Genomic DNA, 108391 nt, shown 5'->3' with positions numbered 1-108391 from the left:
GGCGCTCGAATCGGAGCGCAAGACACTGCAGACCCGCACCGAAGAGCTGCAGAGCCAGCGCAACAGCCTGTCCAAGCAGATCGGCATGCTCAAGGGCAAGGGCCAGCACGCCGAGGCCGATGCGGTGATGGCGCAGGTGGGCGCGATGAAAGCCGAGCTGGAAAGCTCCGCTGCGCGGCTGGAGGTCATTCAGGCCGAGCTGCAGAACCTGCTGCTGGCCGTGCCCAACCTGCCGCACGAGAGCGTGCCGGTGGGTGCGGGCGAAGAGGGCAACGTGGAAGTGCGCCGCTGGGGCACGCCGCGCACTTTTGACTTCGACGTCCGCGACCACGTGGACATCGGTGAAAAGCTGGGCCTGGACTTCGACATTGGCGTCAAGCTCTCGGGTTCGCGTTTCACCTTCATGCGCGGCCCGATCGCTCGCCTGCACCGCGCGCTCGCCCAGTTCATGCTCGACACGCAGACGCAGGAACACGGCTACACCGAGTGCTACACGCCCTACATCGTCAACGGCGAGACGCTGCGCGGCACCGGCCAGTTGCCCAAGTTCGAAGCCGACCTGTTCGCCGTCAAGAAGGGCGGACAGGAGGGCGAGGAGATGCCGGACACGCAGGCGCTCTACCTGATCCCCACCAGCGAGGTGACGCTGACCAACGTGGTGCGCGACACCGTGCTGGCCGAGGCCGAGCTGCCGATCAAGATGACCGCCCACACGCCGTGTTTCCGCTCTGAAGCCGGCAGCGCCGGGCGCGACACGCGCGGCATGATCCGCCAGCACCAGTTCGACAAGGTCGAGATGGTGCAGATCGTGCACCCTGAAAAGAGCTACGAAGCGCTCGAAGCCATGACCGGCCACGCCGAGGCCATCCTGCAGAAGCTGGGCCTGCCTTACCGCGTGGTGAGCCTGTGCACCGGCGACATGGGCTTCGGTGCCAGCAAGACCTACGACCTGGAGGTGTGGGTGCCAGCCCAGGGCACCTACCGCGAGATCAGTTCGGTGTCGAACTGCGAAGCCTTCCAGGCGCGCCGCCTGCAGGCGCGCTTCAAGAACGCCCAGGGCAAGAACGAGCTGGTGCACACGCTCAACGGCTCCGGCCTGGCCGTGGGCCGGGCGCTGGTGGCGGTGCTGGAGAACAACCAGAACGCCGACGGCAGCGTGACCGTGCCAGAGGTGCTGCGGCCCTACATGGGTGGCATTGAGAAGCTCACCCCCGCTTGAGGCCCAGGCTGCTCGGGCCGCTCTCGGCCAGCAGGGCGCGCACCACGCTGGCACCGACCTGGTCACCGGGGTCCAGCCGGGCCAATTGCTCCACCAGAGCCTGTGCGATGCCACGCTCGCCGCGGCGCAGCTGCACGAAGGCCAGGGCCTTGAGCGTGAAGAGCCAGAAGCGCGCGGCACCCGGCGCGGCAAAGTCCGCCTGACCCGGTTGAACGGCGTGCCAGTCGGTGGGCAGACCCGCGGCCCGCGCAGCCGCCGCCAGGCCCTTGCTGGCCGCCTGTTCGGCCTGATCGAGCTCACCCAGACCCGCATGCAGCTTGTACAGCAGGTAGTACACCGGCAGGCTTTGTGGTGCGCTCACGCACGCGGGCCACAGGATCGCCGCGGCTTCTTCGCGCGGGGCCTGGCGCGCCCGGTCCACCAGGTGCCGGATGGACGGCGAGATCTCGCCGCCAAACAGCGCGGTGGATTCGGCTCCGGTCAGCAAGTTCACCAGACGGCCTGGGGTGCGAGCAGCCGTTCCACCGGGACGCCGCCTTCGAGGTGGCTGTTGAAGATTTCGGCCACGTCGGCATCGGTCACGTTGCGGTACATCACCGCTTCCGGGTAGACCAGCACGTTGGCACCCTGGTCGCAGGGACCGAGGCAGCCCGAGTAGGTGATCGAGAGCTGGTCGTAGGCCTGGCGCTTCTGCTGCTCGGCCCAGAAAGCCTGCAGCACGGCGGTGCCCCCCTTGCTGGCGCACGAGCCGCGCGGGTGCTGCGGCGGACGGTTCTGGGTGCAGACGAAAACATGGCGTTGAGGACGGGGCATGGCGTTCGCTCCTTCAGCCGAATTTAAAGAGGATGCCGTGCCCACCGCGCGGGTACTCCCAGTTCACGTTGGTGAACTCCGAGCAGATGATGCGGCAGCTGCCGCACTCCAGGCAGCCGTCGGTGATCAGGGTCACGCTGCCGTTGCCTTCGGCCTTGTAGCAGGAGGCCGGGCACACGTAGGTGCAGGACTTCTGGGCGCAGTCGTTGGCGCAGATCTCGGGGTCCTTGATCTGGATGTGGGGCCGACCCGCGTCCACGCGGTAGCGGTTCTGAAACAGTTTCTCTTCGACATTCACGGCAACGGCGCTCATCGGAAAGCCCTCCAGAGTTTGACGGCGTCACCCACCAGACCGGTGAGCGAACGCGAGGTGCGGAAGCTGGAAAAAATTTCGCGTTCCTTGGTCTTCTTGTCCACCCCATCGACCGTGAACATCTTGTGCGCGGCCTTGGACACGAGCTCGGGGTAGGTGGTGAAGAACTGGTTGTTCTTGTGGAAGACCTCGGGCATGTCGCGGTACTTGTGCAGGTCCTTCATGACGAAGCTCTTGTCGAGCTCGGTCTTGTAGGACTTCAGCACCGCTTCGCTCATGGGCTTGCCCGCGGCCTTGGCGGCGATCACGGTTTCGGCCGCTAGGCGCCCGGTGGTCATGGCCAGGTTGGAGCCTTCGCGGTGCACCGCGTTGACGAAGCCGCCCGAGTCGCCCACGATCATCCAGCCGTTGCCGTAGACCTTGGGGATGGCGTAGAAACCGCCTTCGGGGATCAGGTGGGCCGCGTATTCCTTCATCTCGCCGCCCTGGATCAGCGGAGCGATCGAGGGATGTTGCTTGAGCTTTTCCAGCAGGGCGTAGGGGCTGGTCTTGTTCACGCTGCCCTTGAAATCGCCCAGCATGCAGCCGATGCCGATGGTGAGCGATTCCTTGTTGGTGTAGAGGAAGCCGGTGCCCATCATGCCGTCGGTGATCTTGCCGACCATCTCGATCACCACGCCTTCTTCTTCGCCGATGTTGAAACGCTGGCGGATCGTGTCTTCGGGCATGAAGAGGATCTCTTTCACCGCCAGCGCGACGTTGCTGTCCTTGATCTCGCCGTGGAAACCGGCCTTGCGGGCCAGCGTCGAGTTGACGCCGTCGGCCATGATCACCACGTCGGCGTAGACGTCGCCGGCTTCGCGGTCGCACTGCACGCCCACCACCTGGTCGCCGTCCATGATGAGGTGGTTGACCGTGGTCTCGCAGATCAGCAGCGCGCCGGCTTCGCGCACCTTGGAGCTGAACCACTTGTCGAACTGCGCCCGGATGATGGTGTAGCGGTTGTAGGGCGGCTTGTTGTAGTCGTCGCTGCGGTAGTGCGTGCCGACGAAGCTGTTGTCATCGAGCACCCAGACGCGCTGCTCGATGATGTGGCGCTCCAGCGGCGCGTCGTCGCGGAAGTCGGGAATGATCTTCTCCAGCGCGTCGCTGTAGAGGATGGCGCCCTGCACGTTCTTCGAACCCGGGTATTCGCCGCGTTCGATCTGCAGGACCTTGAGGCCGGCCTTGGCCAGGGTGTAGGCGCAGGCGTTGCCCGAGGGCCCCGCGCCGACCACGATGGCGTCGAATTGAGAGGGTTTTTTCATGGCGTTCCCCAGAGGTGGTGGACGGGATCAGGCAACCAGAGCGCTGCGCTTGGACAGGTGTTCGGCGAACGCCTTGCTCAGCGCGGGCAGCACCAGCATCGCGTTGCCGACGATGCCGTAGTGCGCGAATTCGAAGATGGGCGCGTTGGGGTCGGTGTTGATGGCGACGATCACGTCCGAGCCCTCCATGCCCACGCGGTGCTGCACCGCGCCGCTGATGCCGGCGGCGATGTAGAGCTTGGGGCGCACCGTCTTGCCGGTCTGGCCGACCTGACGGTCCGCCTCGACCCAGCCGGCCTGCACCACAGGCCGCGTGGCGCCGACCTCGCCGCCGAGCACCCGTGCCAGTTCGAACACCAGCTTGAAGTTGTCGGGGTTCTTCAGGCCCTTGCCACCGCTCACGATCACGTCCGCGTAGGGCAGGTTGATCTTGTTGCTGTGGGCGTCGGCGATGAAGTCGAGCAGCTTGGTGACGATCTGCGTCTCGACCATGCCCAGGGTGTCGTGCACCAGGTTGCCGGTGCGGCTGCTGTCGGCCTTGGGCATCAGCATCACGCGCGGACGCACCGTGGCCATCTGCGGCCGGTAGGCCAGGGTCATGATGGTGCAGTAGAGCGAGCCGCCGAAGGTGGGGCGGGTGGCGGCCAGGGCCTTGGACACCGGGTCGATGTTGAGCTCGGTGCAGTCGGCGGTGAGGCCCGTGAGCAGCGTGGTGGCCACCGAACCCGCGAGGTCGCGACCTTGTGAGGTGGCGCCCAGCAGCAGGATCTCGGGCTTGTACTTGTTGACCAGGTCGGTCAGGCCCTTGGTGAAGGGTTCGTTGCGGTAACCCTTGAGCACCGGGTCGGTCACGATGTACACGGTGTCGGCGCCGAAGCTGATGGCCTCGGCCGCGAACTTGTTCAGGTGCTCGTCGGCGCCGCCCAGCAGCACCGCGCCGACGGGGCTGCCCAGGGTGTCGGCGAGCTTGCGCGCTTCGCCCAGCAGCTCCCAGGACACGCTGTGCACGTGGCCGCGGTCGTGTTCGACGAACACCCAGACACCTTTGTAGGCCTTGAGCTCTTCCGACAGTTCGAGGTTGCGGCCGCGGCCGGCGGGGCGCTTGACGGGTGCATCAGGGGTGGCGGGGGCGTTCATGCGGACTCCTTCATGAGCAGGTCGGCTTCGAGCGTGGGGTGGCGGGTGAAGACTTTTTGCAAGAGGTTGAGCGAGATGTCGCGCAGGTTGGAGGTTTCGAGGTCCAGCATCTCCACCTTCTCGGTGCGCGGCGAAGGACCGAACACCTTGCTCACCACGGTGGGCGAACCCTTCAGACCGATCTTGCCGAGGTCCTCGATGGCGGCGTCTTCCTTGCTCCATTTGCGAACCGGGTACGCGGCGGCGTGGATCATGGCGGGCAGGTTGGCGAAGCGCATCTCGTTGGTGTTCTCCAGCATCGTGATCAGGCAGGGCAGGGCCGTCTTCAGCACCTGCACACCGCCTTCGGCGCGGCGCTCGACTGTGATCGTGCGGCCGTCCAGATCGGTCTCGACGATGCGCGACACATAGGTCAGCAGCTGCAGGCCCATGCGTTTGGCGATGCCCGGGCCGACCTGGGCGGTGTCGCCGTCGATGGTCTGCTTGCCGGTGAAGACGATGTCCACCGCCTGCTCCTTGGCAATCTGGCGGATGCCCGCGGCCAGCGCGTACGAGGTGGCCAGCGTGTCGGCGCCGGCGAAGGCGCGGTCGGTCACGAGCACGGCGTCGTCGGCACCGAAGCTGATGCATTTGCGCAGCGCTTCTTCGGCCTGTGGTGGGCCCATGCACAGCACGGTCACCTTGCCGCCGAATTTGTCCTTGAGGCGCAGCGCCTCTTCGAGCGAGAACAGGTCGTAGGGGTTGACGATGGCCGGCACGCCCTGGCGCATGATGGTGTTGGTGACCGGGTGGACCCGGATCTGTGCCGAGTCCGGCACCTGTTTGATACAGACGACGATGTGCATGGGGGTTTCTCCGGTAGGGGTCAAGCCACGGCGCGTTGTGGCAGCGATGTTTTCAAACTGTCCAGCGTGACGTGCTGTTTGCCGCCGACGTCCTGGAACACCTTGAACACCTTTTCCTGTGCCGGCGTGGACTTGACGAAATCGGCGTAGGCCTTGACCAGTTGTTCGCGGTAGACCGTGTAGAGCGCCAGCTCGTCGTCGGCCGAAGGCAGGGTCTGCTGGCGGATGTACTGGAAGAAGCGCTTGAGGATGTGCAGGCGGCTCACGTTGACCACCGACTGCTCGAACGGCACGCCGAAGTACTGCAGGAAATCCTCGGCCGATGACAGGGCCTTGAGCTGTTGAACAAAGTTTTCCATTGGGCGTTACTCCACGGTCGCGGGTTGAAGATGGGATTTCGCGGTCGCGAACCCCGGTTCGGCACATTGATCGTCACAGACGCCGCAGGCGTTGTCGGCACTGGCCAGGCCCTGACTGTGGGCCAGGGATCGTTCCAGCTGGGCCACGCGGTCGAGCAGGCAGGCGATCGCCTTGCCCACCGGGTCGGGAATGAGGTGGTGTTCGAGGTCGAAACCGTGCGTGGTGCGGCGCGCGGGGGCGACCACACGGCCCGGGATGCCGACCACAGTGGCGCCGGCGGGCACGGCCTCGATCACCACCGAATTGGCCGCCACCCGGGCGCCGTCGCCGACCTTGATCGGGCCGAGGATCTTGGCGCCCGCGCCCACCACCACCTGGTGGCCCAGGGTCGGGTGGCGCTTGCCGGCGCGCCAGCTCGTGCCGCCCAGCGTGACACCGTGGTAGAGCGTGACGTCGTCACCGATCTCGGCCGTCTCGCCGATCACGACACCGGTGCCGTGGTCGATGAAGAAGCGGGCGCCGATGCGCGCACCGGGGTGGATGTCGATCTGCGTCAGCGCTCGCGACACGAACGACAGCCAGCGCGGCAGGTAGCGCCAGCCACGGGTCCACAGCGCGTGGGCCAGGCGGTGCAGGGCAATCGCCTGCAGGCCGGGGTAGATGGTCCAGACCTCGATCAGGCTGCGCGCGGCCGGATCGCGTTTCAGCACGCAGCGTGCGTCTTCGCGCAGCAGGGCCCACCAGCCCGTGGGTGTGGCGGCAGCGGCGACCGTGGCTTCCGTGTTCACGCGCGTCCCCAGCCAGGTGAAACGTGGGCGATGTTGTGCGCGTCCATCAAAAAGCCGCGCAGCTCTTCGGGTGTGGCTTCCTGCTTCACGCGCATGGCGTGTTCGCGGATGCGGGCCAGCACGCGTTCGGTCAGCGCATCGTCCTCGATGGTCAGACCCATGGCACCGAAGGCCAGGCGCACGGCCTGCGAGCCCGAGTGTTTGCCGAGCACGGTGCGGCGCTCGCGGCCGAGCTCACCCGGGTCGAAGCCTTCGTACGTCGAGGGGTGCTTCTGCAGACCATCGATGTGGATGCCCGACTCGTGGGTGAACACGGCTTCGCCGACGATGCTCTTGTTGAAGGCCACCGAGCGGCCCGAGGCTTTGGCCACGAGCCGGGAGATGCTCAGCAGTGCCTGCGTGTCGACGCCGGTGTCGGTCTGCTGCAGATGGCGCGCGGCCATCACCACCTCTTCCAGCGCCGCATTGCCGGCGCGTTCGCCCAGGCCGTTGACGGTGGTGTTGGCGTGGGTCGCGCCGGCGCGTGCGGCGGCCAGGGTGTTGGCGGTGGCGAGGCCCAGGTCGTCGTGGGCGTGCATTTCGATGTCCATGTCCACCGCATCGCGCAGGCGGGAGATGGCGTCGAAGGTGGCAAACGGATCGAGCACACCGAGGGTGTCGGCGAAGCGGATGCGGCTGGCGCCACAGGCCTGGGCGCGGCGCGCGACCTCGATCAAAAAGTCGCTGTCGGCCCGCGAAGCGTCTTCGGCGCCGAACGAGATCTGGCGCCCGCTCTGTGCGGCTTTGCTGATCAGGCGCGTGACCTGCTCCTGCACCCATTCGCGCGACTGGCGCAGCTTGTATTGGAGGTGGATGTCGGAGACCGGCATCGAGAGGTGCACGATCTGCGCGTCGCAGCGCAGCGCGCTGGCGAGGTCGGTCTCGGTCAGGCGCCCCCAGACCATCAGCCTGGCCGGCAGCTGGAGCGCAGCGATGGCGTTGATGCAGGCGATCTCTTCTTCGCCCATGGCCGGGATGCCGATCTCCATCTCCGGCACACCCGCGGCCGAGAGGGCCGTGGCGATGGCGCATTTCTCGGACACCGTGAACGCCACCCCGGCGGTCTGTTCGCCGTCGCGCAGCGTGGTGTCGTTGATGATGAGATTGCGTGGCATGTGAGCGGCATCCTTTGGTGGGCTTGATCGCAAGCACCGTGCCACCTGTTTGGGCCCTTCAAAACCCGCTTTCTCGCGGCGCAAGGGGCCGGTTTGTCGGGTCTGGTCTGCTGGGCGTGTTCTGCCCGTGCTTTGCCTCTGTCGGAAATGTGTTGTTTCGGACAGCGCGTTGCTTCTCCATGCGGGGCCTCTCGTTCGTTGACCTCGCAGCTGCGGCAGGCGCTCTCCGGCGGGGGCTCATCCGGGGTGGTCGGCGCTTCGCGCCGACTGCGCTGCGCCCACCCGTGCGGGGCCTGCGCGGCCAAACTCGCTGCGTTCGCTTCGCTCTCTCCGCTCAGACAATGGCCGCGAGCATGAAACGAAGCGCGCACTTGCGCGCCAGGCCCCACACGGGCGGTCCCAGCCACCCCGGAACATCGCCCCCACCGGAGAGCGCCTGCCGCAGCAAGAAGCGAGTGGGTATTCCACCGGTGGCACGCCCAAACCCTTGTTGCCACGGTGTGGGTGGGTAGGTCGCAGCGCGCCTGTGAGGCGCCGAGAAGCGCAGTGGCCGTGGCCGCGCGCGCAGCGCGCTTCGTCAACTGACTTGTCGCACCTGTCTGAGCGGAGAGAGCGAAGCGAACGCAGCGAGTTGTGCGACGGGCCACGGCCGCGAGCATCGCAGGGAAGTCGGCGCGCAGCGCCGACCGCCTCACCGAAGCGTTGCGGCCTGCCCGCACACGCCTTGGCTCGCGGGGTGCAATGACCAAAACCTAGAAAGCTAACCCCGGCTCAGTGCTCCCGCGCATGGTTGCGCGTATGCCGCGGGAACTCGATCACCAGATCGGCTTCGCGCAGTTTGACGCAGCAGGCCAGGCGAGACTGCGCGTCCAGGCCCCAGGCGTGGTCGAGCTGGTCTTCTTCGTCGTCCTTCGGCTTGGACAGGGAAGCGCCACCTTCGCGCACGTAGACATGGCAGGTCGCGCAGGCGGCCACCATCTCGCAGGCGTGTTCGATGGCGATGCCGTGGTTCAGGAAACCCTCGCACAGGGACTCACCCTTGGGCAGTTCAATCTCGCGCCCCTCGGGGCAGAGGTCGGGGTGGGGCAGCAGGCGGACTTTGGGCATGGGGTTCCTGTTGCTGGGTTGCTAAGGCATCAAACTGTCCATGGCGCGGCCCGCCAGGGCCTTCTGGATCGACGCGTTCATGCGACGCGCCGCAAAGGCGTCGGTGGCGGCGGAGAGCGCGTTCGTGCTCAGGCGCAGCTCGTCCACCGGGGCTTCGGTCTCCAGCCGGTCGGCCACTGCGTACATGGCCTGGTGGATGGCTTCGATTTCCGTGGGGCTGAGCAGTCCACCGTCTTCCGCGAGCGCGCTTTCAGTCGCGTCCAGCAGCCGCCGCGCATCGATCTGGGCCTCTCGCAGCGCTCGCAGCCGCATGTCGGACTGAGAGGCCGCGATCGCGTCCTGCAGCATGGAAGCGATCTGTTCATCACCCAGGCCATAGCTCGGCTTCACTTCGATGTGGGCCTCGATGCCGCTGCTCTGTTCGCGCGCACTGACCGATAGCAGGCCGTCGGCGTCGATCTGGAAACTCACGCGGATGTGCAAGGCGCCGGCCACCGCGGGGGGCAGGCCGCGCAGCTCGAATCGCGCCAGCGAGCGGCAGTCGGCCACCGACTCGCGTTCGCCCTGCACCACGTGCAGCGACATCGCGGTCTGGCCGTCCTTGAAGGTGGTGAAGTCCTGCGCACGCACCGTGGGCAGCGTGGAATTGCGCGGAATCACCTTTTCCACCAGGCCGCCCATGGTCTCGATGCCGAGCGAGAGCGGGCAGACGTCGAGCAGCAGCCACTGGTCGCCGCTGCCGTTGCCGGCGAGCACGTTGGCCTGCAGGGCCGCACCGATGGCGACCACCTGGTCGGGGTCGAGATCGGCCAGCGGTTCGAGGCCGAAGTAGTCGCGCACCGCGTCGCGGGCGATGGGCATGCGGGTCGATCCGCCCACCAGCACCACGCCGGTGATCAGTGCGGTGTTGAGCTGGGCGTCGCGCAGCGCGCGCTTGGTGGCGCTGAGGGTGCGCGCGATCAGCGGCGCACCCAGCGTGGCGAACTGGGTGCGCGAAAGGATGGCCGCCAGCGACTGTCCATCGGCCAGCGTGAGACAGAGTTCGGCGCTGTCGTGGCTGGAGAGTTTTTCCTTCGCCGCGCGCGCGGCCGTGAGCAGGGCGCGCTGTTGCGAAGGCGGCAACGCGGCCACGCCGTCCAAGCCGTGTTCGGCGCAGAACCAGGCCGCGATGGCGCTGTCGAAGTCGTCACCGCCCAAGGCCGAATCTCCGCCCGTGGACAGCACCTCGAACACGCCTTGTGTGAGCTTGAGGATGGAAATGTCGAAGGTGCCGCCGCCGAGGTCGTAGACCGCGAACGTGCCTTCGGCCTGCTGGTCCAGGCCGTAGGCAATCGCCGCGGCGGTGGGCTCGTTGAGCAGGCGCAGCACGTTCAGGCCGGCGATGCGCGCCGCGTCCTTGGTGGCCTGGCGCTGCGCGTCGTCGAAGTAGGCGGGCACGGTGATCACGACACCCGAAAGCGGGCCGCCCAGCGAGGCTTCGGCGCGTTGGCGCAGCGTGTTCAGGATCTCGGCCGACACCTGCACCGGCGAACGTTCGCCCGCCACGGTGTGCAGGCCCACCATGCCCGGACCGTCCTTGAACTGGTAGGGCAGGGCGGCGGCGTCTTTCAGATCGGCCAGCGAGCGGCCCATGAAACGTTTGACCGACACGATGGTGTTGTGCGGATCGATGGCCTGCTGGGCCTGGGCTTCACGCCCGACCACCGTGGCACCGTCTTCCAGGTAGCGCACCACCGACGGCAGCAGCATGGCACCGTGTTCGTCGGGCAGACACGCGGCCACCGCGCTCTTCACGCTCGCAATCAGGGAGTTGGTCGTGCCCAGATCAATGCCCGCGGCCAGGCGGTGCTGGTGGGGGGCAGCGCTTTGTCCGGGTTCAGCGATTTGAAGCAAAGCCATGTCAACGTACCCCCCGTTTCTTGCTCACTTCGTGTAGCCGAATCCCCCCCAGGGGGCGCACCCAGCGGCCCGGCAAAGCCGGTTCCGCGGGTGCCCTGGAACGTGCTTCGCTGCGCTCGCAGAGGGATGCGGAGAGGTGTTTCATACGGCGAAGCTCTCGCCGCAGCCGCAGCTGTTTTTCGCGTTCGGGTTGTTGAACTTGAAGCCTTCGTTCAGGCCTTCGCGCACGAAGTCAAGCTCGGTGCCGTCCAGCATGGCCAGGCTCTTGGCGTCGACGATGAGCTTGGTGCCCTGGGTCTCGAAGCACTGGTCGTCGGCGTTCAGGGCGTCGACGAATTCCAGTGCGTAGGCAAAGCCCGAGCAGCCGCTGGTCTTGACCGCGAGGCGCAGGCCGATGCCGCTGCCGCGTTTGGCCAGCGATTTTTCAACGTGCCGTGCGGCGGCGGGGGTGAGACTGACCTGCATGGAAATCTCCTGAGGGTTCAGACTGAAAAGGAGGAGCCACAACCGCAGGTGGTCGCAGCGTTCGGGTTGTGGATCACGAAGCGCGAGCCTTCCAGGCCGTCTTCAAAATCGACGCGTGCGCCCAGCACGTACTGCTGGCTCATGGCGTCGACCACCAGGGCCACGCCGGCGGTCACGGTCAGGGTGTCGTCTTCGTTGACCTGGTCGTCAAAGGCGAAGCCGTACGAGAAACCCGAGCAGCCACCGCCGGTCACGTACAGGCGCAGCTTGAGGTTGGGGTTGCCCTCTTCGACGATCAGTTCAGCCACCTTGGCCGCGGCCGCTGGCGTGAACTCCAGCATGGGCGGCATGGCGATGGGGTCGGCGGGGGTTGAGGCAGCGGCAGCAACTTGCATGGTGGTGACTCCGGTGGTGTGTGACAGGGGTGGGTTTCAGCGCGTGCTGGAGGCGCAGGCGGGCTGCTCCGACACCAGGGTGGCGGCTTCGCCGGTGGCCTGGCGCGAGCGGAAGTCGGCCACGGCCGCTTTGATCGCGTCTTCGGCCAGGATGGAGCAATGGATCTTCACGGGCGGCAGGGCAAGTTCTTCGGCGATCTGTGAGTTCTTGATCGCCAGCGCTTCGTCCAGCGTGCGGCCCCGCACCCACTCGGTGACCAGCGAGCTCGACGCGATGGCCGAGCCGCAGCCGTAGGTCTTGAACTTGGCGTCCTCGATCACACCCTGGGCGTTGACGCGGATCTGCAGGCGCATCACGTCGCCGCAGGCCGGCGCGCCGACCATGCCGGTGCCGACGCTGGCGTCGTTGGCGTCGAAGGCGCCCACGTTGCGAGGGTTTTCATAGTGATCGACGACTTGTTCGCTGTAGGCCATGGTGTTGCTCCGGGAGGGTGTGTGACAAAGATGGGCGTGATCAATGCTCGGACCACTGGATCGTGCTGAGGTCGATGCCGGCCTGCACCATGTCCCACAGCGGGCTCATGGCTCGCAGGCGGTTCACGACCTCGGTGACCTGGGCAATCGTGAAATCGATCTCTTCAACCGTGGTGAAGCGGCCGATGGAAAAACGCACCGAACTGTGCGCGAGCTCGTCGCTGCGGCCCATGGCGCGCAACACGTAGCTGGGCTCCAGGCTGGCCGAGGTGCAGGCCGAGCCCGACGACACCGCCACGCCCTTGATGCCCATCAGCAGCGACTCGCCTTCGACGTAGTTGAAGCTGCAGTTGAGGTACTGCACGGCGCGCTGGCTTTCGTCGCCGTTGAGCACCACGCAGTCCATCTTTTGAAAGCCGGCCCAGAGGCGGTCGCGCAGGGTCTTGATGCGGGCGTTGTCGGCGGCCATGTTTTCGCGCGCCAGCCAGAAGGCCTCGCCCATGCCCACGATCTGGTGCGTGGCCAGCGTGCCCGAGCGCATGCCGCGCTCGTGGCCACCACCGTGCATCTGCGCGTCGATGCGCACGCGCGGTTTGCGGCGCACGTACAAAGCGCCGATGCCCTTGGGGCCGTAGATCTTGTGGGCCGACAGTGAAAGCAGATCAACCGGCAGCACGTCCAGATCGATCACCACCTTGCCGGCGGCCTGGGCGGCGTCCACGTGGAAGACCACGCCCTTGGCGCGGCAGATGGCGCCGAGCGCGGCGATGTCCTGAATGACGCCGGTCTCGTTGTTGACCATCATCACCGAGGCCAGCACGGTGTCGGGCCGCAGCGCGGCTTCGAACACCGCGATGTCGAGCAGGCCGCTGGGCAGCACCTGCAGCACCGTCACTTCGTAGCCCTCGCGCTCCAGTTCGCGCATGCTGTCGAGCACCGCCTTGTGTTCGGTCGCGACAGTGATCAGGTGCTTGCCCTTGGCGCGGTTGAAATGCGCCGCGCCCTTGATCGCGAGGTTGTTCGATTCGGTGGCGCCCGAGGTCCAGACGATCTCACGCGGGTCGGCGTTGATCAGCGAGCAGACCTGTTCGCGCGCCAGCTCCACCGCCTCGTCCGCGGCCCAGCCGAACGCATGCGAGCGGCTCGCCGGATTGCCATACAGCTCCGTCAGATAGGGAATCATCTTGTTCGCCACGCGGCGGTCCACCGGGGTGGTGGCGGCGTAGTCGAGGTAGACGCTGGCGGCGGCACGGGCGGGGGCGGGATCTCGGCTGCTGAGCGACATGGATGACTCCAGAAAATTGGGTGGGCCGCAGCGCATTCCGCAATTTCGGTGCCATGCCATTTGTTGCCTGTTCGCCACGTTTTTCGGCTCGCTTTGTTGGTTTTGTTCGCGCCATGCGCCGCACGATGGAATAGCACTGTTCGGTTTGTCGGAAAGCGTGAAGCCAAACGATCAACGGCGCACACCACCAAGTTACTGGTTCACTTCTTGCATGAGAGCGCGTCAGGAGGTGGCTTTTCTGCGTCAGAAATCCCTGCGTTGGTGCTCACCGGCCACGCCAGGGGCGGCGCTGCCCTGTATCAGGTCCTGCCTTGCACCTACCCGGAGCGCACCATGGTGATGAACACACAAATGACCGCAGCGCGGCGTGAATTGAACGTGATCTACGAGATCAGCAAGACGCTCGCGACCTCGTTGGATGTCCACAAAACTTTTCGTGAAGCCCTTAACTATTTGTTGCAGGCACTGGACTGGCGCCGTGCCTTTGTCGTGCTGTCCAAACCGGGCTCGGCCGAGCTGCACGGTCTGTGCGCTGTCGGTCTGAGTCACGAAGAAAGCCAGCGCCTGAAGTTCCTGCCGGGTGAAGGCATCGTGGGCCGGGTCTATGCCACGGGCATGCCGTTTTCGGCGCCCGACCTGCGTGCCGAGCCGCTGTTCCTGAACCGCACCGGCGGCGCCGACCAGAGCCCGGGCGCCTGTGTCGCCATGCTGGCCACGCCGATCCGGGCGGACCGGCGCACGGTGGGCGTGCTGGCGGTCGATTACCTGAATCCGCAGACCCGCAGCAACTTCGGTGACGACCTGCAGTTGCTCAAGATGGTGTCCACGCTGATGGGCCAGGCGCTGCTGTTGCACCGCAGTGTCAGCGCGGCCCACGACAGCATGCAGGACGAGGTGCGCCGCATGTCCAAGGCGCTCAAGAGCGGCAGCAAGATCGAACACGTGGTGGGCACCTCGGCGCCCATGCTGGAGGTGTTTGACCAGGTGCACCAGGTGGCGCCGGCGCGCACGACGGTGCTGTTGCGCGGCGAGAGCGGCACCGGCAAGGAAGTGATCGCCAGGGCCATCCACAGCCTGTCGCCGCGCAAGCGCGAAGCCTTTGTCTGCGTCAACTGCGCGGCGCTGACAGAGTCGCTGCTGGAGAGCGAACTCTTCGGCCATGAAAAGGGCTCGTTCACCGGCGCCCAGGGTCAGCGCAAGGGTCGCTTCGAAATGGCGCACGGCGGCACCCTGTTCCTGGACGAGATCGGTGACATCTCGGCCTCGTTCCAGGCCAAGCTGCTGCGCGTGTTGCAGGAGCGCGAGTTCGAGCGGGTGGGGGGCGGCACGCCGGTGAAGGTGGATGTGCGCCTGATCCTCGCCACCAACCGGGATCTGGAGCGCATGGTGAAGGCGGGCGAGTTCCGCGCCGACCTGTACTACCGCATCAACGTGGTCAGCATCCAGCTGCCGCCGCTGCGCGAGCGCCGCGAAGACATCCCGGCCATGGCCAAACATTTTCTCGACCGTTTCAACCGCGAAAACGCACGCACCACCCAGTTCAGCCCGGCGGCGATGCGGGTGCTGAGCAGTTGTTACTGGCCGGGCAATGTGCGCGAGCTGGAGAACTGCGTGGAACGCACCGCCACCATGGCGCACAGCGACGTGATCACCGACCTGGCTTTTCCCTGCCAGGGCAACCGCTGCCTGACGCAGGTGTTGCACCACATCGACCGCGAAGACGCGGTGCGGCCCAGCCGCCTGACGGAGATTCCGATCCAGGAGCGGCCGATGGGGCCCGCCGGGGCCGACACCGCCTTGCCCGCACCCACCGAGGTCTCTCCCGAGCCGGTCGCCGTCGCCGCGCCGACCGCCGTCGCCGATGGCAAGCCCGAAGGTGAAAGCGAGCGCCTGGTCTGGGCGATGGAGCGCAGTGGCTGGGTGCAGGCCAAGGCGGCGCGTCTGCTCAAGATCTCACCGCGCCAAATGGGCTATGCCTTGCAGAAGCATGGCATTGAGGTTCGGAAGTTCTGAACTCTTTGTAGGGTTTTCGGGCTGCTTTTGCTGGCGCCATTCGGTTGCGCGGGCAACGCGCCGGGCGTCCGCGGCGGGTCGCCTTCGCGCTCGCGCAGATGTGCTGCTTCAGTCGGCTGGGTCTGAGTGAAAACCGGGCTGGTGGGCGAGGCTCTGTGGCATGCGCGAATCCTCTGCGGCGCCCCGCCGCAGCCACCCGACACGTCTGCGAACGTGTGGGCGGAACCGAAGTTTGACTTCCCCTCTTTTTCCCAGCCTTGCCCAAGTCCCTGAACTGCGCCAGCGGCATGCAACCGATGTGTGGTCTTTGTCGCAAGCCAGACGCAACACCTCCCAAAAGATGTGGCTCCTGTGGCATCTGCGACAACCGACAAAAGACGCCAGTTACTTGATTTAAAACAAGATTTCCGGTGGCACGGATTTGGCTATAGGTCCCCCATGCGGCCAAGTGTCGGACGCGAAAAGGGTTCCCATGCAAACCAGCGCAGCCAGTGGTTCATTGCCGGCCAAGACCTACATCGGCATCGGCCAGATCAAATCCTTGGGCGCCACGCCCGAACTGCCCGCCACCGGTGGTGGTTGTGGCACCTCCGGCGGTGAGGGAAAAGCCAGTTGTGGCACCTCCGACGGTCCCGACGACATGCCCCAGGAAGTCTGGGACAAGGTCAAGAACCACCCCTGCTATTCCGAAGAAGCCCACCACCACTACGCGCGCATGCACGTGGCCGTGGCGCCGGCCTGCAACATCCAGTGCAACTACTGCAACCGCAAATACGACTGCAGCAACGAGAGCCGCCCCGGCGTGGTCTCGCAGAAGCTCACGCCCGAACAGGCCGTGAAAAAAGTCGTCGCCGTGGCCAGCGAGATTCCGCAGATGACGGTGCTCGGCGTGGCCGGCCCCGGCGATGCGCTGGCCAACCCGGCCAAGACCTTCGAGACCTTCCGCATGCTGCAGGAGCAGGCGCCCGACATCAAGCTCTGCCTGTCCACCAACGGCCTGGCACTGCCGGATCAGGTCGACGAGATCTGCAAATACAACGTCGACCACGTGACCATCACCATCAACATGGTGGACCCAGCCGTGGGCGAGAAGATCTACCCCTGGATCTTCTGGAACCACAAGCGCGTGACCGGCTACGAGGCCGCCAGGATCCTGCACGAGCGCCAGATGCTCGGCCTGGAAATGCTCACCGCGCGCGGCGTGCTCACCAAGATCAACTCGGTGCTGATCCCCGGCATCAACGACGAGCACCTGATCGAGGTGAACCGCGAAGTGAAGAAGCGCGGCGCCTTCCTGCACAACATCATGCCGCTGATCTCCGAAGCCGAACACGGCACGGTGTTCGGCCTCACCGGCCAGCGTGGCCCAACCGCTTCCGAGCTGAAAGCCGTGCAGGACGCCTGCATGGGCGGCGCCAACCTGATGCGCCATTGCCGCCAGTGCCGCGCCGACGCGGTGGGCCTGCTGGGCGAAGACCGCTCGGAAGAGTTCACGCTCGACAAGCTGGAGCAGATGGAAGTGGTCTACGACCTGGACAAGCGCAAGAGCTACCAGGACAAGGTCGAGGTCGAGCGCCAGGCGCAACAGGCCGCCAAACACGAAGCCCTGGCCGCGGCCACGGCCATCGGAGTGGATGAAGAGCTCAAGGTGCTGGTCGCGGTCGCCACCAAGGGCGGTGGTCGGGTCAACGAGCACTTCGGCCACGTCACCGAGTTCCAGGTGTTTGAAGTCTCGGCCGCGCAGGCCCTGTTTGTCGGCCACCGCCGCGTCGACCTGTATTGCCAGGGCGGTCACGGCGATGACGAGCAGCTGCCTTCGGTGGTCAACGCCATCAACGACTGCCACGCCGTGCTGGTCGCCAAGATCGGCGCCTGCCCGCGCGACGAGCTGCTGGCCGCCGGTGTCGAACCGGTCGATCAGTACGTCGGCGAGTTCATCGAAAAGGCCGCGCTGGAGTGGTTCAACGACTACCGCGGCCGCATCGCCAGCGGCGCCATCGCGCACCAGCCGCGCGGCGACGCGCAGATCCGCCAGGGCGCTTTCACCGGCGGCCTCGCCGAAGCCGCCTGACACCAACCCCATCCCATCCCCCACGACGTCCCCAGAAGGAGAGCCACCATGCCCATGAAGATCATCGCGTCCACCTGCACCGCCTGCTCGGCCTGCGAACCCGAGTGCCCGAACGTCGCGATCCGCGAAAAAGGCGGCACCTACGTCATCGACCCCAAGAAGTGCACCGACTGCGAAGGCCACTACGACGAGCCGCAATGCGTCGCCGTTTGCCCGGTCGATGGCTGCATCGTCAAGATCTGAAGCGCCCCCGTTGCTTGCTCGCTGCGCGTAGCCGCATCCCCCCTCAAGGGGGCGCACCTGGCGGCCCGGCAAAGCCGGTTCCGCGGGTGCCCTGGAGGGGGCTTCGCTTCGCTAGCCCTGGGGCTTGCAACTCGCTTCGGGCATCGCCCGAAACATTGCTGTCACACCGATTCACCGAGACAACCAGAGACCACCACCATGCTGCCCAACATCGTCCTCAAGCCCGCCGCCGTCAAGTTCATTTCGCGCATCGTGCGCTTCTCCGGCTTGCCGGCGGGTGCGGGTTTTCGTCTGGCGGTTTCGCCTGGCGGCTGCTCGGGCTACAGCTCGGAGTTCAGCGCCGAGGCCGCACCCGGCCCCGGTGAGCAGGTGCTGGAGATCGAAGGTCTGCGCCTGTTCCTGGGGGCCGAGAGCCGCCTGATGCTCGAAGGCGTGATCGTCGATTTCGCCGACACGCCGACCCAATCGGGCCTGACCTTCACCAACCCGAACCAGGCCGCCTGCGGCTGCAGCAGCGCCTCCAGCGACAGCGCGCCCATCGTGGGGGTGACCAAGATCGAGATCGGCGCCATCGGGCGCGGCCGTCCGGCCACACTGGCCTCCTGAAGCACGGGACATGAACGCCGCCGTCGTCAACCTGGGGCTGGACGACGCGCTCGACGCGTTCGGCGCCGGTGCGATCGGCGGCGCGGTCAGCCCTGAGGTCGATGCACTGATCAAGGAAGCGGGCTTGAAGCGCGACCAGAGCGATGAAGCCCTGGCCTTGCTGGAGCGGGCCCGTGCCCTGGCGCCCAGCCACCCCGGGCCCTTGATCGCGCTTTACCGGTTTCATTTTTATGGTCATGCGCTGGACAAGGCCCGCGCGGTCGGCGAAGACGCGCTGGCCATCGCGCGCGCCGCGCTCGGCCCCAACTTCGGCGACCAGCCGCCCGACGACGACGCCCTGCGCCACGACCCGGCCGTGCGCTTCTACCTGTTCACGCTCAAGGGGCTGGCCTACCTGAGCCTGCGCCTGGGCGACTTCGACGAAGCGCGCCTGATGCTGGCTGCGCTGCGCCAGCTCGACCCGAAAGACCACCTCGGTGGTGCCTTGCTCTCGCACGTGCTCGCGCGCCGCGAAGCGGCCGACACCCCCGATGCGGTGGACCCGCTGAGCGCCTACCCGGTGCGCAGCTGGAGCGGAAACGGGGCGAAGTTATGAACGCCCTGAGCGACTTCATCGGCACCCGCGCCCCCGCTGGCGACATCGAGGCCTCGCACTGGCAGGGCGGCCCGGTGGACTGCAGCGCCTGCGAATACGCAGCCCTGCGCGACCGCCCGGCTGAACAGGGCTGCGAACCCGGCCACGCCTGCATGCAGGACGTGTACGCGCGCCGCATCGACCGCTTTTTCCGCTGGCACCCGGAGCAGGGCGACCGCCAGCTCGGCCACCCGTACTTCGAGGTGCGCGCCATTGCCGCGCGCCACGCCAACGTGTTCCGCCTGGCCTCGCTGATGGACGATCCGGACGAAACCGTGCGCCTGCAGATCGCGCTGCGCCTGCCGCAGCAGCTGCTCGGCCGCATGGCGCACGACCCGCACCGCGAGGTGCGCATCCGCGTCGCCCAGCGCCTGGAAACCGCCGAACTCGCCGCCATGCGCAACGACACCGATTACGGCGTGCGTGAATGGGTGGCGCGGCGCCTGCCGCTGGCGCTGTTGCCGACCATGGCGCGCGACCCGGACCGCGCCGTGCGCCTGATCGTGGCGCAGCGCCTGGAGATGCCGGCGCTGCTGATCCTGCTCAGCGACAAGTCGCCCGAGGTGCGCCGCACCGTTGCCGAGCGCCTGCCCGCGCCCCTGTTGCCGCGCCTGATGGCCGACACCGACTGGCGCGTGCGCTGGGAAGTGGCGCAGCGCGCCGACCCGTCCCTGCTCGACCCCTTGCGCGAGGACGATGACCCCTTGGTGCGCCAGTGCGTGCTCGAACGCCAGGACCCGCGCCAGGCCCTTTCACTGGTACCGGGAGTGCCCCATGGCTGACATCAACCGCGACGATGCCGAGATCGAACTCGCTTTTCCCCCGCGCTTCCAGTACGGCGAGCGCGTGATCGCGCGCTCGGTGGTGCGCAACGACGGCACCTACAACGGCAAGGACATCGGCGAGGTGCTGGTGAACAAGGGCGAGATCGGCTACGTCATCAACATCAACACCTTCCTGCAGCAGTTCTACATCTACGCCGTCGACTTCGTCGAATCCGGCCACCGCGTCGGCATGCGCGCCAAGGAACTCTGCACCCTGGACAACCTGCCCGACGAGGTGCTGGCACAGCTCGGCGAGAAGGCCGCGTCCATCACCACCCTCGGTCAACCCACCCGCACCGACACCACCACCGCCACGGAGGCCCCATGAACGGCATTGAACCCCGCGAACCCGTCTACGCCTGGGGCCAGCGCGTGATCGCGCTGGACGACCTCATCAACGACGGCAGCTACCCCGAGCGCGAACCCGACGCCCTGCTGGCCGCGCGCGGCACGGTGGGCGAGATCGTCAACATCGGCCACGCCCAGGAACTCAACGAGCCGGTCTACCTGGTGCAGTTCCCCGGCTGCGTGGTCGGTTGCATGGAGATCGAACTCGTGCCCGCACCGGCCGGCCTGTTGCCCGAGACCGAAGACGAGGCCGCATGAACGCTGTCCCCGAAGCGCGCAACCCGCCGCGTGACCTGACGCTGCACCGCCTGGAGCGGGCGCTGAAGGAACGCGTGCGCTACCGCTTCGTGCAGCCTCAGGTTTTCATGGATGAGGATGGCTACCGGGTCGAGAGCCCCTGCTGCTCGCGCAACGTGGACCCGAGCGGCGGCACCATCGCCATTGCCTTGCTGAAGCCGCCCGTGGGCGAGCACCCTTGCTGGACGCTGTGCGCGCGCGACCATCAGCAGCAGGCCTGGGTCGAGAAGGAGCGGGCCGACCAGATCGAACCCTTGCTGGACTTGCTCTGCTTGGACAGCGAACGTTGCTTCTGGCCATGATCTATCTGGACCACAACGCCACGACACCACCCGCGCCCGAGGTGCTGGATGCGATGGGGCCGGTGTTTGTCACCGCCTGGGCCAACGCCTCGTCGCAGCACGGTCCGGGGCAGGACGCCAAGCGCGTGCTCGGTGCGGCGCGCGCCACCGCGGCCAGGGCCCTGGGCTGCAAGACCAGCGAACTCATCTTCACCAGCGGCGCCACCGAGGCCAACCACATGGCCCTGACTGGCCTGCTCGCGGCGGCCCGGGCGCAGGGCCGCCAGCGCCTGCTGATCGGCGCGGTCGAACATTCGGCCCTGCTGCGCCTGGCGCGCTCGCTGACCGAGCAGGGCGTGCCCGTGGACTTCATGCCGGTGTCGCCCGACGGCCGCATCGACCTCACCGCCGCCGAAGCCCTGATGGGGCCGGACCTGGCCTTGGTCTCGCTGATGGCGGCCAACAACGAAACCGGTGCGCTGATGCCGGTGACGGAAGTCGCCGCGATGGCCCACGCGGCCGGCGCCGCCATGCACGTGGACGCGACGCAGTGGATCGGCAAGCTGCCGTTCGCTTTTGCCGACTACCCGGCCGACGCGGTTTCGCTCTCGGCCCACAAGTTCCACGGCCCCAAGGGCGCGGGCGCCTTGCTGCTGCGCCAGGGCCGGGCCTTCGTTCCACCGGTGCCGGGCAGCCAGGAGCGTGGCCGCCGCGGCGGCACCGAGAACCTGCCGGCCATCGTCGGCCTGGCCGCCGCGCTGGAGCGCCTGGGCGATCTGGCGTCGCAGGCCGAACACGTGGCCGGCCTGCGCGACGCGCTCGAAAGCGGTCTGGCCGAACTGCCCGGCCTGCACGTGTGGTGTCAGGGTGTGCCGCGCCTGCCCGGCACCAGCTACCTGCGTTTCGGCATGGTGGACGCCGACGTCGTGCTGCAGCGCCTCTCGCGCCTGAACGTGGCGGCGTCCAGCGGCGCGGCCTGTTCCTCGGGCGGCAGCGAGCCCTCGCACGTGCTGACCGCCATGGGCGTGCCGCGCGACGAGGCCCTGTGCGCCATCCGTTTTTCGCTCGGCGATGAAACCCGCGCCGAAGACATCGCCTTGCTGCTGAACAGCTTGCCGGCTTTGATCGAACCCTTGCTCAGCGTTGCAACTGAGTCCTGATTTTTTGTGTCTTTCTGAATGGAGCCGATGATGAAAGTGATGATCCGCCGAGATGCCAAAGGTGTGCTGAGCGCCTATGTGCCCAAGAAAGACCTGGAGGAGCCCATCGTCGACATGGTGAATCCCGGCATGTGGGGTGGGCTGGTCACGCTGGCCAACGGCTGGCAACTCGACCTGCCGGTCATGCCCGAAGGCACGACGCTGCCCATCACCGTTGAAGCGCGCCGCCTGGCCTCTTCGGTCTCTGAGGACTGAACGCCATGTCCATCAGCACCGAACATCTGCGCGCCGCCGGTGAACTCGTGGGCGCTGCTGCCACCCTGCGCGACGCGGCCTCGATCTGGCGTTCCCAGCACCCCGAGATGAAGGTGGTGCTGGTCGATGCGATGGACATGCGCGACGAAAAACCCGCGCTGCTGCTGGGCGCACGCAAGGTCTACCTCGCCACCTCCAACGGCCACTGCTGGAGCGTGACCGAGGCGCCCGAAGAAGCCGATGCGCTCATCCTCACTCAGGAATAAAAAATGGAAATCGATGCCATCTCCCTCTACGAGCCCGCGTGCGGCGAGCGCGAGATCCAGCTCGTCACCGCCGTGCTGGAATCGGCCCGCTGGGGCGATGGCCCCATGCTGGAATCGTTCGAGCGCGCCTTCGCCGGCTGGGCCGGGCGGCGCCACGCGGTCGCGGTGGGCAGCGGCACGCTGGGCACCTGGATCGCGCTGCGCGCCATGGGCATCGGCCCGGGCGACGAGGTGGTCTGCAGCAGCCACGCCTGGCACCAGGTGGCGCAGGCCATCACGCTCGCGGGCGCCACGCCGGTGTTCGCCGACATCAACTACTGGACCGGCTGCCTGAGCCCCGAGAAGGCCGCGCTCAAGATCACGCCGCAGACCCGCGCCATCCTGGCCGGCAACACCAACGGCCACCCGGCCGACTGGGACCCCTTGCGGGCGCTCGCGAAAGCGCACGGCATCCCCCTGATCGAAGACAGCACCGAAGCCCTGGGCTCGCGCTACAAGGGCCAGACCGTGGGCAGCTTCGGCGACGTGTCGGTGTTCGACTTCTCTCAGCCCTCGGCCCTGTGCACCGGCGAAGGCGGCATGCTGGTCACGGACGACGACACCTTGGTGCACGAACTGCGCTACCTGCGCCAGCGCCGCGTGAGCGACCGGCATTCGGTTTCGGTCGGTTCGCGCGTGCCGCTGCAGGCCGGCATGAGCGAGATGACCGCCGCGCTCGGCCTGGCCCAGCTCGCCAGCCTGGACGACCGGCTGCTGGAGCGCAAGCAGGTGGAGCTCTGGTACCACGAGCAGATGCAGAGCTTCGAGGGCGTGAAGCCGCCGTACCTGGCCGAGAACGTGGACGAGGTGCACTGGATGCTCTACGTGGTGCACCTGGGCAAACGCTTCACCGCCAGCGCGCGCGCGCAGATGGTGGACGACCTGGCGGCCAGCGGCATCGAGACCGCCGCCTACAGCCACCCGCTGCACCAGCAGTTCTATTACATGAACGCGGCGGCTGCCATCGGCCAGCAGCGCGGCCTGCTGCGCGACACCGACCGCATCGGCGACCGCGCCCTGGCCCTGCCGCTGCACACCCAGATGGACGCGGTCCAGGTGCAGTACATCGTGACCACGCTCAAGGACACCGCCACAAATGTGGGTGCCGGCGCCGCCATCTACCTCTAAGGAAACACCATGACCGACCTGATCCAAGACATCGCCCGCCGACTCGACGCCGGCAGCGTCATCCCCTACATGGGCCCGGACATGTTGTCGCTGTGTGAACCCGGCAAGGTGCCGGCCACGCCGCTGGACCTGGCGACCTTCATGACGGCCAAGGTCAGCGTGCCGCACAAGGTGCGCAACCGCCTGACGCAGGCGGCCCAGTTCATCGAGAACTTCAAGCACCGCAAGTCCGTCGTGCACCTGATGAACGAGGCCTTTGCCAGCTCGCCCGAGCCCTCGGCCCTGCAGCTGGCCCTGGCGGGCAGCAACGCCGGCCTCTGGGTCGACACCTGGTACGACGACAGCATGCTGAACGCGCTGACCCGCGTGCGCGGCGGCAGCGGCTGGAACCAGGTGCAAGGCCTGTCGCAGTCCGAACATTTCGGCCAGTGGACCGGCGCCTACGACGCCCAGGGCAAGGCGCTCGACACCCTGCCGGTGGCGCCCACGCACTACAAGCCCTGGGGCGGCCACAGCCCGGCCGGCAACTACCTGGTGTCCGACAGCGACTACGTCGAGGTGCTGACCGAGATCGACATCCAGACCCCTATCCCCGCGGCGGTGCAGGCCTGGCGCACCGGCCGCAGCTTCCTGTTCCTCGGCTGCCGTTTCGATGACCAGCTCACACGCTGCTTCGCGCGCCAGATCATGAAGCGCTCCAGCGACCTGCACTGGGCCGTGCTGCCCAACGAGCCGACCCGCATGGAAGCGCGTTTTCTCGAAGAGCAGGGCATCACGCGCATCAACATGCCGCTGGCCGATTTTTCGGCGGCGCTGATCGACGCGCTGCAACCCGCGCTCGCCTGACCCTTTCCGGTTCCCTTTTCCCAACCAGCCATGAGGCCACAACCATGACCACGATCACCGTCCTTCCTTCCGGCAAATCCTACGAAGTCGCCGCCGGCACCACCCTCCTCAAAGCCCTGCTCGGCGTGGGCGAGCCGGTCATGAGCAAATGCGGCGGCAACGCCAAGTGCGAGGCCTGCCACGTCTTCGTCACCAGCGGCCGCAAGAGCCTGTCGCGCATCCAGCCGCTCGAAAACGAAAAACTCGACGGCATGGTCGGTATCGGATCGGCCTCGCGCCTGGCCTGCCAGGCGGTGCTCGGCGAAGACCCGGTGACCATTGAACTGCTCATGACGAGCTGAGCCCCAGGGCGCACCCACCATGGCCGCCTTGCTTCATCTGCCCACCCACAAGGTGGCCGACGTCGTGGTGGTCGGCGCGGGCCTGTGTGGCCTGGCGCTCACCCGCAGCCTGGTCGCGCGCGGCCTGAGCGTGACCCTGCTCGAAGCGCGGGATCGCATCGGTGGCCGGGTGCTGACCCGCAGCGATGCGCAGACCGGCCAGGCGCTCGATCTGGGTGCCACCTGGTACTGGCCCGAGACCGAGCCGCGCATCAGCGCGCTGCTCGGCGAGCTGGGCCTGGCCACGCTGGCCCAGCACGACCCGGGTGACGCGCTTTGGCTCACCGACCCGAACCGCCAACCCGAACGGCGGCAGGAAGAGGGCGGTGTGCACGCTGGCGCGCGGCACATCCAGGGTGGTGCGGCCCGGCTCGTGGAAGCGCTCGCCGCCGAACTGCCCGCGGGCTGCCTGCAGCTGAACAAGCCAGTTCGCGTGCTGCGCGACCGTGGGTCCCACATCGACATCCTGCTGGAAACCGGCGCGCCGTTGCGCGCGCGCCAGATCGTGCTGGCCCTGCCACCGCGCCTGGTGCATCAGCGCATGCTGCTGGACCCGCCCCTGCCTGCCACGGTCTGGGACGCGATGGAAAACACCGCCACCTGGATGGCGACGCACGCCAAGGCACTGGTCGCTTTTGACCACGCCTTCTGGCGCGAAGCCGGGCAGTCGGGCAACGCCTTCGTGCGCCACGCGCAGGCCGTGCTCGGCGAGGTGTTCGACGCCTGCGACGAAGCCCAGGGCGCGGCACTGGGCGGCTTCGTGGCGCTGAACCCGGCGCAGCGCGAGCACTTCCAGCGCGGCCTGCCGCTGCTCATCGAAAGCCAGCTCGCGCAGCTCTATGGCCAGGCCGCGCAGAGTGGCCGGCTGCAACTGCAGGACTGGGCGCTGGAGCCCTGGACCTGCAGCGGCACCGACCGCGCCACACCGCCCGAACCGCCTCTGGCCGACCCGCTGCTGCGCCAGCCACAGTGGAGCGGCCGGGTGTTCCTGGGCGGCAGCGAAACCGCGGCCCACGGCGCGGGCCACATGGAAGGCGCGCTCGAAGCGGCCGACCGCATCGCCCACGCGCTGCTGCGCCAGAAGGTGCCCACTGCCAACCCCCAAGCGCCCGTGGCCCACGACCGCGAAGCAGCACTGCGGGCCTTTGCCGAAGGCGTGGCTGCGAGGGTCGCCGCCGCGCCCGACCAGTACCGTCGCCACCTCACGCGCCTGCTCTCCAGCCAGCAACACGAGCTGCTCACGCAGCGCGCGCTGCTCGCGACGGTGGACCGCGTCTACAGCGAGAGCCTGGCGCAGATCGACGCCCTGTTGCCCGCGCTCGACGCCGCCGGCGCTGCAGTGGTGCAAGGGCAACACGCGCTCACGCCGCAGCTGCTGGCCCCGTTCGCGGGTTGGAACAAAGGCTTGCTGCAGGCCGCGCTGGCCTTCAACGCCAGCTCGTGCGCCTTGTCGAATTTCGCGCAAGACCAGACTCCCGACGCCGAGACCCAACGCGCCATCACGCTCGACCTGGCCGCCGCCTGGCGCGAGTTCGCCATCGAGCTCAATGCCCGGTTGCTGCAAGCCCAGCCCATGGTCTGCAGCGCCTGAAAGACCATGAGCCAACCCATGCTGCACAGCGCCTTGTTGGGCCTGATCCAGAGCGCCTGCGAATCGGTGCTGATCCTGGTCGAACAACTGCCGCGCGAGGAGTTGATGCGTTCGCGCCTCACGCGCGCCGAGGTGCAGCGCCAGCTCGCCACCCTGGCCGCCAGCGTGGCGCAGATCGAGCCGGAGCAGCGCGCCACCATGCCCGAGCTCGACTGGTCGGGCTGGGCCTTGATGCAAGTGCAACTCGCTGGCCCACCCGGTGAGACCCTGGACGAAGCCCTGTGGTTCGCCAGCCAGTCGCTGGTGCCCGCGACGCTGCTGTGGCTGCGGGTGTACCGGCAGAGCCAGCCTGATCTGTTTCGCATGAGTCTGGCTTGAGGACGTTGACGCGTTCGCAGGTCCATCCGGGTGAAACGTAGATATCGTTGGCAAGACCTCGCGTGCCAAGGCGTGTGCGGACAGGCCGCAGCGCTTCGGTGAGGCGGTCGGTGCTTCGCACCGACTTCCCTGCGATGCTCGCGACCGTGGCCCGTCGCACAACTCGCTACGTTCGCTTGCGCTCTCTCCGCTCAAACAAGTGCGACAAGTCAGTTGACGAAGCGCGCTGCGCGCGCGGCCACGGCCACTGCGCTTCTCGGCGCCTCACAGGCGCGCTACGACCTCCCCGCACACGCCATGGCAAACAGTGGTGTTGGCGCGCCACCGGCAGATATCCAGCACAACATCTTGCAACGCCTGCCGCAGCAGCGAGGTGCCTCAAACGAGATCTGCGCTCATCCAAAAAAGCACAGAGAAAGAGACAAGCGTTCTCCTCCAAAAGCTGGCCCACGTTTTGCAAACAAGGCTCTCAAGCCACGCAGGCGTGACCGTTGTGTAGCAAAGCACACAACGCTGTCGCAAGACCCGTGCGTTATGTCGTGATCGATACAGGAGCCCGTCATGCCCCAACCGTTGTACAGCCGGCCACCCAACGCCTGCCCTGCGCGCGGCCAGACGGTGGCGTGGATGGAGGAACTGCCCTCCGATCTGGTCGGGCTGGTGGTGGCGCCGGTGAGCTTTGCCGTCGAGCAGGACCACGAGATCGTGGCCGACCGCAGCCTCGGCCTCGACGCAGAAGGCCAGGCCTGCTTCTGTGCCTTCCGCTATGTGCAGACAGCACTTCGATCAGACGACGACGAGATCTTCTACGAGGCACCGGTCTACGCCGAGACCGTGACCGCCTGGCGCCTGCCCGACAACCGCTGGCTCGCCAGCCACAAAGTGATTCACCGCTTCGGCGCCGGCGCGGTCATCCCCCGGCTCTCGCTCAGCCGGGGCATGCCGCGATGAACTCAGCCAGCCAGCCCCTCATGGGCAAGCTGATGATCGACACCGCCATGGGCAGCTTCCTCGGCGACAAGCGCATCCGCCTGCTCGAAGCCATCGCCCTGCACGGCTCCATCCTGCAGGCCGCCAAGGCCGTGCCCATGGCCTACAAGGCCGCGTGGGATGCGGTGGACGACATGAACAACGTGGCGCCCGAGCCGCTGGTGCTGCGCGCCACCGGCGGGCGCCACGGCGGCGGCAGCGAGCTCACCGCCTTTGGCCGCCGCCTGATCGCCTTCTACCGCGCGCTGGAGCAGGAATCGCAGGCCGCGCTCGCGCGCCTGAGCGGCCAGCTGGCGCAGCACGGTGAACCCGACATCGCCGAATTCCGACAAGTCCTCCGGAGGCTCACCATGAAAACCAGTGCCCGCAACCAGTTCGCCGGCCCCATCGGCGCCATCCGCTCCGGCGCGGTCGAGAGCGAGGTCATCCTGAAGCTGGGGCCGTCGCTGGAGCTCACCGCCATCGTCACCAATGAGTCGGTTCAGAACCTGGGCCTGGCCGAAGGTCGCGACGTGCTGGCCTTCGTCAAGGCCTCGTCCATCGTGTTGATGGTGGAAGAAGAGGGCGCGCGCGTCTCGGCGCGCAACCGCTTCCGCGGCCTGGTGCAGAAGATCCACCACGGGCCCGTCAACACCGAGGTCACGCTGGACCTGCCGGGTGGCCACCACGTGCTCACCGCCGTGGTCACCGACCCGAGCGTCGAGCGCCTGGGCCTCGCCGTGGGCCAGCCGGTGACGGCGATCTTCAAGGCATCCAGCGTCTTCCTCGTCTCCACCGACTGAACGTCATTTCAAAAAGCCAAGGACCTTTCATGAAAGTCGCCATCGCTACCCACAAAGAATGGAGCCAGGTCAGCGGCCACGCCGGCCAGGCCCGCGAATGGCTGCTGTTCGATTGCCGGCCCGACGCGCCGCTGCCCGAGCCGCAGCGCATCGCGCTCAGCAAGGAACAGCTGCCGCACCACTTCAAGGACGACGGCCCGCACCCCCTGCACGGCGTGGACCTGCTGATCGCGGGCAGCGCTGGCGACGGCTTTCTGCGCCACATGGCGGGCTGGGGCGCGCAGGTGCTGCTGACCGGCGAGACCGACCCGCGCGCCGCGCTGCAGAAGGTGCTGGCCGGTGAGGCGCTGCCCGACACGCGCTTTGACGTCACCACCGCGCTGTGCAAGGTGCGCGACCTGTTCTCGCGGCATTGAGAGTCTTTCCGTCTTTCAACATCAGGAGCTTGTCCATGACCACCAAGACCTTGTTCTCTTCCTTGCTCGCGTGCTGTGTGCTGCTCTCGACTGCGGCCCAGGCCGCCGAGGTCTCGGTGGCCGTCGCCGCCAACTTCACCGGCCCGATGGAAAAGATCGCGCCCGCCTTCGAAAAGGCCACCGGTCACAAGGCCCTGGTGGCCTACGGCACGGCGGGCAAGTTCTACGCGCAGATCAAGAACGGCGCACCGTTCGAGGTGCTGGTTTCGTCTGACGACGAAACGCCGATCCGCCTGGAAAAAGATGGCCTGGCCATGCCCACGAGCCGCTTCACCTACGCCATCGGCAAACTGGTGTTGTGGAGTACCCAACCCGGGTTGGTCGATGCCAAAGGCGAGGTCCTGAAAGGCGGCAACTTCCGGTACCTGGCCATTGCCAACCCCAAGGTCGCCGTCTATGGCGCCGCCGCTGTGGAAGTCATGAAGCAGATGGGCGTGGACGTGGCGCTGCAACCCAGGCTGGTGTTTGGCGAGAACATCACCCAGGCCTACCAGTTCGCCGCCACGGGCAACGCCGACCTGGGCTTTGTCGCGCTGTCGCAGATCTACAAGGACGGCCAGTACGCGCCGGGCTCGCGCTGGATGGTGCCGTCGAACCTGTACCCGCAGATCCGCCAGGACGCAGTGCTGCTCCAGCGGGGCAAAAACAACCCGGCCGCCACCGCCTTGCTGGAGTACCTCAAGACCGATGCCGCCAAAGCGGTGATCCGCTCCCATGGTTACGAACTCTGAAGCTTTCACCGCAAAAGGATCGTCCATGACAACCCCGCACGCTGAGGCCGCATCATGGGACTGACCGACAGCGATCTGCAGGCGATCTGGCTCACGGTGCGGCTCGCCGGCATCGTGACGCTGATCCTGCTGGTGATCGGCACCCCCATCGCCTGGTGGCTGGCGCGCGCCAAGGGCTGGTGGAAAGGGCCAGTGGGGGCCGTGGTGGCGTTGCCACTGGTGTTGCCGCCCTCGGTGCTCGGCTTCTACCTGCTGCTGGCCATGGGGCCGCATGGGCCGGTGGGCCAGCTCACCCAGGCGCTGGGCATCGGCGCCTTGCCGTTCACCTTCTGGGGTCTGGTGGTGGCCTCGGTGTTCTACTCGCTGCCCTTCATGGTGCAGCCCTTGCAGACCGCGTTTGAGGCGGTGGGCGAACGGCCGCTGGAAGTGGCGGCCACCTTGCGGGCCTCACCGCTGGACGCCTTCTTCACGGTAGCGGTGCCGCTGGCCCTGCCGGGTTTCTTGACCGCTTCGATACTGACCTTTGCCCACACGGTGGGCGAGTTCGGCGTGGTGCTGATGATCGGCGGCAACCTGCCGGGCGTGACGCGCGTGGCCTCGGTGCAGATCTACGACCACGTGGAAGCCATGGAATACCTGCAGGCGCACCGGCTGTCCGCGGTGATGCTGGTGTTCTCGTTCATCGTGCTGCTGGCGCTGTACGCCTGGCGCCCTAAGAACCCGAAGGACAACTGACATGAGAGGCATACAGGCGGCCTTCCGCCTCGAACGGGCCGGCTTCACCCTCGACGTGGATCTGGATCTTCCAGCATGCGGTGTCACGGCGCTGTTCGGACACTCCGGTTCCGGCAAGACCACGCTGCTGCGCTGCATCGCCGGGCTTGAACGCGCGCCCGGTGGCCGGCTGGTGGTCAACGGCGATGTCTGGCAAGACGGCCATCAGCTGCGGCCCACGCACCAGCGCCCGCTGGGTTATGTGTTCCAGGAGGCCAGCCTGTTTGACCACCTGAGCGTGATGAACAACCTGCGCTACGGCCTGCGCCGCGTGGGCGGCGCCTCCGCGCGCGGGCTCGACCAGGCCGTCGAGCTGCTGGGCATCGCGCACCTGCTGGACCGCAAGCCGGCTCGGCTGTCGGGTGGTGAGCGCAGCCGGGTTGGCATCGCGCGGGCGCTGGCGGTGGGGCCGAAACTGCTGCTCATGGACGAGCCGCTGGCCGCGCTGGACCTGGCGCGCAAGCAGGAAATCTTGCCCTACCTGGAGCGCCTGCACCGCGAGCTCGACATTCCCGTGGTCTACGTGAGCCACGCCCCCGACGAGGTGGCGCGGCTGGCCGACCACATCGTGGCCATGGACGCGGGCCGGGCGCTGGCCTCGGGCCCGCTGGCCGAGGTGTTGTCGCGCGTCGATCTGCCCATCCGCCTGGGCGAAGACGCGGGCGTGGTGCTGGAGGGCGTGGTGGTCGAGCGCGATGCGGCCTGGAGCCTGGCCCGGGTGGCGTTCCCGGGCGGCTGCCTCTGGGTGCGCGACGGTGGTCAGGCGCAGGGCGCCACGGTGCGCGTCCGCATCCTGGCGCGCGACGTGAGCCTGGCGCTCTCGCCCGCGACCGACACCAGTTTGCTCAACAGCCTCCCGGTGGTGGTCGACCAACTGGCCGACGACAGCCACCCGGCGCTGGCCTTGTGCCGCTTGCAGGTGGGGACTTCGTCGTCGTTGCTCGCGCGGTTGACGCGGCGCTCGGCGGCTGCTCTTGATCTGCAGCCGGGGCAGGCTGTGTGCGCGCAGATCAAGGCGGTGGCTTTGATCGGGTAGGTATTCGGTACCTCCCAATTTGTTGGTGTTCTCGCTAAAGCTCTGCTGCTACGGGCTGCGGGTCGCTGAAGACCAACCGCCCGCGGTGCCTCATAGCACCACGTCAAATCCTTCGAACTGCGGTGGTCCAAGGTACAGGTCGCGTTGCTGGCCCGCATTGGCGTGAGCGGCACGGAACGATTCGGAGCGGGTCCAGGCCTCGAAGGCGGCGGCGTCGTCCCAGGTGGAGTGCGAGACGAACAGCGTGGCCTGTTCGTTGCTGGGGCCCTGCAACAGGTGGAACGACTGGAAGCCGGGCACCCCGGCTAGGCGGCTGTCGCGCAGTCGCCAGACCTCGATGAAGTCGGACTCGCGACCGGGTGCGATGCGAAAACGGTTCATAGCAATGAACATGGTGGAACTCCTGAGGTTGAATAGGCCCATGTGCTCGCAGGACATCAGCGCGACATCGCTGACCGGCTGACCCGCCTTCAGCCCTTGCCGCCACCCACCAGCGTGAACGCCTCACGCAGCAACAGAAGCTCGGCCATGGCACCGCCACGCAATTCGCTCAACGCTTTGAACGTGCCGCCGAGCGCCGCGATGGCGGGTTTGGGCGCGTCGGGTGTGTTGAAACGCAGCAGGTGCACACGTAGCGGGCCGTCGGGCGTCTGGAACCAGGCCTTGAAATCCCCGACGCAGTCGAGCTCGTCGGGGTTCAACCCTGTGTCTTGCACCACGGCCTGTTTGAGTGCCTCGGCCTCGTGCCCAGGGAGATCGGTGGCGGGTGCGGCCATGGGCTCGGCGCCCTCGGGCAGGGCCTGCGGCCAGAGCATGCCGTGCGCCCAGCGCGGGAACAGCAGTGCGTGGCTGTAGTCGTCGAAGTGGCAGTGGATCACGCGGTTGCGGCTCAGCAGTTCTGTCTTGTTCATGGTGTTCCGGTCGGTTGGGTGGAAGGTCGTCAGGCGGCTTCAGCGGTAGCCTTCTTCGCGCAGCACCTGGTGCACGATCGGGCGTGCGCGCAGGCGCTCGAACAGGGCCTGGCAGCGCGGCGGCAGGGGGATGTCGGTTTTTCTGGCCCAGAAGAAGACGTAGAACAGGGCCGCGTCGGCAATGGTGAATTCAGGGCCCATGGCATAGCTGGTTTCCGGTAGGCCTGCTTCGATCACGGCAAAGGATTCCCGCACGATGGCCTGGCCACGCGCCGTGATCTCGGCTGTCCACAGCGCGGTGTCAGATGTGCTCAGGCCCTCGGGCAGGTACCGCTCGGTGGTGAAGATGCGCGTGAAGCCCTGGCCGTGCACGGTGTCCACCGCGTAGTCCATCAGCTCCAGCGTGCGCGCGGCCAGCAGCGGGTCGTCGCTCAGCAGGCGCTTGCGCGGGTGGCGCCGCGCCAGCCAGTAGGCGATGGACGGGAAGCTGGTGAGGGCGCTCCCGTCGTCGAGAACCAGGGTCGGGATCGTGCCTTTGGGGTTGATCGCCAGGTAGGCGGGCTTTTGATGGTCGCCCGCCGGCAGGTTGACGATGTTCACCTGGAACGGCAGCTCCAGTTCTTCGAGCAGGATGTGGATGCCGGTCGTGCAGGAGCCGGGCGTCATGTGGAACTGGAGGGTCATGCGCGTCGGGAGTGCAAGACCCGCGCCATGCACGTTCGGGCGGCAGGGCTTGCACGCGGCTTGCTAAACAGAAGCCGTCCGCCGGTGCAAGGGCCTTCCGCATGCTTGCGCCTGTGGCCTTTGTGCCGGTTCCTGTCCGGTCCTGTGTCGGCTTTGTCTGATAGCGCCCATGGTATTTGCTCCGCCCCTCAACACCGACGACCTGCGCCGCTGGCGCAGCTGCGAGCGCCGCTTCTGGTTGGCGCGCCGCCAGCTGCAGCGCGGCGTGGCGGCCTTCTTCTGCGCGCGGTGCAGCAGGGCGCGCCGCTGCTGGAGCCCGAGGTGGGCGCGCTGGCCCGCGCCTGGCCCTATCCGCGCCACTGCCTGCGCTTTGACACCATCGGCCTGGCCGTGCCGATCTGGCCCGGCACGCGGCCCTACCAGACGCTGCCGTTCCAGTGGAGCTGCGCGGTGCAGACGGCGGAAGGCGCGTGGAGCGATCACCACTTTCTGGCCGAAGGGCAGGGCGGTGACCCGCGCCGCGCCTTTGCGCTGTCGCTGCTGGGTGTGCTCGGCACCTCGGGCGCGGTGCTGGCCTACAACGCCGGTTTCGAGCGCAACCGCATCCGCGAGCTGGCGCAGTGGTTCGACGACCTCGCGCCCGCTCTGGAGTCGATCCTGCCGCGCATCGTCGACCTGTTCCAGATCGCGCGCGGCCATTACTACCACCCGGTCATGGCCGGCTCGTGGTCGTTCCGGTCCATGGCGCGCGCCGTGGCGCCCGGGCTGGCGATGGACATCGCGCTCGACCCTGCGCTGGGCGCGGGCGCCGGGCGCTCGGCACGGGCGGTGTTTGCGCTGATGCAGAAACCCGGACAAAACGCCGCCGTGCGCGCGGCCTGCCGGGCCGCGCTGCAAGCCCATGGCCAGCGCGAGACGGCGGTGCTGCGCCGCTTGCTGGCGCTGTTTGAACAAGCCGGAACCGCTCCATGAACAACACCGTTGCCACCGAACACTTGCCCTTGAGTGCCGAGGACTTCACCGCGCTGGAGGTCTGGCTCAGCGTGCGGCGCCAGTCTTTCCCCGAGACGCCGGACTGGGAGTTCTGCGAAGGCTTCATGGCGGCCCTGGTCTGCTGTCGCCGCGCCATCGCACCCAGCGAATACTGGCCCCGGTTGCTGGGTCTGGCCGCCGACGCCGTGCCCGCCAATGTGTCATCCCTGTGGACGCGGCGCTGGGCGCTGGTGGAGCAGGCGCTGGACACCCGGGTGAGCGCGCTCGACGACCCGGCGGCCTTCCAGCCCGAGCTGGGCGAGAGCGACGATGCGTTCGCACAGCGCTGGGCCCGGGGCTTCATGGCCGCCGTGGCCGCCTGGCCCGAGGAATGGGCTGGCCCACGCAACGCCCAGGCGCAGCAGTGGCGCGAGGCGGCGCTGAAGCTGTTGCACGCCCTCACGCTGCCCGACACCGGCGCGCCCACGCTCCACGCCTACGAAGACCAGCAAGGCCCGCCCCGCGTGAGCGCGGCGCGCATGAAGGCTGTGGGCGATGCGATCTGGGCGGTCTACAACCTGCGCGAAACCTGGAAGAGCCTCGGCCCGCGTGTGGAGACGGTTAAACACGCTGCGGCTGCGCCGGGCCGCAACGATGCGTGCCCTTGCGGGAGCGGGAAGAAGTTCAAGAAGTGCTGCGGTTGAGTTAGGGAGGGTGTTCGCACAGCCTCGATTGATACCGAACATTGAGGCGAGCGCGCAGCGGCCACGCCACAGAGCCAGACAAGCGATCACAGCCGGATGGTGTGCGGAGGCAAACACAGCACCCTCGTCGCAGCTTCGCTGGTACATCCTGCGCAGCAGTTTCGTCGACGACACGGCCCTGTAGCGAGAGTGAGCGAGGCGAAAGATGGCTTGTTGTTGAACGCTGGCGAGCAAGCGTGCGACGGCTGGGGTGACGTTGCCTATTGATGGCGATTTCGGCTGTCGGACAACAGGAGTCGTATGTGGCCAGCAGCTTCCCGACGTTTCGAAAGTTCATCAGTAGTTGAATCAGCCGAGCATCGACAGGAACAGCAAGATTTAAGGCTAAAGCCACGCTGCCATACCCAAGCCTCTGGCGCGCTTGTAGGGCCAGTGTCTCGCTTTGGGAGTCGCACTCGCACCTAGTCGCGCGCCAGCTTCCGCCAACGTGGCTTCCCCAGCCGAACAAATCTGAGAAGTGGGCTGTTAAACCACTAACCCCTGAGTTGCTGAACACCTAACAACCTCGACTGCCGGTGAGCCGTCTGCGGCGGCTATCAGTACATCGACTAGCCAATGACTGGGATCTTTGACGTTAAGCACCAATGTATCGATGGCTCTCGTCATTGGTATTGCAAGCCATTTTTTTGCAAAATTATCTGCCGACGCATCATGATCGAACAAGAAATCCGATTTCTCCAAGGGAGTTGGTTCAAAGTTCTCCTTCTTGTAGTCGTATAGTTCGTCAATGGCAAAGTTGATGACTGCCCAACCCTCGAGACCCCTACAAGAATCATATTGAACGAGACGCAATTGATGAACATTTGTCGGGAACGATTGTCGCTCCTCTTCGTCAACACCATCCCAAACCGCGTAGCCGTAATCGCGAAGGGTATCTCCAAGCGGGGAAAACTTCTCAACAAACAGCTCTTCCCTACCATTAAACCTATTGAGGCGCCTGATGCTTCGTTTTTCAACAAAGGAAGGCGGGACGCATACAAACAAGTCAACCTCTTTATTGCCATCGCGTTTGGCCGAGGAAATTACCGAGTCAATCAGTTTCTGATCAACGGATAGATCTCCAATGGCTATGATCACTCTTCCGCCAAAAATTTCGACATTAGGGCTGATTTTCCAGTCGGTAAGCCCGAGGGCATCTATTAGCTTAATGACGTACTTGCATTGGTCGTGCTTCATTCGCAGCGACCTTGTGTAAGTTACACTTTCATACTTTAGGGGAAGGCTACGGAATGTAGTCCAATCGCACAAGGATCGAGATCTGACCAACTGAGACCTCCCCTCTGCGACCACAACATTTGGGATCCCGTAAAGGTTAAAAACTATATCGCGCTCATCCTCAGGCCAGTCTTGACCTTCGTCGATAAATATGTAGTCCCAGGGCTCAAGTTCCGATTTATCCATCGCCCCTATTGCCGAGAGGAGACTTGCCTTAAGGTCCGCGTAGTTATGAAGAAATTGATTATCTTTTCCAGGAGCCATCCCTGCGATGTCGAGGATTTTGTAAACGAATGAATGCACTGTTGAGACAGCAACCTTTGCGGTTGCTATGTCGTCTGACATCCCGATCAGAGCCATAAGTCTTCGGATATCTGAGACTAGGGCAAGGTTGTAGGTCAGTATAAGTGCCTTGGCGTTCAACTCTTGATAAACATATTGCGCTAACTGGAGCAGTGTTACTGTTTTTCCGGTCCCACCTGCGCCACGGATTACTAGAAGTTGTTTTCCGAGATTTTCCCTGGCAAATTTCTGGTCAAAACTCTTTTTTGTCGTAATTTCTATGCGCTTTCGATCAAGCTGTGTCAGTTCAAGCTTTTTGCAGAATAAATCAACCACCTGAAGATATGCGCTAGCTTCATCTTGTCTGAATGCTTGGAAGACCTTATTGCCACTACTAAGTCGGCGCTCTTGCGCTATATAGATAATCTCCAGAATATCTTGGAGATCGAAGTCGCCTGCGATAATATTATGGCGCTGAGAAGGTAAATGACTCTTTGGGACATTGTTGAGCATTAGTATAGATAATATGTATGGCACTTCTATACGATGCTTTCTTATGTACTCCAATGCTGAGTATTTCTGTTCTTCTGCTTGCTCCGAGGCATCCTCTCGTCGATCTTTGTATCGAACAAAAACCTTGGGGCCGCTGAATTGAATACTATTGAAACGGTGATTCTTCACTTCAATTGTAAGGAAGAAAGACTTAACGAATACTTGGCTAGTAACTGTCCGGCTTTTTGGTATTTCCACTCGCGTTGAAAGAAATCCCGCAACCACTAGGTCAATGTCTTGCCTTTTTTCTCCATAGGTTTTGGCTGAAACGACGATTCTTATGTCGCTCTTGCGGCAGTTGATCGGATCAAGAAACTTTTCGAATTCTTCTTTGACCTTTTCAGCTGCTGCGTACTCGTCGCTTCCTTCTGCGCCAATTATTTTGATCATTTAAATGGTGAAAAAGTGGGGGCTAGGCTCGGCCCCCCCCCCCACGTGTGGAAAAAATTCATTCGGGAATTAAAGAGCTTGCATCGTAGCTGTAAGACACTCATTTCGCCCAAAGTTTTTTGTTGTCCACTGATGCATGGCGGCGGCGCGGCGCGCGGCTTCGTGACAGATAAGCCCACAAAGGATCCATTTTGGCCGGACACGAAAGTCCGTAGTGCTAACCTTTCGGCGCCCCCTCTAGGAAGGTTTACACCTCGGCTCGGTCGCTAAAGTAATTGTTTGCAGGACGCCGACTTGGTCGAATGCTTCTCGGCGACCTGCTGGGAAGTGGGTGCCGCTGATGGGTCGACATAGGACTGTCGCAGCCAGATCCGCCCGTTCATCACCCGCGCAGCCACCTCACCGCGAAATCTCGTCGAACCCCGCCGCCATGGCCTCACGCTGATCCAGGTCCACCGCCGCCTCGGCCAGCGGGTCGGCGCCCTGCAGCCAGGCGGCTTGCGCGTCCGGCGCGTCCAGCGCCAGCACCAGGGCGTGGTTCAGTTCGTAGGCGCCCCAGGCCAGGCCCTGCTGGCGCAGGGCGGCCTGCAAGGCCGACTGCAGCAGCATGCGCACCATCCGGTGCGGCCCGGAAAACGGCACCTCGCTCACGCGCCCGGCCGCGGCGTCCACGCAGGCGCGCCGGTCGTGCGAGGCGTGGCCACGGCAGGCCAGCGGCCGCGCGCGGTGGATCAGGCACACGCCTTTCACCACGAAGGCGCAGCGCCGGTGCATCGCCACGCGCGCCGTTTCGTCCTGCCCCCGGGTGGTGGCGTCGATCTCGCGCACGGCGGTGATGAGGTCAATGCCGTGGCCTGCCAGCGTGGGCGCGGTGGCACGCAGGTAGTTGGCCAACACGAACACCTCGGGCGCGAGCGCGGTCACGCGCAGCTCGCAGCAGCTGGCGCAGCCCTTGCCGCAGGCCACTGGCGGCTGGCCCTCGCACTGGATCCCCACATTGCCATCGAAGCTGTCCCAGGCCTGCAGCAGCGCAGCCTCGGGGCCGGCGGCGGAGAGCGTGTGTTCAAAGGCGCCGCGCTGTTCGCGGAAGAAGGCTTCGGCCCCGTGGTCGGCAGCGTCGTTCATGGTCCCTGTCTCCGGTGGTTGTTTTAAGCGGCGCCCTCTTTGCCCCAGGGGTGGCTGCCCGGCACCAGCGTGCCCTTGATGCCGGCTTTGTCCAGCGCCGCCTGGTCCTTGTAGAAGGTGGCCTCGTGCACCAGCGCGCCCGACTTCGAGAGCACACCGACGTAGCGCGCGCCGCGGTCCACGTCGCAGCGGTAGCCGCCGCCCGGGTCGTCGGTGCGGCGCACGTTGCCGTCCCAGTCCATGAAGAAGCCCGCGTCTGTGGTCATGCCGTGACTGGGGTGTCGAGCACCGCCTTGAGGTTCAAGCTCATGTTGTTCTTGGTCGCGTCGGCGTAGGGGCAGATGCCCTTGGCGCGTTCCATCAGGTTGTCGGCCGTGACCTGGTCCAGCGGGCCAGCCAGCGTGGCCGTGAGGCTGAGCGCCATGCGGTAGGCGCCTTCGAAGTTCACGTACATCGACAGCGTAGCCTCGACGTAGCAGCCGCGCAGCGGCAGTTTGTCGGCCTTGGCGATGTGGCGGATCGAGTGTTCGAAACAGGCGGCAAACGCGCCCGCAAACAGCATCTCGGGGTTCGGGCCCTCGCCGCTGCCGCCCATCTCTTTGGGCACCGCCAGCTTGAGCTTGAAGCTGCCGTCTTCGCTCTGCACCTGCCCACCGCGACCGCCCTGGGTCAGCATCGTCGTTTTGTAAACGAGGTCCATGTCAAACGCTCTTTCCTTTGAGCAGCCGCGCCTTTTCGGACGGGCTGTAGTTGTTGAAGTGGCCCTGTGCCGCAGCGAGGCGGCGGTTGGACATGCGGATGGCTTCGATCTTGCCGGCCGGGGCAATACGCGAGACACACTTCTCCAGCTCCGTGCTCGCGCAGTGCGGGCAGGTGGGCACCGTGCTGGCGCGCACCAGCAGCTCGAAGTCGGCCTGGCAGGCCTTGCAGTGGTAGTCAAACATGGGCATGTTGGCCTCCGGTGGGGGGGTGACAGGATTCGGTGGGCGAGGCGCAGCCTTCGAGCGAGGTCGGGCGCTGTGCGGAGGGATCGAGGCCGACCCAGGCCGTGACCGCGGCGGTGTCGAAACCGACATGGCGGCTGCCGTCGGTGGTGTTCAGCATCAGCGGGCGGCGGATCAGCAGCGGCTCCGCGATCAGCAGGGCCAGGGCAGCCTCGGCGTCCAGCACCTCGGGCAGCACCTCGCCGCTCTTGATGCGCGGCGCTGCGCGGTTGAACCATTCGGGCACGGGCAGCGGCGCGAGGAATTCGAGCAGGGCCTCGGGTGTCCAGTGCGCGGTCAGCAGGTTGCGCCGCTCCAGCGTGTGGCCGGCGGCCTGGAGCGTGGCGCGCTGCCGCGCGTTGCCGCCGCAGCCGGGCTTTTCAAAAAAAATGATGTGGCTCATGGGGGGCTTTCGCTGGGGATGGGTTGGCGCGCCGGGCGCAGCAGGCGCAGGCATTCCACACTGGCGGCCATGTCGAGCGCGCTGAAGTCGTCCTGCGTGCGCAGGCTGGCGTCGGCGCCGAGCGCGAGCAGCTGGCGCAACACGGCGGCCTTGCCGCTGCTGGCCGCGTACATCAGCGCGGTGGCGCCGGTGGTGTTGGTCTGGTCGATCGGCACACCCGCGCGCACCAGGCGCTCAATGCCCGAGAGATCGCCGTGCACGCAGGCCAGCCAGAGCGCGTTGTTGCCGTCGCGGTTGACCGCGTCCAGCGTCACGCCGTGGTGGATCAGGGCGCTCACGATGGCGGCGTCGCCGCGCCAGGCCGCGAGCATCAGGGGTGTGTTTCCGTGTGCGCCGCGCGCGTCGGGGTCGTCGAAGCCTTCGGCGCGCAGCCAGTCCGACAGCGCCTGCGTCGGTGGTTTGCGCGGCGGTGCCGGCGGAGGCGGTGGGGGCGCGGCCGGGGCCGGTGCGTTCTGCGCCGCGACCCAGGCCGCCTGGCCACCGATGAGGTCGCTGACCTCGGTGAAACCGAAGTCGGCAAACATCTGGGCCCAGGTCTGGCTGGCGTTGCCGTGGTAGCAGTAGATCAGCACCGGGCGCGTGCGGGCGGTGCGCAGCAGCAGGGTGTCCTGGTTGTCGCTGCAGAGCCGCACGGCACCGGGCCAGCCGTCGCGGGCATGGCTGGCGGCGTCGCGCGCGTCGAGCAGCAGGGCGTTGGGGTGGGCCGCGCACCAGGGGCCAAGCTCGGCCACGGTGAGTCGGCGGAAGACGCGTTGGCCTTTCATGGGCGGGGCTCCGGGTAGGGGGGTGTGCTGGCGATGCGCGCGTCTGTCACCGGCCGGCCGACGCTGAAGTGGTAGAGCACCTGCCAGGGCTCGGTGCCCGGGGCGCCCAGGCCGAGCAGCTCGCGCACCGGGTCGTCGAAGAAGCAGCCGATGCCGGTGCCGCGCAGGCCGGCGGCTTCGGCTTCGAGGTAGAGCACCTGGCCGATCAGGCCGGCTTCGCGCAGGCGCTCGCGGTACAACCAGGGTCTGCCGGCCAGCGCGCTGCCGCACTCACCCAGCAGCGCCACCACGAACACCGCGTCGGCGGCGATGGCCTGGTGGCAGCTCAGGGTGCGCAGCGTGCCGGCCAGTGCGGGGTTGAGGGCCAGCTCCAGCAGGGGCACGTCGGGCGGGCTGTCGGGCACCGGGCGCCAGCTCAGGTGGGGCAGGGCGGCCTGCAGCGCGGGCTGGGCCGTGGCGTTGCGGGGCAGCAGGTAGGCGCCCGGCGCCAGGCCGTCGACCCGGTGCGCGAAGACCACCGCGTGCACGGCCGGTGCCTCGTCCGTGCCACCCGTGTCCCAGGGGAGCTGGACAGCACCGTCCCCGGCGGGCGTGGGCATCAGGGCGGCGAGCAGGGGCCAGAAGGCGTCGATGCCGAGCCGGGCCTGGCGGTCAAAACGCTGGGCGCTGCGGCGCCCGCGGATCAGGTCGGCCGCCGTGGCCTGGGTGGCGGGCCGGAGCTGGCGCGCGCCCAGCGGTGGCAGGGCGTTGACGGGCCGGCGCACGCCGCGGCGCGAGGCCTGCGCGACCGCGTCGATCACGGGCCAGCGGTACATGGGCCGCGGGTCCAGCCGGTTGGCCTGGCCGGCCCAGGTGGCACCGGGCAGCCAGTCCACGGGGTCGGCTGGGGCCGCGTCGCTCGCGCCGGGCAGCAGCTCCAACAGGGCTTCGGCTTCTTCGTGTTCGGCAGGACCGAAGTCGCCCGCGCGGTCCAGGCCGAGCGCCGCCGCGGTGTCCGCGTGGCTCAGGCCGAGCTCGCGCACCCGCCAGCCGAGCACCGCGGCGGCATAACGCAGCGCGCCGATGGCGTGGCCCATGTCGAGCTGGCAGTAGCGGAAGGCGCGTTCGCCGTATTTCCAGGCCTCGCGCCAGTGGATGGAACTGAAGCCGATCAGCAGCTGGGTCGGCTGGGGGCCGGGCCGGGGTGCGAAGCGGGCGCGCTGCTCCAGTGCGTGCGCCTGCGGGGCGTAGTGGTACACGCCGTCGTCCAGGCCGGGCAACCCGCGCGCGATCAGGTAGACCTCGGTCGGGTGCAGGTTGCCGCTGGACGGGTTGATGCGCAGGGCCCAGCGGTCCGGGCCGAGTTCCTTCCAGGCGGACAGCGCGAAGGAGAGTTCGAACAGTAGGCCCAGGTGGTTGAGCGTGGCCGCGCGGGGCGCGGGGCCGCCAGCGGCGAACAGCGCGGTCCAGGGCAAGGTCTCGCTGTGGGCCGGCAGCGGCAGGGGGGTGAGCGCCGTGCCGGCAAAGCGGCGAAACGGATCGGGCTGGGCGTCCCAGTCGAGGGTGTCGGGGCCGGCGGCGTAGCCGTTCAGGTGGTGCCGGGTGCGGGCGTGGTAGCCCTGCACCACGGCGGCGTCGTGCGCAACGGACAGGGTGGCTTCAGGCATGGGCCAGGTCCTCCCGGCTCTGTGCCAGGGCCAGCAGGCCGCTGGTCTGGTCGGTGATGGCGCGCACGGTGGCGGGCTGCAGCCGCCGCAGCCAGCGCTGGGGCAGCCGGGCCGCGCCGCAGCGGGCGCCGGCCAGCATGCCCACCAGGGCGCCGGTGGTGTCGGCGTCGTCGCCCTGGTTCACGGTCGCGATCAGGGCTTCTTCAAAGTCTTCGTGTTCGCCCACGAAGTGCAGCACGGTCTGCACCGTGTCGACCACGTAGGCCGTGGCGCGACCACGGTAGGGGCTGAAGCGAAAGACCGGCTCGGCCGCCACCCAGCGCGCCGACCTGGCCCGCAGTTCGGCCTGGTCATCGCCCGCCAGCACACCGCGCAGCAGACGGCCGACACCGAGCACGGCCGCGTCGGACAGGGCGTGGTGGTGGGTGATGCGCGACTGGGCGATGGCGAGGCGCTCAAAGGCCGCGTCGTCGCCCAGCGTGGCGAGCACGGCGGGCAGGTTGCGCATCAGGCCGCCGTTGCCGCCGTCGCCGTCGTTGTAGGGCCCGGACAGGCTGCCATCCTGCAGGAAGCGCAGGATGCCGCGGCGGCAGGTGTTGCCGCAGTCCACCGGCTTGCCGCGCCACCAGCCCACGTAGGCCTCAGCGATGCCGCGGACCAGGGTGTCGTCACCGTGGGCCACAAAGTTCTGCAGGCCGGCAGGGCCGGACTTCAGCAGGGCGTCGCCCAGGGCGAGGCACATGGTGGTGTCGTCGGTGACCTGGCCGCGCGCGAGCTTGAGCCAGCCGCCGCCCACGATGTCGCGGTGCACACCGTATTGCAGGGCGATCTCGCGCGGGCGCATGAATTCCACCGTGGCGCCCAGCGCGTCGCCTATGGCCAGACCGAGGTAGGCGCCGAGCACCTTGTCAAAACGATCAGTCATAACGCGCCACCACGTCGTAGTCGCCGCCGAGGGCAATCACCTCCTGCTCGCCCTGCAGCACCTGGCCGGGCAGCAGGCCGGGGAACACCAGCAGTTTGCTGCGCGGCACCAGCAGCTCGAACACCCAGTCGCCAAAACACGAGGCTTCTTCGGGGCTGAGGCTGAAGGAGACGATGTTGTTGAGCCGAACGCGGCAACGGCGTTCGCGCAGCGTGCCTTGCAGCAGCTGCTCTTCCACGCGGTTGCTGCCGCGCCAGAGCCGCACGTGGGGGCCCTGCATCTGGGGTGCGGGCAGTGGGAAGCGGGCGAGCGCCCACTGGCAGAACTCGTACAGCAGGTCGAGCTGCTGGTGGATGTTGTTGCTGTGGTGGCGGCTGCTGGTCTTTTCTTCCAGGTAGGCCACCCAGGCCGGTGAAGGGAAGTGCGCCAGCGGCGCTTTGTGGAACGTGGGCACGAGGCCGAAACGGCTTTCGACCCAGCCCTTGAGCACCGCACCCGCGACACCGTTGGCGTCCATGCCCCAGCCCTGCAGCAGGCGGCGCCAGCTGCCACGCCAGCGCCGCGGCTCGGCCGATGCCGCGCTGCCGATGGCGGGTTTCTCGGTAGCTTGCAGGCCGAAGGCGATGGACAGGTAGTGCACAAAGACCTCGCGCGCTTCGGTCAGGTCGTCGCAGCGGTCCAGCAGCGCGAAGAGACCCGGCTGGGTCTCGCGCGTGCCGGCGATGTGCAGCTCGGGCGCCTGCTCGTTGAAGCCCGTGCTGGCCAGCCAGGCCGTGGACACCCCCACCAGGTTGGTGCTGGTCCAGCGTTGGGGCTGATCAAAGCCTTCATCGCTTGCCACGGCCGGCTCGGGAGGTCGGATCAGACGGGGCGGTTTTCGTTCGGGTTCCGCACGGGGCCCATCAATGAAAGGCCTTCGTCGTAGGTGATGGTGTCGAAGGTGACGTCGTACTTCAGCGCGGCGTCGGCGATGGCGTCGAGCTTGCCCGCGGTGTCCTTCTTCTTCAGGTCGCCCTTCTCCAAGTAGAACAGGTCGAGCAGTTCGTTGTAGACCGTGGCTTCGTCGATCGGCAGCACGTAGAACATCGCGCCCTTGTACGGCACCTGGTACTTCTTCGAGAGGTCGATGTTGTTGCAGAACAGGAAGTACTTGCCGCCCGCGCTCAGCGTGTCGCCCAGCACCTCGGCCACGTCCTTCAGGTACTCGAAGCTCAGCAGGTAGCCTGCGAAGAAAGACAGGGTTTTCTCGCCCACGGTGCCCACCGCCATGGCCTGGCCGCACAGCAGTTCGGGCGGACGCGCTTCGTCGGCCAGCTTGGGCGCAAAACGCAGCGCGAGTTCGCCGCGAAAGCCGACCCGGCCGAACTTGTTGGTGCTGCCCTTGAGCAGGGGGTTGAGCAGGCGGCCTTCGTCGTCCAGGCGGGCGAACGCGGTGTCGTCGATCTCTTTGGTGGCCAGGGTGGCGGTCATGGAGCTTCCTTCGGGTTGGTGGCAGGGATTGCCGGGGGGTTTGGGGTGTTGCGCATCCAGTCGGCGGTCTTGAAGAAGGCCGCCATCAGCACGCGGTGCAGGTCCGCGGGAACGCCGGTCTGCTGCATCGCGGCGTCCATGCAGGCGAGCCAGGCATCGCGCTCGGGCACGCCGATGGGAAAGGCCGCGTGGCGCATGCGCAGACGCGGGTGGCCGCGCTGCGCCGTGTAGTCCTTGGGGCCGCCCAGCCACTCGGCCAAGTACAGCCGCAGCACGGCCTTGGTGTGGCCCAGATCGGGCTCGTGCATGGCGCGGATGCCGCGCGAATCGCTGCGGCTGTCCATCTGGGCGTAGAAGGCATTCACCAGGCGGTCCACCGCCGTCTGGCCACCGATCGCTTCAAAGTGCGAGGGCGGCGCGACCGGTTCGGTGGTGAGCGCGTGGGGCAGGTTCATGCCTCTCTAAAGAGCAATGACCGTACCAGGCGGATTTGTCCACCCGCGGCCATCAAATGCGACACAAAGCCGCCGCGGCGACCCTTCGACGCGATGTGTGTGCGACGGATTTCGCCGTTTTGTCGGGAACAGGACAAAGCCCAAGCGGCGCCCGCAGCGAGCCCTGAAAAGTGCACTTTTCCCTCTGTGAAGGCCCTGTTTCAAGAGCGACAAAACAGAGGCCAAACAACATGGCACGGAAGCTGCAAAGAGGAGGCTGCGCGGACACCAGTCCGGCCGACGTGAACCTAGAGCAATAAGACCAACAGGCACGGAAGGCTGACCCAAAGTCGCGGCAACGCTTGCTTAGGTTCTTTAACTTTCCTGAATGGAGTACTGCAATGGCCAAACTTCGGCAAATCGCCTTTTACGGTAAAGGCGGCATCGGTAAATCGACCACTTCCCAGAACACCCTGGCTGCTCTGTCCGACCTCGGCCAGAAAATCCTGATCGTCGGCTGCGACCCCAAGGCCGACTCGACCCGCCTGATCCTGCACGCCAAGGCACAGGACACCATCCTCTCGCTGGCCGCTGAAGCCGGCTCGGTGGAGGACCTGGAGCTCGAAGACGTGATGAAGATCGGCTACAAGGACATCCGCTGCGTCGAGTCCGGTGGTCCTGAGCCAGGCGTCGGCTGCGCTGGCCGCGGCGTGATCACCTCGATCAACTTCCTGGAAGAAAACGGCGCCTACGACGGCGTGGACTACGTGTCCTACGACGTGCTGGGTGACGTGGTGTGCGGCGGCTTCGCCATGCCCATCCGCGAAAACAAGGCGCAGGAAATCTACATCGTGATGTCGGGCGAGATGATGGCCATGTACGCGGCCAACAACATCTCCAAGGGCATTCTGAAGTACGCCAACTCGGGTGGTGTGCGTCTGGGTGGCCTGGTCTGCAACGAGCGCCAGACCGACAAGGAACTGGAACTGGCCGACGCCCTCGCCGGCATGCTGGGCAGCAAGCTGATCCACTTCGTGCCGCGCGACAACATCGTGCAACACGCCGAGCTGCGCCGCATGACCGTGATCGAGTACGCACCCGATTCCAAGCAGGCCGCCGAGTACCGCACCCTGGCTTCGAAGATCCACAACAACGCTGGCAACGGCACCATCCCCACCCCCATCACGATGGACCAGCTGGAAGACATGCTGATGGAGTTCGGGATCATGCAGCAGATCGACGAGTCCGAAGTCGGCAAGGCCGCTGCGGCCGCCGCCGCCCTGGCCGCCGCCTGAACGGCCCCGCAAGTCCGATCCGCCTGGCTTGTGCCGGCGGGTCGGTCTTGATCACCCAAGCAAACCAAATATCCATCGGAGTTACCCATGACTGCCACAGTTGAAGACCGCAAGGCCACGAACAAAGCCTTGATCGATGAAGTGCTGAAGGCCTATCCCGAAAAGATGGCCAAGCGCAGGGCGAAGCACCTGGGCTCGTTCGAAGAAGGCAAGCCGGACTGCGGCGTCAAATCCAACATCAAATCCCTGCCGGGCGTCATGACCATCCGCGGTTGTGCCTACGCCGGTTCCAAGGGTGTGGTGTGGGGCCCCATCAAGGACATGATCCACATCAGCCACGGTCCCGTGGGTTGTGGCCAGTACTCCTGGGCCGCACGCCGCAACTACTACATCGGCACCACCGGCATCGACACCTTTGTCACGATGCAGTTCACCAGCGATTTCCAGGAAAAGGACATCGTCTTCGGTGGTGACAAGAAGCTCGACAAGATCATCGACGAGATTCAGGAGCTGTTTCCCCTGAACAAGGGCATCTCGATCCAGTCCGAGTGCCCGATCGGCCTGATCGGCGACGACATCGAAGCCGTGTCGAAGAAGAAGAGCAAAGAGTACGAAGGCAAGACCATCGTGCCCGTGCGCTGCGAAGGTTTCCGTGGCGTGAGCCAGTCGCTCGGCCACCACCTGGCCAACGACGCGATCCGCGACTGGGTGTTCGACCGCACCGACCCGAACAAGCGCCCCGAGTTCGTCTCCACACCCTACGACGTGGCCATCATCGGCGACTACAACATCGGTGGCGACGCCTGGTCCAGCCGCATCCTGCTCGAAGAAATGGGTCTGCGCGTGATCTCCCAGTGGTCCGGCGACGGCACCATCGCCGAGATCGAGAACACGCCCAAGGCCAAGCTCAACGTGCTGCACTGCTACCGCTCGATGAACTACATCAGCCGTCACATGGAAGAGAAGTACGGCATTCCATGGGTGGAATACAACTTCTTCGGCCCGACCATGATCGAGAAGAGCCTGCGCGAAATCGCCAGCCACTTCGACGACAGCATCAAGGCCAAGGCCGAAGAGGTCATCGCCAAGTACAAGCCGCTGATGCAGGCCGTGATCGACAAGTTCAAGCCGCGCCTGCAGGGCAAGAAGGTCATGCTGTTCGTGGGCGGTCTGCGTCCGCGCCACGTGATCGGCGCCTACGAGGACCTGGGCATGGACGTGGTCGGCACCGGCTACGAATTCGGCCACGGCGACGACTACCAGCGCACCACGCACTACGTGAAAGACGGCACGCTGATCTATGACGACGTGACCGGCTACGAGTTCGAGAAGTTCGTCGAGCAGGTGCAGCCCGACCTGGTCGGCTCCGGCATCAAGGAAAAGTACGTGTTCCAGAAGATGGGCGTGCCCTTCCGCCAGATGCACAGCTGGGACTACTCCGGCCCCTACCACGGCTACGACGGCTTCGCCATCTTCGCCCGTGACATGGACATGGCGATCAGCTCTCCGATCTGGGGCCTGACCAAGGCTCCCTGGAAAAAAGCAGCCTAAAGACCGTGGGCGGCCTGGCTTGTGCCGGTCGCCCGCTCCTTGAATTCTCAACATCCTCTGGAGAGCACCATGCCCCAATCAGCCGACAAGATCCTCGACCACGAACTGCTGTTCCGTGAGCCCGAGTACCAAGACATCTTCCGCAACAAGAAGGCGGAGTTCGAGTTCAACCACAGCGACGAAACGGTCAAGCAGATCGTCGAGTGGACCAAGACCGAAGACTACAAGCAGAAGAACTTCGCCCGCGACTCCCTGTCGGTGAACCCGGCCAAGGCCTGCCAGCCGCTGGGCGCCGTCTACGTCGCCAACGGTTTCCAGAAGACGCTGAGCTTCGTGCACGGCAGCCAGGGCTGCGTGGCCTACTACCGCTCGCACTTCAGCCGCCATTTCAAGGAACCCACGTCCTGCGTGAGCTCGTCGATGACGGAAGACGCGGCCGTGTTCGGTGGCCTGAACAACATGGTCGACGGCCTGGCCAACGCCTACAGCCTGTACAAGCCCGACATGATCGCCGTCTCGACCACCTGCATGGCCGAAGTGATCGGTGACGACGTCGACGCCTTCATCAAGACCAGCAAGCAAAAAGGCAGCGTGCCCGAAGAGTTCGACGTGCCCTTTGCCCACACCCCGGCCTTCGTCGGCAGCCACATCACCGGCTACGACAACGCGCTGCTGGGCATCCTGCGCCACTTCTGGGACGGCAAGGCCAAGACCACCGAACCCCTGGTGCGCGTGCCCAACGACAGCATCAACTTCATCGGTGGCTTCGACGGTTACGTCGTCGGCAACATGAAGGAAATCCGCCGCATCTTCGATCTGTTCGGTGTGCAGGTGAACATCATCTGTGACCCGTCCGGCAACTGGAACACGCCCACCGACGGCGAGTTCCGCATGTACGCCGGTGGCACCTCGAAAGAAGAAGTGGTGGCCGCGCTGCACGCCAAGGCCACCATCGTGTTCCAGGAATTCTGCTGCGAGAAGACCAGCAAGTTCATCGCCGAACACGGCCAGGAAGTCGTCACGCTGAACGCCCCGATCGGCGTCGCCGGCACCGACCAGTTCCTGATGGAAATCTCGCGCCTGACCGGCAAGCCGATCCCGGCCGAGCTGGAAAAAGAACGCGGCGAACTGGTCGACGCCATGGCCGACAGCCAGGCCCACCTGCACGGCAAGCGCTACGCCCTCTACGGCGACCCGGACCAGATGCTCGGCTACGCCCAGTTCCTGCTGGAGCTCGGTGCCGAACCCTCGCACGTGCTGGCCACCAACGGCACCGAAACCTGGGCCGCCAAGGTGCAGGCCCTGTTCGACTCGTCGCCCTACGGCGCCGGCTGCAAGGTCTACCCCAAGCGCGATCTGTGGCACCTGCGTTCGCTGCTGTTCACCGAGCCGGTGGACTTCCTGATCGGCAACACCTACGGCAAGTACTTGGAACGCGACACCAAGACCCCGCTGGTGCGCATGGTGTTCCCGATCTTCGATCGCCACCACTACCACCGTTTCCCCACCTGGGGCTACGAAGGCGGCATGCGCGTGCTGGTCACCCTGCTCGACGAGTTCTTCGAGACGCTGGATGCGAACACGATTGTTCCGGGCAAGACGGACTACAGCTACGACATCATTCGTTGATGGCTCCCCCCCGCGCCGCCTTCGGCGTCACCCCCCAGGGGGCGCCGCTGGCGGCCGGGCAAAGCCCGTTCCGCGGCGGCCCCGGTTGAGCTCCCCCTTGCTCTTCCTAGGCTGCTTCTGATCCAACGTTCCATATCTAGAGGTGCCCTATGGCCAACGTGACATTCAGTTCTCCGCGCATGAAGAAGGACCTCACGGTCTATGCCATCGCGGGTGACACCAAGACCTTGCTGGCGGTGGCGAAGGCCAACAACATTCCGCTCGATTTCGAGTGCGAAAACGGCGAGTGCGGCTCCTGCCAGCTGCAGGTGACCGTGCTCTCGGGCAACACGCCGCACGGTGTGGCGCTGACCGAAAAAGAGAAAACGGTGTTGAAGCTGGCCGGCAAGATCACGGCGCAGCAGATCGCCGACGCCGAGACCAAGGACCTGCCGCCCCCATGGCGTCTGGCTTGCCAGTTCATCGTGCGCAACGAAGACATCGTCGTGAAGTTCTGATCATGAACACGCCCGCCACCCCCACAGCACCGGCTCTCGATGAATCGGGAAGCACGGCCCTTGAGGCGGTCTACATCAAGACCACGCAGGACGGCCGCAAGGTTGAAGTGATCGACGGCTGGGTGTGTCTGGGTGGTGTGCGCGAGGCGGACAACCTGATCGCCATGGACGAACACCCGAACCGCCAAGCGATTGCCAAGGCGGTGCCCGGTGCCACCCATGTGGCCGGTCGCCTGCCCCTGACCCTGCCCGAAGCGGCTGTGGCCCAGGGCGCTCTTTCGATTGCGCAGCGGCAGTTTGACGCCAGCCCGGCCGGCATCACCCAGCGCCTGCGCAAGGCGGTCTGGGCGAAGTCCGCCGCCGAAGGCGTGGAATGAAACCGGGTTGTCCGGCCCGGCGCCGGTTGGCCCACAGTGGCTGGCCGCGCTGCCCGGGCGGACGGCGCCCCTGGCGCTGAGCCAGTGGTTTTGACCTTACCTGGCCCACGGAGAAAACCATGATCTATGTGGTGGAAGTGCCCGAACAAGCCGCCCCGCGCGCCTGGTTCGCCTACGACGAGGCCGACTTCGCCCGCAAGGTCGCGGCCGGTGACCCACTGGAGCCCTGGGAAATCCACGACCAGTTGACCGCGCGTGGCCTGCTCGAAGACATCGGCCACGCCGAGGTGGATGCGCTGGCGCGCGAACGCTACCCGGCCATCTGCGCGCTCGGTGACAGCCACGGCTGGGACACGGCCCTGTACCGCGCAGACCACCTGCTCGGCAGCGGCGTGCTGAGCGCCGAGCCGGTGAGCGAGGCCGCGGCGCTGGAGGCCGCGCTGGCCGCGCGCGGCGGGCTCACCTGCGTCTACCGCGGCGACCGCGACGCCATCGGCGCATTTGAAGGCGCCGACCCGCGCATCGCCGGCAAAGACAACTGGCACGCGCGGCGCGCCCTGTACGAACAGCTGGTGGCGCTGGAAGTGCTGGCCGACGACAACTGATCCCCACCGATCCACGGCCATGAAGCTGCGCATCGAACGCACCCATGCCCAGACCCTGGCCGAGGAATTCCCCGAGCTGGCCGGCCTGACGGACCAGCTGCGTTTCGGGCAGCACGCCGAGACCCGGCTGCGCCTGCTCAGCGCGCCGGTGCTGGACCGGCTCGACCAACTCTGGGACGCGGGCGGCCCGGCCCAGCAGCGCCGCGCCGTGCAGCTGCGTTCGCTGCGTGGCTTGCTTGGCGTGCCCGGCGCCCAGCGCTTCACGGCCGACACGCTGGAAGACGTGGTGCCCGCGCTGGTGGCTTACCTGGCCGAGGGCAGCACGCACGGCTGGCTGTTCAGCGCCGACACCGACGGCGTGCCGCTGGCCTGGTGCCCGACGCGCATCGACTACACCCCGCCCTCGAACGACGAAACCGGCAAGGTCTACCTCGACCTCAAGGCCAACGCAAAGGGCGGCCTGGTCAACCAGACCCTGCGCCTCTCGGGCAACGACGTGATCGGTCGCAGCGTGGCCGAGCTGCTGCTCGCGCGCGGCCTGGTGCGCGAGACGCCCGAGCTGCTGCGGGCCTACGAAGCGTCGGTGGGCACGTACTTCGAGTGGCGTGCGCAAAGCGGTGCCCAGTTCCTTGGCCGCGGCCTGGCCTTTCACGCGCCCGACCCGAGCGCCACCCACCGTGACAGCGACTGGCTGCGCAAGGACATCGTGATCCTGTCGGCCAACGGCGAAGCGGCGCGCCTGGTGAACGACGAGGCCGTGCTGCAGCAGCGCGACACCAGCCTGGAGACCACCGGCGAGCTGTTGAGCAACTACCTGAACAAGGCCGCCAAGAGCAGCCAGTACGACGCCGAGCAGGATGTGCTGGCCCTGAAGGCCGCATTGCAGAACAGGCCGCGCCTGTTCCGCCAGCTGCCGGTGCACCCGCTGATCCTGATGTTCCACCTGGAGCTGCACCACCATGTGTGGGTGCACGTGGACGACCTCGAACCCTACGCCTACAAGCCCCAGCTCAAGCAGCTGCTGGTGCTGCCGCCCGAGCAGACCGACCTGATCGACATCCTCACCGCCGAGATGGACGTGCTGATGGACGACATCATCGCCGGCAAGTCCGGCGGCACCACGGTGCTCTGCGCCGGCCCGCCCGGCGTCGGCAAGACGCTCACCGCCGAGGTCTACGCCGAGATCATCCAGCGCCCGCTCTACCGCGTGCACTCGGGACAGCTCGGCCTGAACGTGGCCACCATGGAAACCGCGCTGAAGGACGTGCTGCAGCGCGCCCAGCGCTGGGGGGCGGTGCTGCTGATCGACGAGGCCGACGTCTACATCAAGAAGCGCGACGACAACCTGACCATGAACGCCGTGGTGGGCGTGTTCCTGCGCGTGCTGGAGTACTTCAACGGCCTGCTGTTCCTGACCACCAACCGCGTCGACGACATCGACGAGGCCATCGTCTCCCGCTGCATCGCGCTGATCCGCTACCACGCGCCCGACGCCGCCGCGCGAGCGCGGATCTGGGGCGTGATGGGCGAGCAGTTCGCGCTGGCGCTGGCGCCCGGCATGCCGCAGATGCTGGCCGATCTGTTCCCGGCCGCGACCGGGCGTGACATCAAGGGCCTGGCCAAGCTGGTCGCCAAGTACTGCCGGCACAAGCAGGTCGGCGCGAGCCGCGAGGTGTTTTTGCGCTGTGCGATGTTCCGTGGACTCGACCCGGTGGGCACACCATGATCGCCCGCATGCAGTACCTGATCCTGCAGAACAGCGGCGAGGTCACGACGAGCCTGCTCGCCGAGCTGCAGGGCGAAGACGAGCTCTTCGCCAGCGCCAACACCCTGGCCTGTGTGGAGATGCATTTGCTGCGCATGGCGCAGACCCTGGCGCACTGGCCCGAGCCGCTGCGCCTGCGCCTTGTCCAGCTGGACTGGCACGGCTGGGGCCGGCTGCAGGGCCTGCTGGAGAGCGACGGCCAGCCGCGGCGCGAAGAAGTCTGGTATGGCATCCACGCCCTGGTGCCGGCCACGCTGGAACTGATCGCCCAGCTGCGCCAGAAAGAGCCGGCCTGGTTCGAACTGGATTTTTGACCCAAGGAAGAAACACATGGACTCCGTAGAAGAATTTCTGGCCCACACCATCCAGCTGGAAAACGAAGCCGCGCTGCGCTTCGGCCAGCTCGCCGACGCCATGCGCACGGCCGGCAACACCGAGGTGGCCCAGCTGTTCCGCCAGCTCGCCGACTACTCGCTCTTGCACCTGGGCGACGCACGCGAGCGCGCCGGCTACCGCAACCTGCCCACGCTGGCCGAGGCCGACTACCAGTGGCCCGACATCGAAAGTCCCGAGGCCGCCGCGATCTGGGCCGCCGATCCCTTCATCGGCATTGAGCAGGCGCTGCAGGTGGCGCTCGACGCCGAGAGCGCCGGTCTGGCCTTTTACGACAACGTGCTGCAGACCACGACCGACCCCGAGATCAAGGTGCTGGCGAAAGAGTTCGTGGAAGAAGAGGCGCAGCACGTGGCCGAGCTCGAGCGCTGGATCGCCTTGCACCGCAAGGGTGAAAAGCTTCCGATGCAGAAGTGAACCGCAGTGGTGGGGCGGCCTGTCGCAAAGCCACCGTGACATTCCCTCCAAAACCGCCACTGAAGAGCGAGCGACAAGCGAAAACGGACTGAAAAGCAGCGGTTTTGGGCTGGCACCCAACTTGCAAAGGGACTCCCAACCCACCGTCTGGAGTCCGCCATGTCTGTATCGCTCAAGGCCAAGATCGCTGAAGTGTTCGAGGAGCCCGGCTGCGACATCAACCAGGGCAAGAGCGAGAAGGAACGCAAGAAGGGTTGCACCAAGCAGCTCTCTCCCGGCGCGGCCGCGGGCGGCTGCGCCTTCGACGGTGCCAAGATCGCGCTGCAGCCCGTGGTCGACGTGGCCCACCTGGTGCACGGCCCCATTGCCTGCGAAGGCAACTCCTGGGACAACAGGCACAGCGCCTCGTCGGGTTCCACCATCTACCGCAGCGGCTTCACCACCGACATCAACGAACTCGACGTGATCTACGGCGGTGAAAAGCGGTTGTTCAAATCCATCCGCGAGATCATTGAAAAGTACAACCCGCCCGCGGTCTTCGTCTACCAGACCTGCGTCACCGCGCTGACCGGCGACGACATCGAAGCCGTGTGCAAGCGCGCCGCCGAAAAGTTTGGCAAGCCGGTGATCCCGGTCAACGCGCCCGGCTTCGCCGGCCCCAAGAACCTGGGCAACAAGCTCGGCGCCGAAGCCCTGCTGGACTACGTGATCGGCACCGTCGAACCCGAGTTCACCACCGCCTACGACATCAACATCATTGGCGAATACAACCTGGTCGGTGAACTCTGGCAGGTCAAGCCGCTGCTCGGCGCCCTGGGCATCCGCATCCTCTCGTGCATCTCGGGCGACGGCCGCTACAACGAGATTGCCAGCGCCCACCGCGCCAAGGTCAACATGATGGTCTGCTCCAAGTCGATGATCAACATCGCGACCAAGATGGAGCAGCGCTACGGCATCCCGTATTTCGAAGGTTCGTTCTACGGCATCAGCGACATGAGCGAGACCCTGCGCCAGATCGCCAGCCTGCTGGTGAAGCAGGGCGCCGACGCCGAACTCATCGAGCGCACCGAGCGGCTGATCGAGGTGGAAGAGGCTCGCGCCTACAAGCGCATCGCCGAATACAAGAAGCGCCTGCAGGGCAAGCGCGTGCTGCTGATCACGGGCGGCGTGAAGTCCTGGTCGGTGGTGGCGGCGCTGCAGGAAGGCGGCATGGAGATCGTCGGCACCAGCGTCAAGAAGAGCACCAAGGAAGACAAGGAAAAGATCAAGGAGATCATGGGCGAGGGCGCCGACGCCCACATGATCGACGACATGACCCCGCGCGAGATGTACGCGATGCTGAAGGAAGCGCGCGCCGACATCATGCTCAGCGGCGGCCGCTCGCAGTTCGTGGCGCTCAAGGCGCGCATGCCCTGGCTCGACATCAACCAGGAACGCCACCATCCCTACGGCGGCTACGAGGGCATGGTCGAGCTGGTGCACGAGATTGACCGCGCCATCTTCAACCCGGTGTGGCAGCAGGTGCGCATCCCCGCGCCCTGGGGCGACGATGGCGAAACCCTGGGCGCGGTCACGCCCACCGTGATGGGCACCTCGACCGACCACCTCAGCGCGGTGGCAGCGAACGCCATGGGCCTGGAGCCCGAAGAAATCCCGGTCTGACGGCCACCACAAGGAACACAACCATGGCCCGCGTCGTCGAATCCAAAAAAGCCTGCACCGTCAACCCGCTCAAGATGAGCCAGCCGCTGGGCGCGAGCTTTGCGTTCCTGGGGCTGGACGCCTGCATGCCGGTGATGCACGGCTCGCAGGGTTGCACCTCGTTTGGTCTGGTGCTGCTGGTGCGCCATTTCAAAGAGGCGATCCCGCTGCAGACCACTGCCATGAACGAGGTCACCACCATCCTCGGTGGCTACGAGAACATCGAGGCGGCGCTGCTCAACATCCGCAAGCGCGCCGCGCCCAGGGTGATCGCGATCTGCTCCACCGGCCTCACCGAAACCAAGGGCGACGACGTCGACGGCTACCTCGTCACCGCGCGCAAGCGCCACCCCGAGCTGGCCGACACCGAGATCATCTACGTCTCCACGCCCGACTACGTGGGCGCGTTCGAAGACGGCTTCAAACACGCCATCACCGCCATCGTGAAGTCGCAGGTCAAGCCACTGCCGGTGGTGGCCGACCAGGTCACGCTGCTGCCCGGCAGCCACCTCACGCCCAGCGACATCGACGAGCTGCGCGAGATCATCCAGGCGTTTGGCCTGACCCCCATCGTGCTGCCCGACATCTCGGGCTCGCTCGACGGCCACATCGCGCCCGACTGGCGCGGCACCACGCTGGGCGGCACGACGCTGGAACAGATCCGCGCCGCGGGCGCCTCGGCTTTCACGCTGGGCATCGGCGAGCAGACGCGCGAAGGTGCCGAGGCGCTGGAGGCCATTGCCGGCACGCCATTGGAGATCTTCGAGCGCCTGACCGGCCTGGCCAGCAACGACCGTTTCCTGCAGCGTCTCTCATTGCTCTCGGGCAAGCCGGTGCCGGCCAAGTACCGGCGCCAGCGCAGCCAGTTGCTCGATGCCATGCTCGACGGCCATTTCTACACCGGCGGCATGAAGGTGGCCATCGCCGCCGAGCCCGACCTGATGCTGGCCCTGGGCGGCCTGCTGCACGAAATGGGCGCCGAGCTGACGTGCTGCATCAGCACCACGCAGTCCAAAGCCCACGAGCTGTTGCCGGCCGAGCAGGTGCTGCTCGGCGACCTGGAAGACCTGGAGACCGCCGGCGCCGACTGCGACCTGCTGGTCACGCACTCACACGGCCGCCAGGCCGCCGAGCGCCTGAACAAGCCGCTGCTGCGCGTGGGCTTTCCGGTGTTCGACCGCGTCGGCAACGCGCACAAGGTGAGCGTGGGCTACCGCGGCACCATGAACCTGATCTTTGAAATCGCCAACCTGATGATCGAACGCATCGCCCACCACCACGCGGGTGACTGGCCGCTCACGCCCGAAGCGCAGCTCGCCACACGGCGGCTCGACAAGTCCAACGACGCCTTCCCACCCACCCCGCTGGCAGCTGCCAGCGCCTGAAGCATGAACAACCCCCTGCGCCGCTTCGCGTCTTCCCCCTTGCAGGGGGACGCACCCTGTGGCCCGGCGAAGCCGGTTCCACGGGTGCGCTGGGCGGGTGTCTGCATTCTGGAACCTTTGTCGTCACAAGGAGAAACGCCATGAAGATCGCCTTCGCCACCCAGGACAAGGAGCGCGTGGACGCGCACTTCGGCTGGGCCAAGAGCATTGATGTCTACGAGATTTCGGCCACCGGCCACCACTTTGTCGAGAGCTTCGAGTTCGGCGACAAGCTCGAAGAAGACGGCGATGAGGACAAGCTCGCGCCCAAGCTTGAAGCCATCAAGGACTGCGCGATCCTCTACGTGGCCGCCATCGGCGGCTCGGGCGCGGCGCGGGTCGTGGCCATGAAGATCCACCCGATCAAGGTGCCGCAACCCGAAAGCATCGCCGAGATCCTGGACAAGCTGCAGGCCGTGCTGCAAGGCACACCGCCGCCCTGGTTGCGCAAGGCCATGGCCAAGGACAGCGAACGCGCATTCGATTTTGAAGACGACGAGGTCACCCCATGAACGCCACCGCCACCGCCACCCCCGAACTCGCGCCCGAGAGCGACGAGGCTTTTCTCTCCACACCCTTCGTGCAGCAGCTGATCAAACAGATGCGCGCGCAGGACACGCACGGCAGCTGGGAAGGCAAGACCGACCTGCAGCTGCTCAAGCCCTTCATCCACACCGCCGAAGAGCGCCGCGCCCTGCCCATCCTCGGCGACCCGGACCCCGAGACCCTGTGGCACCTGGAGATCTTCTACAACGCCATCGCGGTCGCCATCGAGCGCGAGACCGGCCAGATGGTTTCGCCCATGATGAAGATGAGCCATGAAGGTTTCGGTCGCATGGTGCTGATCGCCGGCCGTCTGGTGGTGGTCAACAAGCAGCTGCGCGACGTGCACCGCTTCGGCTTCCCTTCGCTGGCCAAATTGTCCGACGCCGGCAGCAAGTTCCTGACCGAAGCTGTCGCCATGATCCGCGAGTTCCCCGCAGTCGCCCAGTACGGAGCCTGACCATGAGCACCGAAGCCGATGAACTCAAGGCGCGCCTGAAGAAGGCCAACGCCCAGGCCACGCAGGCCAAGATGGACCTGCACGACCTGTCCGAGGACCTTCCCACAGGCTGGGAAAACATCCTCTCGGTGGCCCAGCGCTGCCACGACACCCACGCCACGCTGATGGACTTGCGCAAGGCCGTTGCCGCGGCCGCTGAAAGCTGAAGGAGAACCGCATGAGCGCCACATTCAGTATCACCATGCCCAGCGGTGCCACCTGGACGCCGACCTTTGTCGCCGCCCTGGACGAAGAAAAATGCATCGGCTGCGGTCGCTGCTTCAAGGTCTGCCCGCGCGGCGTGCTCGAACTCGTGGGCCTGACCGACGAAGGCGAGCGCATCTCGGTCAACCTCGACGACGATGACGACGAGGAATACGAAAAGAAGGTCATGACCATCGCGCACCAGGAACTGTGCATCGGCTGCACCGCCTGCTCGAAGATCTGCCCGAAGAAGTGCTACTCGCACGCCGCCGCACTGGCCTGAACCCCCATGCCCGAGCTGGCCACTCCCCGACCCGACTGGCGCGCACTGGCCGAGCGCATGCAACGCCGGCGCGATGAGGTCGACGACGTCTTGAGCCTGCTGCTGGAGCACGCCGACATGGCGGTGGGCCCGGCCGACGAGCTGCGCCAGGTGTCGTGGGCCATGGCCTGCGCCACGCTGGGCGATGGGCACCTGTGGCAAGACATGGGCCTGCCCTCGCGCGAAGCCCTGTCGCAGTTGATCTCCCACTGGTTTCCGGCCCTGGCGGCCCGCAACACGCAGCACATGCGTTGGAAGAAATTCCTCTACAAACAGCTCTGCCTGCGCGAAGAGCTGTCGATCTGCCGCTCGCCCACCTGCGAGGCCTGCTCCGAACACAGCGCGTGTTTTGGCCCTGAAAACACGCCCATCGTGGTGCTCGCCCAACCCGGGGAAGTACAAAGGGTTTGACGCAACTTGCTTACCAATGGCCTACATGCAGTACCCAAAGAAAAAGCCCGCTATCGTTCAGATAGCGGGCTTTCCTTTGTTTACTTGGTGCCGGAGAGATGAATCGAACACCCGACCTTCTCATTACGAATGAGCTGCTCTACCGACTGAGCTACACCGGCTTGTAGCCCAAGATTATAGCGTGCTGTGGTAGCTGGTCAGGCGGTCGACTTCGTTCTTTGAGCCCAGCATCACGCTGACGCGTTCGTGCAGCTTGGTCGGCTGGATGTCGAGGATGCGCTGGTGGCCGTTGGTGGCGGCACCGCCGGCCTGTTCGACCAGCCAGGCCATCGGATTGGCTTCGTACATCAGGCGCAGCTTGCCTGGCTTCTCGGGTTCGCGCTTGTCCCAGGGGTACAGGAAGACGCCGCCACGCGTGAGGATGCGGTGCACGTCGGCGACCATGCTGGCCACCCAGCGCATGTTGAAGTCCTTGCCGCGGGGCCCTTCCTTGCCGGCCAGGCATTCGTCCACATAGCGCTTCACGGGTTCGGCCCAGTGGCGCATGTTGCTCATGTTGACGGCAAATTCCTTGGTGTCGGCCGGGATCTGAACGTTCTCCCGCGTCAGCACGAACGAGCCCTGCTCGCGGTCGAGGGTGAACATGGCCACGCCATCGCCCACGGTCAGCACCAGGGTGGTCTGCGGGCCGTAGACGCAATAGCCGGCGGCCACCTGCTGGGTACCGGGTTGCAGGAAATCCTGCTCGCTGACAGGCTCGATGGTGTCGGGGTCGTCGTTGCCCTTCTTGAGCACCGAGAAGATGGTGCCGATGGACACGTTCACGTCGATGTTCGACGAGCCGTCGAGCGGATCGAACATCAGCAGGTATTCGCCCTGCGGGAAGCGGTTGGGCACCACATAGATGCTGTCCATCTCTTCGCTGGCCATGGCGGCGAGATGACCGCCCCATTCGTTGGCTTCGATCAGCACCTCGTTGGCGATGATGTCGAGCTGCTTCTGCACCTCGCCCTGCACGTTTTCGGTCTCGGCAGCGCCGAGGATGCCGCCCAGGTCGCCCTTGTTGACGGCCTGGCTGATGCTCTTGCACGAGCGGGCCACCACTTCCAGCAGCAGGCGCAGGTCGCCGGGAATGTGGCCGTCGACACGCTGTTGTTCGACGAGGTAGCGGGTCAGGGAAATGCGTTTGGTCAAGGTTTCCTCCGTGGCTGGTTTTGTCAGGTTCATTCAGCGAGGGCGCGGGTGACGACCTCGCGCACGTCGTTGCTCAGATCGGGTTTGGCCGCCACGCGGGCGATGGCTTCGCGTGCTGCGCTGCGGTAGGGTTCGGCGAGTTTCTTCCAGCGATCGAGCGCGCGCGCGAGGCGGGCGGCGACCTGCGGGTTGAAGGCGTCGAGTTCGATCACGCGCTCGCGCCAGAACACATAGCCCGACGCATCGTTGCGGTGGAAGGCGCCGGGGTTGGCGCTGCAGTAGCTGAAGATCACGCTGCGCGCGCGGTTGGGGTTCTTCAGGTTGAAGTCCGGGTGGTTCAGGAGCTGGCGCACGGCGGGCAGCACGTTGCCGCCGCGGTCGGGTGCGCCGGCCTGCAGGGCAAACCACTTGTCGATGACCAGGGCTTCGTTGCGGAAGATGGCGTGGAAGCGGGCGAGTGCGTCCTGCGCGAGCGGCTGGCCACTGACCACCAGGGCCGAGAGGGCGTTGAAGCGGTCGGTCATGTTGCCGGCGTCCTTGAAACGCTGGTAGGCCTTGCCCGGCCAGACCGCATCGCCGGTTTCGCGCGCGGCCAGGCAGAGCATGGTCAGGGCCATGCCGGCCAAGGCACGGCGACCGGTGCTCAGCGGGTCGGGGCGGTAGGCGCCGTTGTCCTTGTGGGCTTCATACGCCCAGGCCCAGTCGTCGAGCAGGGCTTCGGCGAGTTGCTCGCGCATGGTCTCGCGCACCGCGTGGATGCGCTGCGGGTCCACCACGTCGAGCTGCTCGGCGATGTAGGTTTCGCCCGGCAGCGTGAGCACCAGTTCCTTGAACGCCGCGTCCAGCGTGGGGTGGCGCAGCACGTCGCGCATGGCGCCGAGGTAGGCCGCGTCCAGCGGCTCGTGCGGCACCGGGCCTTCGGCTCGGATGGCGGCGAGTGCGCGGCGCAGCGCCAGTCGCTGGCCGGCTTCCCAGCGGTTGAAGGCGTCGGTGTCGTGGGCCAGCAGGCTCAGCAGCTGCGCGTCGGTGTATTCGGCGTCCAGCACCACCGGCGCCGAGAAGCCGCGCAGGATCGAGGGCACGGGTTCGGCGTCCACGTTGACGAAGGTGAAGCTCTCGCTGTCCTGCGTCAGCACAAAGGTGCGGGTGCCGGTTTCGGGCTGGTTCCAGTGCGCGAGCTGCAGCGGCAGTTGATTGCCCTGGGCGTCGAGCAGGCCGATGGCGACCGGGATCACGAACGGCTCTTTTGCCGCCTGGCCGGGCGTGGGGGCGCAGCTTTGCGTGAGCGTGAGCGTGTAGCTGCGCGCGGCCGCGTCGTACACCCCGCGGGCTTGCACGAGCGGCGTGCCGGCCTGGCTGTACCAGCGCTTGAACTGCGGCAGCAGGCGGGCGAGGTCGCTGTCCGGGTTGGCGTCTGCCATGGCCTGTGCAAAGTCGTCGCAGGTGACGGCGCTGCCGTCGTGGCGTTCGAAATACAGCTTCATGCCCGCGGCAAAGCCGGCGCGCCCCACCAGGGTCTGCATCATGCGCACGACTTCGGCGCCTTTTTCGTAGACCGTGACGGTGTAGAAGTTGTTGATCTCGACGTAGCTGTCGGGCCGCACCGGGTGCGCCATCGGGCCGGCGTCTTCAGGGAACTGCGCGGTGCGCAGCACACGGACGTCTTCGATGCGCTTGACCGCGCGCGCCGACGCTTCGGCGCACAGGTCCATGCTGAACTCCTGGTCGCGGAAGACCGTCAGGCCTTCCTTCAGCGAGAGCTGGAACCAGTCGCGGCAGGTGACGCGGTTGCCGGTCCAGTTGTGGAAGTACTCGTGGCCCACGACCGACTCGATGTTGGCGAAGTCGGTGTCGGTCGCGGTGGCGCTGTTGGCCAGCACGTACTTGGTGTTGAAGATGTTGAGGCCCTTGTTCTCCATCGCGCCCATGTTGAAGTCGCTGGTGGCGACGATCATGAAGCGCTCCAGATCGAGCGGCAGGCCGAAGCGGGCTTCGTCCCAGATCACGCTGGCGATCAGCGAGTTCATCGCGTGTTCGGTCTTGTCCATGTCGCCGGGGCGCACATACACCTGCAGCAGGTGGTCGTTGCCGTTGCGGGCCCTGATGCGCTGCTCGCGCGCCACCAGCTGGCCGGCCACAAGCGCGAACAGGTAGCAGGGCTTCTTGTGCGGGTCGACCCATTTGGCGAAATGGCGGCCGTCGGGCAGCGCGCCTTCTTCGACCAGGTTGCCGTTGGACAGCAGCACCGGGTAGAGCTTCTTGTCGGCGCGCAGCGTCACGGTGTAGCTCGCCATCACGTCCGGACGATCGAGGAAATACGTGATGCGGCGGAAACCTTCGGCCTCGCACTGGGTGAAGAATGTGCCCTGGCTCACGTAAAGGCCCATGAGCTGGGTGTTCTTCTCGGGCGCGCAGGTGGTGAAGATTTCGAGCTCGATCGGCGCGTAGCCGTCGGGCAGGTTTTCCAGCACCAGCTGGTTGCCGTCCATCTTGAACGAGCAGCCCGCACCGTTGACCAGCACGCGCGCCAGGTTCAGGTCTTCGCCATCGAGCCGCAGCGCCTGCGCGGCCACGTCCGGGTTGCGGCGCAGGCGCATCTTGTTGAGCACCCGGGTCTTGGCCGGGTCGAGGTCGAAGCTCAGGTCGACAGTGTCGATCCAGTAGGCGGGGGCGGTGTAGTCCTCCCGGCGGACCACGGTGGTGGGGCCTTCACGCAGTGAACTCATGCTCAGACTCCTTGTTTGAGAGACGCTTCGATGAAGGCGTCGAGGTCGCCGTCCAGCACTTTCTGCGTGGCCGAGATTTCGACGTTGGTGCGCAGGTCCTTGATGCGGCTGTTGTCCAGCACGTAGCTGCGGATCTGGTGACCCCAGCCGACATCGGTCTTGGTGTCTTCGAGCTTCTGCTGCTCTTCCTGTTGCTTGCGCAGCTCAAAGTCGTACAGGCGCGAGCGCAGGCGTTTCCACGCCACGTCGCGGTTGCTGTGCTGGCTGCGGCCGTCCTGGCACTGCACCACGATGCCGGTGGGGATGTGCGTCAGGCGCACCGCCGAGTCGGTCTTGTTGATGTGCTGGCCGCCCGCGCCCGATGCGCGGAAGGTGTCGGTGCGCACGTCGGCCGGGTTGATGTTGATCTCGATCGAGTCGTCGATCTCGGGGTACACGAACACCGAGGCGAACGAGGTGTGGCGCCCGCCCGAGCTGTCGAACGGGCTCTTGCGCACCAGGCGGTGCACACCGGTTTCGGTACGCAGGAGGCCGAAGGCGTAGTCGCCTTCGATCTTGATGGTGGCGCCCTTGATGCCGGCGGTGTCGCCCGCGGTTTCGTCTTCGATCGTGGTCGTGAAGCCCTTGCGCTCGCAGTACTTCAGGTACTGACGCAACAGCATGCTGGCCCAGTCGCAGGCCTCGGTGCCGCCGGCGCCGGCCTGGATGTCCAGGAAGCAGTTCAGCGGATCGGCCGGGTTGTTGAACATGCGGCGGAATTCGAGCTTCTCCACCTCGACCGCGACCTTGGCGGCCTCGCCTTCGATGGTGATCAGCCCGGCGTCGTCGCCGTCTTCGCTCGACATCTCGAACAGCTCGGTGTTGTCGGACAGCTCACCGGTGAGGCGGTCCAGCACGTGCACCACGTCTTCGAGCGATTTTTTCTCACGCCCCAGGTCCTGGGCGCGTTTGGGGTCGTTCCAGACCGTCGGGTCTTCCAGCGCGGATTCGACTTCTTTCAGTTTGGATGCTTTGGCATCGTAGTCAAAGATACCTCCGTAACTCGACCACGCGGGTGGTCAGGTCTTCGAGCTGGCTACGGATGGTGTTGACGCGTTCTGCTTCCATGATGGGGCCTCAATCGGAATTCGGGGATGGGAATCAGCCGGACAGGCAGAAAGCCGCCGTTGACACAATCTCCGATTTTCTCATGCCCGCCGCCCTCTGGCACGGACGGTCCCGTCATCGCCTCAGATCAGGAAATTCTCGATCAGCCGGGCGAGTTCTTCCGGCTGGTCGTGGTGCAACATGTGGGCCGCGTCCTGAACCACGGCGCTCTGCAGGTTGGGCACCGCCCGCAGGCGCTCCAGGTACTGCGCCAGCGTGAACTGGCCCTTCCACCACTGGCCCAGGCTGTCGTCGCTCGCGGTCACGCTGAGCACCGGCGCACTGATGCGGCGGTAGATCGCCAGCGCTTCTTCCACCTGGTAGAGGTGGGCGCTGACCACCTTGTGGGCCACGTCCCCGAGGATCTGCCAGCGGCCCTGGGCATCGGGCGCGGCCCAGTGCTGCGCCAGCCAGTCGGCCTTGGCTTGCGGCAGCCGGGGGTTGGTCTTCATCAGGCGCCGGGCCACGCCGTCCGCCGAGTCGTAGCCCTTGAGGTCCATCTCGCCGCGGTGCAGGGCCTTGATCTCGTCCATCCACTTGGCGTAGCGCTCGGGCGCCTGGGCCGGACGCGTGGCGGGCAGGCCGAAGCCTTCCAGGTTGACCAGCCGGCGGATACGCAGCGGCCGCACGCCGCCATACATCATGACCACGTTGCCACCCATGCTGTGGCCGACCAGATCGACCGGCTGTTCGCCCGCGAAGTGGTCGAGCAGGGCATCGAGGTCGGTCAGGTAGTCGGGGAACCAGTAGCTGTCCGGAGACGGATCGCCACTGCGGGTCAGGCCGAAGCCGCGCCAGTCGGGCGCGATGATCCAGCGATCGGCCTTCAGCGCGTCCACCATGAACTGCCACGAAGCCGACACGTCCATCCAGCCGTGCACCAGCACCAGCGGCGCCTGTCCGGGTACCGGTTCACCCCACTGACGCACGTGGTAGGACAGGTGGCGGATCGGCACAAACGTGCTGCGCGAGGCTTTCAGGGCTTGGTACATTCGATTCATCATAAAGACGAGACGGAGACCCTTCATGCGCCAGCGTCAAGCCAGCGACACCCCCGACCACTACGCCGATCTGCATGGCCGCTTTGGCTGGCAGGTGCCTCGCCGCTTCAACATGGCGGCCGTCTGCTCGCGCCGCTGGGTTGCCGATCCGGCCACGGCGCAGCAGACCGCGGTGATTGCCACCGCGCCGGGACAACCCGACCGCCACCACAGTTACGCCGAGCTGCAGCAGCAGGCGAACCGCCTGTCCAGCGCACTGACGGCGCTCGGCGTTCAGCGTGGCGACCGCGTGGCCATCGTGATGCCGCAGCGCTTCGAGACCGCCGTGGCCTACATGGCCGTGCTGCAGATGGGGGCGGTGGGCATGCCGCTGTCGCAGCTGTTCGGGCCCGAGGCGCTGGAATTCCGTCTGCAGGACAGCGAGGCGGTGGTGGCGATCTGTGACGGCAGCACGCTGGCGGCGGTGCAGTCGGTCAGCGGCAACTGCCCGCAGCTGCGGGCCCTGATTGCGGTCGAAGCGCCGGCGCCGGGTGCGCTGGAATGGACCGGCCTGCTGGCCTCGGCTCCTGCGCGTTTCAAGGCGGTGGACACCCTGGCGGACGAAGCCGCGGTGCTGATCTACACCAGCGGCACCACCGGCAACCCCAAGGGCGCGCTGATTCCGCACCGCGCACTCATCGGCAACCTCACGGGGTTTGTCTGCAGCCAGAACTGGTTTGGCTTTGATCCTTTCGATGCGACGAAGCCTTCGCAGGCGGTGTTCTGGTCGCCGGCCGACTGGGCCTGGACCGGTGGCCTGATGGACGCGCTGCTGCCCTCGCTGTATTTCGGCCGCCCCATCGTGGCCTTCAACGGCCGCTTCAGTCCGCAGGCCGCGTTTGAACTGATGGAGCGCCACCGCGTCACGCACACCTTCCTGTTTCCGACCGCGCTCAAGGCCATGATGAAAGCCTATCCCCAGCCGCGAAAGCAGTTCCGGGTGCAGCTGCAGGCCATCATGAGCGCGGGCGAGGCCGTGGGCGACGCGGTGTTTGCCTACTGCCAGAAACAGCTGGGCGTGACGGTCAACGAAATGTTTGGCCAGACCGAGATCAACTACATCGTGGGCAACTGCGCGCGGCTCTACCCCGCCAAGGCTGGCAGCATGGGCAAAGGCTACCCGGGCCACCGCGTGGCGGTGATCGACGACGAGGGCTGCGAGTGCCCGGTGGGCGTGCCGGGCGACGTGGCGGTGCACCGGCTGGATGTGCATGGCGACCCCGACCCGATCTTTTTCCTCGGCTACTGGAAGAACGAGGCCGCCACGCGCGCCAAGTTCACCGGCGACATGGCCAACAGCTGGTGCCGCACCGGCGACATGGCGGTGCGCGATGCCGAGGGCTACCTCTGGTACCAGGGCCGGGCCGACGATGTGTTCAAGGCCGCGGGCTACCGCATCGGGCCGGGCGAGATCGAGAACTGCCTGGTCAAGCACCCGGCGGTGGCCAACGCGGCGGTGGTGCCCAAGCCCGACGCCGAGCGCGGCGCGGTGGTCAAGGCCTATGTGGTGCTGGCGCAGGAATACCTCGGCGCACAGCCCGGGCGCGCGGCGGGCGATGCAGCGTTCGAGCAGCGGCTGGTGGCCGAGCTGCAGGCCCATGTGAAGGGCAAGCTCGCACCGTACGAGTACCCGAAAGAGATCGAATTCGTCGAGTCCCTGCCCATGACGACCACGGGCAAGGTGCAGCGCCGCGTGTTGCGCCTGCAGGAAGAGGCGCGGGCCCGCGCGCTGGCCTGAACGCCTTCAGCGGGCGCCGCGACCGGGCGGTGCGGTGACCTGGATGGTCAGGCTGCGGCTCGACGCCAGGCCTTCGGCCTGCAGCCGGGTCACCGACAGACCGCGCCCGATCAGGTAGTCGCGCACGCTGTGCGCGCGGTCCAGCGCCAGCATCCGGTTGGCCGATGCGCTGCCCGTCTCGTCGCCAGGACCCACGATGCGCAGGCGCGAATAGCCCTGTCCCTGTAAGCGCTGCGCCAGGCCGTTGAGCTGGCGGGCGAGGGCGGGTTTGACGGCCGATCGCCCGGGGGCAAAGGCTTCCGCGACAGGCACTTCAAGCGTCGATCCGGTGGCATCTCCAGCCCGGTCAGGCCGCGGACCACCGCCCCGGTCGGGTGTGCCACAACCCGCCAGGGTGATGCACAAGGCGAAGGCGGTGAGCAGGTGCAGGGGTTTGAATCGGTACATGGGCAACTCCAGGGCGGGCAGCGGGTTCACGGGTGACACACGGGGCTTTCCCGCGGCCCTAAACTTATAGACCGTTTCGGTCCTCCGGTTTCACGCCATACGCATTTGCACACTTCTTCATGAACACTGTTTCACTGGGTGCCAGCACCCTGCAAGTCACCCCCATCTGCCTCGGCACCATGACCTTTGGTGAGCAGGTCAACGAAGCCGATGCCCACCAGATTCTGGACCGCTCGCTGGAGCGCGGCGTCAACTTCCTCGACGCGGCCGAAATGTATTCCGTCCCCGCCCGGGCCGAAACCTGCGGCGCCACCGAAACCATTCTCGGCAACTGGTTCGCCAAGCGACCGGGCGCGCGCGAAAAACTCGTGCTGGCCACCAAGGTGGCGGGCCCCGCCCGCGGCATGCCCTGGCTGCGCCCCGAGGTGAGCAAGGCCGGCATCATCGAGGCCTGCGAGGCCAGCTTGCGCCGCCTGCAGACCGACGTGATCGACCTTTACCAGATCCACTGGCCGGCGCGCAACATGCCGGCCTTCGGCGCACTGTATTTCGACCCGGCCAAAGACAAGCCCGGCGTTTCCGTGCACGAGCAGCTGGAGGCCCTGGCCGAGCTGGTCCAAGCGGGCAAGGTGCGGGCGGTGGGCCTGTCGAACGAAACACCTTACGGCGTGCACGAGTTCGTGCGCCTGGCCGAGCAGCACGGCCTGCCGCGCGTGGCCACGGTGCAGAACCCGTATTGCCTGATCAACCGCAGCTATGAAAACGGGCTCGACGAAACCTGCCACCGCCTGGGCGTGTCGCTGCTGGCGTATTCACCGCTGGGCTTCGGCCTGCTGACCGGCAAATACGACGCCAACGGCTTGGTGGGCGACGCCGGGCGCATGGCGCTGTACGACTCGATGCGCAAACAGCGCTGGGGTCGGCCGGAAGCGCTGGATGCCGCGCGCCGATACAACGCGCTGGCCCGCGAGCACGGCATGACGCCCGCGCAACTGGCGCTGGCCTTCTGCTACACCAACTGGCGCGTGGCCAGCACCATCATCGGTGTGACCTCGCTGGCGCAGCTGGACGAATGTCTGGATGCCTGGGGCACGGCGCTGTCGCCCGAGCTGCTCAAAGAGATTGACAAAATCCGCTGGGAACTGCGCGATCCCGCCCAGTGATGGCGAAGAAGACCCACATCTCTGAAACCCCCGCCACCGCCTGGCTCAAGGCGCATGGCGTGGTCTTCACCGAGCACCCCTATGAGTACCTGGAACACGGCGGTGCGCAGCACAGCGCCGCGGTATTGGGCTTCGACCCGTTTGCCGTGGTCAAGACGCTGATCATGCAGGACGAGACGGCGAAGCCGCTGGCGGTGCTGATGCACGGCAACCGCACGGTGTCCACCAAGAACCTGGCGCGCCAGATCGGTGCCAAGTCGGTCGAGCCCTGCAAGCCCGAGGTGGCGAACCGGCACAGCGGCTATTTTGTGGGTGGTACCTCGCCCTTTGGCCTCAAGCGCGACATGCCGGTGTGGGTGGAGTCCACGGTGCTGGCGCTGCCGAAGATCTGGATCAACGGTGGGCGGCGCGGTTTCCTGGTCGGTATCGACCCGGCCGTGCTCAGCGGTCCGCTGGGGGCCAGGGCCGTGCAGTGCGCGCTGGCAGAATAGGCGACCGGAACCGCACGCGCGCTGGACGCGCGAACCCCCAGAACAACAACGAGGACGTCGCCTTGGAATCCTTCTATCCGCTCATCGCCACCGTGGCCGCCTACCTGATCGGCTCGCTGTCTTTTGCTGTCCTGGTCAGTCGCGCGATGGGCCTGAACGACCCGCGCACCTTCGGCAGCAAGAACCCCGGCGCCACCAACGTGCTGCGCTCGGGCAGCAAGGCCGCCGCCATCGTCACGCTGCTGCTGGACGCCTTCAAGGGCTGGCTGCCGGTGGTGGCCGTGAAGTGGTGGGGTGAAGCCTGGGGGCTGGGCGACGGCACGGTGGCGCTGGTCGGCCTGGCGGCTTTTCTCGGGCACCTGTATCCGGTGTTCTTCCGCTTCCAGGGCGGCAAGGGCGTGGCCACGGCGGCCGGCGTGATCCTCGGTTTCAACCCCTGGCTCGGCCTCGCCACGCTCGCCACCTGGGTGATCGTGGCCTTCTTCTTTCGTTACTCCTCACTGGCCTCCATCGTCACGGCGGTGTTCGCTCCGGCGTACTACCTGTTTGGCCGCCAGGTGGCCTGGGACGCCCCGAATGTGATGGTGTTGAGCCTGGCGGTCATGGGCATCCTGCTGGTGTGGCGCCACGCGGAAAACATCAACCGGTTGTTCGCCGGCAAAGAAAGCAAACTGGGGTCCAAAAGCCAATGAGCCAGGATATTGAGCGCCACGGCGTGGCGGCCCGCTACAGCGAAGCGGCGGTTTTCAACGGCGTGGTCTACCTCGCCGGCATGGTGCCCGAACGGGGCGACACGGACATCCGGGGCCAGACGCAGGACGTGCTCGACCAGGTCCAGCAGCGCCTGCTGGAAGCCGGCAGCGACAAGTCGCGCATCCTGCGCGCACAGATCTACCTGACCGACATCCGCGAGATCGGCATCATGAACGAGGTGTGGGACGCCTGGGTGGTGCCGGGCACCGCGCCGCCGCGTGCCACGGTGCAGGCCGCGCTGGCGAATCCGGACTGGAAGATCGAGATCGTGGTGACGGCTGCGCAGGCCTGAGCAATCAGAAGCGCTTTTCCAGCGTGAGCTGGTCGTTCGTGCGCTGCATCTGGAAGCGGGTGAGGAAGGTGTTGCCGAGCAGCACATAAGGCATCGGCTGCGGCGACACGATGGCCGCCACGTCGTACACCACAACATCACCCAGGCGCACCGAATCCAGCTTGATGAGGTAGCCGTTGGCCGAGCCATTGGCGGTGTTCATTTGGACCTTCTGCCCTTGTTCGAACTTCAGGTTGATGCGTCGGGCTTCGGCTTCGCCGATGCCGATGCCGGTGGCCCCGGTGTCCACCATGAACTGCACCGTCTTGCCATTGATCTGCCCCTGTGGCATGAAGTGGCCACGCGAGTCGGCTGTCAGCACGATGCGCTGGCCACCGCCGCCGCTAGCGGCCATGCGACCCACGCTCACCGGCGCATCACCCACCCGCAATGTCTGGCGCTTGCCCTCGATCTCGATCACCGCGGTGTCGTCCTGGGCGCTGATCAGGCGCACGCCCTGGTGCGTCTGCCCCGCGCTCATGAACCGGGGCGCGCTCCCGTCGATCACCACCAGCGCCTTGCTGCCGCTCATGCCCGAGAGTGCAACCGACTGCGCCAGCGAGGCGTTGGCAACGAGGGCCAGAAGCAGTGCGGGGCAAAGAAACGATGTGCGCATGAAGTGCCTTCACCAAGGGCGCCGAGGGTCCGGCTTTGCCGGCCCAAAGGCGCCGCCCCCTAGAGGGGGTGACGCGCCCCTGGGCGCGGCGCGGGGGCGGGCTCAGTCCCTGAAATTGTTGAACGACAAAGGCAGGTCCTTCAGCTCGCTTTTGATCAGCGCCATGGCGGCCTGCAGGTCGTCGCGCTTGGCGCCGGTCACGCGCACCGCGTCGCCCTGAATGGCGCCCTGCACTTTGATCTTGCTGCCCTTGAGGGTTTGCTGGATCTTTTTGCCGTCTTCGGTGCTGATGCCGTTCTTGACTTTCACCACCTGTTTGACCTTGTCGCCGCCGATTTTTTCGACCTTGCCGGCGTCGAGGAAGCGCACGTCCACGCCGCGCTTGGCCAGTTTGGCCACCAGCACGTCGTTGACCTGGGTGAGCTGGAAGTCGGCATCACCGAACAGGGTGATTTCCTTTTCCTTGTCCTTGAGTTCGATGCCGGCGCTGGTGCCCTTGAAATCAAAACGGGTGCCGATTTCGCGTGCGACCTGTTCGACCGCGTTTTTCACTTCCACAAGATCGGCTTCGAGAACGGTGTCAAAAGAAGGCATGGTGCGTGGTTCCAGAAAGCGTGGGTGAGACAATCTTCAGATGTTAGTCGAGAACAATGTGGCGCTCCAGCCCTTCAACAGTTTTGGCATCGCGGCGCGGGCCCAGCGTTTCGCGCGCGTGTGCTCCGAGGCGGACCTCACCGGTCTGATGTCCGGACCCGACTGGGCCGCCCCGGTGTTTGTGCTCGGGGGGGGCAGCAACCTCGTGATCACGGGGGATATCAAGGCGCTGGTGCTCAAGGTCGACATCCCGGGCCGGCGCCTGGTGGAAGAAACCGCCAAGGGCTGGGTGGTGGAGGCCGGTGCGGGCGAGAACTGGCACCAGTTCGTGGCCTGGACGCTGGTGCAGGGCTGGCCCGGTCTGGAAAACCTGGCGCTGATACCCGGCTCGGTGGGGGCGTCGCCGGTGCAAAACATCGGCGCCTACGGCGTGGAACTGCAGGACCGTTTTCATTCACTCGACGCCATCGACCTGCAGACCGGTCGCGCCTTCACGCTGGACGCCGCGCAATGTGGTTTCGGCTACCGCGATTCGGTGTTCAAACACGTGCCAACGGACGCGCGCAGCTTCGGCCTGGCGGGCCGGGCGCTGATCACCCGCGTGCGTTTCCTGTTGCCCAAACCCTGGAAGCCGGTGCTGGGTTACCTGGACCTGGAGCGCAAGATGGCCGAGACCGGCATCCACACGCCCGATGCGCAGCAGATCTTCGACTGGGTGGTGGCGATCCGGCGCGCCAAATTGCCCGACCCGGCGGTGATCGGCAACGCCGGCAGCTTCTTCAAGAACCCCACCGTCACGCCCGAACAGTGCGCCGACATCATCGCGCGCGATCCGAAGGTGGTGCACTACCCGATGCCGGACGGCAGCATCAAGCTGGCGGCGGGCTGGCTGATCGACGCCTGCGGCTGGAAAGGCAAGAGCGTGGGCAACGCCGCTGTGTACGAAAAGCAGGCGCTGGTGCTGGTCAACCGCGGTGGCCCCAGCCACCCCTGCACCGGTGGCGAAGTCATGACCCTGGCCAAGGCGATCCAGACCAGTGTCTATGAACGTTTCGGTATCCGGCTGGAACCCGAGCCCGTCGTGGTTTGAGCGGCTGAGCGTTTCCGGGCGCCTGCGCCAAATGGCCTGCCGCTGTAGCATGCGGCTCATGAACCGTCGATACCTTTCGCAGATGGTGCGGCTGCTGCTCGTGACCGGCTGTGTGGCCTACGCTGTTCCGGCCCGCCTGGCGATGGCCGAGACCGCTGGCGTCGACATCACGTCCACCCACCAGGGCCGCCGTGTCACCATCGGCATGCGCACCACGGTGGCGGCGCCGTACAGCGTGATCTGGGCCACCCTGACCGACTACGACAACACCGCCCGGTGGATCACCGGCATGGACCGCAGTGTGGTGCTTCGGCGCAAACCGGGCGGCGCGCTGGTTGAACAAAGTGGGCACGCCGACATCCTGTTTTTCAACATGGCGGTCAACGTGGTGCTGGAGGTGGATGAGCAACCGCCGGAGCGCATCGGGGTGAAGGCGGTGCGCGGCGATTTCAGCCACCTGGAGGGGGAATACCGGTTGATACCCGTGGCGGGCGCCACCGATCTGTACGACCTCACCTGGCGCGGGGAGATGGAACTGGCGTCCCCGGTGCCGGGGTTCCTGGCCCAGCCGATCCTGCGGGCGAACATCCGCCAGCGGTTTGAAAGCCTCGTGGCCGAGATCCAACGCCGCACGCGAGCGGTACCGAAGAAGTAGCCAGCCATGGGGTTCGCGCGCGCTGATGCCCCGCAGCTGCAGGCCCTGCGGTGGCTGTGGGCCGGGCTGCTGCTGGCGGCCTTGTCGGCCTGTGCTTCGTGGCCCGCACCGTCAGAACCCGTGGCGAGCCAGCCGGATGATCCGGCAGCCAGTTGCCGGGCCTGGTTCACCCAGCTGGACCGTGTCGTGACCCAGCACCGGGTGAACGACGCCGAGGATCACCGCCTGGCGGGGTTCCCGCAGTTGCGGAGCTCCCGTTTTCTGGCCTCGTTTCGTGAGCGGGCTGCGCAGGGCGGTGTGGCTTTCGACGACTGGCTGGGTTTGTTGCAGGCGCGGGGAACCGAAGGACACGGGATTGAAATCGCCAACCTGCCCGGTGCGGGCATTGAGGCCTTGGCTGCGGTTGCCGAGGGCTGGAACAACAGCCCGCCGAAGGACCCACGGGCCGCTGTGGCCGAGCAGACCCGGCACTGCGCGCAGGTGTTGACAGACGCCGACCGGAGCGCGACCGTGCGCCGCACGCTGTTGCTCGAACGGGCGCAGGTGCCCGATGCCTATTCCACACTGGCCCGTGCGCTGGGTGTCTACGCCATCACGCGCCTGCCGTTCAGCGCGGGCGTGCAGCGCTGGCAACAGGACACGCTGGACGCTTTTGCCCGCGAGGCGCAGGTGGCACCCGGCGGGCCATCCACCACGCGCTTCGTGCCTCGGGCATCGGAGGTGGGGGACCTTGGTGATGCGTTCGCGCGGGCCCCGCGCAACGCGCTGGGCATTCCCCAGCTGGATGAGCGCCTGCAGCAGCAACTGCTGGACCGCCATGCCCCGGTGTTCGAACTGCCCAAAGGGGCCGGCTTCGACCGCATTGGCGCCATGACCCTGGTGCCCGGTGGCACGCCGCGCGTGGACACTTCGCAGCCGACGGTGTACCGGCGCATCGCGTTGGTGCGGCAGGCGGGGCAAACACTGGTGCAGCTGGTTTACCTCGCCTGGTTTCCCGAGCGGCCACGGGCCGGGTCTTTCGATCTGCTGGCGGGCCAACTGGATGGCCTGGTCTGGCGCGTGACGCTGGACGTCCACGGCCAACCGCTGCTGTACGACACGATCCACGCCTGCGGTTGTTACCACCTCTTTTTTCCCACCCGCGCGCTGCGCGCCAGGCCCGCTCCCGAACCGGGCATTGAATGGGTGTTCATCCCGGGCGAGGCGCCGGAGCCGGCAGCCGGGGAACGCATGGTCCTGCGGCTGGTCTCGGGGTCGCATTACCTGACCGCCCTGAGCACGGTGCGCGACCCGGTCGGCGAACCCTATGAACACCGGGCGGAATCCGTGTTGCGTTCGCTGCCCTGGCCCGGCGGTGAACCCGGCGCGCGCCGCAGCCTGTATGGCCCCGACGGCCTCATTGCCGGCACACAGCGGGGCGAGCGCTACCTGTTCTGGCCCATGGGCGTGCGGGACGCCGGTGCGCAGCGGCAGTGGGGGCACCACGCCACGGCCTTTGTCGGGCGGCGGCATTTTGACGATCCGGATCTGATCGACCGGCGTTTCGAGCGGGTCGAACCCGCTGGCGTTGGCGGCGGAAGCCACTGATCCCCGGCGAGCCACACCCAGAAGCAGGAAAGCCGCTCGGGGGAGCGGCTTTCTCAGGGGGCAGACGACGGGGCTTATTCGCCCTTGTCGCCTTCCAGCCGCAGCATCTGCGCGCCTTCGCCCAGCGACAGCAGGCCGCTCTTGGCGTAGATGCCGAGTTTGGCACGGGTGTCCACGATGTCGAGGTTGCGCATGGTCAGCTGGCCGATGCGGTCCAGCGGCGTGAACGGCGCGTCTTCCACCTTTTCCATCGACAGGCGCTCGGGCGCATACGTCAGGTTCGGGCTCTCGGTGTTCATGATCGAGTAGTCGTTGCCACGGCGCAGTTCGATGGTGACCTCGCCGGTGATGGCGCGCGCCACCCAGCGCTGGGCGGTTTCGCGCAGCATGATGGACTGCGGGTCGAACCAGCGGCCCTGGTAGAGCAGGCGGCCGAGCTTGAGGCCGTTGATGCGGTACTGCTCGATCGTGTCTTCGTTGTGGATGCCGGTCACCAGGCGCTCGTAGGCGATGTGCAGCAGGGCTAGGCCCGGGGCTTCGTAGATGCCGCGGCTCTTGGCTTCGATGATGCGGTTCTCGATCTGGTCGCTCATGCCCAGGCCGTGGCGGCCACCGATGCGGTTGGCCTCAAGGATCAGGTCCACCGGTGAGTCGAAGGTCTGGCCGTTCAGGGCGACCGGCTGGCCTTCTTCGAAGCGCACCGTCACGGTTTCGCGTTTGACTTCGACCTCATCCTTCCAGAACGCCACACCCATGATGGGGTTGACGATGGTGATGCCGCTGTTGAGGTGCTCCAGGTCTTTCGCCTCGTGCGTGGCGCCCAGCATGTTGCTGTCGGTGGAATAGGCCTTTTCGGCGCTCATCTTGTAGCCGAAGCCGTTGGCTGTCATGAAGGCGCTCATTTCGGCGCGGCCGCCCAGCTCGTCGATGAACAGCTGGTCGAGCCAGGGCTTGTAGATCTTCAGGCTGGGGTTGGTCAGCAGGCCGTAGCGGTAGAAGCGCTCGATGTCGTTGCCCTTGTAGGTGCTGCCGTCGCCCCAGATGTGGACGTCGTCTTCCTTCATCGCGGCCACCAGCATGGTGCCCGTGACTGCACGGCCCAGCGGCGTGGTGTTGAAGTAGGTCACACCCGCGGTGCTGATGTGGAAGGCGCCGCACTGAAGCGCGGCAATGCCTTCGTGCGCCAGCTGGGTGCGGCAGTCGATCAGGCGCGCTTTTTCGGCGCCGTACTGCATGGCCTTGCGCGGGATCTCGTCGTAGTCCGGCTCGTCGGGCTGGCCGAGGTTGGCGGTGTAGGCGTAGGGGATTGCGCCCTTTTGCTTCATCCACAGCAGGGCGGCGGAGGTGTCCAGGCCGCCGGAAAAGGCGATGCCGACTTTCTGTTGCGTGGGAAGGTTCTGAAGAATGGTGGCCATGTGTGTGCTCAGCCGAAGTGGCAGATGTAGTGGTAGGGCTCGGTCACCCGGATGTCGAAACTGCTGTTGCCGGGAATGCTGAACTTGTCGCCCGGGCCGGACTTGAGCCAGGCGTCGGAGCCGGCCAGCTTGTATTCGCAGCCGCCGGCCACGCATTCCATGATCTCGGGTGCGCCGGTGTTGAACGTCAGCGTGGCGGGCAGCACCACGCCAACCGACTTCTTGGTGCCGTCCGGGAAGGTGATGCCGTGGCTGACGCACTTGCCGTCGAAGTACACGCTGGCCTGGGTGTTGACGGTCACGCCGCTGATCTGGGTGGTGCTCATGGGAGGGAGGGTGTGAAAAGTGGAGGCGAAACCGCGATTTTAGGCGGGCGGGGAGGTCAGAGCCGTTGTTGCCAGTCGGTGGCGTCAAAGCCGACGGTGATGGCGCCTTTGGCCCAGGCCACGACAGGGCGCTTGATCACGCTGGGGTGGTCCAGCAGCAGGGTGCGGGCGGTGGGGTTGTCCACCACCGCGTTGCGCGTGGCCTCGTCCAGCCCTCGCCAGGTCGTGCCCTTGCGGTTGACGAGTTTTTCCCAGCCGGCGACGGCCAGCCAGCGGTCGAGATCGGCCTCGGGAACGCCCTGTTTCTTGAAGTCGTGGAACGTGTATTCGACACCGTGTTCCGCCAGCCAGGCGCGGGCCTTTTTGACGGTGTCGCAGTTGGGGATGCCGTAGAGTGTGGTCATCCCCGAATTCTGGCACGCCGCCCTCGGCAGGCGCGGTCCAACCCGAAGCCATCACCATGACCCAGCGCGACTTTTACCCGCCCATCGAACCGTTCCAGACCGGCGTGCTCGACACCGGCGATGGCCATTCGGTCTATTGGGAACTGTGTGGCAACCCGGCAGGAAAACCGGCGGTGTTCCTGCACGGCGGACCGGGTTCGGGCTGCTCGCCCGATCACCGCCGCCTGTTCGATCCGGAACGCTACTGTGTGTTGCTGTTCGACCAGCGCGGTTGCGGGCGTTCCCAGCCCGCCGCCTCGCTGGAGAACAACACCACCTGGCACTTGGTGGCCGACATGGAGCGCCTGCGCGAGATGCTGGGCGTGGACCGCTGGCTGGTTTTCGGCGGCTCCTGGGGCAGCACGCTGGCGCTGGCCTATGCACAGGCGCACACACAGCGCGTGTCGGCGCTGATCGTGCGCGGCATCTTCACCCTGCGGCGCGAGGAACTGCTCTGGTACTACCAGGAGGGCGCTTCGTGGCTGTTCCCGGATTTGTGGGAGGGTTTTGTGGCGCCCATTCCCGAGGCCGAGCGGGGCGACCTGATCGGTGCCTACCGTCGGCGCCTGACCGGGGCGGACACGGCCGAGCAACTGGCCTGCGCGCGCGCCTGGAGCCTGTGGGAAGGGCAGACGATCCGCCTGCTGCCCGATGAGGCCAACACGGCCAAACATTCGAACGACGCGTTCTCGCTGGCCTTCGCGCGCATCGAAAACCACTACTTCGTGCACGACGGCTGGATGGACGAGGGGCAGCTGATCCGTGATGCGGGCAAGTTGGCGCATATTCCCGGCGTGATCGTGCAGGGCCGTTACGACGTCTGCACCCCCGCCCACACGGCCTGGGCGCTGCACCGCGCCTGGCCGCAGGCCGAGTTCCACCTGGTGCCCGATGCCGGGCACGCTTTCAACGAACCTGGCATCCTCACCAAGCTGATCGAGGCCACGGACCGCTTCGCGCGCTGAGGTTTTGGCCGGCCCGGGATAATCAGGGCCATGAACACGTTCCCGGCCCTGAATACGCTTGAAGACTGGCTCGCGCACTGCGAGCGCCTGCACCCCGTCACCATCGACATGGGCCTGGACCGCGTGCAGCGCGTTGCGCAGCGCATGGGTCTGGCGATGGATTGCCCGGTGATCACCGTGGCGGGCACCAACGGCAAGGGCTCCACCTGCGCCATGCTCGAAGCCATCTACGGCGAAGCGGGCTACCGCACCGGCGTCTACACCTCGCCGCACCTGGTGCATTTTGAAGAGCGCTGCCGCGTCCAGGGTGAGGCGGTGGCCGCCGACGCGCTGCTGCCCGCGTTTGCCGAGGTGGAGGCGGCCCGCCTGGGTCAGGGTGGCGAAGACAGCATCAGCCTGAGTTATTTTGAGTTCACCACGCTGGCCATCCTGCGCACCCTGTCGCGCAGCGGGTTGGATGTGGCGATTCTGGAAGTGGGTCTGGGCGGGCGGCTGGACGCGGTGAACATCCTGGACGCCGACTGCGCCGTCATCACCTGCATCGCGCTGGACCACATGGCCATCCTGGGCCCGGACCGCGAAGCCATCGGCTACGAGAAGGCCGGCATCATGCGCACCGGCCGACCGGTGGTGGTGAGCGACCCGGTGCCGCCGCAAAGCGTGCTGGACCGCGCGCTGGAAGTGGGCGCCGAGCTGTGGCGCCTGGGCAAGGACTTTCATTTCGCCGGCGACCAGCAGCAGTGGGGCTGGGCCATGCACCCTTCGCACGGCGGGCGGCGTTACGCCGGCCTGGCCTACCCGGCGCTGCGCGGCGCCAACCAGTTGGTCAATGCCTCCGGCGTGCTGGCGGCCATCGAGGCCCTGCGCCCGCGCCTGCCGGTCACGGCCCAGGCCGTGCGCAATGGCTTGGCCATGGTGGAGCTGCCGGGGCGTTTCCAGATCGTGCCCGGCACACCCACCCTGGTGCTGGACGTGGCCCACAACCCGCATTCCGTGGCGGCGCTGGCTGAAAACCTCGATGCCATGGGCTATTACCCGACCACCCATGCCGTGTTTGGCGCCATGGCCGACAAGGACTTGGGCGCCATGCTGGAGCGCATCGCGCCGCTGATCGACCGCTGGCATGTGACCGATCTGCCCCTGCCACGTGCCAGCAGCGCCGCTGCACTGGCGCAGCTGCTGGACGCCCATCCGGCCACCGCGCCAGGGGGCAAGAGCCGGGTGGCAGGGCGCCACGCCACCCCCCTGGGGGCATTGCAGGCAGCGGTGTCTGCAGCAGACCCCGCTGATAGAATCGTGGTCTTTGGTTCCTTCTTCACCGTGGGTGGGGTTTTGCAGGATGGGATACCCCGGCTGTCGGCGAAACACCTGACCGCCTGACCCTCTCCGCCGATCACGCCTTTGTGCGTTTTTGCTCCTCACCGCCGGCTTTGAAAGCGTATTGGTCCAACCCCGAATGCTCACACCCCGTTCAGGTTCCCAGAGCAACCCCACGACGCCTCCGCCCCAGAGCATCGAGGCCATTCGCCGCCGCGCCCGCCACCGGCTGATCGGTGCCGCCGTGCTGGTGTTGCTCGGTGTGCTGGGCTTCCCGATGCTTTTTGACACGCAGCCGCGGCCCGTCGCGGTGGACATTCCGATCGAGATTCCGGCCCGCCATCCCGCGCAGCCCTTGCCTGGCGCCAAAGCGACCAGCCCACAGGCCAAAACGCCGGTTCAGACGCCCGCAACGGTCTCCGCCGAGGCAGACAAGAGCAAGAGCCCGGAGGGCAGCCTGCCGGCCGGCGACGGGCTCGATGCGCGCGAAGAAGTCGTGGCGGCAACGCCCGAATCCGACAAGCCCAAAGCAAAGGACACGCCCGTCGCTTCCCCCCAGGCCGCACCGAAGCCGGTGGCCAAGGTCGAAGCGCCAGCCAAGGAAAGCACCGCGGACACCGAGACCGCGCGGGCCAAAGCCCTGCTGGAAGACAAGCCCGCGGCTGGAAGCGTGCGCATCGTGGTGCAGGTGGGCGCCTTTGCCGAGGCAGACCGGGCGCGCGAAACCCGTTTGAAGCTGGAACGCGCAGGCCTCACGACCTACACCCATGTGGCCGACACGCCGCAAGGCAAGCGGATTCGCGTGCGCCTGGGACCGTTCACGAGCCGGGCCGAAGCCGACAAGGCGGCAGCGCGTGTGAAAGCCCTCGGACTGCCCGCCGCCATCCTGACCTTGTGATGGGGCTGTTTTTTGTCGCGGGCCCTGGCGCATGAACTGGGTCGACGGTGTTTTGCTGGCGGTGCTGGTGCTGTCGGCGGTGCTGGGCCTGTGGCGTGGCCTGGTGTACGAGGTGATTTCCGTGGCGGGCTGGGTGGCGGCTTTTTTGCTGGCCCAGGCCTACGCCGACGAGGTGGCTGCGGTGTTGCCCATGGGCGACGCCTTGCCGGCCTTGAAGCTGGCGGCGGGGTTTGCGCTGGTGTTCATTGCCACCGCGTTTGCGGGTGGTTTGCTGGCCTGGCTGGTGAAACAGCTGGTGGCTTCGGTGGGGCTCAGGCCCATCGACCGGGTGTTGGGTGCTGCCTTTGGTCTGGCCCGCGGGGTGTTGATCCTGCTGGCACTGACGGTGGTGATCAGCATGACCCCATTGCGTGCCGAAACCGACTGGCGGGCGTCGGTGGTGGCCGATGCCATGGCAGACAGTGTTCACGCACTGCGCCCCCTGTTGCCGGCGGCTCTGGCGAGCTACCTGCCTTGAAGTTTTTGTCATTATTTCCGTAAGGATCCGATCATGTGTGGAATCGTTGGCGTTGTGAGCCAGGCGCCGGTCAACCAGCTCATCTACGACGCACTCCTGCTGCTGCAGCACCGGGGCCAGGATGCGGCCGGCATCGTGACCGAACAAGGTCGCAAGTTCTTCATGCACAAGGCCAAGGGCATGGTGCGTGACGTCTTCCGCACGCGCAACATGCGCAGCCTGCCCGGCCACTGCGGCCTGGGCCAGGTGCGTTACCCGACCGCGGGCAATGCGTACAGCGAAGAAGAAGCGCAACCGTTTTATGTGAACGCGCCGTTTGGCCTGGTGCTGGTGCACAACGGCAACCTGACCAATGCACAGGCCTTGAAACAGGAGCTGTTTCAGACCGACCACCGCCACATCAACACCGACAGCGACTCCGAGGTGCTGCTCAACGTGCTCGCCCACGAGCTGGAAAAAGTCAGCCGCGGCATCACGCTGAAGCCCGCCGACGTGTTTGCGGCGGTGCGCGGCGTGCACCAGCGCATTCGCGGCTCGTACGCCGTGGTTGCCCTGATCGCCGGCCACGGCCTGCTCGCCTTCCGCGACCCCTACGGCATCCGGCCGCTGTGTGTGGGCCGTCAGGGCGACAGCGTGATGGTGGCGAGCGAATCGGTCACGCTGGAGGGCAACGGGTTTGAACTGGAGCGCGACATCCAGCCGGGCGAAGCGCTGTTCGTGGCCCACGACGGCAGCACCCAGTTCGAGCAGTGCGCCGAGAAGACCAGCCACAACCCCTGCATTTTTGAGTACGTCTACCTCGCACGGCCGGACTCGGTGCTCGACGGCATCTCGGTCTACCAGGCGCGCCTGAACCTGGGCAAGACCCTGGCCAAGCGCCTGGTGTCGACGGTGCCGCCGAACGAGATCGACGTCGTGATCCCGATCCCCGAATCTTCGCGCCCCAGCGCCATGGAGCTGGCCCAGTTGCTGGGCCTGCCGTACCGCGAAGGTTTCGTGAAGAACCGTTATGTGGGGCGCACCTTCATCATGCCGGGGCAGGGCGTGCGCAAGAAGTCGGTGCGCCAGAAGCTCAACGTGATCGCGAGCGAGTTCAAGGGCCGCAACGTGCTGCTGGTCGACGACTCCATCGTGCGTGGCACGACCAGCCGCGAGATCGTGCAGATGGCACGTGATGCCGGCGCGCGCAAGGTCTACCTGGCCAGCGCCGCGCCGCCGGTGCGTTATCCCAACGTCTACGGCATCGACATGCCAACCTCGAGCGAGCTCGTGGCGCACGACCGCACGGTCGAAGAGGTTCGCCTGAGCATCGGCTGCGACGCGCTGATCTACCAGGACGTGGACGCGATGAAGCAGGCCATCGGCTCGCTCAATCCGAACCTGGCCGGCTTTGACGCCTCGTGTTTCGATGGCGTCTATGTCACCGGCGACATCACGCTCGAAACCATCGAACGCATGAACCAGGGCCGCGACCAGAGCGAAGAAGGCCAGGAAGACAACTCGCGTCTGGCCTTGCCCAACGCCCAGACCGCCTGAACACGCCCATGCCTTTCGACAAAGACCCCGACCTTCACCGCGACACCCTGGCTGTGCGCGCCGCCGTGCCGCGCACCCCCTATGGTGAAAACTCCGAAGCCCTGTTCCTGACCAGCGGTTATGTGCAGCCCTCGGCCGAAGCCGCCGCGCGGCGGTTTGCGGGCGACGAAGACGGCTACACCTACGGCCGCTACGGCAATCCCACGGTGTCCAGCTTCGAGCAGCGCCTGGCGGCACTGGAAGGCGCAGAAGCCTGCATCTCCACCGCCTCGGGCATGTCGGCGATCCTGATGATGTGCATGGGCCTGCTGCAAAGCGGCGATCACGTGATCTGCTCGCACTCCATGTTCGGCTCGACCATCAAGCTGATCGGTTCGGATCTGGCCAAGTTCGGCGTGCAGTCGAGTTTTGTCTCGCAGACCGATGTGTCGGCCTGGGCTGCGGCTGTCAAGCCCAACACGAAACTGCTGTTCGCCGAGACGCCCACCAACCCATTGACCGACGTCTGCGACATCCGCGCGCTGGCCGACATCGCGCACAACGCGGGCGCGCTGCTGGCGGTGGACAACTGCTTCGCCACGCCGGCGCTGCAGCGCCCGATGGCGCTGGGCGCCGACATCGTCATGCACTCGGGCACCAAGTACCTGGATGGCCAGGGCCGTGTGATGGCCGGTGCCCTGTGCGCCAGCCAGGAGATGGTGACCAAGACCTTCCTGCCGGTGCTCAAGAGCGGCGGCATGACGCTGGCTCCGTTCAACGCCTGGGTCGTGCTCAAGGGCCTGGAGACGCTGGAGATCCGCATGCAGGCGCAATCCGCCCGCGCGCTGGCGCTGGCGCAGTGGCTGCAGGTGCATCCGGGTGTGGCGCGCGTGCATTACCCCGGCCTCAGCAGCCATCCGCAGCACGAGCTGGCCATGGCCCAGCAGTCGAACTGCGGTGGTGCCGTGCTGTCGTTTGAGGTCAAAGCATCCGATGCCGATCAGGCCCGCCAGCGCGCTTTCCACGTGCTCGATTCGCTCAAGACCCTGTCGCTCTCGACCAACCTGGGCGACACCAAGACCCTGTGCGCCCACCCGGCCAGCACGTCCCACGGTCGCCTGACCGAAGCGCAGCGCCAGATCGCCGGCGTGAGCCAGGGCCTGATCCGCGTCGCCGTGGGACTTGAACACATCACCGACATCCAGACCGACCTCGACCGCGGCCTCAGCTCTCTATAACCCCCACGTTCATCACTTCGTGTATTCACTGCCCCCCATGGGGGTACGGGTCTCCCTAGGGGCGGCCCGTCGAGAGACCCTGAAATGACAGCACCCATTCGCACCCGCTTCGCTCCGTCGCCCACCGGCTTCATCCACCTGGGCAACATCCGCTCGGCCCTCTACCCGTGGGCCTTCGCCCGCGCCACAGGCGGTGTTTTCGTGCTGCGCATTGAAGACACCGACCTCGAACGTTCGTCCCAGGCCGCTGTGGACGTGATCATCGAAGGCATGAAGTGGCTGGGCCTGGACCACGACGAAGGCCCGTTCTACCAGATGCAGCGCATGGACCGCTACAAGGCGGTGCTGGCCGAGATGGTGGCCGCGGGGCATGTTTATCCCTGCTACATGAGCATGGCCGAGCTGGACGCGCTGCGCGAGCGTCAGATGGCCAACAAGGAAAAACCGCGCTACGACGGCACCTGGCGCCCCGAGCCGGGCAAGGTCTTGCCGCCGGTGCCGGAAGGCGTGATGCCGGTGCTGCGCTTCAAGAACCCGCAGGGTGGTGTGGTGGCCTGGGACGACAAGGTCAAGGGCCTGATCGAGATCCGCAACGACGAACTCGACGACCTGGTGATCGCGCGCCCCGACGGCACACCCACCTACAACTTCTGCGTGGTGGTGGACGACATCGACATGGCCATCACCCACGTGATCCGTGGCGACGATCACGTGAACAACACGCCGCGCCAGATCAATATCTTTAAAGCGCTCGGCAAAGAGCCGCCGGTGTACGCCCACTTGCCCACCGTGCTCAACGAGCAGGGCGAGAAGATGAGCAAGCGCAACGGCGCCAAGCCCGTGACGCAGTACCGCGACGAAGGCTACCTGCCCGACGCAATGGTGAACTACCTCGCGCGCCTGGGCTGGAGCCACGGTGACGACGAAATCTTCAGCCGTGCGCAGTTCCTCGAATGGTTCAACCTCGATCACCTCGGCCGCAGTGCCGCGCAGTTCGACGAGGCCAAGCTGCGCTGGGTCAACGCCCAGCACATGAAGGCCATGGACGATGGGGCGCTCAGCACCCTGGTGGCCGAGCAACTGGCGAAACGTGGCATCACGGCCGACGAGCGCCTGCCGCGCATCTGTGGTCTGTTCAAGGACCGCTGCGACACCACGGTGGCGCTGGCCGGCTGGGCCGCTGCCTTCTACGCCGATGTGGCGCCCAGCACCGAAGAGCGCGCGCAGCATGTCACGCCTGCCATTCAGCCCGCGCTGGCCACGCTGGCGGAGAAGCTGGCCGCCAGTGCCTGGGACAAGGCCAGCATCTCGGCGGCCATCAAGGACACCATCACCACCCATGGCATCAAGATGCCCCAACTGGCGATGCCGGTGCGCGTGCTGGTCATGGGCACGGCGCAGACGCCGTCGCTGGATGCTGTGCTCGAACTGCAAAATCAGCAAACAGTTTTGGCCCGACTTCAAAATCTCTGAAAAATGTCCTATAATTTGAGGCTTGCTGATTCGCACCAAGCGGTGACATGCGAAGTGTAAATCAACAAACCCTGTGGGGGTATAGCTCAGCTGGGAGAGCGCTTGCATGGCATGCAAGAGGTCAGCGGTTCGATCCCGCTTACCTCCACCAAAATTTGTGAAGCTTGTGTCGGGAAAGCGATTGCGCCGCTGATACAATGCGAGGTTCTGGAAGTTCCAAGGTTTTGACCCTATCGTCTAGAGGCCTAGGACATCACCCTTTCACGGTGAGTACCGGGGTTCGAATCCCCGTAGGGTCGCCAAGTTTGTGGCACTTGGCTTGAAGCTGAAAGGCATCAGGCAAAAGCTGCACCACTGCGGAGTGGTAGTTCAGTTGGTTAGAATACCGGCCTGTCACGCCGGGGGTCGCGGGTTCGAGCCCCGTCCACTCCGCCAGTTAAAGACAAACCGCCCAGTTGCAAGACTGCGGCGGTTTTTTCTTGTGCGCTTCAGAATGGGTTTGGTCTGGCGTGCGGCCGCTTTCAGCAGCGTGCTGCCCTCAAGTTGCCCGCTCCAGCCTTCCCAGCCGCACCAGTCCGGTGGAGAGCGCGGTGCCGCAGACGATGATGACACCACAGGTCACCATCCAGGGGGTGATGCTTTCGCCCAGAAAGAACGCGCCGTACATCAGCGCAAACACCGGGACCAGGAACGTGACGGTCAGCGCCTTCGACGGTCCAGCTTGCTCGATGATGCGGAAAAACAGGATGTACGCGATGGATGTGCAGAACAAGGCCACCGCCGCGAGCGCACCCCAGGCGCCCAGACTCACGGGTGTCTCGGGCCAGAACCAGAAGGTGGGCAGCGCCAGGCCGAGCGCAGCGCCGATCTGGCTGCCGGTGGCCGTGGCCAGGGGGTGTGCGCCGGTCAGGTAGCGCTTGGTGTAACTGGCGGCCAAGCCATAACACGTGGTGGCCAGCAGGCAGGCGCCCATGGCCAGCAAGGTCGTGCCGATGGATGCGCCGGCCACGCCAGTGGCGCTGAATCCGGATTTCCCAATCACCAGCAGGGTCACACCGACAAAGCCGATCAGCAAACCCAGCATGCGGGAGCCGCTTGGGCGGTCCTTGAGCCAGAGCCAGGCCACCACCGCACCGGTCAGGGGTACGGTGGCGTTGAGGATGGAGGTCAGGCCGGTGGTGATGTGCAACACGGCGAAGGCAAACAATGCAAACGGAATGCCCGAGTTCAGCAGGCCGACGAACAAAATAGGTCTGGCGCGCTGCCGGAAGTCGGCCCAGACGCCTTTGACGAGAAATACCGGCAGCAAAAACAACGCGGCGAGTGCGACCCGCAGACCCGCCGTGGGCAGTGCGCCAAATTCGGCAGCGCCCAGGCGCATGAACAGGAACGACGAACCCCAGAGGGCGGCGAGCAGGAAAAACTCAAGAAGGAGGGCGGGCGACATGGGTTCAGTGTGCCGGCAAAGGCTGTGCGGCGGGGTGGCCCGTTGATGTTGTTTGCTCCTGCGATTGATGCGCTTTGTCGATCAATGCGCCTTCGAGCCGGAGCAGGGCCGCTTTGCGGTCAAGCCCGCCTGCATAGCCGGTGAGCGCGCCCTGTGCGCCGACCACCCGGTGGCAAGGCACCACGATACCCAGGGGATTGCGACCGATGGCCGCGCCCACGGCGCGCACCGCTGCGGGTTTGCCGATGGCGCGGGCCAGTTCGCCGTAGCTCCGTGTCTGGCCAAAAGGAATGTCAAGCAGCGCGCGCCAGACCGATGACTGAAATGCGGTGCCCGCCGACAGATCCAGCGGCAGGTCAAAGCGGTTGAGGCGGTGTGCAAAAAAGGCGGTCAGCTGGTCGGCCGCGGTGTTCAGGATGGCGTTGTCCTGAACGGGTGTCCAGTCTTGCACCTCCCGTTCTGCGGGCAGGTGCCGCTGGTCCATGAACCAGACGCCACTCAAACCCGAAGGGGTGGCGGCCAGCAGCAAAGGGCCCAGTGGCGAGAGGACGGTGGCTTTCACCCGGTGCGTGGTGGGTTTCATGGTGATGGCACTCCAGAAGGAAGGATGGGGTTTGCATGGGTGCCGGCCCAGGCGCGGATCACGGCGTAGCTGCGCCAGGGTCGCCAGGCGGCCGATTGCCGGTCGGCTTCGAGAGCGGCGGCGCGTCCCCGCCCTTCGATGCCGAGGGTTTTGATCAGGGCCACGTCGCCCACCGGCCAGGCATCGGGCCAGCGCAGGGCCCGCATCGCGATGTACTGTGCGGTCCAGGGGCCAATGCCCGGCAGCGCCTGCAGGGCTTGTGTGGTGGTGTGGGCATCGGCAAAGGCGTTCAGCACCAGGCCACCTTCGACGATCGCGCGGGCCAGGGACTGCAAGGCTGCCTGGCGCTGGCGCACGATGCCCAGTTCGCCCAGGATGTCGGGACCGACGCTGGCCAGGGCCTGGGCCGTCGGGAACAGGCGGTGCAACTGGGGATGCTGTGTGGTGATGGCTTCGCCCAGTCGCTCGGTCAGCCGGATGGCCAGGGTGCGCGCCGCGGCCACCGTGATCTGCTGCCCCAGGATGGCACGCACAGCCAGTTCGAAGCCATCGAAACAGCCCGGTACGCGAAGGCCATCACCCGCAGGAAAGTCGGCGTGCAAGGCAGAGTTGATGACCAGTGGGTTGGCATCGAGGTCGAACAGGGCGCGCACCCGCCAGATCACCGTTGGCAGCACGGGGAGCAGGCTGTCGCTCAACTGCAGCTCCAGCCGGTTGGCATCGGGATCGAATCGCACGGAAAACCAGCCGGTGTGCGTCAACCCGCCGGATTCGACCCGTGCGGTTCGCTGCAGACCAAGGGGAGCGTCTGGCTGGACGTGTTCGATGCCGGGCAGTTGTCGTTCGGCGAGAAAGCGCAGGAGCGCGGCGACATCAAACGGTGGGCGCCAGAACAGCTGCACCGGGGTGCCGTCGCGTTGGTTGTTGGCGCTGAGGGGCTGTCGCCGCATCTGGCCGGGGCTCAAGCCGTAGTGGTCCCCGAAGGCGGCGTTGAACCGGCGCTGGCTGGCGAAGCCGCTGGCCAGGGCGATCTGGGTGATGGGCAGCGCCGTGTCGGCGAGCATTTGCTTGGCCGCCAGCAGCTTGCGCGTGAGCAGGTATTGCAAGGGTGAGACGCCCAGCCGGTCTTCGAAAATGCGACGCAAATGGCGGTCGCTCACGCCCAGGCGCGAGGCGAGTCGCGCCACCGTGGCGCCGCCTTCGCTGGCCCCGGGCCAGTTTTGCGGGTTGTCCAGCCACTGCGTGGCCTGTTGCACCAGGATGCTGCGCGCGTCCTCGACAGACCAGTGCCGTTGCAGTGGTGCAAGCTCCGGGCGGCAGCGCAGGCAGGGCCGGAAGCCCGCCTGTTCGGCCTGGGCCGCGTGCTCGAAGAAGCGGCAGTTCTCGCGCCGCGGCGTGCGCACGCGGCAAACCGGCCGGCAGTAGATGCCTGTGGAGGTCACGGCGGTGAAAAACCGGCCGTCGAACCGGGCGTCGTGCGAACACAGCGCCCGGTAGCGGGCCTCGTCGTCAATCGAGTCGGGGGTGTTCATGGCGCTCATGGTAGAACCTGCCACGGTCTTTGGCTGGCCGTTTTCGGACCTGTGCTGGCAGCCTCTGTCAGTCACGCGACCTACAATGCGGGGATTGGCATTCAGAGCTCCCATTCATGCAACTCGCGGCATCCATCTTCAAGGCATACGACATTCGGGGTGTCGTCCCCGATACCCTCAACGAAGGGGTGGCCGAAGCCCTCGGGCTGGCTTTTGGAACGCAGGCTCTTCAGCAAGGTGAACACACCGTGGCCGTGGGCCGCGACGGCCGGCTGAGTGGGCCGGCCCTGTCGGCCGCACTGATCCGTGGGCTCGCCGCCGCGGGTGTCGACGTGATCGACATCGGCATGGTCACCACGCCCATGTTGTACTTCGCCGCCCATACCTTGTGCCGCAGTGGCATCCAGGTCACCGGGAGCCACAACCCCAAGGACTACAACGGGTTCAAGATGGTGCTCGGTGGACGCGCGATCTATGGCGACGACATCCAGGCGCTGCGCCGGATGATGGAGGTGGAAAACTGGCAGCGTCTGGACGGCGGACGGGTTCGCGAGGTCAACGTGGGCCCCGCCTACCACGACCGCATTGTTAGCGACGTGAAGCTCCAGCGCCCGATGCGGGTGGTGATCGACTGTGGCAATGGCGTGGCGGGTGCATCCGCTCCGGCGCTGTTCCGCGCGCTCGGTTGCGAGGTGATCGAGCTGTTCAGCGAAGTGGACGGTAACTTTCCGAACCACCACCCGGACCCGAGCAAGCCGGAAAACCTGCAGGACGTGATTCGCACCCTGCGCGAGACCGGCGCGGAACTCGGCTTGGCCTTCGATGGCGATGGCGACCGCCTCGGCATCGTGACCCGGGGCGGCAACAACATCTACCCCGATCGCCAGATGATCCTGTTTGCGCGGGATGTGCTGTCGCGTGTGCCGGGTGGCAACATCCTGTTTGACGTCAAATGTTCCCAGCGCCTGGCGCCGGCCATCGAAGCCGCTGGCGGCGTGGCGCACATTTACAAGACCGGGCATTCGCTGATCAAGGCCCGCATGAAGGAGCTGGACAGCCCGCTCGGGGGCGAGATGAGTGGTCATATCTTCTTCAAGGAGCGCTGGTACGGATTCGATGACGGCACCTACGCAGGCGCCCGCCTGCTCGAGATCCTCAGCCGCAGCCCGGACGCCAACGCCGTGCTCGACGCCTTGCCAACCAGTTTCAGCACCCCCGAACTCAATGTGGCCTGTGCCGAAGGCGAGCCCCACACGGTGGTCGCTCAACTGGTCGAACTGGCCCGCTTCGATGCGCCGGCCAAGATTTCCACCATCGACGGCGTGCGGGTGGACTGGCCAGACGGCTTTGGCCTGATCCGTGCCTCGAACACCACACCCGTGCTGGTAATGCGTTTTGAGGGGCATACCCCCGAAGCCCTGCACCGCATAGAAGCGTCCATGCTGACCCTGCTCCGGCAGGCCAAGCCGGACGCGGTGGTGGGCGCCAGCGCGCACTGAGATAGAGCCAGGCCTGAAAATGATTGCTCTGTTCGCCTGTATTCGGAGTGTGTGGTTTGTTTGATTTTCTGAAGATCAATCAAGGGACTGCATGGCTCAATGACGGCTCTGATGAGTCACACTGAATTGTCCTCCAGACCGTCCAGCAATATCCCTGGTTGGATATGGATGCTGTTTCTGGCATTGCTGACCCTCGCGCCCATTTCCACAAAAATGGCTGGGGCGGCGTGGTTCTTTGTGATTTGCCTGGGTGCATGGGCTTTCTGGCGCTTGCCAGTGGTACAGCCTGAATCTTCCAACGAGAAGGCTTTGTACGATGCGGTCATATGGTGGCTCTATTTTTGTGTTGCGGCTTTTTGCTTTAAGGCAATTGGCATGTTCTATTGGGATGATCCCTGGAGAACACGCCATTTCGACTTCAGAATCCTGTTGATGGCGTTTGCCCTTCGCGCCCTCGTACCCCGCGTCCGGTTGTCGGCGGGGCAGGTCCTGATGCTGGTGATTGCATTGACGTTGGCCAGTTTTTCCGCCATTGCGGTCAGTTACATGCACGCCCAGTATGGGTGGGCGACGCCATCGAACCGGATCAACTGGGCCGGTGGACTGGCCATGCTGTCGTGTGTCCTGCTGCCTGTCACGGCATCCAGAACGATTGCATTGCGCTGGAGATGGTGCGCAACCGTGGGTATTGTCGTTTTCCTTTCCGCGATTTTGATGTCTGGCGCGCGCGGTGCATACTTGGCATTTCCCTGGATCTTGATCAGTGGCTTGGTTGTGCTTCGTGGGTACCTGAATGGCGGATGTTCGGGTGCAGCGGTATACCGTGCCACTGCCTTGCTTGCAGTCAGCGCCGTTCTGGTTTCCTACTTTGCGCCGAAAATCATCGAGGTGCCCAAAGAGCGTATAGCGATTGCTGTTGCCGAAGTTCGCGCAGTATTCTTTGATGAGAAAACAACCGGGAATGTTGTTGACACCTCCATCGGTGCAAGAATCTACATGTGGCAGCGCAGCCTTGACGTGATTCAGGAAAGTCCCTGGATCGGCTACGGGAGGGCACAACGCATACGCTTTATCAAAGAATGGGGTGGCCAGGCGAACGCGCACATTGTGAAGGACCAGACCCACCTTCATAGTGAGTACATCAACGGAATGGTCGACCATGGTGTGTTTGGCTTGTTGAGCACATTGACCTATATGGCCGGTTTGATCTATCTGACCATCATCTTGCGCCGGCACTGCCATTTCCTTGCGATGTCTGCTGGCGGACTGGCGTACATCCATATCATGATGAGCTTTACCGATGCCAATTCTCAAACCAACAACTACAGTGTCATGATCGGATTGGCCTTGTCAGCGATCTTTTTGCTGCGACTTGGAAAGCGTCAGGGTGAATAGGTGGCGTGGTGCCGAGGTTGCGCATCTGTGACTGTATTGAGAGTGTGATTTCATATGAAGGTATCGGTCATCTTCACGACATACAATTCTCCCGAGTGGCTGGAGAAGGTGCTCGTGGGCTTTTTTTGCCAATCTGTTCGCGATTTTGAAATCGTCATTGCGGATGACGGTTCTCGCGATGACACCAGGGCCATGATCGAAAAAATGCGTCTGGAGTCCCCGGTTCCTATTCGGCACATATGGCATCCGGATGACGGATTCCAGAAATGCCGGATCTTGAACAAGGCCGTCCTGGCCGCATCCGGCGACTATCTGATATTCACCGATGGCGATTGCATTCCGCGCTCGGATTTTGTGGAGCAACACCTGCGACTCTCCTCGCACGGGACTTTTCTCTCGGGCGGATATTTCAAATTGCCGATTGACATCAGTCAGATGATCTCCCGCGAAGATATCACTTCCCAGCGGGTGTTCAACATCGATTGGTTGCGCTCCAGGGGGTTGAAGCGATCGGTCAAGGATCTGAAAGTGATGGCGCGCGGTTTCTTGACGCGTTTCCTGAACTTCATCAGTCCGGCGAAGCTGACATGGAACGGTCACAATTCATCATGTCACAAGGAGTTTGTGCTCGCGGTCAATGGATTCGATGAGCGCATGCAATACGGGGGTGAGGATTGCGAATTTGGGGACCGGCTGAAAAATCTGGGCCTCAAAGCGAAGCGCATTCGCTATTCAGCGATCTGCGTTCATCTTGAGCATGGCCGGGGGTATGTCAATCCGGCCATGATTGAGGCCAATAAAAAGATCCGTCTGGAAACCCGCCTGCACCGAACGGTGAAAGCCTTGGTCGGGATTGATCAGTATGGCGTTGGTCAAAGCTGGGAACTGGCCGAAAAACCCCACTGACCATTGAGTGGCGGTCTGCCGTCCCGGGGGTCTCCAATGCATGCGGCATCCAGGTAGGCGAGAACTTGCCCGACTTCCAGGGTTTTAGGCAACGCTGCTCGCAGTGTCTCCGTAGCCGCTGGTCAATGCCTCCCAGCAGGCTTCTTCCCAGAAGAACGACGCGCGTTTGCGCTTTTCCTTGCGCAAGGAGCGCAGCAGCCGATCGAGGTTCTGCTGTTTCCAGTGGTGTTCCCCCCGGATCCCGCATTTGTCGAAATCCACGATCCAGGCGCGCCCGCTGTCGTCGAGCAGCAGGTTGTGGCAATTCAGGTCGGAATGGAACACCTGTCGGTCGTGCATCTGACGGATGGCACGACCCAATGCCTGCCATTCCTCCCCGCTCAGTGGCGCCTGTGACAGGCGCTGAGCCACGTTCTGCGTGCCCGGAATCATGGCCACCACGATGTCGGCGGTGTACCACCAGCCGTGGCGCAGCTGCCTGGCCGCCACCGGCGTCGGCACCGGGAGTGCCCAGGCTTGCATGTGGCGCAGCAGCGCGTATTCACCCAGGGCCCGGCTGTCCTGGGGGCGGCTGCGCCAGTAGCGGTCGGGGCTCAGCCGCGCCATCAGTCCGCCGCGCCGGTAGTGGCGCAACACCACGTCGAGACCTTCGAGCACCATCCGGTGGGCCTGGCCGCGACCGCTGCCGGTGGCCAGCGCGGTGCTGCCGTTTTCGGGTTCAAACAGGGTGGGGGAGCAGGCCTTGAGAAGCACCGGGTCGTGCCACAGGGTCTGGTTCGTCAACGACTGTTGCACCACAGGGGACAACAAGCCGGGCCGCGTGGGTTGCCACAAGGGTCTGAGTGCCTGCAGGCTGCGCTGGCTGCTGCCTTGTTGCCGCTCCACAAAGTGACGCGCCTGTTCGCCCTTGCTGGCGAGCTGGACCGGCTGATCCAGCCACTGTCCGGCAAGCTCCAGCAGGGATTGCGCCGATGTGATGCGTTCTCCGATGCCGTGGCTCTGGATCTCCTGGTAGAGACGCTGGAAGTGCTGCGTGTGCGGGCCGAACAGCACGGGTTTGCCGCAAGCCAGTGCTTCGAGGGCGTTGTGTCCACCGATGGCGGCCAGGCTGCCACCGATGAAGCACACGCTGGCGTGCGCGTACCAGAGGCCGAGTTCGCCCATGGTGTCGGCCAGGTACACACCCGCTTCCGGTGCCAGCGTTTCCTGCCGGCTGCGTCGGGCATAGGGCAGCCCCGCCTGATCAATCAGCCGGGCGACCGCATCGAAGCGTTCGGGGTGTCGGGGCACCAGGATCAGGGCGCTGCCGGGATGGTGCGCCGCAAAATCCGGCCAGGCTGCCAGCAAGGCGTCTTCTTCACCATCGTGGGTGCTGCCGGCAACGACCACCGTGCGCCCCTGCAGCCAGGGCAGTTCCTGCGAGCCGGTCGCCGCAACGGGTTGGTCAAATTTCAGGTTGCCGGTTTCGAGCAAACGCTCAGCGGGTACGCCCAGGGCCCGCAGGCGCTCGGTGGTCGGGGTGTCGGCCGTCGCCACCAAGGCGAGCTGCGCCCAGACCGGCTGCATCAGGGCCTGCCAGCGCCGGTAGGACTTCGCAGACGCCTCCGACAACCGGGCGTTGACCAGCGCCACGGGGATCGAGCGCTCGCGGCATTGCAGCAGCAGTTCGGGCCACAACTCGCGCTCCACCAGCACCACCAGTTGGGGTTGCAGGCGGTCCAGAAACCGGGCCGTTGCACCGGGCGTGTCGATGGGAAAAAAGACGTGCTGGATGGCATCGCCCCAGTGGCTGCGCAACTGGCGCGCGCCGGTGGGCGACTGGGTGCTGACGGTGATCGTGTGGTCGGGCCATTCCTGGCGAAGCGCCTCGATCAGGGGGCGTGCGGCCTGCACTTCGCCGACCGATGCCGCATGGATCAGCAGACCGCCCAACGAGGCGGGCGCAGGCTCGATGAAGCCGAGCCGCTGTGCCAGGCCTTGCCGGTAGCCGCCATCCTTGCGGCCCCGCCACCAGAGCCAGGCCAGCATCGGCAGCGCCAGCCCTCTCAGCAGCAGCCGGTAGCCCCGGTGCGCCAGCGGGACGGCCTTCAACGCCAATGGTCGGCGACCCATTGGGTCGGCAGCACGCGCCGGTACCACTTGCCACTGACGCCGGCGATCGCGTCGGGCGGGTTGGGCTTGCCGTGGAAGGCGATGATGCGTGCGCCTTCGGGGATGGTGGGTGGCAGGAACCAGCCCATGATGCCGCCGCGCAGGCAGTGGCGCTTGAAACTGCGGCACCAGGTGTCGGGCCAGTAGCTGAGCTTGCCCTGGCGCGCCAGATAAAGCGTGATGAACTCCTGCTCGTTGCGCACGGAGCTGATCGAGGCCGGGTAGTCGTTCTTCAGGTGTTCCAGCGCGTCGGCGTGGGCGCCGATGGTGTAGACATAGCAGGAGGTGTTGCCCGTGCCGTCTTTCTTGTCCCATTCCTTGATCACGGTGAACTCGCCGGGCTGTTCAAAGAACGGGTCCAGGCTGTCCAGGATGACGATGTCCAGGTCGAGAAACAGCGTGCGGCCCTGCAGGTCGTAGAGCGGGCTGGCGAAGCTGGTGAGCTTGAGCCAGCCGTGGCCGAAGGTCCAGGGTTTGCGCTGGTCGAACTCGTCGAAGCCGACCATCGGAATCGGTTTGACTTCGATCGCCGGGTCGATGCCGGCGCCGTCGTCGGTCAGGCAGACGAAGCGGAACGGCCGGTGCAGGTGGCGGCTGACCATGCTGTGCAGTTTGTTGACGTACTCGGGGCCGTATTTCTTGCCCCATTTGATGCACAGCACATTGACCGCTTGCATGAATCACCCTTCACTGGACCGCGCAGCCGCGGGCGACATGCCCGGCCGGCGAGGTGCCGCAGTTTACCGCGCGAGGAGGGCGTTGATGGGCTGCAGGTCTTCGGCCTTGAGAAGGCCGCCAGCCTGCTTCAGACGCAGCTGGCCCACCAGCACGTTGTAGCGTGCCTGGGCCAGATCGCGCTTGGTCTGGAAGAGCTGGCTCTGGGCGTTGAGCACGTCGATGTTGATGCGCACGCCCACCTGGTAGCCCAGCTGGTTGGCGTCGAGCGCGCTCTGGCTGGAGGCCTCGGCGGCTTCCAGCGCCTTGACCTGGCTCAGGCCCGAGAGCACACCGAAGTAGGCGCTGCGCGTGGCCTGGCCGATGTTGCGCAGGGCCGTCTCGCGGTCGGCTCGGGCCTTTTCCACCAGCGCCACGGTTTCCTTGACGCGGTTTTCAATGGCATGGCCGGCGTACAGCGGCAGGTTGAACTGCAGCCCGACGCTGGCGGTGTTGGTGCGCACGTTGCCGGCCGTGGGCATCGTGGTGCTGGGGCCGCGTGCGACCTCGTACTGGCCCACCAGATCCAGCGTGGGCTTGTGACCGGCCTGTGCTTTCTTGACTTCCAGCTCGGCGATGTCAAAGCCCCGGATGGCCTGGCGCACCAGGGGATGCTCGCGCTGCGCCTGCATCACCCAGGCTTCGGGATCGGCGGGCTGCACCGGCTCCAGCGCAACGGCGCTCACCAGGGGTTTGGGGCTGGTGTTGTCTTTGCCGACCAATTGATCGAGCGCCAGCTTCTTCACCCGCAGGTCGTTGCTGGCGGCGATCTCCTGCGCCAGCACGAGGTCGTAGCGGGCCTGGGCTTCGCGCGAATCGGTGACGGTGGTGGTGCCCACTTCGAAGTTGCGCTTGGCAGATGCCAGCTGTTCCGCCACGGCGGCTTTCTGGGCCAGCACGAAGGTCAGCGTGTCTTGCGCTGCGACCACGTCGAAGTACGCCTGTGCTGTGCGCACGATCAGGTCCTGCTCGGCCGCGTCCAGCTGGGCCTTGGCCACGTCGATCGACAGCTGGCCCTGCTCGTTGGTCAGGCGGTTGGCGGGGCGGTACAGGGGCTGGCTGGCAGAAAGCGCCAGGTTCTGGCTGTCGGCACTGCGACTGCCAGCCGCTGCGCTGCTGTCCACGTTCGCCCAATTGACGCCGGCGCCCAGGCCGGCCTGGGGCAGCAAGCCCGCCTTGGCCTGATCGGCCTTGGCGAGATTGGCCTCGTACTGCGCGCGCGCCGCCTGCACGGTGGTGTCAAACCCCCGCGCCATGTCGTAGAGCTCGACCAGGCTTTGCGCCTGCGCGCCGCCGGACACACCCAGTGCCAGCAAGGCCGCCAGCGCGAGCGGCTTCAGGGAAAGCGGGCGCAGCTTCAACGGGTTGGGAGCGGACAGGGCGGTCATGGGAGTTCCTTTGGATAACAGGCGCGGAATGCAGGGTGGCGGTTTCAGTACACCGGCACGGACGGATCCCGCTCGCGGGCCCAGGCGTTGATGCCGCCGTGGATGTTCACCACTTCGGAGAAACCGTTCTGCATCAGGAAGTGCACCACCTGCGCACTGCGCGCGCCATGGTGACACAGGCAGGCCACGGGTTGGTTGCGGTCGAGTTCCAGGTAGCGTGCCGGCACACTGCGCATGGGCATGTGGACCAGATCAAAACCATCGGGCTTGACGGCTGCGGTCTGGAGCTCCCAGGGCTCGCGCACGTCGAGCACGACCGGGCGCAGGTCCGGCGACTTCGAGCGGGCCTGTTCAAGCCACTCGGTGAGTTGGGTGGGGTGGATGGAGATCATGGGGTCGGACCTGTGAGCGTTTCCGCGGGTGTGCTGGCTCAGAACTGGAAGCGAGAAGGCTCGGGGAAGTTCCGCAGGCGCGGCGCCAGGCTGTCCCAGGGCTGGGCGGTGACGAACGACGCTTCGCCGGTGCGCGTGACGATGGTGGCGCGCATGACGGGCTCGTTGCCCACGATGGCGGCCAGGCGGCCACCGGGGGCCAGCAGCGAGAGCAGGGCGGGCGGCACTTCGGCCACCGAACCGCTGAGCAGGATCACGTTCCACGGTGCTTCGGTGGCGCAGGCGGCGAAGTTGTTGGCGGCGGCATCGGTCACGCGCACTTCGGCGTTGGTGAAGCCGGCCTTCTGCAGGTTTTCACGCGCGGTGCGCGCGAGGGCTTCGTTGATCTCCAGCGACACCACGCGCTGCGCCAGGCTGGCGAGCAAGGCCGCCATGAAGCCGCTGCCGGCGCCGATCTCCAGCACCTTGTCGGTCGGCTGGATGGCCAGGTCCTGCAGCAGGCGGGCTTCCACGCGCGGCGCCAGCATGGTTTCGCCGTCCACGGCCGGCTGCCCCAACGGCAGTTCCATGTCGACGAAGGCCAGCGCCTTGTGGGCGGCGGGCACGAAGTCCTCGCGGCGCATGCGGGCCAGCAAGGCCAGCACCTGGGGGTCGAGCACCTCCCAGGGGCGGATCTGCTGCTCGATCATGTTGAAGCGAGCCTGGTCGAAGCTGGTGGGGGTCTGAGAAGTCATGTTTGATACTCCGGTGGGTATATTAGCCGATCCTGATGCATTTTACTGAGCGCCACCCGCTGTGGCCCTGACGGGCGTGCTGTCATCGGTGTGACCCGCACCGAACAGGCGGCCCAGCCAGCGCGCGAAATCGTCCATGTAGCAGTACACCACGGGCACCACCACCAGCGTCAGCAGCGACGAGGTGATGACGCCGCCGATCACCGCCTGGCCCATGGGCGCGCGCTGCTCCGAGCCCTCGGTGAGGGCAAACGCCAGCGGCACCATGCCGAACACCATGGCCAGCGTGGTCATGAGGATGGGGCGCAGCCGCACCCTGGCGGCCAGCAGCAGGGCGCTTTCGCGGTCCAGCGGCGCGGCGCCATCCAGCCCGCGGCGCGCGCGGATGGCGAAGTCCACCAGCAGGATGGCGTTTTTCGTCACCAGGCCCATCAGCAGCACGATGCCGATGACCGAGAACATGCTCATGGTCGAGCCGAACATCAGCAGTGTGAGCACCACGCCGATCAGCGTGAGCGGCAGCGCCGTCATGAGCGCGAGCGGCTGCAGGAAGCTCTGGAACTGGCTGGCCAGGATCATGTAGATGAAGATGATCGCCAGCGCGAGCGCCGACACCGCGTAGCCGAACGATTCCTGCATGTTCTTGGTCGAGCCACCGAATTCGTAGCGGTAGCCCGGTGGCATGGCAATGGTGTCGAGCACCTGGCGGATGTCGGCTGACACATCGCCCGCCGAGCGGCCGAACACGTTGGCGTTGATCGCCACCTCGCGGTTGAGGTTGCGGCGGTTGATCTGGTTGGGTCCGGTCGATTCCACCACCTGCGCCACCTGGCCCAGGCGCACCACGCGCGCGCTGCCATCGGCGGCGGTGCCGACCACAAAGGGCAGTTGCTCCAGGTCGCTGGTGCGCGCGCGCTGCTCGGGCGCCAGGCGCACGTTCACGTCGTAGCTCTCGCCGTCCGCGGCGCGCCAGTTGCCCACCGTCTGACCCGCCACCAGGGTGCGCAGGCTGCTCGCCACGGCGGCGCCGTTCAGCCCGGCGTCGGACGCGATCTCGCGCCGCATCACCACGTCCACCGTCGGCTTGTCGGGCTTGACGCTGGCGTCCAGGTCGACCAGGCCGACGATGGGGCGGATGCGCTCCATCACCTGCGCGGTCAGGCGTTCCAGCTCGGCGAGGTCGTCGCCTTGCAGCGAAAACTCGATCTGCTTGTTGCCACCCACCGGGTCGAGCAGGCCGGCGTGGGTCACGTTGATGCCGGGCACGGTGCGCAGGCGCTCGCGCAGTTTCGCGGCCATGGCGTCGGCGTTGATGCTTCGGTCCTTGCGGTCCACCAGGCGCACGTAGACGCTGGCGTACATGGTGCCCTGGGCGTTGCCGGTGTTGATGGTGGAGAGCGTGTACTTGACCTCGGGGAATTCGCGCAGGATGCCTTCGACCTGCCGCGTCTTGGCCTCGGTGGCTTCGAGCGAGGAACCGACCGGCGTGTGGAACGAGAGCGAGGTTTCGGAGAAGTCGGCCTTGGGCACGAACTCGGTGCCCAGCAGGGGCACCATGAACAGGCTGCTCACGAAGACGACCAGCGCCAGGCCCAGCGTGGCCAGCTTGTGCTGCAGCGACCAGCGCAGGGTGCCCTGGTAGAGCTCGGTCAGGTCGTCCTGCACGCGGTCGAACCAGCCGGTGACGCGGCCAATGGTCTTGTCGTACAGCGTGACCGGTGCGGCGTGTTGGCCGTGTTTTTCGATCTCGGGGTCGTGCCAGACCGAGGACAGCATGGGGTCGAGCGTGAAGCTCACGAACATGGAGATCAGCACCGCGGCCACCATGGTGATGCCGAACTCGTGGAAGAACTTGCCGATGATGCCGCCCATGAAGCCGATGGGCAGGAACACCGCCACGATGGACAGCGTGGTCGCGAGCACCGCCAGGCCGATCTCCTGCGTGCCGTCCATGGCAGCGTCGAACGGGCGCTTGCCCATCTGCACATGGCGCACGATGTTCTCGCGCACCACGATGGCATCGTCGATCAGCAGGCCCACCGACAGCGTGAGCGCCATCAGCGTGATCATGTTGATCGTGAAGCCGAACAGGTTCATGAAGAAGAAAGTGCCGATGACCGAGATCGGCAGCGTGAGGCCCGTGATCACGGTCGAGCGCCACGAGTTCAGGAACAGGAACACGATCAGCACGGTCAGCAGCGCGCCTTCGATCAGCGTGCGGCGCACGTTGTCCACCGACACGCGGATCGGTCGCGAGCCGTCGGCGATCGGCTCCAGGCGCACGCCCGGCGGCAGTTCGGCCTGGAGCGATGTGATGGTGGCCTTGAGACCGTCGGTCACCGCAATGGTGTTCTCGTCCTGCGCCTTCTGCACCTGCAGCAGCAACGTGCGCTGGCCGTTGTAGAGCGCGAGGCTTTCCACCTCTTCCGTGCCATCGCTCACGCGCGCCACCTGGGTCAGGCGCACCGCGCTGCCGCCGCGGCGCGCCACGATGATGTCTTCAAAATCCTGGGGGTTCTGCAGCCGTGAGAGCACCTGCACCACGCGGTCGCGCTCGGTGGTCTTGAGCGTGCCCACCGGCAGGTCCTGGTTTTCGTTGCGCACCGCGGTGGTGATCTGCTCGGCGGTGATGCCCAGCGCCTCCATGGCGGCCGGGTCCAGGTCGATGTTCACCGCGCGCCGCGTGCCACCCACCAGCGTCACCGAGCCCACACCGCGCACGTTTTCCATGCGTTTCTTGAGCGTCTGTTCGGCCCAGGTTGTGAGTTCAACCGCCGAGGGCGCTTTCCCATGGACAGCTTCGGGCAGGACAGCGACCGACCAGATCGAACGCGCCGCCGGGTCGAAGCGCAGCACGCGCGGTTCCTTCACGTCGGTGCGGAAGGTCGGGCGCAGGATGGCGATTTTTTCGCGCACATCTTCGGCCGCCTTGCGACCGTCGATGTGCAGCTGGAATTCGATGATGACGACCGACTGGCCTTCGTAGCTGCGCGAGGTGAGGGTGTTCACGCCCGCGATCGCGTTGACCGCTTCCTCCACCTTCTTCGTGACCTCGCTCTCCACGATCTCGGGCGAGGCGCCGGGGTATTCGGTGGTGATCACCACCACCGGGAAGTCGATGTTGGGGAACTGGTCCACCTTCAGGCGCTGGAAGGAGAACAGCCCGAGCACCACGAAGGCCACCATCACCATGGTGGCAAAGACCGGATTGCGCAGCGAGATCTGGGTGAACCACATGGCGCTGGGCTCAGTGCGAAACGGTGGATGTCGCCGGTGCGGTGGCCGCGGCGGTGGGGCCTGTCAGGGTCACCGCGGTGCCCTCGCGGATCAGGCCGGCCTGCACCCGCAGCAGCGTGGTGCCCACGGGCGCCAGCGCCACGCCGTCGATCACCAGCATGGGCTCGCCGTCGAGCAGGCCCTGGCGACCCAGCACCACCGGCACGTGGACAATCTTGCCGTCCGTGACGGTCTGGATGTAGGGCTGCGGCTTGTCGTTGCGCACCGCCGAGAGTGGCACCGCCGGCGCGTTCAGCTGGCCGGTGACGATCTGGCCCTGGGCGAACAGCCCTTGCCGCATGCCCGCGACCGCCGGCACCCGCAGGTACACCAGCACGCTGCGGCTGCCCGCCTGCACGCTGGGGTTGATGCGCGCCACGGTGGCGTCCACCGGCTGGGCCAGGCCTTCGACCGTGAGCCGGGCCTTCTGGCCAGGCACCACGGCCATGGCGTCGGCCGGGGCCAGCGCGGCTTCGAGTTCGAAGCCGGAGAGGTCCACCACCTCCAGCACACGGGCGTCAAGCGCCACCCGCTCTCCGTTCTGCACCAGCCGGGCCGACACCTGGCCGGTCAGCGGCGAGCGCAGCGTGGTGTCGCCCAGCGCCTTGCGCGCGATGTCCAGCGCCGCCAGGGCGGCCAGGTGGGTGGCTTCGGCCGCGGCCAGGTTGTTGCTGGTGGTTTCCAGCGCGGTGGCCGAGATGAAGCCTTGTTTCACCAGCGACTGGTTGTTCTCCAGCGCGCGGCGCGCGATGGCCACCTGCGCCTGCGCCGACTTCGCCTGCTGCTCGGCCTGGCGCACACGCGCCTGCGCGTCGGTGCTGTCGATGCGCGCGACCACCTCGCCCGCGCTCACGCTCTCGCCTTCGCGCTTCTGCAGGCCCTGCAATTCGCCCGCGACCTTGGCCTTGATGGCCGCGGTCTGCAGCGCCTTGAGCGCACCCGACACGCCCACCGCCTGAGAAAGCGCCAGCGTCCGCACGGTCGTCACATCCTGCGGCGCCAGCTGGTACACCGGCGCCTGCTGCATGGCCGCGGCCGCGGCGTTGGCGGCTTCACTCTGCAGCTTGCGCTTGTTCAGCGCACGCGCCACACCCAGGCCAATGGCCAGCACCAGGGCGGCGAGCAGCAGCCATTTCAGCCAGGTGGAACGGGTCGTGCGTGGGTTCATGACGTGGGACTTTTGTGTGTGTTGTCGGGCGTTGCCAGCAAGCCGTTCAGCAGCAGGCCGACCTGGCTGTCGATGAAGGCCACCGGCTCGATCCGCTGCGAGGCCGGGCAGCACGGCGCCATGGAGTGTTTCCACATCAGCAGGAAGATCATGGGCGCGATGAGGCTGTAGACCGCGTACTCCAGCTCCATCGGACGGAACTCGCCGCGGTCCATGCCGCGCTGCAGGATGCGCCGCAGCAGGTCGTGGCCGGGGCCGATCACCTCCTGCTGGTAGAACGCCGCGATCTCCGGGAACATGCCCGCCTCGCTCATCACCAGCTTGGTGATGCCCGAGGCCGCGGTCATGCCGATGCGCTCCCACCAGGATTGCATGCAGTAGCGCAGCAGCTCGGCGCTGCTGCCCTCGAACGCGTCCAGTTCTTCGTTCCACTCGCCAAAGCGCCCGGCGATGGTTTCGCGCACCACCGCCTTGAACAGCTCTTCCTTGCTCGGGAAATAGAGAAACAGCGTGCCCTTGGAGACGCCCGCGGCCGCGGCCACTTCTTCCACCCGCGTGGCGGCAAAACCTTTTTCAACGAACAGGGTGAGTGCGGCGTCCAGCAGCTCGCCCGGGCGCGCTTCCTTGCGGCGTTCGCGGCGCTGGCGTGGCGCCTCTTCAATGAGGGGCATGAGAGGGGGAGGGGAGGATGGCATGGGTTTAATGACCGGTGGGTTATTAATATAACCCATCACCGATCCCGCCTGCCTGGCCAGGGGTCCGACAAGCCTTGTTCCCGGCGCGCGCCGGAGCCTTCAGCCCAGCCTGATGCCCACGCGCGTGATGCGTTCGCCCGCCATCTCGCGCACGCTCACTTCGGCCTGCCCGAGCAGGGTGCTGTCGCCCACCACCGGCGGGCGCTGCAGTTCACTGCGCAGCCAGGTGGCCAGGTCCTGGGACGCATCGGCCGGCAGCGGCAGGCCGTAGAAGGCGCAGAGGTTGTCCATCGAGGTACCGGCGTCCAGCACAAAGTCGCCATACACCAGCCGTGCCTGGGCCGCATCGCCCGGGTCGGGCAGGCTCACGCCCAGTCGCCGGGCGCTCCAGGCAATCGTCGACCCCTGCAGCAGCAGCGAAGTGAGCACCACCACAAACGCCACGTTGAAGAAGGTCTGCGCGCCCTGCACCCCGGCCATCACGGGGAACACCGCCAGCACGATCGGCACCGCGCCGCGCAGGCCCACCCACGAAATGAAGGTGATCTCGCGGGCGTTGAAGTGCAACGGCGCCAGGCACAGCCAGACCGACAGCGGCCGGGCCACCAGCATCAGCGCCAGCGACACGCCCAGCGCGGGCCACAGCGTGCGCAGCAGGCCGGTGGGCGTGACCAGCAGCCCCAGCAGCAGGAACATGCCCGCCTGGGAGAGCCAGGCGTAGCCGTCCATGGCGGACAGCGCCGCCCGCACCTGGCGCCGCGCCATGTTGCCCGTGATCACGCCCATGGCGTACACCGCCAGAAAACCCGAACCGCCCAGCCAGGTGGTGCCGGCAAACACCGTCAGCCCGGCCGAAACCACCAGCAGCGCACGGATGCCGCCGCCGCCGTCCACCCCGCGGCCCAGGCGCTTGAGCAGCTCGGCCAGCGCAAAGCCGCTGCCCATGCCCAGCGCGGCACCCCAGCCGAACTGCTGCAGCAGCGACAACAGCACGTCCAGCGCGGTCGGCCCGGCGACAGCGCCCGCCACCCCTTGCGCGGTGAGCGCCACGGTGATGAAGGTCAACGTCAGGTACACCGCCATCGGGTCGTTCATGCCCGACTCGATCTCCAGCGTGGCGGCCACGCGCTCGTTGAGCTTCACGCCCGACGACTTGAGCAGCGAAAACACCGCCGCCGCGTCGGTCGAGCCCACGATGGCGCCCACCAGCAAGGCCAGCGGCCAGCTCAGGTCCAGCAACCAGTAGGCCGCCGCTCCGGTGATGCCCGTGCAGACCACCACGCCGATGGTGGCCAGCAATATGGAAGGCTTCAAACCGGTGCGAAAGGTGCTGAAATCGGTGCGCAAGCCGCCGTCCAGCAGGATCACCGCCAGCGCCACGTTGCCGACCCAGAAACTCAGGCGGAAATCGTCAAAGACCAGCCCGCCTGGCCCGTCCACACCCGCGAGCGTGCCCACGACCAGAAACACCAGCAGAAACGAAAACCCCATGCGGGTCGACAACACACCCGCCAGCACGCTGATGAACACCAGCGAGGCGGCCACCAGGAGCGGCAGGGTGAGAAAGTCGAGCGACAGGGACATGCCCTGAAGCTAACAGAAAGCGTGCCAGTCTCATGGCGTGGGCGAGGGGCGCCAGGTGCATTTCTGATGCCCTCACCAGGCGGGCGCCTGGCCTCAGGCCGGCAGGCGTTGTTCGTAGACCTGCCGGAGCCGGGCCCAGCCTTCCCAGAACGGGGCTTTGGCCTCGCCCTTCAGGCTGGCGACGAGCAGGTCCAGGTGCATGTGCCAGCCGGCGCCGACCATGGTCAGCGTGCTGCGGTCGGGCAGGCGGCGGTGGACCACCGTCAGCAGCACCTGGTCGCCACGGGCCGCCAGCTCAAAGGACACATCGCCGCTGCCTTGCCAGGTGAATGCCAGCTTGCGCGGCGGGTCGAGTTCGGTGATGTGGCAGGGCATGCGCTGCTCTTCCGGGAACCCGGCGGGCCGCTGGCCGGGCGTGTCGGACAGCTCGTCGTTGCGCCAGACCAGTTCAAAAGGTGCACCGGTTTCCAGCGTCATCGTGCCGGCGGCCAGCCACTGGCGGCGCAACTCGCTCTCGGTGAGGTAGGCCCACACCCGCTCGATGGAGCCGGGCAGCAGGCGCTGCAGGGTGAGGGTGGCGGGCTCGGTCAGCACGCCGTAGTCGTCGGGGGCGGTCAGTTCGGTCATGGTGTATCTCCTTTGGGGGGTGAGGAAACGGGTGGGTGCTCCTGTTGCAGCAGCTCGTCGAGCAGGTCCAGACGCACGGTCCAGAAGGCTTCGTAGTAACGCAGCCACTCATTGGCGCTGGCGAGTGGCCCGGGGTTGAGGTGGCACACGTGCGTGCGTCCGCGCACCTCGCGGCGGATGAGCCCGGCGTTTTCCAGCGCCTTGACGTGTTTGGAAGCCGCCGCCAGCGAGATGGCGAAAGGCGCCGCCAATTCACCGACGGTGCGATCGGCCTGCGCGAGTTCGCGCAGCATCTGCCGGCGGGTCGCATCGCCCAGGGCGTGGAACACGGCGTCGAGTTGGGGGGTATTTAATTCAACCATGTGGTTGAATATGTCGACGTTCATCCAGATAGTCAACCACATGGTTGAATGATGGCTCACCCCGTTGCCCCAAGCTCCAGCAGGCTTCTCGCACCGTGGCACACTGCGCCGCCATGCCGCTGCCCTTTGAGTACCAGAACCCCACGCTGCAGTTCGAGCGCTTCATGGTCGACGCCCGCGACTGCGCCGGGCTGCCCACCACCAACATGGCCTGGAACATGGTGGTGGGTGTGCTGCACGCGTTCCGCAAACGCCTGACCGTCCCGCAGGCGCTCGCCTTTGCCGCTGTGCTGCCGCCCGTGATCCGCGCGCTCTTCATTGAAGACTGGCCCCTCGACCTGGCGCCGGTGCCCTTTGGCGGGCCGGCCGAGTGGCTGGCGGACGTGCGCGCCGTTCGCGCGGAGCACAACTTCTCGCCGGTCGATGCGGTCGTGTCCGTCGCCACCGCCCTTCGCCGGCACGTGGACGCTGCCGCCTTCGAACAGGTGCTGGCGCAGCTGCCGACCGAGGCCAGCCGGTACTGGCAGGCGAGGCCTGCCCAATGACACCCACCCGGCTTCAACTCCAGCGCTGGCAAGCACTCAACAGCGAACAGCAGCAATCCGTGCTGGCCCTGCACATCCCGCCCGAGCAGATCGAATTCGCCGGGACGATGGCGCAGGCGGTCGCGGTGGGCGAGGGCGCCAGCCTGGACGAAGTCGCCGGCCTGGCCGTGCTTCATGCCGAGGCGCAGGTCGGCTTCGTGGTGCTCTGCCGGGGTTCCCGGCTGCCGGCGTGGGCGCCCACCGGCGCCGTCGCCCTCAGGGCCATGCGCATCGACAGCCGCGAACAGGGCAAAGGTCACGGCAGACACGCGCTGGCCCTGGTGGAAACCTGGCTGGCGGAGCACTGGCCGGTTTGTCCACTGCTCGCGCTTTGCGTGGACGATCAGAACCTGGCCGCTCGGCGCGCCTACGAAGTGGCGGGGTTCACCGAGTACGCCGAGCCCAAGGCTGGGCGCATTGGGCTGGTGCGGTATTTGTCGAAGTCTTTGAGGGAGGCCGCAAGCGCATAACTACCGATGGCCGGTTCAGCACCACCGGCCGCTGGCGCTCAGCTTTCGTCGTCCAGCAGGCGCTGCAGTCCGTCTTCTGTCAGACCCTTCGCGGCGGCGCTGGCGGCGTTCTGCGCCAGCGTGTCCTGCAGGCGGTTTGTGTAGAAGTTGCGCATGGCCTCGTGCTGCACTTGGTCCAGGAACTCCTCAAGGCGGGGCTGTGCCTGGTTGCCGGTGTAGAAGATCATGTGTGGGCTCCGATGACGGCAGATGACTGAGAGAGGCGTTTGGCTTCACACCACCGTAGCTCATATTCAAGCGCCCGGCGGCGAAACACCAGAGGGAACATCATGAAGCGTGAAGAGGCAATGTCAAAAACTGAGAAACTTCGTCAGCTTGTCGATTGCTTTGGTGGCCCGTACTCAGCTGAGCATCTGGGGTTCAAGCGCATTTTGTTCTCACTGCGATCAGGGCCAGTTCAGGATTCCTGCTATCGGGAAAAGCTCGCTGACTTGGAGAACCAAGCAGACACGGGATGCAGTGTCCGAAAGTTCCAGAACCGAACAGGTGGGCTGCAACAAGTAAAGGTCTGAGCCCTCGGATCGCTCTCGGTTGTCGAGTCAATTGTTGAGCAGCATTGGCCCGAGAAGTAGGCGCGTGGAGTCTGGTGTCTTTCGTTTGGCCGGAAATATATGTCGACAAATGAAAACAAGAAGGGCTGCCAACGGCAGCCCTTCTTGTTTGGCGGAATGAACCCAATCAGTTCGCAAACGCCGCAATCCCCGTGATCGCCCGCCCCAGAATCAGCGCATGCACATCGTGCGTGCCTTCGTAGGTGTTCACCACTTCCAGGTTCACCAGGTGGCGGGCCACGCCGAATTCGTCGCTGATGCCGTTGCCACCCATCATGTCGCGCGCCATGCGGGCGATGTCGAGTGACTTGCCGCAGCTGTTGCGTTTGAGGATGCTGGTGATTTCCACCGCGGCGGTGCCTTCGTCCTTCATGCGGCCCAGGCGCAGGCAGCCTTGCAGGCCGAGGCTGATTTCGGTCAGCATGTCGGCCAGCTTTTTCTGGATCAGCTGGTTGGCGGCGAGCGGGCGGCCGAACTGCTGGCGGTCCATCACGTACTGGCGGGCGCGGAAGTAGCAGTCTTCTGCTGCGCCCAGCGCGCCCCAGGCGATGCCGTAGCGCGCGCTGTTCAGGCAGGTGAACGGTCCTTTCAGGCCGCGCACGTCCGGGAAGGCGTTTTCTTCCGGCACGAAGACTTCGTCCATGACGATCTCGCCGGTGATGCTCGCGCGCAGGCCGACCTTGCTGTGGATCGCGGGGGCGCTCAGGCCTTTCCAGCCTTTCTCGAGGATGAAGCCGCGGATCTGGCCGCCGTCGTCCTTGGCCCAGACCACGAACACGTCGGCGATCGGGCTGTTGGTGATCCACATCTTGGCGCCGGAGAGGCTGTAGCCGCCGTCCACCTTCTTGGCGCGGGTGACCATGCTGCCGGGGTCGCTGCCGTGGTTGGGTTCGGTCAGGCCGAAGCAGCCGATCCACTCGCCGGTGGCGAGCTTGGGCAGGTATTTCTGCTTCTGCGCTTCAGAGCCGAACTCGTTGATCGGCACCATCACCAGCGAGCTTTGCACGCTCATCATGCTGCGGTAGCCGGAGTCCACGCGCTCCACCTCGCGCGCCACCAGGCCGTAGCAGACGTAGTTGAGGCCGCTGCCGCCGTACTGTTCGGGGATGGTGGGGCCAAGCAGGCCGAGCTCGCCCATCTCGCGGAAGATGGCCGGATCGGTCTTCTCGTGGCGGAAGGCCTCGGTCACGCGGGGCAGCAGCTTCTCCTGGCAGTAGGCGTGGGCGGCGTCCTGCACCTGGCGCTCGTCGTCGGTGAGCTGCGCGCTCAAGTGGAACGGGTCTTCCCAGTTGAAGGTATTTTTGGGGGTGGCCATGGGGTGTCTCCGGGGCGGGTTGGAAGAGGGGTTTGACAGCGATTGTCGGTGCCTCATGAATAGCTGTCTAATATTGATTGCCGATTGATCAATACAAGTTGAATATTCATGGAGTTCCGTCACCTGCGCTGTTTCACCGTGCTCGCCGAGGAGTTGCACTTTGGCCGCGCGGCCCAGCGGCTGGCCATGACGCAGCCACCGCTGTCGATGAACATCCAGCAGCTCGAATTAAACCCTCTAAATGTGTATAAGAGAACGATGCCGCACTGGGCCGGCCCGCTGCCACCCAACGTGCAGAACGCGCCCCTGCTGGTGGAAGAGATCCGCGACCAGGTCGCAGGCTGGAAACCCGGCCAG

At 66.0% G+C, this 108391-nt stretch carries 119 protein-coding genes and 4 tRNA genes (1 of these 123 cut by a window edge); 66 read left to right on the top strand and 57 right to left on the bottom strand.

Annotated elements, in window-relative coordinates; all coding sequences use genetic code 11:
- Positions 1-1219, top strand: partial view of a serine--tRNA ligase gene (serS, locus tag F3K02_RS23515; RefSeq protein WP_177138581.1) — the 3' portion only. The gene continues 101 nt to the left of window position 1, outside the view; the window shows 1219 of its 1320 coding nt (coding positions 102-1320); its start codon lies beyond the left edge, outside the window; its stop codon occupies positions 1217-1219.
- Here serS and F3K02_RS23510 read toward each other — a convergent pair.
- The 15 genes from F3K02_RS23510 to F3K02_RS23440 form a co-directional block, all read right to left on the bottom strand.
- Complete coding sequence (locus F3K02_RS23510) at positions 1206-1712, bottom strand: hypothetical protein (protein WP_177138579.1); 507 nt, start codon at positions 1710-1712, stop codon at positions 1206-1208. The two genes, serS and F3K02_RS23510, sit on opposite strands and share 14 nt — an antisense overlap.
- Complete coding sequence (locus tag F3K02_RS23505; protein WP_177138577.1) at positions 1709-2032, bottom strand: (2Fe-2S) ferredoxin domain-containing protein; 324 nt, start codon at positions 2030-2032, stop codon at positions 1709-1711. The genes F3K02_RS23510 and F3K02_RS23505 overlap by 4 nt, the downstream gene beginning before the upstream one ends.
- Positions 2033-2045: 13 nt before the next feature.
- Positions 2046-2345: a ferredoxin family protein gene (locus tag F3K02_RS23500; protein ID WP_177138575.1), complete on the bottom strand. Its 300-nt coding sequence runs from the start codon at positions 2343-2345 to the stop codon at positions 2046-2048.
- The gene (locus F3K02_RS23495; protein ID WP_177138573.1) at positions 2342-3652 is read right to left on the bottom strand and encodes an FAD-dependent monooxygenase; all 1311 of its coding nucleotides are present in this window, start codon (positions 3650-3652) and stop codon (positions 2342-2344) included. Before F3K02_RS23495 ends, F3K02_RS23500 begins: the two co-directional genes overlap by 4 nt.
- Before the next feature lie 27 nt (positions 3653-3679).
- Entirely contained in the window at positions 3680-4789 is a 1110-nt protein-coding gene (locus F3K02_RS23490; protein WP_177138571.1) for an electron transfer flavoprotein subunit alpha/FixB family protein, read from the bottom strand.
- Positions 4786-5634, bottom strand: coding sequence for an electron transfer flavoprotein subunit beta/FixA family protein (locus F3K02_RS23485; RefSeq protein ID WP_177138569.1), 849 nt, complete (start codon positions 5632-5634; stop codon positions 4786-4788). Before F3K02_RS23485 ends, F3K02_RS23490 begins: the two co-directional genes overlap by 4 nt.
- Positions 5635-5654: 20 nt before the next feature.
- Positions 5655-5993: a nitrogenase stabilizing/protective protein NifW gene (nifW, locus tag F3K02_RS23480; RefSeq protein ID WP_177138567.1), complete on the bottom strand. Its 339-nt coding sequence runs from the start codon at positions 5991-5993 to the stop codon at positions 5655-5657.
- A gap of 6 nt (positions 5994-5999) precedes the next feature.
- On the bottom strand, positions 6000-6782 hold the full coding sequence (gene cysE, locus F3K02_RS23475) for a serine O-acetyltransferase (RefSeq protein WP_343067142.1): 783 nt from the start codon (positions 6780-6782) through the stop codon (positions 6000-6002).
- Positions 6779-7936, bottom strand: a complete 1158-nt coding sequence (gene nifV, locus F3K02_RS23470) for a homocitrate synthase (protein ID WP_177138564.1) — start codon at positions 7934-7936, stop codon at positions 6779-6781. Before nifV ends, cysE begins: the two co-directional genes overlap by 4 nt.
- 771 nt (positions 7937-8707) lie before the next feature.
- Positions 8708-9043, bottom strand: a complete 336-nt coding sequence (gene fdx / locus F3K02_RS23465) for an ISC system 2Fe-2S type ferredoxin (protein WP_077334097.1) — start codon at positions 9041-9043, stop codon at positions 8708-8710.
- 21 nt (positions 9044-9064) lie between these two features.
- Positions 9065-10942: a Fe-S protein assembly chaperone HscA gene (gene hscA / locus F3K02_RS23460; RefSeq protein WP_177138562.1), complete on the bottom strand. Its 1878-nt coding sequence runs from the start codon at positions 10940-10942 to the stop codon at positions 9065-9067.
- Between the two features lie 141 nt (positions 10943-11083).
- Positions 11084-11407, bottom strand: a complete 324-nt coding sequence (gene iscA / locus F3K02_RS23455; RefSeq protein WP_177138560.1) for an iron-sulfur cluster assembly protein IscA — start codon at positions 11405-11407, stop codon at positions 11084-11086.
- 17 nt (positions 11408-11424) lie between these two features.
- A complete protein-coding gene (gene erpA, locus F3K02_RS23450) occupies positions 11425-11802 on the bottom strand; it encodes an iron-sulfur cluster insertion protein ErpA (RefSeq protein ID WP_177138558.1) in 378 nt (125 codons plus the stop codon).
- A gap of 36 nt (positions 11803-11838) precedes the next feature.
- Positions 11839-12276 (bottom strand): Fe-S cluster assembly scaffold IscU, encoded by a 438-nt coding sequence (gene iscU, locus F3K02_RS23445; protein ID WP_177138556.1) that lies wholly within the window; start codon positions 12274-12276, stop codon positions 11839-11841.
- A gap of 40 nt (positions 12277-12316) precedes the next feature.
- A complete protein-coding gene (locus F3K02_RS23440) occupies positions 12317-13561 on the bottom strand; it encodes an IscS subfamily cysteine desulfurase (RefSeq protein WP_177138554.1) in 1245 nt (414 codons plus the stop codon).
- A gap of 336 nt (positions 13562-13897) precedes the next feature.
- Between F3K02_RS23440 and nifA the strand changes: the two genes are divergently transcribed.
- From nifA to modC, 23 genes are all read left to right on the top strand, one after another.
- On the top strand, positions 13898-15574 hold the full coding sequence (gene nifA, locus F3K02_RS23435; protein ID WP_177138656.1) for a nif-specific transcriptional activator NifA: 1677 nt from the start codon (positions 13898-13900) through the stop codon (positions 15572-15574).
- 472 nt (positions 15575-16046) lie between these two features.
- A complete protein-coding gene (nifB, locus tag F3K02_RS23430) occupies positions 16047-17645 on the top strand; it encodes a nitrogenase cofactor biosynthesis protein NifB (protein WP_177138552.1) in 1599 nt (532 codons plus the stop codon).
- 48 nt (positions 17646-17693) lie between these two features.
- Complete coding sequence (locus F3K02_RS23425; protein ID WP_177138544.1) at positions 17694-17888, top strand: 4Fe-4S binding protein; 195 nt, start codon at positions 17694-17696, stop codon at positions 17886-17888.
- A gap of 198 nt (positions 17889-18086) precedes the next feature.
- Entirely contained in the window at positions 18087-18494 is a 408-nt protein-coding gene (locus F3K02_RS23420; RefSeq protein ID WP_177138541.1) for a HesB/IscA family protein, read from the top strand.
- Positions 18495-18504: 10 nt separating this feature from the next.
- Positions 18505-19089, top strand: coding sequence for a hypothetical protein (locus F3K02_RS23415; RefSeq protein WP_177138530.1), 585 nt, complete (start codon positions 18505-18507; stop codon positions 19087-19089).
- Positions 19086-19910, top strand: a complete 825-nt coding sequence (locus F3K02_RS23410; RefSeq protein ID WP_177138529.1) for a 4Fe4S-binding leucine-rich repeat protein — start codon at positions 19086-19088, stop codon at positions 19908-19910. Before F3K02_RS23415 ends, F3K02_RS23410 begins: the two co-directional genes overlap by 4 nt.
- A complete protein-coding gene (locus F3K02_RS23405; protein ID WP_177138527.1) occupies positions 19903-20280 on the top strand; it encodes a nitrogen fixation protein NifZ in 378 nt (125 codons plus the stop codon). Before F3K02_RS23410 ends, F3K02_RS23405 begins: the two co-directional genes overlap by 8 nt.
- Positions 20277-20558 (top strand): nitrogen fixation protein NifZ, encoded by a 282-nt coding sequence (locus F3K02_RS23400; protein WP_177138524.1) that lies wholly within the window; start codon positions 20277-20279, stop codon positions 20556-20558. The genes F3K02_RS23405 and F3K02_RS23400 overlap by 4 nt, the downstream gene beginning before the upstream one ends.
- Positions 20555-20899 carry a DUF3024 domain-containing protein gene (locus F3K02_RS23395; RefSeq protein WP_177138523.1) on the top strand — a complete coding sequence of 115 codons (345 nt, stop codon included), beginning with the start codon at positions 20555-20557 and terminating at the stop codon, positions 20897-20899. The genes F3K02_RS23400 and F3K02_RS23395 overlap by 4 nt, the downstream gene beginning before the upstream one ends.
- Positions 20896-22038 carry a cysteine desulfurase family protein gene (locus tag F3K02_RS23390; protein WP_177138521.1) on the top strand — a complete coding sequence of 381 codons (1143 nt, stop codon included), beginning with the start codon at positions 20896-20898 and terminating at the stop codon, positions 22036-22038. The genes F3K02_RS23395 and F3K02_RS23390 overlap by 4 nt, the downstream gene beginning before the upstream one ends.
- A 30-nt stretch (positions 22039-22068) precedes the next feature.
- On the top strand, positions 22069-22293 hold the full coding sequence (nifT, locus tag F3K02_RS23385) for a putative nitrogen fixation protein NifT (protein WP_177138519.1): 225 nt from the start codon (positions 22069-22071) through the stop codon (positions 22291-22293).
- Between the two features lie 5 nt (positions 22294-22298).
- A complete protein-coding gene (locus F3K02_RS23380) occupies positions 22299-22559 on the top strand; it encodes a hypothetical protein (protein WP_177138517.1) in 261 nt (86 codons plus the stop codon).
- Between the two features lie 3 nt (positions 22560-22562).
- Complete coding sequence (locus F3K02_RS23375; RefSeq protein ID WP_177138515.1) at positions 22563-23726, top strand: DegT/DnrJ/EryC1/StrS family aminotransferase; 1164 nt, start codon at positions 22563-22565, stop codon at positions 23724-23726.
- Positions 23727-23735: 9 nt separating this feature from the next.
- Positions 23736-24572 carry an SIR2 family protein gene (locus F3K02_RS23370; protein ID WP_177138513.1) on the top strand — a complete coding sequence of 279 codons (837 nt, stop codon included), beginning with the start codon at positions 23736-23738 and terminating at the stop codon, positions 24570-24572.
- 44 nt (positions 24573-24616) lie between these two features.
- The gene (locus tag F3K02_RS23365; RefSeq protein ID WP_177138511.1) at positions 24617-24913 is read left to right on the top strand and encodes a 2Fe-2S iron-sulfur cluster-binding protein; all 297 of its coding nucleotides are present in this window, start codon (positions 24617-24619) and stop codon (positions 24911-24913) included.
- A 19-nt stretch (positions 24914-24932) separates the two neighbouring features.
- A complete protein-coding gene (locus F3K02_RS23360; RefSeq protein ID WP_177138509.1) occupies positions 24933-26543 on the top strand; it encodes a flavin monoamine oxidase family protein in 1611 nt (536 codons plus the stop codon).
- Between the two features lie 6 nt (positions 26544-26549).
- Positions 26550-26921, top strand: coding sequence for a hypothetical protein (locus F3K02_RS23355; protein WP_177138500.1), 372 nt, complete (start codon positions 26550-26552; stop codon positions 26919-26921).
- A 561-nt stretch (positions 26922-27482) separates the two neighbouring features.
- Positions 27483-27872 (top strand): hypothetical protein, encoded by a 390-nt coding sequence (locus F3K02_RS23350; protein WP_177138498.1) that lies wholly within the window; start codon positions 27483-27485, stop codon positions 27870-27872.
- Complete coding sequence (locus tag F3K02_RS23345; protein ID WP_177138496.1) at positions 27869-28693, top strand: TOBE domain-containing protein; 825 nt, start codon at positions 27869-27871, stop codon at positions 28691-28693. Before F3K02_RS23350 ends, F3K02_RS23345 begins: the two co-directional genes overlap by 4 nt.
- Positions 28694-28722: 29 nt before the next feature.
- Positions 28723-29109 carry a NifB/NifX family molybdenum-iron cluster-binding protein gene (locus F3K02_RS23340; RefSeq protein WP_177138495.1) on the top strand — a complete coding sequence of 129 codons (387 nt, stop codon included), beginning with the start codon at positions 28723-28725 and terminating at the stop codon, positions 29107-29109.
- A gap of 35 nt (positions 29110-29144) precedes the next feature.
- Entirely contained in the window at positions 29145-29900 is a 756-nt protein-coding gene (gene modA / locus F3K02_RS23335; protein WP_177138494.1) for a molybdate ABC transporter substrate-binding protein, read from the top strand.
- A gap of 54 nt (positions 29901-29954) precedes the next feature.
- Positions 29955-30635, top strand: coding sequence for a molybdate ABC transporter permease subunit (gene modB, locus F3K02_RS23330; RefSeq protein WP_177138493.1), 681 nt, complete (start codon positions 29955-29957; stop codon positions 30633-30635).
- 1 nt (position 30636) lies between these two features.
- Entirely contained in the window at positions 30637-31710 is a 1074-nt protein-coding gene (gene modC / locus F3K02_RS23325; RefSeq protein WP_177138487.1) for a molybdenum ABC transporter ATP-binding protein, read from the top strand.
- Between the two features lie 90 nt (positions 31711-31800).
- Here modC and hmuQ read toward each other — a convergent pair whose 3' ends face one another.
- The 3 genes from hmuQ to F3K02_RS23310 form a co-directional block, all read right to left on the bottom strand.
- Positions 31801-32103: a heme-degrading protein HmuQ gene (gene hmuQ, locus F3K02_RS23320; RefSeq protein WP_177138485.1), complete on the bottom strand. Its 303-nt coding sequence runs from the start codon at positions 32101-32103 to the stop codon at positions 31801-31803.
- Between the two features lie 77 nt (positions 32104-32180).
- Positions 32181-32621, bottom strand: coding sequence for a hypothetical protein (locus F3K02_RS23315; protein ID WP_177138482.1), 441 nt, complete (start codon positions 32619-32621; stop codon positions 32181-32183).
- A gap of 39 nt (positions 32622-32660) precedes the next feature.
- Positions 32661-33305 (bottom strand): glutathione S-transferase family protein, encoded by a 645-nt coding sequence (locus F3K02_RS23310; protein ID WP_177138480.1) that lies wholly within the window; start codon positions 33303-33305, stop codon positions 32661-32663.
- A gap of 288 nt (positions 33306-33593) precedes the next feature.
- Here F3K02_RS23310 and F3K02_RS23305 point away from each other — a divergent pair, with 288 nt between their 5' ends.
- Together F3K02_RS23305 and F3K02_RS23300 are read left to right on the top strand one after the other, a co-directional pair.
- Positions 33594-34277 (top strand): DUF2779 domain-containing protein, encoded by a 684-nt coding sequence (locus F3K02_RS23305; RefSeq protein ID WP_177138478.1) that lies wholly within the window; start codon positions 33594-33596, stop codon positions 34275-34277.
- Positions 34274-34981, top strand: a complete 708-nt coding sequence (locus F3K02_RS23300; RefSeq protein WP_177138476.1) for a YecA/YgfB family protein — start codon at positions 34274-34276, stop codon at positions 34979-34981. Before F3K02_RS23305 ends, F3K02_RS23300 begins: the two co-directional genes overlap by 4 nt.
- Positions 34982-35506: 525 nt before the next feature.
- On the opposite strand, the gene F3K02_RS23295 is transcribed toward F3K02_RS23300, so the two are convergent.
- The 12 genes from F3K02_RS23295 to F3K02_RS23240 all read right to left on the bottom strand — a co-directional run bounded on the left by F3K02_RS23295 (position 35507) and on the right by F3K02_RS23240 (position 45311).
- On the bottom strand, positions 35507-37480 hold the full coding sequence (locus tag F3K02_RS23295) for a UvrD-helicase domain-containing protein (RefSeq protein ID WP_177138475.1): 1974 nt from the start codon (positions 37478-37480) through the stop codon (positions 35507-35509).
- A 399-nt stretch (positions 37481-37879) separates the two neighbouring features.
- Positions 37880-38605, bottom strand: a complete 726-nt coding sequence (locus tag F3K02_RS23290; RefSeq protein ID WP_177138473.1) for a YkgJ family cysteine cluster protein — start codon at positions 38603-38605, stop codon at positions 37880-37882.
- 23 nt (positions 38606-38628) lie between these two features.
- Entirely contained in the window at positions 38629-38871 is a 243-nt protein-coding gene (locus tag F3K02_RS23285) for a hypothetical protein (protein WP_177138471.1), read from the bottom strand.
- The gene (locus tag F3K02_RS23280; RefSeq protein ID WP_177138469.1) at positions 38868-39305 is read right to left on the bottom strand and encodes an Ohr family peroxiredoxin; all 438 of its coding nucleotides are present in this window, start codon (positions 39303-39305) and stop codon (positions 38868-38870) included. The genes F3K02_RS23285 and F3K02_RS23280 overlap by 4 nt, the downstream gene beginning before the upstream one ends.
- Before the next feature lies 1 nt (position 39306).
- Complete coding sequence (locus F3K02_RS23275; RefSeq protein ID WP_177138467.1) at positions 39307-39555, bottom strand: FmdB family zinc ribbon protein; 249 nt, start codon at positions 39553-39555, stop codon at positions 39307-39309.
- Positions 39542-39991, bottom strand: coding sequence for a thioredoxin domain-containing protein (locus F3K02_RS23270; RefSeq protein WP_177138465.1), 450 nt, complete (start codon positions 39989-39991; stop codon positions 39542-39544). Before F3K02_RS23270 ends, F3K02_RS23275 begins: the two co-directional genes overlap by 14 nt.
- The gene (locus F3K02_RS23265; protein ID WP_177138463.1) at positions 39988-40815 is read right to left on the bottom strand and encodes an ankyrin repeat domain-containing protein; all 828 of its coding nucleotides are present in this window, start codon (positions 40813-40815) and stop codon (positions 39988-39990) included. The genes F3K02_RS23270 and F3K02_RS23265 overlap by 4 nt, the downstream gene beginning before the upstream one ends.
- Positions 40812-42461, bottom strand: coding sequence for a nitroreductase family protein (locus tag F3K02_RS23260; RefSeq protein ID WP_177138461.1), 1650 nt, complete (start codon positions 42459-42461; stop codon positions 40812-40814). Before F3K02_RS23260 ends, F3K02_RS23265 begins: the two co-directional genes overlap by 4 nt.
- Positions 42454-43386, bottom strand: coding sequence for an ADP-ribosyl-[dinitrogen reductase] hydrolase (draG, locus tag F3K02_RS23255; RefSeq protein WP_177138460.1), 933 nt, complete (start codon positions 43384-43386; stop codon positions 42454-42456). The genes F3K02_RS23260 and draG overlap by 8 nt, the downstream gene beginning before the upstream one ends.
- A complete protein-coding gene (locus F3K02_RS23250; RefSeq protein WP_177138458.1) occupies positions 43379-44227 on the bottom strand; it encodes an NAD(+)--dinitrogen-reductase ADP-D-ribosyltransferase in 849 nt (282 codons plus the stop codon). The genes draG and F3K02_RS23250 overlap by 8 nt, the downstream gene beginning before the upstream one ends.
- A gap of 20 nt (positions 44228-44247) precedes the next feature.
- Positions 44248-44856 carry a hypothetical protein gene (locus F3K02_RS23245; RefSeq protein ID WP_177138456.1) on the bottom strand — a complete coding sequence of 203 codons (609 nt, stop codon included), beginning with the start codon at positions 44854-44856 and terminating at the stop codon, positions 44248-44250.
- On the bottom strand, positions 44853-45311 hold the full coding sequence (locus F3K02_RS23240) for a group II truncated hemoglobin (RefSeq protein ID WP_177138455.1): 459 nt from the start codon (positions 45309-45311) through the stop codon (positions 44853-44855). The genes F3K02_RS23245 and F3K02_RS23240 overlap by 4 nt, the downstream gene beginning before the upstream one ends.
- A 380-nt stretch (positions 45312-45691) precedes the next feature.
- Between F3K02_RS23240 and nifH the strand changes: the two genes are divergently transcribed.
- The 16 genes from nifH (at position 45692) to F3K02_RS23160 (ending at position 58923) form a co-directional block, all read left to right on the top strand.
- The gene (nifH, locus tag F3K02_RS23235) at positions 45692-46585 is read left to right on the top strand and encodes a nitrogenase iron protein (protein ID WP_177138454.1); all 894 of its coding nucleotides are present in this window, start codon (positions 45692-45694) and stop codon (positions 46583-46585) included.
- Between the two features lie 87 nt (positions 46586-46672).
- Positions 46673-48136: a nitrogenase molybdenum-iron protein alpha chain gene (gene nifD, locus F3K02_RS23230; protein WP_177138453.1), complete on the top strand. Its 1464-nt coding sequence runs from the start codon at positions 46673-46675 to the stop codon at positions 48134-48136.
- A gap of 69 nt (positions 48137-48205) precedes the next feature.
- Entirely contained in the window at positions 48206-49765 is a 1560-nt protein-coding gene (gene nifK / locus F3K02_RS23225) for a nitrogenase molybdenum-iron protein subunit beta (RefSeq protein ID WP_177138452.1), read from the top strand.
- Positions 49766-49914: 149 nt separating this feature from the next.
- The gene (locus F3K02_RS23220; RefSeq protein ID WP_177138451.1) at positions 49915-50262 is read left to right on the top strand and encodes a 2Fe-2S iron-sulfur cluster-binding protein; all 348 of its coding nucleotides are present in this window, start codon (positions 49915-49917) and stop codon (positions 50260-50262) included.
- 2 nt (positions 50263-50264) lie between these two features.
- Complete coding sequence (locus F3K02_RS23215; RefSeq protein ID WP_177138449.1) at positions 50265-50639, top strand: hypothetical protein; 375 nt, start codon at positions 50265-50267, stop codon at positions 50637-50639.
- A 119-nt stretch (positions 50640-50758) separates the two neighbouring features.
- Positions 50759-51244: a hypothetical protein gene (locus F3K02_RS23210; RefSeq protein ID WP_177138447.1), complete on the top strand. Its 486-nt coding sequence runs from the start codon at positions 50759-50761 to the stop codon at positions 51242-51244.
- A 19-nt stretch (positions 51245-51263) separates the two neighbouring features.
- Positions 51264-52970, top strand: a complete 1707-nt coding sequence (locus F3K02_RS23205; protein WP_177138445.1) for an AAA family ATPase — start codon at positions 51264-51266, stop codon at positions 52968-52970.
- Positions 52967-53323: a hypothetical protein gene (locus F3K02_RS23200; protein WP_177138443.1), complete on the top strand. Its 357-nt coding sequence runs from the start codon at positions 52967-52969 to the stop codon at positions 53321-53323. Before F3K02_RS23205 ends, F3K02_RS23200 begins: the two co-directional genes overlap by 4 nt.
- A 16-nt stretch (positions 53324-53339) precedes the next feature.
- Positions 53340-53819: a ferritin-like domain-containing protein gene (locus tag F3K02_RS23195; RefSeq protein ID WP_177138441.1), complete on the top strand. Its 480-nt coding sequence runs from the start codon at positions 53340-53342 to the stop codon at positions 53817-53819.
- Between the two features lie 159 nt (positions 53820-53978).
- The gene (gene nifE / locus F3K02_RS23190; RefSeq protein ID WP_177138439.1) at positions 53979-55481 is read left to right on the top strand and encodes a nitrogenase iron-molybdenum cofactor biosynthesis protein NifE; all 1503 of its coding nucleotides are present in this window, start codon (positions 53979-53981) and stop codon (positions 55479-55481) included.
- 23 nt (positions 55482-55504) lie between these two features.
- Positions 55505-56905 carry a nitrogenase iron-molybdenum cofactor biosynthesis protein NifN gene (gene nifN / locus F3K02_RS23185; RefSeq protein WP_177138438.1) on the top strand — a complete coding sequence of 467 codons (1401 nt, stop codon included), beginning with the start codon at positions 55505-55507 and terminating at the stop codon, positions 56903-56905.
- A gap of 140 nt (positions 56906-57045) precedes the next feature.
- Positions 57046-57456, top strand: a complete 411-nt coding sequence (nifX, locus tag F3K02_RS23180) for a nitrogen fixation protein NifX (protein WP_177138436.1) — start codon at positions 57046-57048, stop codon at positions 57454-57456.
- The gene (locus F3K02_RS23175; protein ID WP_177138434.1) at positions 57453-57947 is read left to right on the top strand and encodes a NifX-associated nitrogen fixation protein; all 495 of its coding nucleotides are present in this window, start codon (positions 57453-57455) and stop codon (positions 57945-57947) included. Before nifX ends, F3K02_RS23175 begins: the two co-directional genes overlap by 4 nt.
- Before the next feature lie 2 nt (positions 57948-57949).
- Entirely contained in the window at positions 57950-58153 is a 204-nt protein-coding gene (locus F3K02_RS23170; RefSeq protein WP_177138424.1) for a CCE_0567 family metalloprotein, read from the top strand.
- Positions 58154-58164: 11 nt separating this feature from the next.
- On the top strand, positions 58165-58473 hold the full coding sequence (gene fdxB / locus F3K02_RS23165) for a ferredoxin III, nif-specific (protein ID WP_177138422.1): 309 nt from the start codon (positions 58165-58167) through the stop codon (positions 58471-58473).
- A gap of 6 nt (positions 58474-58479) precedes the next feature.
- Entirely contained in the window at positions 58480-58923 is a 444-nt protein-coding gene (locus tag F3K02_RS23160) for a nitrogen fixation protein NifQ (protein ID WP_177138420.1), read from the top strand.
- Between the two features lie 85 nt (positions 58924-59008).
- On the opposite strand, the gene F3K02_RS23155 is transcribed toward F3K02_RS23160, so the two are convergent.
- From F3K02_RS23155 to F3K02_RS23135, 5 genes are all read right to left on the bottom strand, one after another.
- Positions 59009-59084: transfer RNA gene (locus tag F3K02_RS23155), tRNA-Thr, on the bottom strand.
- 13 nt (positions 59085-59097) lie between these two features.
- A complete protein-coding gene (locus F3K02_RS23150) occupies positions 59098-60117 on the bottom strand; it encodes a class 1 fructose-bisphosphatase (protein ID WP_177138411.1) in 1020 nt (339 codons plus the stop codon).
- 29 nt (positions 60118-60146) lie between these two features.
- Positions 60147-62843 carry an aminopeptidase N gene (gene pepN / locus F3K02_RS23145; RefSeq protein ID WP_177138410.1) on the bottom strand — a complete coding sequence of 899 codons (2697 nt, stop codon included), beginning with the start codon at positions 62841-62843 and terminating at the stop codon, positions 60147-60149.
- Between the two features lie 2 nt (positions 62844-62845).
- Positions 62846-63950 (bottom strand): peptide chain release factor 2 gene (prfB, locus tag F3K02_RS23140; protein WP_177138409.1). Its coding sequence is split into 2 segments (ribosomal slippage): positions 62846-63868 and positions 63870-63950, totalling 1104 coding nucleotides; the frame shifts between segments, so codons are not numbered across the junction.
- 122 nt (positions 63951-64072) lie between these two features.
- Entirely contained in the window at positions 64073-64981 is a 909-nt protein-coding gene (locus F3K02_RS23135; RefSeq protein WP_177138408.1) for an alpha/beta fold hydrolase, read from the bottom strand.
- A 34-nt stretch (positions 64982-65015) separates the two neighbouring features.
- On the opposite strand from F3K02_RS23135, the gene F3K02_RS23130 reads away from it, so the two are divergent.
- Entirely contained in the window at positions 65016-66767 is a 1752-nt protein-coding gene (locus F3K02_RS23130; RefSeq protein WP_177138407.1) for an acetate--CoA ligase, read from the top strand.
- A gap of 6 nt (positions 66768-66773) precedes the next feature.
- Here the strand turns inward: F3K02_RS23130 and F3K02_RS23125 are convergent, their stop codons facing one another.
- Positions 66774-67214, bottom strand: a complete 441-nt coding sequence (locus F3K02_RS23125) for an OmpA family protein (protein WP_177138406.1) — start codon at positions 67212-67214, stop codon at positions 66774-66776.
- A gap of 119 nt (positions 67215-67333) precedes the next feature.
- Here F3K02_RS23125 and F3K02_RS23120 point away from each other — a divergent pair, with 119 nt between their 5' ends.
- The 4 genes from F3K02_RS23120 to F3K02_RS23105 all read left to right on the top strand — a co-directional run bounded on the left by F3K02_RS23120 (position 67334) and on the right by F3K02_RS23105 (position 69913).
- The gene (locus tag F3K02_RS23120; protein ID WP_177138404.1) at positions 67334-68377 is read left to right on the top strand and encodes an aldo/keto reductase; all 1044 of its coding nucleotides are present in this window, start codon (positions 67334-67336) and stop codon (positions 68375-68377) included.
- The gene (locus tag F3K02_RS23115; protein WP_177138402.1) at positions 68377-68868 is read left to right on the top strand and encodes an aminoacyl-tRNA deacylase; all 492 of its coding nucleotides are present in this window, start codon (positions 68377-68379) and stop codon (positions 68866-68868) included. The genes F3K02_RS23120 and F3K02_RS23115 overlap by 1 nt, the downstream gene beginning before the upstream one ends.
- A 62-nt stretch (positions 68869-68930) precedes the next feature.
- Positions 68931-69560, top strand: coding sequence for a glycerol-3-phosphate 1-O-acyltransferase PlsY (gene plsY / locus F3K02_RS23110; protein WP_177138400.1), 630 nt, complete (start codon positions 68931-68933; stop codon positions 69558-69560).
- Positions 69557-69913, top strand: a complete 357-nt coding sequence (locus tag F3K02_RS23105; protein WP_177138398.1) for a RidA family protein — start codon at positions 69557-69559, stop codon at positions 69911-69913. Before plsY ends, F3K02_RS23105 begins: the two co-directional genes overlap by 4 nt.
- Positions 69914-69917: 4 nt before the next feature.
- Here F3K02_RS23105 and F3K02_RS23100 read toward each other — a convergent pair whose 3' ends face one another.
- Entirely contained in the window at positions 69918-70568 is a 651-nt protein-coding gene (locus F3K02_RS23100) for a retropepsin-like aspartic protease family protein (protein WP_246309729.1), read from the bottom strand.
- A gap of 102 nt (positions 70569-70670) precedes the next feature.
- Complete coding sequence (locus F3K02_RS23095) at positions 70671-71162, bottom strand: YajQ family cyclic di-GMP-binding protein (protein ID WP_177138396.1); 492 nt, start codon at positions 71160-71162, stop codon at positions 70671-70673.
- A gap of 40 nt (positions 71163-71202) precedes the next feature.
- Between F3K02_RS23095 and murB the strand changes: the two genes are divergently transcribed.
- From murB to F3K02_RS23080, 3 genes are read left to right on the top strand one after another with little or no spacing between them, the layout of a single operon-like run.
- A complete protein-coding gene (gene murB / locus F3K02_RS23090; protein ID WP_177138394.1) occupies positions 71203-72252 on the top strand; it encodes a UDP-N-acetylmuramate dehydrogenase in 1050 nt (349 codons plus the stop codon).
- A gap of 58 nt (positions 72253-72310) precedes the next feature.
- A complete protein-coding gene (locus F3K02_RS23085; protein WP_177138386.1) occupies positions 72311-72907 on the top strand; it encodes an SRPBCC family protein in 597 nt (198 codons plus the stop codon).
- Positions 72908-72913: 6 nt separating this feature from the next.
- Entirely contained in the window at positions 72914-74494 is a 1581-nt protein-coding gene (locus F3K02_RS23080) for a hypothetical protein (RefSeq protein ID WP_177138384.1), read from the top strand.
- Positions 74495-74568: 74 nt separating this feature from the next.
- On the opposite strand, the gene argG is transcribed toward F3K02_RS23080, so the two are convergent.
- The 3 genes from argG to F3K02_RS23065 are packed head-to-tail and all read right to left on the bottom strand — an operon-like array spanning position 74569 to position 76639.
- The gene (gene argG / locus F3K02_RS23075) at positions 74569-75909 is read right to left on the bottom strand and encodes an argininosuccinate synthase (protein ID WP_177138382.1); all 1341 of its coding nucleotides are present in this window, start codon (positions 75907-75909) and stop codon (positions 74569-74571) included.
- Positions 75910-75917: 8 nt separating this feature from the next.
- Positions 75918-76235 carry a pyrimidine/purine nucleoside phosphorylase gene (ppnP, locus tag F3K02_RS23070; RefSeq protein WP_177138371.1) on the bottom strand — a complete coding sequence of 106 codons (318 nt, stop codon included), beginning with the start codon at positions 76233-76235 and terminating at the stop codon, positions 75918-75920.
- A 56-nt stretch (positions 76236-76291) separates the two neighbouring features.
- Positions 76292-76639: an ArsC family reductase gene (locus F3K02_RS23065; protein WP_177138369.1), complete on the bottom strand. Its 348-nt coding sequence runs from the start codon at positions 76637-76639 to the stop codon at positions 76292-76294.
- A 56-nt stretch (positions 76640-76695) separates the two neighbouring features.
- Between F3K02_RS23065 and pip the strand changes: the two genes are divergently transcribed.
- The 10 genes from pip to F3K02_RS23015 all read left to right on the top strand — a co-directional run bounded on the left by pip (position 76696) and on the right by F3K02_RS23015 (position 85036).
- The gene (gene pip, locus F3K02_RS23060; protein WP_177138367.1) at positions 76696-77643 is read left to right on the top strand and encodes a prolyl aminopeptidase; all 948 of its coding nucleotides are present in this window, start codon (positions 76696-76698) and stop codon (positions 77641-77643) included.
- A gap of 30 nt (positions 77644-77673) precedes the next feature.
- A complete protein-coding gene (gene folC / locus F3K02_RS23055) occupies positions 77674-79023 on the top strand; it encodes a bifunctional tetrahydrofolate synthase/dihydrofolate synthase (protein WP_177138365.1) in 1350 nt (449 codons plus the stop codon).
- 76 nt (positions 79024-79099) lie between these two features.
- A complete protein-coding gene (locus F3K02_RS23050) occupies positions 79100-79858 on the top strand; it encodes an SPOR domain-containing protein (RefSeq protein ID WP_177138363.1) in 759 nt (252 codons plus the stop codon).
- A 31-nt stretch (positions 79859-79889) separates the two neighbouring features.
- On the top strand, positions 79890-80375 hold the full coding sequence (locus F3K02_RS23045) for a CvpA family protein (RefSeq protein ID WP_177138361.1): 486 nt from the start codon (positions 79890-79892) through the stop codon (positions 80373-80375).
- A 33-nt stretch (positions 80376-80408) separates the two neighbouring features.
- On the top strand, positions 80409-81911 hold the full coding sequence (purF, locus tag F3K02_RS23040) for an amidophosphoribosyltransferase (protein ID WP_177138358.1): 1503 nt from the start codon (positions 80409-80411) through the stop codon (positions 81909-81911).
- Between the two features lie 8 nt (positions 81912-81919).
- Positions 81920-83128 carry an O-succinylhomoserine sulfhydrylase gene (locus F3K02_RS23035; protein ID WP_177138356.1) on the top strand — a complete coding sequence of 403 codons (1209 nt, stop codon included), beginning with the start codon at positions 81920-81922 and terminating at the stop codon, positions 83126-83128.
- Positions 83129-83212: 84 nt separating this feature from the next.
- Positions 83213-84601, top strand: a complete 1389-nt coding sequence (gene gltX, locus F3K02_RS23030) for a glutamate--tRNA ligase (protein ID WP_177138354.1) — start codon at positions 83213-83215, stop codon at positions 84599-84601.
- Positions 84602-84676: 75 nt separating this feature from the next.
- Positions 84677-84752 (top strand) — tRNA-Ala (locus F3K02_RS23025).
- Positions 84753-84827: 75 nt separating this feature from the next.
- Positions 84828-84903, top strand: a tRNA-Glu gene (locus tag F3K02_RS23020).
- Between the two features lie 56 nt (positions 84904-84959).
- Positions 84960-85036: transfer RNA gene (locus F3K02_RS23015), tRNA-Asp, on the top strand.
- Between the two features lie 103 nt (positions 85037-85139).
- On the opposite strand, the gene F3K02_RS23010 is transcribed toward F3K02_RS23015, so the two are convergent.
- From F3K02_RS23010 to F3K02_RS23000, 3 genes are read right to left on the bottom strand one after another with little or no spacing between them, the layout of a single operon-like run.
- A complete protein-coding gene (locus F3K02_RS23010; protein WP_177138352.1) occupies positions 85140-86048 on the bottom strand; it encodes a DMT family transporter in 909 nt (302 codons plus the stop codon).
- A gap of 4 nt (positions 86049-86052) precedes the next feature.
- Positions 86053-86631 (bottom strand): methylated-DNA--[protein]-cysteine S-methyltransferase, encoded by a 579-nt coding sequence (locus F3K02_RS23005; protein WP_177138350.1) that lies wholly within the window; start codon positions 86629-86631, stop codon positions 86053-86055.
- Positions 86628-88172, bottom strand: a complete 1545-nt coding sequence (locus tag F3K02_RS23000; protein WP_425485636.1) for an AlkA N-terminal domain-containing protein — start codon at positions 88170-88172, stop codon at positions 86628-86630. Before F3K02_RS23000 ends, F3K02_RS23005 begins: the two co-directional genes overlap by 4 nt.
- A gap of 107 nt (positions 88173-88279) precedes the next feature.
- Here F3K02_RS23000 and F3K02_RS22995 point away from each other — a divergent pair, with 107 nt between their 5' ends.
- The 3 genes from F3K02_RS22995 to F3K02_RS22985 all read left to right on the top strand — a co-directional run bounded on the left by F3K02_RS22995 (position 88280) and on the right by F3K02_RS22985 (position 91963).
- Positions 88280-89662 carry a phosphomannomutase/phosphoglucomutase gene (locus tag F3K02_RS22995; protein ID WP_177138346.1) on the top strand — a complete coding sequence of 461 codons (1383 nt, stop codon included), beginning with the start codon at positions 88280-88282 and terminating at the stop codon, positions 89660-89662.
- Positions 89663-89773: 111 nt separating this feature from the next.
- Complete coding sequence (locus tag F3K02_RS22990) at positions 89774-91057, top strand: O-antigen ligase family protein (RefSeq protein WP_177138344.1); 1284 nt, start codon at positions 89774-89776, stop codon at positions 91055-91057.
- A 54-nt stretch (positions 91058-91111) separates the two neighbouring features.
- Complete coding sequence (locus tag F3K02_RS22985) at positions 91112-91963, top strand: glycosyltransferase family 2 protein (RefSeq protein ID WP_177138342.1); 852 nt, start codon at positions 91112-91114, stop codon at positions 91961-91963.
- An 84-nt stretch (positions 91964-92047) separates the two neighbouring features.
- Here the strand turns inward: F3K02_RS22985 and F3K02_RS22980 are convergent, their stop codons facing one another.
- The 11 genes from F3K02_RS22980 to F3K02_RS22930 form a co-directional block, all read right to left on the bottom strand.
- Entirely contained in the window at positions 92048-94054 is a 2007-nt protein-coding gene (locus tag F3K02_RS22980) for a 3-deoxy-D-manno-octulosonic acid kinase (RefSeq protein WP_177138340.1), read from the bottom strand.
- Positions 94051-94791, bottom strand: a complete 741-nt coding sequence (locus F3K02_RS22975) for a glycosyltransferase (protein WP_177138337.1) — start codon at positions 94789-94791, stop codon at positions 94051-94053. The genes F3K02_RS22980 and F3K02_RS22975 overlap by 4 nt, the downstream gene beginning before the upstream one ends.
- Before the next feature lie 63 nt (positions 94792-94854).
- Positions 94855-96216 (bottom strand): TolC family outer membrane protein, encoded by a 1362-nt coding sequence (locus tag F3K02_RS22970; protein ID WP_177138335.1) that lies wholly within the window; start codon positions 96214-96216, stop codon positions 94855-94857.
- Positions 96217-96260: 44 nt separating this feature from the next.
- Entirely contained in the window at positions 96261-96608 is a 348-nt protein-coding gene (locus tag F3K02_RS22965; RefSeq protein WP_177138332.1) for a rhodanese-like domain-containing protein, read from the bottom strand.
- 38 nt (positions 96609-96646) lie between these two features.
- Positions 96647-97342 carry a protein-L-isoaspartate O-methyltransferase family protein gene (locus tag F3K02_RS22960; RefSeq protein ID WP_177138330.1) on the bottom strand — a complete coding sequence of 232 codons (696 nt, stop codon included), beginning with the start codon at positions 97340-97342 and terminating at the stop codon, positions 96647-96649.
- 42 nt (positions 97343-97384) lie between these two features.
- Positions 97385-100579 (bottom strand): efflux RND transporter permease subunit, encoded by a 3195-nt coding sequence (locus F3K02_RS22955; protein WP_177138328.1) that lies wholly within the window; start codon positions 100577-100579, stop codon positions 97385-97387.
- A 10-nt stretch (positions 100580-100589) separates the two neighbouring features.
- Positions 100590-101786, bottom strand: a complete 1197-nt coding sequence (locus tag F3K02_RS22950; RefSeq protein ID WP_177138327.1) for an efflux RND transporter periplasmic adaptor subunit — start codon at positions 101784-101786, stop codon at positions 100590-100592.
- Positions 101783-102457, bottom strand: a complete 675-nt coding sequence (locus F3K02_RS22945) for a TetR/AcrR family transcriptional regulator (protein WP_177138325.1) — start codon at positions 102455-102457, stop codon at positions 101783-101785. The genes F3K02_RS22950 and F3K02_RS22945 overlap by 4 nt, the downstream gene beginning before the upstream one ends.
- A 123-nt stretch (positions 102458-102580) precedes the next feature.
- A complete protein-coding gene (locus F3K02_RS22940) occupies positions 102581-104065 on the bottom strand; it encodes a potassium/proton antiporter (RefSeq protein ID WP_177138323.1) in 1485 nt (494 codons plus the stop codon).
- Positions 104066-104158: 93 nt separating this feature from the next.
- Entirely contained in the window at positions 104159-104692 is a 534-nt protein-coding gene (locus F3K02_RS22935) for an SRPBCC family protein (RefSeq protein ID WP_177138321.1), read from the bottom strand.
- Positions 104689-105078, bottom strand: a complete 390-nt coding sequence (locus F3K02_RS22930) for an ArsR/SmtB family transcription factor (protein WP_425485635.1) — start codon at positions 105076-105078, stop codon at positions 104689-104691. The genes F3K02_RS22935 and F3K02_RS22930 overlap by 4 nt, the downstream gene beginning before the upstream one ends.
- Before the next feature lie 71 nt (positions 105079-105149).
- Here F3K02_RS22930 and F3K02_RS22925 point away from each other — a divergent pair, with 71 nt between their 5' ends.
- Positions 105150-105599 (top strand): DUF2267 domain-containing protein, encoded by a 450-nt coding sequence (locus F3K02_RS22925; protein WP_343067139.1) that lies wholly within the window; start codon positions 105150-105152, stop codon positions 105597-105599.
- Positions 105596-106108, top strand: a complete 513-nt coding sequence (locus F3K02_RS22920; RefSeq protein ID WP_177138317.1) for a GNAT family N-acetyltransferase — start codon at positions 105596-105598, stop codon at positions 106106-106108. Before F3K02_RS22925 ends, F3K02_RS22920 begins: the two co-directional genes overlap by 4 nt.
- Positions 106109-106146: 38 nt before the next feature.
- Here the strand turns inward: F3K02_RS22920 and F3K02_RS22915 are convergent, their stop codons facing one another.
- Both F3K02_RS22915 and F3K02_RS22910 read right to left on the bottom strand, forming a co-directional pair.
- Positions 106147-106335: a prevent-host-death protein gene (locus tag F3K02_RS22915; RefSeq protein WP_177138315.1), complete on the bottom strand. Its 189-nt coding sequence runs from the start codon at positions 106333-106335 to the stop codon at positions 106147-106149.
- 511 nt (positions 106336-106846) lie between these two features.
- Positions 106847-108034 (bottom strand): acyl-CoA dehydrogenase, encoded by a 1188-nt coding sequence (locus tag F3K02_RS22910; protein ID WP_177138313.1) that lies wholly within the window; start codon positions 108032-108034, stop codon positions 106847-106849.
- A 108-nt stretch (positions 108035-108142) separates the two neighbouring features.
- On the opposite strand from F3K02_RS22910, the gene F3K02_RS27705 reads away from it, so the two are divergent.
- The coding region (locus F3K02_RS27705; RefSeq protein WP_177138310.1) for a LysR family transcriptional regulator at positions 108143-108391 on the top strand (249 nt) is incomplete at its 3' end.

The sequence above is a fragment of the Hydrogenophaga aromaticivorans genome (assembly GCF_013387465.1).
In the GTDB taxonomy this organism is placed as follows: domain Bacteria; phylum Pseudomonadota; class Gammaproteobacteria; order Burkholderiales; family Burkholderiaceae_C; genus Hydrogenophaga; species Hydrogenophaga aromaticivorans.
The sequence above is the reverse complement of the archived record's forward strand: the minus strand, read 5'-3'. Positions and strand labels throughout refer to the sequence as shown.

Excerpts from the sequence above, each read along its gene's own strand:
- F3K02_RS23505 (WP_177138577.1), bottom strand. The coding sequence starts at position 2,032 with ATGCCCCGTCCTCAACGCCATGTTTTCGTCTGCACCCAGAACCGTCCG.
- F3K02_RS23500 (WP_177138575.1), bottom strand. The coding sequence starts at position 2,345 with ATGAGCGCCGTTGCCGTGAATGTCGAAGAGAAACTGTTTCAGAACCGC.
- F3K02_RS23495 (WP_177138573.1), bottom strand. The coding sequence starts at position 3,652 with ATGAAAAAACCCTCTCAATTCGACGCCATCGTGGTCGGCGCGGGGCCC.
- F3K02_RS23490 (WP_177138571.1), bottom strand. The coding sequence starts at position 4,789 with ATGAACGCCCCCGCCACCCCTGATGCACCCGTCAAGCGCCCCGCCGGC.
- F3K02_RS23485 (WP_177138569.1), bottom strand. The coding sequence starts at position 5,634 with ATGCACATCGTCGTCTGTATCAAACAGGTGCCGGACTCGGCACAGATC.
- nifW (WP_177138567.1), bottom strand. The coding sequence starts at position 5,993 with ATGGAAAACTTTGTTCAACAGCTCAAGGCCCTGTCATCGGCCGAGGAT.
- nifV (WP_177138564.1), bottom strand. The coding sequence starts at position 7,936 with ATGCCACGCAATCTCATCATCAACGACACCACGCTGCGCGACGGCGAA.
- fdx (WP_077334097.1), bottom strand. The coding sequence starts at position 9,043 with ATGCCCAAAGTCCGCCTGCTGCCCCACCCCGACCTCTGCCCCGAGGGG.
- hscA (WP_177138562.1), bottom strand. The coding sequence starts at position 10,942 with ATGGCTTTGCTTCAAATCGCTGAACCCGGACAAAGCGCTGCCCCCCAC.
- iscA (WP_177138560.1), bottom strand. The coding sequence starts at position 11,407 with ATGCAGGTCAGTCTCACCCCCGCCGCCGCACGGCACGTTGAAAAATCG.
- erpA (WP_177138558.1), bottom strand. The coding sequence starts at position 11,802 with ATGCAAGTTGCTGCCGCTGCCTCAACCCCCGCCGACCCCATCGCCATG.
- iscU (WP_177138556.1), bottom strand. The coding sequence starts at position 12,276 with ATGGCCTACAGCGAACAAGTCGTCGATCACTATGAAAACCCTCGCAAC.
- F3K02_RS23440 (WP_177138554.1), bottom strand. The coding sequence starts at position 13,561 with ATGTCGCTCAGCAGCCGAGATCCCGCCCCCGCCCGTGCCGCCGCCAGC.
- nifB (WP_177138552.1), top strand. The coding sequence starts at position 16,047 with ATGCAAACCAGCGCAGCCAGTGGTTCATTGCCGGCCAAGACCTACATC.
- F3K02_RS23425 (WP_177138544.1), top strand. The coding sequence starts at position 17,694 with ATGCCCATGAAGATCATCGCGTCCACCTGCACCGCCTGCTCGGCCTGC.
- F3K02_RS23420 (WP_177138541.1), top strand. The coding sequence starts at position 18,087 with ATGCTGCCCAACATCGTCCTCAAGCCCGCCGCCGTCAAGTTCATTTCG.
- F3K02_RS23415 (WP_177138530.1), top strand. The coding sequence starts at position 18,505 with ATGAACGCCGCCGTCGTCAACCTGGGGCTGGACGACGCGCTCGACGCG.
- F3K02_RS23410 (WP_177138529.1), top strand. The coding sequence starts at position 19,086 with ATGAACGCCCTGAGCGACTTCATCGGCACCCGCGCCCCCGCTGGCGAC.
- F3K02_RS23405 (WP_177138527.1), top strand. The coding sequence starts at position 19,903 with ATGGCTGACATCAACCGCGACGATGCCGAGATCGAACTCGCTTTTCCC.
- F3K02_RS23400 (WP_177138524.1), top strand. The coding sequence starts at position 20,277 with ATGAACGGCATTGAACCCCGCGAACCCGTCTACGCCTGGGGCCAGCGC.
- F3K02_RS23395 (WP_177138523.1), top strand. The coding sequence starts at position 20,555 with ATGAACGCTGTCCCCGAAGCGCGCAACCCGCCGCGTGACCTGACGCTG.
- F3K02_RS23390 (WP_177138521.1), top strand. The coding sequence starts at position 20,896 with ATGATCTATCTGGACCACAACGCCACGACACCACCCGCGCCCGAGGTG.
- nifT (WP_177138519.1), top strand. The coding sequence starts at position 22,069 with ATGAAAGTGATGATCCGCCGAGATGCCAAAGGTGTGCTGAGCGCCTAT.
- F3K02_RS23380 (WP_177138517.1), top strand. The coding sequence starts at position 22,299 with ATGTCCATCAGCACCGAACATCTGCGCGCCGCCGGTGAACTCGTGGGC.
- F3K02_RS23375 (WP_177138515.1), top strand. The coding sequence starts at position 22,563 with ATGGAAATCGATGCCATCTCCCTCTACGAGCCCGCGTGCGGCGAGCGC.
- F3K02_RS23370 (WP_177138513.1), top strand. The coding sequence starts at position 23,736 with ATGACCGACCTGATCCAAGACATCGCCCGCCGACTCGACGCCGGCAGC.
- F3K02_RS23365 (WP_177138511.1), top strand. The coding sequence starts at position 24,617 with ATGACCACGATCACCGTCCTTCCTTCCGGCAAATCCTACGAAGTCGCC.
- F3K02_RS23360 (WP_177138509.1), top strand. The coding sequence starts at position 24,933 with ATGGCCGCCTTGCTTCATCTGCCCACCCACAAGGTGGCCGACGTCGTG.
- F3K02_RS23355 (WP_177138500.1), top strand. The coding sequence starts at position 26,550 with ATGAGCCAACCCATGCTGCACAGCGCCTTGTTGGGCCTGATCCAGAGC.
- F3K02_RS23350 (WP_177138498.1), top strand. The coding sequence starts at position 27,483 with ATGCCCCAACCGTTGTACAGCCGGCCACCCAACGCCTGCCCTGCGCGC.
- F3K02_RS23345 (WP_177138496.1), top strand. The coding sequence starts at position 27,869 with ATGAACTCAGCCAGCCAGCCCCTCATGGGCAAGCTGATGATCGACACC.
- F3K02_RS23340 (WP_177138495.1), top strand. The coding sequence starts at position 28,723 with ATGAAAGTCGCCATCGCTACCCACAAAGAATGGAGCCAGGTCAGCGGC.
- modA (WP_177138494.1), top strand. The coding sequence starts at position 29,145 with ATGACCACCAAGACCTTGTTCTCTTCCTTGCTCGCGTGCTGTGTGCTG.
- modB (WP_177138493.1), top strand. The coding sequence starts at position 29,955 with ATGGGACTGACCGACAGCGATCTGCAGGCGATCTGGCTCACGGTGCGG.
- modC (WP_177138487.1), top strand. The coding sequence starts at position 30,637 with ATGAGAGGCATACAGGCGGCCTTCCGCCTCGAACGGGCCGGCTTCACC.
- hmuQ (WP_177138485.1), bottom strand. The coding sequence starts at position 32,103 with ATGTTCATTGCTATGAACCGTTTTCGCATCGCACCCGGTCGCGAGTCC.
- F3K02_RS23315 (WP_177138482.1), bottom strand. The coding sequence starts at position 32,621 with ATGAACAAGACAGAACTGCTGAGCCGCAACCGCGTGATCCACTGCCAC.
- F3K02_RS23310 (WP_177138480.1), bottom strand. The coding sequence starts at position 33,305 with ATGACCCTCCAGTTCCACATGACGCCCGGCTCCTGCACGACCGGCATC.
- F3K02_RS23300 (WP_177138476.1), top strand. The coding sequence starts at position 34,274 with ATGAACAACACCGTTGCCACCGAACACTTGCCCTTGAGTGCCGAGGAC.
- F3K02_RS23295 (WP_177138475.1), bottom strand. The coding sequence starts at position 37,480 with ATGATCAAAATAATTGGCGCAGAAGGAAGCGACGAGTACGCAGCAGCT.
- F3K02_RS23290 (WP_177138473.1), bottom strand. The coding sequence starts at position 38,605 with ATGAACGACGCTGCCGACCACGGGGCCGAAGCCTTCTTCCGCGAACAG.
- F3K02_RS23285 (WP_177138471.1), bottom strand. The coding sequence starts at position 38,871 with ATGACCACAGACGCGGGCTTCTTCATGGACTGGGACGGCAACGTGCGC.
- F3K02_RS23280 (WP_177138469.1), bottom strand. The coding sequence starts at position 39,305 with ATGGACCTCGTTTACAAAACGACGATGCTGACCCAGGGCGGTCGCGGT.
- F3K02_RS23275 (WP_177138467.1), bottom strand. The coding sequence starts at position 39,555 with ATGCCCATGTTTGACTACCACTGCAAGGCCTGCCAGGCCGACTTCGAG.
- F3K02_RS23270 (WP_177138465.1), bottom strand. The coding sequence starts at position 39,991 with ATGAGCCACATCATTTTTTTTGAAAAGCCCGGCTGCGGCGGCAACGCG.
- F3K02_RS23265 (WP_177138463.1), bottom strand. The coding sequence starts at position 40,815 with ATGAAAGGCCAACGCGTCTTCCGCCGACTCACCGTGGCCGAGCTTGGC.
- F3K02_RS23260 (WP_177138461.1), bottom strand. The coding sequence starts at position 42,461 with ATGCCTGAAGCCACCCTGTCCGTTGCGCACGACGCCGCCGTGGTGCAG.
- draG (WP_177138460.1), bottom strand. The coding sequence starts at position 43,386 with ATGACTGATCGTTTTGACAAGGTGCTCGGCGCCTACCTCGGTCTGGCC.
- F3K02_RS23245 (WP_177138456.1), bottom strand. The coding sequence starts at position 44,856 with ATGACCGCCACCCTGGCCACCAAAGAGATCGACGACACCGCGTTCGCC.
- F3K02_RS23240 (WP_177138455.1), bottom strand. The coding sequence starts at position 45,311 with ATGAACCTGCCCCACGCGCTCACCACCGAACCGGTCGCGCCGCCCTCG.
- nifH (WP_177138454.1), top strand. The coding sequence starts at position 45,692 with ATGGCCAAACTTCGGCAAATCGCCTTTTACGGTAAAGGCGGCATCGGT.
- nifD (WP_177138453.1), top strand. The coding sequence starts at position 46,673 with ATGACTGCCACAGTTGAAGACCGCAAGGCCACGAACAAAGCCTTGATC.
- nifK (WP_177138452.1), top strand. The coding sequence starts at position 48,206 with ATGCCCCAATCAGCCGACAAGATCCTCGACCACGAACTGCTGTTCCGT.
- F3K02_RS23220 (WP_177138451.1), top strand. The coding sequence starts at position 49,915 with ATGGCCAACGTGACATTCAGTTCTCCGCGCATGAAGAAGGACCTCACG.
- F3K02_RS23215 (WP_177138449.1), top strand. The coding sequence starts at position 50,265 with ATGAACACGCCCGCCACCCCCACAGCACCGGCTCTCGATGAATCGGGA.
- F3K02_RS23210 (WP_177138447.1), top strand. The coding sequence starts at position 50,759 with ATGATCTATGTGGTGGAAGTGCCCGAACAAGCCGCCCCGCGCGCCTGG.
- F3K02_RS23205 (WP_177138445.1), top strand. The coding sequence starts at position 51,264 with ATGAAGCTGCGCATCGAACGCACCCATGCCCAGACCCTGGCCGAGGAA.
- F3K02_RS23200 (WP_177138443.1), top strand. The coding sequence starts at position 52,967 with ATGATCGCCCGCATGCAGTACCTGATCCTGCAGAACAGCGGCGAGGTC.
- F3K02_RS23195 (WP_177138441.1), top strand. The coding sequence starts at position 53,340 with ATGGACTCCGTAGAAGAATTTCTGGCCCACACCATCCAGCTGGAAAAC.
- nifE (WP_177138439.1), top strand. The coding sequence starts at position 53,979 with ATGTCTGTATCGCTCAAGGCCAAGATCGCTGAAGTGTTCGAGGAGCCC.
- nifN (WP_177138438.1), top strand. The coding sequence starts at position 55,505 with ATGGCCCGCGTCGTCGAATCCAAAAAAGCCTGCACCGTCAACCCGCTC.
- nifX (WP_177138436.1), top strand. The coding sequence starts at position 57,046 with ATGAAGATCGCCTTCGCCACCCAGGACAAGGAGCGCGTGGACGCGCAC.
- F3K02_RS23175 (WP_177138434.1), top strand. The coding sequence starts at position 57,453 with ATGAACGCCACCGCCACCGCCACCCCCGAACTCGCGCCCGAGAGCGAC.
- F3K02_RS23170 (WP_177138424.1), top strand. The coding sequence starts at position 57,950 with ATGAGCACCGAAGCCGATGAACTCAAGGCGCGCCTGAAGAAGGCCAAC.
- fdxB (WP_177138422.1), top strand. The coding sequence starts at position 58,165 with ATGAGCGCCACATTCAGTATCACCATGCCCAGCGGTGCCACCTGGACG.
- F3K02_RS23160 (WP_177138420.1), top strand. The coding sequence starts at position 58,480 with ATGCCCGAGCTGGCCACTCCCCGACCCGACTGGCGCGCACTGGCCGAG.
- pepN (WP_177138410.1), bottom strand. The coding sequence starts at position 62,843 with ATGAGTTCACTGCGTGAAGGCCCCACCACCGTGGTCCGCCGGGAGGAC.
- F3K02_RS23135 (WP_177138408.1), bottom strand. The coding sequence starts at position 64,981 with ATGTACCAAGCCCTGAAAGCCTCGCGCAGCACGTTTGTGCCGATCCGC.
- F3K02_RS23130 (WP_177138407.1), top strand. The coding sequence starts at position 65,016 with ATGCGCCAGCGTCAAGCCAGCGACACCCCCGACCACTACGCCGATCTG.
- F3K02_RS23125 (WP_177138406.1), bottom strand. The coding sequence starts at position 67,214 with ATGTACCGATTCAAACCCCTGCACCTGCTCACCGCCTTCGCCTTGTGC.
- F3K02_RS23120 (WP_177138404.1), top strand. The coding sequence starts at position 67,334 with ATGAACACTGTTTCACTGGGTGCCAGCACCCTGCAAGTCACCCCCATC.
- F3K02_RS23115 (WP_177138402.1), top strand. The coding sequence starts at position 68,377 with ATGGCGAAGAAGACCCACATCTCTGAAACCCCCGCCACCGCCTGGCTC.
- F3K02_RS23105 (WP_177138398.1), top strand. The coding sequence starts at position 69,557 with ATGAGCCAGGATATTGAGCGCCACGGCGTGGCGGCCCGCTACAGCGAA.
- F3K02_RS23100 (WP_246309729.1), bottom strand. The coding sequence starts at position 70,568 with ATGCGCACATCGTTTCTTTGCCCCGCACTGCTTCTGGCCCTCGTTGCC.
- F3K02_RS23095 (WP_177138396.1), bottom strand. The coding sequence starts at position 71,162 with ATGCCTTCTTTTGACACCGTTCTCGAAGCCGATCTTGTGGAAGTGAAA.
- murB (WP_177138394.1), top strand. The coding sequence starts at position 71,203 with ATGTTAGTCGAGAACAATGTGGCGCTCCAGCCCTTCAACAGTTTTGGC.
- F3K02_RS23085 (WP_177138386.1), top strand. The coding sequence starts at position 72,311 with ATGAACCGTCGATACCTTTCGCAGATGGTGCGGCTGCTGCTCGTGACC.
- F3K02_RS23080 (WP_177138384.1), top strand. The coding sequence starts at position 72,914 with ATGGGGTTCGCGCGCGCTGATGCCCCGCAGCTGCAGGCCCTGCGGTGG.
- argG (WP_177138382.1), bottom strand. The coding sequence starts at position 75,909 with ATGGCCACCATTCTTCAGAACCTTCCCACGCAACAGAAAGTCGGCATC.
- ppnP (WP_177138371.1), bottom strand. The coding sequence starts at position 76,235 with ATGAGCACCACCCAGATCAGCGGCGTGACCGTCAACACCCAGGCCAGC.
- F3K02_RS23065 (WP_177138369.1), bottom strand. The coding sequence starts at position 76,639 with ATGACCACACTCTACGGCATCCCCAACTGCGACACCGTCAAAAAGGCC.
- pip (WP_177138367.1), top strand. The coding sequence starts at position 76,696 with ATGACCCAGCGCGACTTTTACCCGCCCATCGAACCGTTCCAGACCGGC.
- folC (WP_177138365.1), top strand. The coding sequence starts at position 77,674 with ATGAACACGTTCCCGGCCCTGAATACGCTTGAAGACTGGCTCGCGCAC.
- F3K02_RS23050 (WP_177138363.1), top strand. The coding sequence starts at position 79,100 with ATGCTCACACCCCGTTCAGGTTCCCAGAGCAACCCCACGACGCCTCCG.
- F3K02_RS23045 (WP_177138361.1), top strand. The coding sequence starts at position 79,890 with ATGAACTGGGTCGACGGTGTTTTGCTGGCGGTGCTGGTGCTGTCGGCG.
- purF (WP_177138358.1), top strand. The coding sequence starts at position 80,409 with ATGTGTGGAATCGTTGGCGTTGTGAGCCAGGCGCCGGTCAACCAGCTC.
- F3K02_RS23035 (WP_177138356.1), top strand. The coding sequence starts at position 81,920 with ATGCCTTTCGACAAAGACCCCGACCTTCACCGCGACACCCTGGCTGTG.
- gltX (WP_177138354.1), top strand. The coding sequence starts at position 83,213 with ATGACAGCACCCATTCGCACCCGCTTCGCTCCGTCGCCCACCGGCTTC.
- F3K02_RS23010 (WP_177138352.1), bottom strand. The coding sequence starts at position 86,048 with ATGTCGCCCGCCCTCCTTCTTGAGTTTTTCCTGCTCGCCGCCCTCTGG.
- F3K02_RS23005 (WP_177138350.1), bottom strand. The coding sequence starts at position 86,631 with ATGAAACCCACCACGCACCGGGTGAAAGCCACCGTCCTCTCGCCACTG.
- F3K02_RS23000 (WP_425485636.1), bottom strand. The coding sequence starts at position 88,172 with ATGAGCGCCATGAACACCCCCGACTCGATTGACGACGAGGCCCGCTAC.
- F3K02_RS22995 (WP_177138346.1), top strand. The coding sequence starts at position 88,280 with ATGCAACTCGCGGCATCCATCTTCAAGGCATACGACATTCGGGGTGTC.
- F3K02_RS22990 (WP_177138344.1), top strand. The coding sequence starts at position 89,774 with ATGAGTCACACTGAATTGTCCTCCAGACCGTCCAGCAATATCCCTGGT.
- F3K02_RS22985 (WP_177138342.1), top strand. The coding sequence starts at position 91,112 with ATGAAGGTATCGGTCATCTTCACGACATACAATTCTCCCGAGTGGCTG.
- F3K02_RS22975 (WP_177138337.1), bottom strand. The coding sequence starts at position 94,791 with ATGCAAGCGGTCAATGTGCTGTGCATCAAATGGGGCAAGAAATACGGC.
- F3K02_RS22970 (WP_177138335.1), bottom strand. The coding sequence starts at position 96,216 with ATGACCGCCCTGTCCGCTCCCAACCCGTTGAAGCTGCGCCCGCTTTCC.
- F3K02_RS22965 (WP_177138332.1), bottom strand. The coding sequence starts at position 96,608 with ATGATCTCCATCCACCCCACCCAACTCACCGAGTGGCTTGAACAGGCC.
- F3K02_RS22960 (WP_177138330.1), bottom strand. The coding sequence starts at position 97,342 with ATGACTTCTCAGACCCCCACCAGCTTCGACCAGGCTCGCTTCAACATG.
- F3K02_RS22955 (WP_177138328.1), bottom strand. The coding sequence starts at position 100,579 with ATGTGGTTCACCCAGATCTCGCTGCGCAATCCGGTCTTTGCCACCATG.
- F3K02_RS22950 (WP_177138327.1), bottom strand. The coding sequence starts at position 101,786 with ATGAACCCACGCACGACCCGTTCCACCTGGCTGAAATGGCTGCTGCTC.
- F3K02_RS22945 (WP_177138325.1), bottom strand. The coding sequence starts at position 102,457 with ATGCCCCTCATTGAAGAGGCGCCACGCCAGCGCCGCGAACGCCGCAAG.
- F3K02_RS22940 (WP_177138323.1), bottom strand. The coding sequence starts at position 104,065 with ATGTCCCTGTCGCTCGACTTTCTCACCCTGCCGCTCCTGGTGGCCGCC.
- F3K02_RS22935 (WP_177138321.1), bottom strand. The coding sequence starts at position 104,692 with ATGACCGAACTGACCGCCCCCGACGACTACGGCGTGCTGACCGAGCCC.
- F3K02_RS22930 (WP_425485635.1), bottom strand. The coding sequence starts at position 105,078 with ATGAACGTCGACATATTCAACCACATGGTTGAATTAAATACCCCCCAA.
- F3K02_RS22920 (WP_177138317.1), top strand. The coding sequence starts at position 105,596 with ATGACACCCACCCGGCTTCAACTCCAGCGCTGGCAAGCACTCAACAGC.
- F3K02_RS22915 (WP_177138315.1), bottom strand. The coding sequence starts at position 106,335 with ATGATCTTCTACACCGGCAACCAGGCACAGCCCCGCCTTGAGGAGTTC.
- F3K02_RS22910 (WP_177138313.1), bottom strand. The coding sequence starts at position 108,034 with ATGGCCACCCCCAAAAATACCTTCAACTGGGAAGACCCGTTCCACTTG.